The sequence below is a fragment of the Pedobacter sp. KACC 23697 genome, assembly GCF_045348445.1.
Taxonomy (GTDB): Bacteria; Bacteroidota; Bacteroidia; order Sphingobacteriales; family Sphingobacteriaceae; genus Pedobacter.
In genome coordinates, this window is record NZ_CP157485.1 from 3,287,276 (window position 1) to 3,402,618 (window position 115,343).

Annotated in this window: 86 protein-coding genes and 1 tRNA gene (2 of these 87 running past the window's edge); 37 read left to right on the top strand and 50 right to left on the bottom strand. The window is 40.1% G+C overall.

The annotated features are described in order from the left end of the window. The 10 genes from ABEG20_RS13085 to ABEG20_RS13130 all read right to left on the bottom strand — a co-directional run. A protein-coding gene (locus tag ABEG20_RS13085) for a cytochrome c (protein ID WP_406823779.1) crosses the window boundary here: on the bottom strand, positions 1–179 show its 5' portion. The gene continues 1,153 nt to the left of window position 1, outside the view; 179 of the gene's 1,332 nt are visible here — the first part of the coding sequence; the start codon lies at positions 177–179; the stop codon falls past the left edge of the window. Continuing rightward, on the bottom strand, positions 179–766 hold the full coding sequence (locus tag ABEG20_RS13090) for a redoxin domain-containing protein (protein ID WP_406823780.1): 588 nt from the start codon (positions 764–766) through the stop codon (positions 179–181). Before ABEG20_RS13090 ends, ABEG20_RS13085 begins: the two co-directional genes overlap by 1 nt. A 57-nt stretch (positions 767–823) precedes the next feature. Continuing rightward, complete coding sequence (locus tag ABEG20_RS13095) at positions 824–2,425, bottom strand: SusD/RagB family nutrient-binding outer membrane lipoprotein (protein ID WP_406823781.1); 1,602 nt, start codon at positions 2,423–2,425, stop codon at positions 824–826. A 19-nt stretch (positions 2,426–2,444) separates the two neighbouring features. Then, positions 2,445–5,801, bottom strand: a complete 3,357-nt coding sequence (locus ABEG20_RS13100) for a SusC/RagA family TonB-linked outer membrane protein (RefSeq protein ID WP_406823782.1) — start codon at positions 5,799–5,801, stop codon at positions 2,445–2,447. A gap of 119 nt (positions 5,802–5,920) precedes the next feature. Then, complete coding sequence (locus tag ABEG20_RS13105) at positions 5,921–7,111, bottom strand: ROK family protein (RefSeq protein WP_406823783.1); 1,191 nt, start codon at positions 7,109–7,111, stop codon at positions 5,921–5,923. Positions 7,112–7,259: 148 nt separating this feature from the next. Further along, positions 7,260–8,453, bottom strand: a complete 1,194-nt coding sequence (gene lepB / locus ABEG20_RS13110) for a signal peptidase I (protein WP_406823784.1) — start codon at positions 8,451–8,453, stop codon at positions 7,260–7,262. A gap of 133 nt (positions 8,454–8,586) precedes the next feature. Then, the gene (gene dapB / locus ABEG20_RS13115; RefSeq protein WP_406823785.1) at positions 8,587–9,321 is read right to left on the bottom strand and encodes a 4-hydroxy-tetrahydrodipicolinate reductase; all 735 of its coding nucleotides are present in this window, start codon (positions 9,319–9,321) and stop codon (positions 8,587–8,589) included. Between the two features lie 111 nt (positions 9,322–9,432). Next, positions 9,433–10,146: a DUF5683 domain-containing protein gene (locus tag ABEG20_RS13120; protein WP_406823786.1), complete on the bottom strand. Its 714-nt coding sequence runs from the start codon at positions 10,144–10,146 to the stop codon at positions 9,433–9,435. Next, the gene (locus tag ABEG20_RS13125; RefSeq protein ID WP_406823787.1) at positions 10,146–11,054 is read right to left on the bottom strand and encodes a ParB/RepB/Spo0J family partition protein; all 909 of its coding nucleotides are present in this window, start codon (positions 11,052–11,054) and stop codon (positions 10,146–10,148) included. Before ABEG20_RS13125 ends, ABEG20_RS13120 begins: the two co-directional genes overlap by 1 nt. A gap of 7 nt (positions 11,055–11,061) precedes the next feature. After that, positions 11,062–11,865, bottom strand: coding sequence for an AAA family ATPase (locus tag ABEG20_RS13130; RefSeq protein ID WP_335318474.1), 804 nt, complete (start codon positions 11,863–11,865; stop codon positions 11,062–11,064). Positions 11,866–12,045: 180 nt separating this feature from the next. Here ABEG20_RS13130 and ABEG20_RS13135 point away from each other — a divergent pair, with 180 nt between their 5' ends. Together ABEG20_RS13135 and ABEG20_RS13140 are read left to right on the top strand one after the other, a co-directional pair. Next, entirely contained in the window at positions 12,046–12,567 is a 522-nt protein-coding gene (locus ABEG20_RS13135) for an NADPH-dependent FMN reductase (protein ID WP_406823788.1), read from the top strand. A 1,547-nt stretch (positions 12,568–14,114) separates the two neighbouring features. After that, complete coding sequence (locus ABEG20_RS13140; RefSeq protein ID WP_406823789.1) at positions 14,115–15,866, top strand: ATP-binding protein; 1,752 nt, start codon at positions 14,115–14,117, stop codon at positions 15,864–15,866. A gap of 230 nt (positions 15,867–16,096) precedes the next feature. On the opposite strand, the gene ABEG20_RS13145 is transcribed toward ABEG20_RS13140, so the two are convergent. The 4 genes from ABEG20_RS13145 to ABEG20_RS13160 form a co-directional block, all read right to left on the bottom strand. Further along, positions 16,097–16,573: an acyl-CoA thioesterase gene (locus ABEG20_RS13145; protein WP_205056539.1), complete on the bottom strand. Its 477-nt coding sequence runs from the start codon at positions 16,571–16,573 to the stop codon at positions 16,097–16,099. A gap of 427 nt (positions 16,574–17,000) precedes the next feature. Beyond that, a complete protein-coding gene (locus tag ABEG20_RS13150) occupies positions 17,001–19,145 on the bottom strand; it encodes a glycoside hydrolase family 97 protein (RefSeq protein ID WP_406823790.1) in 2,145 nt (714 codons plus the stop codon). Between the two features lie 289 nt (positions 19,146–19,434). Further along, positions 19,435–20,688, bottom strand: coding sequence for a DUF2130 domain-containing protein (locus ABEG20_RS13155; protein ID WP_406823791.1), 1,254 nt, complete (start codon positions 20,686–20,688; stop codon positions 19,435–19,437). 91 nt (positions 20,689–20,779) lie between these two features. Then, complete coding sequence (locus ABEG20_RS13160) at positions 20,780–21,160, bottom strand: OsmC family protein (RefSeq protein ID WP_406823792.1); 381 nt, start codon at positions 21,158–21,160, stop codon at positions 20,780–20,782. Positions 21,161–21,758: 598 nt separating this feature from the next. Between ABEG20_RS13160 and ABEG20_RS13165 the strand changes: the two genes are divergently transcribed. Together ABEG20_RS13165 and ABEG20_RS13170 are read left to right on the top strand one after the other, a co-directional pair. Beyond that, positions 21,759–22,124 carry a YtxH domain-containing protein gene (locus tag ABEG20_RS13165; RefSeq protein ID WP_406823793.1) on the top strand — a complete coding sequence of 122 codons (366 nt, stop codon included), beginning with the start codon at positions 21,759–21,761 and terminating at the stop codon, positions 22,122–22,124. 98 nt (positions 22,125–22,222) lie between these two features. Next, positions 22,223–22,969, top strand: a complete 747-nt coding sequence (locus ABEG20_RS13170; protein WP_406823794.1) for a YdcF family protein — start codon at positions 22,223–22,225, stop codon at positions 22,967–22,969. 97 nt (positions 22,970–23,066) lie between these two features. Here the strand turns inward: ABEG20_RS13170 and obgE are convergent, their stop codons facing one another. The 5 genes from obgE to treZ form a co-directional block, all read right to left on the bottom strand. Next, positions 23,067–24,062 carry a GTPase ObgE gene (gene obgE, locus ABEG20_RS13175; RefSeq protein ID WP_406823795.1) on the bottom strand — a complete coding sequence of 332 codons (996 nt, stop codon included), beginning with the start codon at positions 24,060–24,062 and terminating at the stop codon, positions 23,067–23,069. A gap of 189 nt (positions 24,063–24,251) precedes the next feature. Next, on the bottom strand, positions 24,252–24,827 hold the full coding sequence (locus tag ABEG20_RS13180; protein ID WP_265850809.1) for an adenylate kinase: 576 nt from the start codon (positions 24,825–24,827) through the stop codon (positions 24,252–24,254). A 635-nt stretch (positions 24,828–25,462) separates the two neighbouring features. After that, positions 25,463–26,620: a zinc-dependent alcohol dehydrogenase gene (locus tag ABEG20_RS13185; protein ID WP_406823796.1), complete on the bottom strand. Its 1,158-nt coding sequence runs from the start codon at positions 26,618–26,620 to the stop codon at positions 25,463–25,465. Between the two features lie 235 nt (positions 26,621–26,855). Then, complete coding sequence (gene treY / locus ABEG20_RS13190; protein WP_406823797.1) at positions 26,856–30,995, bottom strand: malto-oligosyltrehalose synthase; 4,140 nt, start codon at positions 30,993–30,995, stop codon at positions 26,856–26,858. Continuing rightward, positions 30,901–32,760 (bottom strand): malto-oligosyltrehalose trehalohydrolase, encoded by a 1,860-nt coding sequence (treZ, locus tag ABEG20_RS13195; RefSeq protein ID WP_406823798.1) that lies wholly within the window; start codon positions 32,758–32,760, stop codon positions 30,901–30,903. The genes treY and treZ overlap by 95 nt, the downstream gene beginning before the upstream one ends. 133 nt (positions 32,761–32,893) lie before the next feature. On the opposite strand from treZ, the gene ABEG20_RS13200 reads away from it, so the two are divergent. Next, the gene (locus ABEG20_RS13200; RefSeq protein WP_406823799.1) at positions 32,894–33,901 is read left to right on the top strand and encodes an SDR family oxidoreductase; all 1,008 of its coding nucleotides are present in this window, start codon (positions 32,894–32,896) and stop codon (positions 33,899–33,901) included. Positions 33,902–34,404: 503 nt separating this feature from the next. Here the strand turns inward: ABEG20_RS13200 and ABEG20_RS13205 are convergent. The 3 genes from ABEG20_RS13205 to ABEG20_RS13215 all read right to left on the bottom strand — a co-directional run bounded on the left by ABEG20_RS13205 (position 34,405) and on the right by ABEG20_RS13215 (position 37,559). Next, on the bottom strand, positions 34,405–34,596 hold the full coding sequence (locus ABEG20_RS13205; RefSeq protein WP_406823800.1) for a hypothetical protein: 192 nt from the start codon (positions 34,594–34,596) through the stop codon (positions 34,405–34,407). A gap of 200 nt (positions 34,597–34,796) precedes the next feature. Next, positions 34,797–36,989: a catalase gene (locus ABEG20_RS13210; RefSeq protein WP_406823801.1), complete on the bottom strand. Its 2,193-nt coding sequence runs from the start codon at positions 36,987–36,989 to the stop codon at positions 34,797–34,799. 15 nt (positions 36,990–37,004) lie between these two features. Further along, positions 37,005–37,559, bottom strand: coding sequence for a ferritin-like domain-containing protein (locus ABEG20_RS13215; RefSeq protein WP_406823802.1), 555 nt, complete (start codon positions 37,557–37,559; stop codon positions 37,005–37,007). Positions 37,560–37,906: 347 nt separating this feature from the next. Here ABEG20_RS13215 and ABEG20_RS13220 point away from each other — a divergent pair, with 347 nt between their 5' ends. Both ABEG20_RS13220 and ABEG20_RS13225 read left to right on the top strand, forming a co-directional pair. Continuing rightward, positions 37,907–38,464, top strand: a complete 558-nt coding sequence (locus tag ABEG20_RS13220; protein ID WP_406823803.1) for a ferritin-like domain-containing protein — start codon at positions 37,907–37,909, stop codon at positions 38,462–38,464. Between the two features lie 365 nt (positions 38,465–38,829). Continuing rightward, positions 38,830–39,303: an ankyrin repeat domain-containing protein gene (locus ABEG20_RS13225; protein ID WP_406823804.1), complete on the top strand. Its 474-nt coding sequence runs from the start codon at positions 38,830–38,832 to the stop codon at positions 39,301–39,303. Here ABEG20_RS13225 and ABEG20_RS13230 read toward each other — a convergent pair. From ABEG20_RS13230 to ABEG20_RS13245, 4 genes are all read right to left on the bottom strand, one after another. Further along, positions 39,300–39,908: a hypothetical protein gene (locus ABEG20_RS13230; RefSeq protein WP_406823805.1), complete on the bottom strand. Its 609-nt coding sequence runs from the start codon at positions 39,906–39,908 to the stop codon at positions 39,300–39,302. The genes ABEG20_RS13225 and ABEG20_RS13230 overlap by 4 nt on opposite strands. Before the next feature lie 233 nt (positions 39,909–40,141). Next, entirely contained in the window at positions 40,142–40,504 is a 363-nt protein-coding gene (locus tag ABEG20_RS13235; protein ID WP_406823806.1) for a response regulator, read from the bottom strand. After that, positions 40,497–42,050: a PAS domain-containing protein gene (locus ABEG20_RS13240; protein WP_406823807.1), complete on the bottom strand. Its 1,554-nt coding sequence runs from the start codon at positions 42,048–42,050 to the stop codon at positions 40,497–40,499. Before ABEG20_RS13240 ends, ABEG20_RS13235 begins: the two co-directional genes overlap by 8 nt. Positions 42,051–42,440: 390 nt before the next feature. Further along, positions 42,441–45,368 (bottom strand): ATP-binding protein, encoded by a 2,928-nt coding sequence (locus ABEG20_RS13245; RefSeq protein ID WP_406823808.1) that lies wholly within the window; start codon positions 45,366–45,368, stop codon positions 42,441–42,443. Positions 45,369–45,662: 294 nt separating this feature from the next. Between ABEG20_RS13245 and ABEG20_RS13250 the strand changes: the two genes are divergently transcribed. From ABEG20_RS13250 to ABEG20_RS13260, 3 genes are all read left to right on the top strand, one after another. Beyond that, a complete protein-coding gene (locus tag ABEG20_RS13250; protein WP_406823809.1) occupies positions 45,663–46,985 on the top strand; it encodes a paraquat-inducible protein A in 1,323 nt (440 codons plus the stop codon). 12 nt (positions 46,986–46,997) lie between these two features. Then, a complete protein-coding gene (locus ABEG20_RS13255; RefSeq protein ID WP_406823810.1) occupies positions 46,998–48,347 on the top strand; it encodes a paraquat-inducible protein A in 1,350 nt (449 codons plus the stop codon). A gap of 141 nt (positions 48,348–48,488) precedes the next feature. Then, a complete protein-coding gene (locus tag ABEG20_RS13260) occupies positions 48,489–50,546 on the top strand; it encodes an ATP-binding protein (protein WP_406823811.1) in 2,058 nt (685 codons plus the stop codon). A gap of 173 nt (positions 50,547–50,719) precedes the next feature. On the opposite strand, the gene ABEG20_RS13265 is transcribed toward ABEG20_RS13260, so the two are convergent. From ABEG20_RS13265 to ABEG20_RS13320, 12 genes are all read right to left on the bottom strand, one after another. Beyond that, on the bottom strand, positions 50,720–52,480 hold the full coding sequence (locus ABEG20_RS13265) for a glycoside hydrolase family 9 protein (RefSeq protein ID WP_406823812.1): 1,761 nt from the start codon (positions 52,478–52,480) through the stop codon (positions 50,720–50,722). Between the two features lies 1 nt (position 52,481). Then, positions 52,482–53,030 (bottom strand): hypothetical protein, encoded by a 549-nt coding sequence (locus ABEG20_RS13270; protein WP_406823813.1) that lies wholly within the window; start codon positions 53,028–53,030, stop codon positions 52,482–52,484. 276 nt (positions 53,031–53,306) lie between these two features. Next, entirely contained in the window at positions 53,307–54,419 is a 1,113-nt protein-coding gene (locus ABEG20_RS13275) for an IPT/TIG domain-containing protein (RefSeq protein ID WP_406823814.1), read from the bottom strand. 6 nt (positions 54,420–54,425) lie between these two features. Continuing rightward, complete coding sequence (locus tag ABEG20_RS13280) at positions 54,426–56,003, bottom strand: RagB/SusD family nutrient uptake outer membrane protein (RefSeq protein ID WP_406823815.1); 1,578 nt, start codon at positions 56,001–56,003, stop codon at positions 54,426–54,428. Positions 56,004–56,025: 22 nt separating this feature from the next. Further along, positions 56,026–59,499, bottom strand: coding sequence for a SusC/RagA family TonB-linked outer membrane protein (locus ABEG20_RS13285; protein WP_406823816.1), 3,474 nt, complete (start codon positions 59,497–59,499; stop codon positions 56,026–56,028). A 203-nt stretch (positions 59,500–59,702) separates the two neighbouring features. Then, positions 59,703–60,866 (bottom strand): FecR family protein, encoded by a 1,164-nt coding sequence (locus ABEG20_RS13290; RefSeq protein WP_406823817.1) that lies wholly within the window; start codon positions 60,864–60,866, stop codon positions 59,703–59,705. A 449-nt stretch (positions 60,867–61,315) separates the two neighbouring features. After that, positions 61,316–61,900: an RNA polymerase sigma-70 factor gene (locus tag ABEG20_RS13295; protein ID WP_406823818.1), complete on the bottom strand. Its 585-nt coding sequence runs from the start codon at positions 61,898–61,900 to the stop codon at positions 61,316–61,318. 322 nt (positions 61,901–62,222) lie between these two features. Beyond that, the gene (locus ABEG20_RS13300) at positions 62,223–63,395 is read right to left on the bottom strand and encodes a CehA/McbA family metallohydrolase (RefSeq protein ID WP_406823819.1); all 1,173 of its coding nucleotides are present in this window, start codon (positions 63,393–63,395) and stop codon (positions 62,223–62,225) included. Positions 63,396–63,916: 521 nt separating this feature from the next. After that, on the bottom strand, positions 63,917–65,320 hold the full coding sequence (locus tag ABEG20_RS13305; protein ID WP_406823820.1) for an alkaline phosphatase: 1,404 nt from the start codon (positions 65,318–65,320) through the stop codon (positions 63,917–63,919). A gap of 14 nt (positions 65,321–65,334) precedes the next feature. After that, positions 65,335–66,393, bottom strand: a complete 1,059-nt coding sequence (locus ABEG20_RS13310) for a phosphatidylinositol-specific phospholipase C1-like protein (protein WP_406823821.1) — start codon at positions 66,391–66,393, stop codon at positions 65,335–65,337. 9 nt (positions 66,394–66,402) lie between these two features. Beyond that, the gene (locus ABEG20_RS13315; protein ID WP_293744135.1) at positions 66,403–67,992 is read right to left on the bottom strand and encodes a RagB/SusD family nutrient uptake outer membrane protein; all 1,590 of its coding nucleotides are present in this window, start codon (positions 67,990–67,992) and stop codon (positions 66,403–66,405) included. 11 nt (positions 67,993–68,003) lie between these two features. Continuing rightward, entirely contained in the window at positions 68,004–70,991 is a 2,988-nt protein-coding gene (locus tag ABEG20_RS13320) for a SusC/RagA family TonB-linked outer membrane protein (protein ID WP_406823822.1), read from the bottom strand. A gap of 404 nt (positions 70,992–71,395) precedes the next feature. Between ABEG20_RS13320 and ABEG20_RS13325 the strand changes: the two genes are divergently transcribed. The 7 genes from ABEG20_RS13325 to ABEG20_RS13355 all read left to right on the top strand — a co-directional run bounded on the left by ABEG20_RS13325 (position 71,396) and on the right by ABEG20_RS13355 (position 78,890). Beyond that, positions 71,396–72,133, top strand: a complete 738-nt coding sequence (locus ABEG20_RS13325) for a hypothetical protein (protein ID WP_406823823.1) — start codon at positions 71,396–71,398, stop codon at positions 72,131–72,133. Positions 72,134–72,258: 125 nt separating this feature from the next. After that, a complete protein-coding gene (locus tag ABEG20_RS13330; RefSeq protein WP_406823824.1) occupies positions 72,259–72,993 on the top strand; it encodes a hypothetical protein in 735 nt (244 codons plus the stop codon). Then, positions 72,990–73,673, top strand: a complete 684-nt coding sequence (locus ABEG20_RS13335; RefSeq protein ID WP_406823825.1) for a response regulator transcription factor — start codon at positions 72,990–72,992, stop codon at positions 73,671–73,673. Before ABEG20_RS13330 ends, ABEG20_RS13335 begins: the two co-directional genes overlap by 4 nt. Then, complete coding sequence (locus ABEG20_RS13340; RefSeq protein WP_406823826.1) at positions 73,674–75,011, top strand: sensor histidine kinase; 1,338 nt, start codon at positions 73,674–73,676, stop codon at positions 75,009–75,011. A gap of 161 nt (positions 75,012–75,172) precedes the next feature. Continuing rightward, positions 75,173–76,390: an MFS transporter gene (locus tag ABEG20_RS13345; protein WP_406823827.1), complete on the top strand. Its 1,218-nt coding sequence runs from the start codon at positions 75,173–75,175 to the stop codon at positions 76,388–76,390. Between the two features lie 71 nt (positions 76,391–76,461). Beyond that, a complete protein-coding gene (locus ABEG20_RS13350; RefSeq protein ID WP_406823828.1) occupies positions 76,462–77,634 on the top strand; it encodes a metallophosphoesterase family protein in 1,173 nt (390 codons plus the stop codon). Between the two features lie 11 nt (positions 77,635–77,645). Next, positions 77,646–78,890, top strand: a complete 1,245-nt coding sequence (locus ABEG20_RS13355; protein WP_406823829.1) for an arsenic transporter — start codon at positions 77,646–77,648, stop codon at positions 78,888–78,890. A 379-nt stretch (positions 78,891–79,269) separates the two neighbouring features. Here the strand turns inward: ABEG20_RS13355 and ABEG20_RS13360 are convergent, their stop codons facing one another. The 10 genes from ABEG20_RS13360 to ABEG20_RS13405 all read right to left on the bottom strand — a co-directional run bounded on the left by ABEG20_RS13360 (position 79,270) and on the right by ABEG20_RS13405 (position 92,796). Beyond that, a complete protein-coding gene (locus tag ABEG20_RS13360) occupies positions 79,270–80,418 on the bottom strand; it encodes a redoxin domain-containing protein (protein WP_406823830.1) in 1,149 nt (382 codons plus the stop codon). Position 80,419: 1 nt separating this feature from the next. Continuing rightward, complete coding sequence (locus ABEG20_RS13365) at positions 80,420–81,982, bottom strand: S41 family peptidase (protein ID WP_406823831.1); 1,563 nt, start codon at positions 81,980–81,982, stop codon at positions 80,420–80,422. 65 nt (positions 81,983–82,047) lie between these two features. Continuing rightward, entirely contained in the window at positions 82,048–84,048 is a 2,001-nt protein-coding gene (locus ABEG20_RS13370) for a TlpA family protein disulfide reductase (RefSeq protein ID WP_406823832.1), read from the bottom strand. A 14-nt stretch (positions 84,049–84,062) separates the two neighbouring features. Continuing rightward, on the bottom strand, positions 84,063–85,448 hold the full coding sequence (locus tag ABEG20_RS13375) for a RagB/SusD family nutrient uptake outer membrane protein (RefSeq protein WP_406823833.1): 1,386 nt from the start codon (positions 85,446–85,448) through the stop codon (positions 84,063–84,065). A gap of 5 nt (positions 85,449–85,453) precedes the next feature. Continuing rightward, entirely contained in the window at positions 85,454–89,062 is a 3,609-nt protein-coding gene (locus ABEG20_RS13380) for a SusC/RagA family TonB-linked outer membrane protein (RefSeq protein ID WP_406823834.1), read from the bottom strand. Between the two features lie 141 nt (positions 89,063–89,203). Beyond that, positions 89,204–90,385 carry a FecR family protein gene (locus ABEG20_RS13385; RefSeq protein ID WP_406823835.1) on the bottom strand — a complete coding sequence of 394 codons (1,182 nt, stop codon included), beginning with the start codon at positions 90,383–90,385 and terminating at the stop codon, positions 89,204–89,206. 102 nt (positions 90,386–90,487) lie between these two features. Beyond that, the gene (locus ABEG20_RS13390) at positions 90,488–91,066 is read right to left on the bottom strand and encodes an RNA polymerase sigma factor (protein ID WP_293744111.1); all 579 of its coding nucleotides are present in this window, start codon (positions 91,064–91,066) and stop codon (positions 90,488–90,490) included. A 113-nt stretch (positions 91,067–91,179) separates the two neighbouring features. Then, positions 91,180–91,253, bottom strand: a tRNA-Arg gene (locus tag ABEG20_RS13395). A 99-nt stretch (positions 91,254–91,352) separates the two neighbouring features. Next, positions 91,353–91,817, bottom strand: coding sequence for a redoxin domain-containing protein (locus ABEG20_RS13400; RefSeq protein ID WP_293743597.1), 465 nt, complete (start codon positions 91,815–91,817; stop codon positions 91,353–91,355). Between the two features lie 76 nt (positions 91,818–91,893). Further along, on the bottom strand, positions 91,894–92,796 hold the full coding sequence (locus tag ABEG20_RS13405) for an SDR family oxidoreductase (RefSeq protein ID WP_406823836.1): 903 nt from the start codon (positions 92,794–92,796) through the stop codon (positions 91,894–91,896). Positions 92,797–93,087: 291 nt separating this feature from the next. On the opposite strand from ABEG20_RS13405, the gene atpD reads away from it, so the two are divergent. The 19 genes from atpD to ABEG20_RS13500 all read left to right on the top strand — a co-directional run bounded on the left by atpD (position 93,088) and on the right by ABEG20_RS13500 (position 113,588). After that, a complete protein-coding gene (atpD, locus tag ABEG20_RS13410) occupies positions 93,088–94,590 on the top strand; it encodes a F0F1 ATP synthase subunit beta (protein ID WP_090498722.1) in 1,503 nt (500 codons plus the stop codon). Between the two features lie 75 nt (positions 94,591–94,665). Beyond that, complete coding sequence (atpC, locus tag ABEG20_RS13415; RefSeq protein WP_025145830.1) at positions 94,666–94,911, top strand: ATP synthase F1 subunit epsilon; 246 nt, start codon at positions 94,666–94,668, stop codon at positions 94,909–94,911. A 941-nt stretch (positions 94,912–95,852) separates the two neighbouring features. Next, positions 95,853–96,743 carry a branched-chain-amino-acid transaminase gene (gene ilvE, locus ABEG20_RS13420; protein ID WP_406823837.1) on the top strand — a complete coding sequence of 297 codons (891 nt, stop codon included), beginning with the start codon at positions 95,853–95,855 and terminating at the stop codon, positions 96,741–96,743. A gap of 77 nt (positions 96,744–96,820) precedes the next feature. Beyond that, the gene (locus tag ABEG20_RS13425) at positions 96,821–97,399 is read left to right on the top strand and encodes an O-methyltransferase (protein ID WP_406823838.1); all 579 of its coding nucleotides are present in this window, start codon (positions 96,821–96,823) and stop codon (positions 97,397–97,399) included. Positions 97,400–97,644: 245 nt separating this feature from the next. Further along, positions 97,645–99,327: a dihydroxy-acid dehydratase gene (gene ilvD / locus ABEG20_RS13430; protein WP_406823839.1), complete on the top strand. Its 1,683-nt coding sequence runs from the start codon at positions 97,645–97,647 to the stop codon at positions 99,325–99,327. Positions 99,328–99,375: 48 nt separating this feature from the next. After that, on the top strand, positions 99,376–99,936 hold the full coding sequence (locus ABEG20_RS13435) for an ORF6N domain-containing protein (RefSeq protein WP_406823840.1): 561 nt from the start codon (positions 99,376–99,378) through the stop codon (positions 99,934–99,936). 21 nt (positions 99,937–99,957) lie between these two features. Further along, a complete protein-coding gene (gene ilvB / locus ABEG20_RS13440) occupies positions 99,958–101,709 on the top strand; it encodes a biosynthetic-type acetolactate synthase large subunit (RefSeq protein ID WP_406823841.1) in 1,752 nt (583 codons plus the stop codon). A 129-nt stretch (positions 101,710–101,838) separates the two neighbouring features. After that, entirely contained in the window at positions 101,839–102,477 is a 639-nt protein-coding gene (ilvN, locus tag ABEG20_RS13445; protein WP_406827399.1) for an acetolactate synthase small subunit, read from the top strand. Between the two features lie 95 nt (positions 102,478–102,572). Then, on the top strand, positions 102,573–102,950 hold the full coding sequence (locus ABEG20_RS13450; RefSeq protein WP_406823842.1) for a glyoxalase superfamily protein: 378 nt from the start codon (positions 102,573–102,575) through the stop codon (positions 102,948–102,950). A gap of 7 nt (positions 102,951–102,957) precedes the next feature. Next, positions 102,958–103,419, top strand: a complete 462-nt coding sequence (locus ABEG20_RS13455) for a DinB family protein (RefSeq protein WP_406823843.1) — start codon at positions 102,958–102,960, stop codon at positions 103,417–103,419. Positions 103,420–103,520: 101 nt separating this feature from the next. Further along, entirely contained in the window at positions 103,521–105,002 is a 1,482-nt protein-coding gene (gene ilvC, locus ABEG20_RS13460) for a ketol-acid reductoisomerase (protein WP_406823844.1), read from the top strand. A gap of 107 nt (positions 105,003–105,109) precedes the next feature. Then, positions 105,110–106,516 carry a 3-isopropylmalate dehydratase large subunit gene (leuC, locus tag ABEG20_RS13465; RefSeq protein ID WP_406823845.1) on the top strand — a complete coding sequence of 469 codons (1,407 nt, stop codon included), beginning with the start codon at positions 105,110–105,112 and terminating at the stop codon, positions 106,514–106,516. A gap of 103 nt (positions 106,517–106,619) precedes the next feature. Further along, the gene (locus ABEG20_RS13470) at positions 106,620–106,922 is read left to right on the top strand and encodes an antibiotic biosynthesis monooxygenase family protein (protein ID WP_406823846.1); all 303 of its coding nucleotides are present in this window, start codon (positions 106,620–106,622) and stop codon (positions 106,920–106,922) included. A 120-nt stretch (positions 106,923–107,042) separates the two neighbouring features. Continuing rightward, a complete protein-coding gene (leuD, locus tag ABEG20_RS13475) occupies positions 107,043–107,627 on the top strand; it encodes a 3-isopropylmalate dehydratase small subunit (RefSeq protein ID WP_406823847.1) in 585 nt (194 codons plus the stop codon). Beyond that, positions 107,627–109,090 carry an ATP-binding cassette domain-containing protein gene (locus ABEG20_RS13480; RefSeq protein WP_406823848.1) on the top strand — a complete coding sequence of 488 codons (1,464 nt, stop codon included), beginning with the start codon at positions 107,627–107,629 and terminating at the stop codon, positions 109,088–109,090. The genes leuD and ABEG20_RS13480 overlap by 1 nt, the downstream gene beginning before the upstream one ends. Before the next feature lie 120 nt (positions 109,091–109,210). Further along, entirely contained in the window at positions 109,211–110,302 is a 1,092-nt protein-coding gene (leuB, locus tag ABEG20_RS13485) for a 3-isopropylmalate dehydrogenase (RefSeq protein WP_406823849.1), read from the top strand. Positions 110,303–110,312: 10 nt separating this feature from the next. After that, on the top strand, positions 110,313–111,473 hold the full coding sequence (locus tag ABEG20_RS13490) for a 2-isopropylmalate synthase (RefSeq protein WP_406823850.1): 1,161 nt from the start codon (positions 110,313–110,315) through the stop codon (positions 111,471–111,473). Positions 111,474–111,832: 359 nt separating this feature from the next. Further along, a complete protein-coding gene (gene ilvA, locus ABEG20_RS13495; RefSeq protein ID WP_406823851.1) occupies positions 111,833–113,083 on the top strand; it encodes a threonine ammonia-lyase IlvA in 1,251 nt (416 codons plus the stop codon). A gap of 154 nt (positions 113,084–113,237) precedes the next feature. Further along, positions 113,238–113,588 carry a cupin domain-containing protein gene (locus tag ABEG20_RS13500; RefSeq protein WP_406823852.1) on the top strand — a complete coding sequence of 117 codons (351 nt, stop codon included), beginning with the start codon at positions 113,238–113,240 and terminating at the stop codon, positions 113,586–113,588. Positions 113,589–113,736: 148 nt separating this feature from the next. Here ABEG20_RS13500 and ABEG20_RS13505 read toward each other — a convergent pair whose 3' ends face one another. Next, complete coding sequence (locus ABEG20_RS13505; RefSeq protein ID WP_406823853.1) at positions 113,737–114,297, bottom strand: DUF4230 domain-containing protein; 561 nt, start codon at positions 114,295–114,297, stop codon at positions 113,737–113,739. Between the two features lie 134 nt (positions 114,298–114,431). Between ABEG20_RS13505 and ABEG20_RS13510 the strand changes: the two genes are divergently transcribed. Continuing rightward, complete coding sequence (locus tag ABEG20_RS13510; protein WP_406823854.1) at positions 114,432–114,845, top strand: hypothetical protein; 414 nt, start codon at positions 114,432–114,434, stop codon at positions 114,843–114,845. 182 nt (positions 114,846–115,027) lie between these two features. On the opposite strand, the gene ABEG20_RS13515 is transcribed toward ABEG20_RS13510, so the two are convergent. Continuing rightward, positions 115,028–115,343 carry the final stretch of an ATP-binding protein gene (locus tag ABEG20_RS13515; protein ID WP_406823855.1) on the bottom strand. Its footprint extends 890 nt past the window's final position, so the window shows 316 of its 1,206 coding nt (coding positions 891–1,206); its start codon lies off the right edge, out of view; it ends in the stop codon at positions 115,028–115,030.

Sequence of the window (115,343 nt, forward strand, 5' to 3'; positions counted from 1 at the left end):
TAGGTTAACAAGGAGAAGGGTGCGGCTTCTCCAGGTCTATGGCAAGATTGGCACTTGTTTTGAATAATGGGCGCAACGTCTTTGTAATAAGTTATTTTTTGGGCTTTAACACTACTCAAAAAAGTGAACGTGCTCATTAAAATGGCAATACTTTTTAATAATAAAGATTTCAGACTCATTATATGTCGTTAATTAAGCAACCTACAGGAATGGTTTTTTTGAATGTCTGTTTGCCATTTAATTGGTCTTTTATTGCTTTTTCAAGGTATTTCTCTGTAATTACCAGTCGTTTTTGACCTAGCGAGGAAGCCCAATTGTCAATTAATCCACTATAGGTTATTGCGCCCATTTTATTGATCAAAAATACTTCTGGCGTGGTGGTAGCATTTAAATATTTAGACAATTGCTTATTTCTATCTGTTAATAAACCGAAATTGATACCATACTCAGTCTTTAGCGCATTTATGTCTTTTGATGAATAACTCTTACCTGGAATAACACCATAAAAATTAATGCCTTTATTCTCATTTTGAAGTTTTACCAAGCCTGGTAAATAATTTTTACATAATGGGCATTCAGGACTTAAAAAGACAATCACTGTTGGTTTATCTAAATTAATCCGACTTTCCTTGCCGTCTAAATTTATAAGTTTGATCGTATTTAGTTTCGTTGCAGATACTAAATTTTCCTGAGCTTTAATCCATGACGGAGCGAGGGCTACGATCAAGAAAAAACTTAGGCGATAAAAAACATTCAATAATTTCATTGCTTTTAATTAAAAAGAACCCTTAGTAGACTACTAAGGGTTCTTTCAATTTAGTGATTATTTTTTATCCCACCAAACACGACCAAAGGCATCATTTGGTCCGGAACCAAAATCAGGATTTTTGGCCATTTCGACAATTGCTGCCTGTTGATTTGCATAGTTTAAATTGGTTGTACTTAACAGATCAATACCAGCTCTACGTGCTAAAACAAGTGTTGTACCATTTGCTTTAAGATCGGACCATGCCAACACCGATGTATTGTTGGGAAAGCCAGTTCTTTTCCACCAGGCCCACGCCTCTAATGGCTGCCTAAAGAAATCAAGGTAAGCCTGACAAGCAATTTGTTCTGTTGCTTTAGTTGCATCGAATTTAATACCAACCTTATTATAATAGGTATCAATAGCCGAAGTTGCTACTGCGTTAAAGTTTGCAACCTTGGCATCAACAGCTCTATCACTATAGAATTGAACTGAAGCATAAACTCCATTTTTATACCAAGTTTCAGCCACATCTGTAGTAACACCACGGGCCGCAAGATCTGCTCGTAAAAAGCAATATTCGGCATAAGTTAAAACAGGAAAAAATCCTTTGCCTGTACCAGCACCTAAGCCATCGTTTTCATTGAAATTGGGTGTAAACAACCTATGTTGTAATTGTGACAGATTATCTAGTGATGCATAGATTGGTGCATTTGCAGGTAATTTTGCTTCATCTGGACTTGTAAAACTACCTACATAATTTCCTGCTGCATTTGGACGATAGAATGCAGACAACCTTGGGTCACCTTTAGCTACCATAAAATCCAATACAGGCTTACCAGCAGCAAAATTGGCTGGACTGTAGTTACCGCTACCATCTGCATAATACGGGCCTACTTTAAGCATCCATGAATCGTTAACACCAGCCATTTGTACCGGGTCAGCTAATACTTCAGTAGCGATTGATTTCATTTTGGCAGGATCAACCTTAATTAAACGTACTGCAATTTTTAAACGTAAAGCATTTGCTGCTTTAGCCCAAAGTGTAGCGTCACCATTAAAGTAAGGGTCATTTCCTCCAAGGCTAATCTGTCCGGCTGCATTGCTTTTTAAAGTAGCTACCGCTGCTTTCAATTCGGCATCTACTTTTGCAAAAACGGCTTGTTGGGTATCATAAGTTGGTGTTGTCGTACCACCATATCTTGCCTGAAAAGCCTGAGTATAAGGAATACTTCCATTGATATCACTTACGTAAAATGCATAGTAAGACAAAAGTATCTGTGAAATTGCTTTCATATTTACTCTTGCATTTTTATCTGCATCAGGCATCGATTCGATATTTTTAATCGCATCAACTAAAGCTGGGCCTAGTCTGCCATAAAATATTTTACCATAACGCGTATTAAACTGTGAACCAACATTATTAAAATTCAATCCATTTCCCGTACTTAAAGTAGCATACTGCATCCACAAGTTGGCTGCGCGGTATACATCTGCAAAATACTCAAAATCGTCTTGTGAACCTACTGCAGCACGAAGAAATTGATCCTCTGGCTTAATCTCATATAATGTGGTAGGGTTCAAATTTGCTTCAACAAAACTCTCCTTTTTACATCCGCCTGCCACAAGCAAAGCTGAAACCATAAGGAAATATATTTTTCTTTTATTTATAGTTTTCATATCTATATTTCTTTAATAACTAAAACGATGCCCTGATATTAAAACCTAAACTTCTAACCAAAGGCCAGCCTCCATATTCAGCAAAAGCACCTGCCCTATTGCTAAAAATACTTTCAGGATTAATACCATCTTTCGCAGTTTTATACAAATAAGCAATATTTCTACCTGTTAAATTTAAGCTTAGTGTATTTATCTTTAATTTGGACAAATACTTACCAGGAACATTATATCCAACAGTTACCTCGCGAAGCGCTACCCAAGAGTTTTCAAAAACCGAATATTCTCTAATTCCACTAGACCATTGACTTAAGTTTTCATAATAAGCATAAGCCGGAATTGGTTTTAATAAACCTTGCTTCACTGCTTCGGCATAAGTCATTCCACCTAAATCTACTCCATTAGCTTTTAATCCGTCGTTTAATACACCATCAGGGATAATACCATCATGCTGTATAACACCATTCGCATCAGTATAGGTTACACCACCTGATGCCTCATCTCTACCAAAAAGTGAATTGGCAAACGAACCATTGGCTGATCCATATTGGTGGGTTCCTGATGCCATTAAACCACCAATCTTAGCATCTATTTGAAAACCAAAAGTAAAGTTTTTATAAGATAAATCTTGTCTGGTACTAGCGAGATAATTCTCCATCATGGTACCTAAATTTTTCTTGGTACCGTCATAATCCTGAGATCTTACAAAAGTGTAATAACCTCCGGTAGTTCCATAACCTGTATTACCCAACACTTTTTTACCATTGCTTGGACTTGCAATTGGGTTACCATTTGCATCTTTCTTTTGATAATATGAAAAGGCAGAGCCTGTAATCAATGAACCATATGTTTCACCAACTCTGGCCACGGAAGTGATATCATTACCAAAAGCTAAATCAAGGTCATAATTTTCAACACCAGGTGCCAATTCTAAGATCTTATTACGGTTACGCGTAAAAGTTACTGAGGCATTCCAGTTAAAATCTTTTGATACAATCGGTTTTGCAGTTAATAAGATTTCAATACCTTGATTTTGGATATTACCAGCATTTAAAGCTTGAGAGTTAACGCCAGACTCTTGTGGTAATGCAAAACTTAAAATTTGATTGTAAGAATTTTTCTTGTAGTAAGCAAAATCAATATTAATACGGTTCTTTAAAAAGCCTAAATTAGTTCCAATTTCAAGTTCCTTGGTTAACTCGTTCTTTAAATTATTGTTTTTAAGAATATTATCGCTAAACCCGTAAACAGATTGGTTACCACCACCAGCATTATTAAAAGTACCATCTTGTAACCTATAGTAACCAGCTGTATTAGTATATTGTGACAGAGCAGACAAGCCTGTATAAGAATAAGATGCTCTTAACTTACCAAAAGATAATATTGAACTATTTTTAAATGCAGGTAATTCAGTAAATATCCACGACAAACCTACACTTGGATAGAAGTATGAATAATTACCATGACCATCTTTATAGGTTAATGCTGATGACCAGTCATTTCTACCACTGAAATTTAAAGTCAGCATATTTTTCCATGTAATATCACCATACAAATAAACCGCATCTGTACGCTCACCTAAATTTGGATAGGCAGTTGTTGAGGCAGGATTAATAGAATTAGCAATTGAATATACATCAGGAATTTTAAGCCCCCCATTTGTGTAAGACCTGTTATAAAAAGCAGAATTACCTAGATTTTTCTGATAGGTTTCTGCTCCTAAAGATGCATTTAATTCAAAATTGTTCGAAAGTTCCTTTGTTGCATTTAACAATCCTTGAATGCGATATGATTTATTTGTATTTTGAGTGATTTCATAATCACCACCTGAAAAAGCAACACCACTACCTCTATTTTTTCTTTCATAAGCAATGTTATAAAAGTTTGTATTGGTTCTTACTAAAGCAGAAAGCCATGGAAGAATTTTGATATTTACATCAATATTTGCCAGCAAGTTATTTTCCTTTTGTGTTCTGTTATCATTTTGAAGTGTGTAGGCAAATGATCCGATACCATAAGGGTCATAAACATTACGATTGCTTGAACCTAGAGCACCACCAGTTACGGGATTGATATTATTATCTATATAAGCACTCAAATCAACGTTTCTAGGTTTATAATAGGTAAATGCAAATAATGGATTGTTTGCACTTCCCTGCCTTGCCGGATTCAAAGAATTTGACATAGTATAATTTACACTGGCATCAACAGAAATAGCTTTTGAAATTACCCTTGTTACCCTAAGCGCGAACGCATCTCTTTTTAAATTATTACCAGGTAAAACACTTGAGTTGTACAAATTGGTATAAGCTAAACGGTAAGTTGTATTTTCATTTGCACCTTCAACTGACACGTTGGTATTTATAAATTTGCCAGTGTTAAAATAATCTAATGGATTATTCGCTACCCATGGCCTCACTACCCCGTCTAAATCTTTAACCATTCGCCCATCCAATTTAGGACCGAAAGAATAACCACCCACATAATAACCTGCTGATTGGTCAACAACATCCATTCCATTTGCATCTTTTGCAAATACAGGTGAAATACCACCTCCATATTCATTTTGAAGATCTACAAATCTATAAGCATCATCAAAAGAACTGGTTTGTGACACTGTTACACCTAAACCTTTTGAAGTTTTTCCCTTTTTAGAGGTGATAAGTAGTACACCACCCGCAGCTTTAGAACCATATAATGCCGAAGCAGCAGCTCCTTTTAGCACACTAATACTTTCAATATCATCAGAGTTGATATTTTTCATGATATTACCAAAATCTGCAGCATCTCCCCATGAATCTGCTCCTGAAGTACCTGGTTCTAGTAGTATGCCATCGTAAACCACTAAAGGTTGCGTGTTCGAACTTAGTGATGAATTACCTCTTATTCTTATCCTTGATGATGAAGTAGGACCACTGGCGCCTTGATTGATCATCACACCCGCTACCTTGCCTTGCAAAGCATTTACCACGTTGGCATTGTTGGCTTGTGCTAACTCTGCACCACCCACAGCTGTTGCAGAATAACTTAGCCTTTTAACATCTTTTTTAACACCAAAGCCCGTAACAATAACATCACTAAGTGATTTAGAATCATCATTCATCACAATAGTTAGGTTATTAGAAGCGGAAACTTCCTGAGTAACCAGACCTATAGATTTAATAATCAATTTAGCACCTTCTTTAACGGTAAGGCTGAATTTACCATCAGCATTAGTAGATGTGCCATTTTGAGTTCCCTTTTCGAGGATACTTACCCCAGGGATAGGGTTACCAGTATCGTCTTTTACCGTACCGGTAACGGTTTTCTGTGCAAAAGCACTTATTGTTATGAAACATAACAATAATATACTCAAACACTTTAAGTACATTTTTTTCATAATTTTTTGTTTAGTTTAAGATTAGTTTAAAAATTTTTGACTTTGTGCGGAGTCTTTTATTTTGTCATATCGTATTGGTTTTGGTTAAATATTTATCTTCTATTTGTTAGTTATCTGTCTTAATCGAACTGGTTATATTCGATTACCAAACTTCCGGCAGCCAGTAATTCGGCTTCATCCGTCAGGGTAGAAAGTTTTATTTCGGTTTGTTCTGCTATTCGTGGAATACAAAACTCATGAATTGCCTGTTGTATCGGCGGTAAAAGCATTTTACCTGCTTTAGCACCTCTTCCACTCAAAACAATACACTCAGGATTTAAAAGGTGTATTAATGTAGCCACCCCCTTACCCAATTGAAAAATCGCTTTCGCCAAAACAGATATGGCCACAGGATCTTGCTCACTTACAGCGTGTAAGAAATGATCTGCAGGATGTCTACTTTTGTCTTTGAACAGTTTTTTCATACTTGATTCGGCACCTGCAGCTATGGCTTCTTCTGCCCGTTTGGCCATGACCAATAAAGAGGTATCAACCTCTAAGCAGCCTCTTCTGCCGCAAGAACACAAATTGTCGCTATCTGAAAGCGGGATATGACTAAATTCGCCGGCACTGCCACTACTGCCCCGGTATAGCTTACCATTTACAATAATTCCCAAACCCGTTCCCCAGCCGATATTAACCACCATTACATCCTTTAGATCAATGGCTTCTCCGAAATTTAATTCAGCCATTGCAATTAAACTAGAATCGTTATCTATATGTACTGGTAAATTGATTTCGGAAGATAGATAATGTTGTAAGGTTGTACCTTCATTAACTTTAAGAAAAGAATGATTTATGCCTTCATCTGCATTAACAAAACCTGGCATACCGATCCCAACCCCTAAAATATCTGCCCTGTTGATTTTAGATTGATCAATACTGCTGTTGATGAAATTAACCAGGTCGCCAATATTACAATCATTTGATGACAGCTCAAACTCTAAAGTCCGGATTGGCGTAACCATTGTTCTCGAAAGATCGTAGATTGTTAGCCTTGATGTGAGCTGGTCCATCGCAATGGCCACAATATATTTTTTAAGATTGGGATTGATCAGGAACATTGCTGCCCTTCTGCCGCCTGTTGATGGTGCAAAACCCTCCTCTATAATATAACCTTCGGCAATTAAGCCATTAACCACGGCGGTAACCAAGGGCAAACTCTTTTGCGTCAGCTTACTCAGATCTGTAAGTGAAAGCGATTTTTTGTAGTATAAATGCTTAATAACACCAGCCCTAAGACGTTGGTTTTTTTCAACAATTACAGACATAATATTTGATTACAGATCAAACTTAAAAAATATTTTCAAAACATCATTATACTTTTTAATTTTTTTTAAAAGTTAATTATAAATGTGTTATAAACAGAAAGGGCGAATAATCTTCGATTATCCGCCCTTTCTAAAGAATTATATTTTATTAATGGATTCCCATGAATAATCTGCTCCACCTGATTTTATGTAAAAAAGATGCGGTACTATCCCAGCTCATCCAAACAAATAAAGCCTTACCCACAATATGGTCTTCAGGCACAAAACCCCAGTAACGAGAATCGGCCGAGTTATGGCGGTTATCGCCCATCATCCAATAATAGTCCATTTTAAACGTATAGGTTGTGGCTACCTGATCATTAATATACCAAACCCCGGCCTTTTGTTCCACTTTATTTCCTTCGTAAGTTCTGATTGCCCGGTAATACAACGGCATGGTATTGCTATCAATTTTAACAGTCCATCCTTTTGAAGGTATTTTAATGGGACCAAAGTTATCCCTGTTCCAAACCCTGTTTGGATCGTTTGGAAAAACACCACCCGGAACAGCTCCGGCAGGATCAGGACTTAAGGTTACTGACTTTACAAAATCAAAAGTTTTCAGCTTTTCAGCAATTTCCGGCGAAGCATCTACGATGTAGGTATTGGCAGCCACCGCTGGTACACTGCCTAAATTTAAATTAAACTCATCAAGCGCTGCATAATTAAAGTCCATGGTTTTAAACTCAATGCGATACGGCATCATACCCGTATTTTTTAAAGGTTCATCCTTACCATTTACATTGGCAATACCATTACTCATCGAAATCACATCGCCCGGAATACCGATACATCTTTTAATAAAGTTTTCGCGTTTATCTACCGGACGGTCTACAATAGTATAGGTACTCCTCACCTGTTCCCGGCCCATGCTCCGTACTAAAGCATAATAACTTTCTGCCTGGTTTTCTACAGCAACGGTATCGCCTTCGGGAAAGTTGAATACCACTACATCGTTCCTTTTAATTTTAGACAAACCTGGTAAACGGTGATATTTCCACTGTACGCCATCCCAATAAGCTTTGGTAGAAGTAGTTAAAGGCATGGTGTGGTGAGCAAAAGGAAAAGCAACCGGGGTCATCGGGATCCGCGCCCCGTAATTAACTTTACTTACAAAAAGGAAATCACCGATCAGTAAAGATCTTTCCATCGAACCCGACGGAATAGTATAGGCCTCGATAAAAAATACGCGGATGATGGTTGCAGCCACCACTGCAAAAACAATGGCATCAACCCACTCGCGGGTTTTCGTTTTTTTCTTCTTTGGGGCATCTTTTTTTCGTTGCCAGAATTTATAATTCATATATCTTATTTTTGGTTTCGCGATTTATTTTAATCGACTACCTGTTATCTGTAATCTTTTAGTGTGATTTCACTGATTGAGTGATTTCACAGATTATATTGTGCTTTGGTCTTTCAGCTTTAGGCTTTAGACTTTATTCAAAAATATCAGTTATACTGAAAAATCCTTTTTTATCTTTCAGCCATTCTGCTGCTACAACGGCCCCTAATGCGAAACCCGCTCTATTATGAGCCGTATGTTTAATTTCTATTTCATCTACCTCGCTACTGTAAATTACCGTATGCGTACCCGGAATATTTTCTATCCTATGCGATTCGATCAGCAGTTGTTCGGCTTTCGGAAATAATTCAACATCAGTCCCCACCACTTCGTTTAACCACTCTTGTTTCCTATCCAGGTTATCCACGATCCCTTCTGCAAGGGTAATAGCTGTACCACTTGGCGCATCCAGTTTTTGTGTATGATGAATTTCTTCCACCTGAACATCGTAGGCAGGATAATTATTCATCAGTTTGGCCAAGGTTTGATTAAGCTTAAAAAACAAATTTACGCCGATACTGAAGTTAGACCCATAAAGCAAGGTATTGTTACTTTTATCGCAATCATCTTTTACTTCCTGCAATTTGCCATACCAGCCAGTTGTTCCGACAACCACAGGAACATTGGCATCAAAACAGGCATCAATATTTTTTAAAACCGAATCAGGCGTACTAAAATCAATTGCCACATCCGCTGATTTTAAATTTTGCCTGGTCAAATCTTCCTGATTATCGATCGTTATTTTCAACACAATTTCGTGGCCACGTTCCAACGCAAATTTTTCGATAATCTGCCCCATTTTACCATATCCTAAAAGCGCAAGTTTCATCTGTTTATGTTTGTTTTAGTTTATATTTTTATTTTTCGCCCTAAATCTTAGCTGTTAATGCGGTAAATCATCACCATTTTATATGTTATGGATTGTCATGATTTCCGGGCATTAAAAAGTTAACGACAATTTTAATGCAGGTGTTAAATTTAAACCATACATTGAATCGGCATTAACCACGGATGGCATTACCCTGAAAGAAAGATCATCATCAATATTAAAGAAATGCAAACGGGCTGCAACATAGGCATCGATGATATTGGCCGCATAAAGTAACCCGTAAGAAAAGTATACAATCTGCGAATTCCGCTTGTATAAACTTTTCCCGTCCAGCACACCCTGATCGCTATACTGCGTTAAATCTAACTTTTTTCCCGGATGATCCTGGCGGTATTGTGCTTCGTTCAAAAAACGTTTGTAGTTCTTTCTGCTGTCCATTAGCGATAAAGTAAGTGCAGTGGCGCCACCGTAAATCGCTGCAATTTTGCCACCAGTGTACAGCTTCTGAAAAAACTGGCTTTTCCCGGCCCTTGTGCCATAACCATCGTTAAGCAGTTGCATATTATACAATTGACCCCAGCCCGGTATAATCATCGATCTGAAAACAGCCTTTCTACCGGCAACCTTACCCGGATTAACGTACCTGGCTTTCATCGAATCTTTTCTGGTCATCGGTTTTTTAGCCGCAGTATCCAAAGATTTAGATAATTTAATCTTTGCGGTATCAGCAGGTTTTAATAAAGTATCCTTAACCTGCGCAGTAGCCAGGTTCACCAGAAAAAATGCAAACGCAGCAACCAGTAGAAAAAGCTTAGTCTTTTGCATTACCAGTCTAATAATTCCAGAATCCGGTTTAAATCGTCATCACTCATAAAAGGAATTTCTATTGCTCCCTTACCATTCTGACTTACCTTTAACTTTACACGGGTAGCAAATTTAGAAGCCAGATCGTCCTGTAATTTTTGATATTGAAAGGAAACAGCCTTCTCTTTTGGCTTATCGCTGGCTTTTAAAGGTACATGTTGCAAATTACGTACAAGCTCTTCCACTTTACGTACAGACAAACCTTTTTCTAAAATCTCCTGGTGAATAAACAATTGTTTGTCCACCCCGTCAACATTAATCAAGGCTCTTGCATGGCCCATGCTAATTTTCTGATCACGGATAGAGGCTTGAATAGCAGGCGGAAGTTTTAACAAACGCAGGTAATTGGTCACCGTAGTACGGTTTTTACCTACACGTTCGCCTAGTTGCTCTTGTTTTAAACCCACCTCATCAATCATCCGCTGGAAACTCAATGCCACTTCAATAGCATTTAAATTTTCGCGCTGAATATTTTCAATCAGGGCCATTTCCAACATCTGCTGATCATTGGCACTACGGATGTAAGCAGGCACCTGGGTTAAACCAGCCAGTTTTGAGGCCCTGAACCTCCGTTCGCCGGATATGAGCTGGTATTTATTTGCAGCCAGTTTTCTAACAGTAATGGGCTGTATCAAACCCTGTATCTTTATAGAATCGGCAAGCTCGTTTAAAGCGACCTGATCAAATTCGGTACGGGGCTGGTATGGATTGGTTTCAACTTCAGTTAAACTGACGTGACTGATATTGCCAATCTGCTCGGTTTCGCTCACCGCATTTACCTGCTGTTTCGGTGGATGAGCAGATTCGCTATCATCTAAAAGCGCACTTAACCCTCTTCCTAAACCTGTTTTTCGCTGAAAAGATGTCATCTATAATTTATAAAGTTGCTGTTCCAATGTTTTCTTCTTCCTTTAAAAGACCGTTTTTCTTTACAATTTCGCGGGCAAGGTTCAGGTAGTTGATGGCACCTTTGCAATTCGCATCGTGCATAATAACTGAAACACCGTAGCTAGGTGCCTCACTTAAACGGGTATTACGTTGAATGATGGTATCGAAAACCAATTCATTAAAATGCGTTTTCACCTCTTCTACCACCTGGTTGGATAAACGCAAACGTACATCGTACATGGTCAATAAAATACCTTCAATCTCCAGATCAGGGTTTAAACGGTTCTGAACAATCTTGATGGTATTTAATAACTTACCCAAACCTTCCAGTGCGAAATACTCGCACTGTACCGGAATAATTACCGAATCGGCTGCAGTTAAAGCGTTGATGGTAATTAAGCCTAAAGATGGCGAACAATCGATGATAATGAAATCATACTGATCTTTAACTTTCTCTAAAACCGCTTTCATTTTATACTCACGGTTATTGAGGTTGATCATTTCGATTTCAGCACCTACCAGATCGATATGGGCCGGCAATAAATCTAAATTCGGTGTATCGGTTTTTTGGATGGCCTGTAAAGGATCGATATCATTGATGATACACTCGTAGATGCTATCTTTAATATTCCGGGGATCGAAACCGATACCTGAAGTCGAATTGGCCTGAGGATCAGCATCTACCAGTAAAGTTTTGTATTCTAGTACGGCCAAACTAGCAGCCAGGTTTATAGATGAAGTTGTTTTACCAACACCACCTTTTTGATTTGCTAATGCAATAATTTTGCTCATCTATGTATCCGAAATTTACTTAACGTTTATTTGGGCTGTGTTATTTATGCGTTTAAATTGGCAAAAAGTTCTATTTTTGCCTTGTTTACGGCCTTTTTCACAATCAGCTAAGATACAAACTATATGGCAATTTTAGCAAGAAGCGTATTTGGGTTTTACACATCTTATTAACAATTATCCATGATCACGATTATAGCTGCAACCAACAGGCCCAATAGCAATACGCTAAAAGTTGCTAAATATTACCAAAAGCGATTAAAAGAAAAAGGAACTGAAACCAACTTGTTCAGCCTGGAGCATCTGCCTGCAGATGTTTTGAACACCGATATGTATGGCAAACGATCAACAGCTTTTCAAGAAATTCAAGACATGATCAACAACACCGAAAAGTTTTTCTTTATTATGCCAGAATATAACGGAAGCTACCCAGGCGTACTAAAAGTATTAATCGATGCCTGTAATTTCCCGGATAGTTTTTACGATAAAAAAGCAGCTTTGGTTGGTATTTCTTCAGGTAAATATGGTAATATCCGTGGTGTTGACCATTTTACAGGTGTTTGTCATTATATCCACCTCAATATTTTACCCTTAAGGTTACACATTCCGAATATTAAAACAGAATTAGATGAAGCCGGTAACCTCCATCAGCCGGATACGGTTAAGTTTACTGATGAGCAGATAGAGAAATTTATCAGTTTTTAAGGAAATAGCCTTATTCTGATCACTAGCTCGTCCCAGCGGGACGACTCATGGGTAGCCAATTGCAAATTGGCGTTTTCGTTCCGTAGGAACGTTTGGTGTTACACATTAATATCTCTACAGGCCGCACTACCTAAACCCGATGTAAACGGTTCAGATTTTTCAGCAGGATAAAGTGCACAGCGTGACTGAAGCAGCATAAACGCTACCAAACTGCTTTACTGAAAATAATTTCAATTTTTTTGATTTGGAAAGCAAATCCTGTATTCCATAGCAGCGTTTGTCCCTGCTCTTCGCTTTACTCCGTTGCACTCCGTGTTCGCTGCGATCAGGTTTAGACACGCAGGACAGAGCCGTAAAACCGGAGAAAATTTTAAATGCATTGTCATTTATTGCACTTTGCACCCCCAAATCTTCTTACCGGCCGTTCCCGCTTAAACCCGATTAAGCGGAATAGCCCACAGCGCAGTGAGGACTATAAACGAAAGCGGGAATGAGGCTACCTAAGCGCTACCTAACTGCTTTACTGAAAATAATTAAATTTTTTCTTTTGGAAAGCAAAACCTGTGTTTCATAGTCATGTTTGTTCCTGCTCTTCGCTTTACTCCGTTGCACTCCGTGTTCGCGACGATCAGGTTTAGATACTCAGGACAGAGCCGTAAAACCGGAGAAAATTTTAAAGGCACTGTCATTTATTGCACTTTGCACCCCCAAATCTTCTTACCGGCCGTGCCCACTTAAACCCGATTGAGCGGAATAGCCCACAGCGCAGCGAGGACTATAAGCGAAAGCGGGAATACAGTAACCTAAGTGCTACGAAAACTGCTTTCCTAAAAAATAATTTCATTTTTTTTGATTTGGAAAGCAAATCCTGTATTCAATAGCAGCGTTTGTCCCTGCTCTTCGCTTTACTCCGTGTTCGCTACGATCAGGTTTAAGTACACAGGATCATCCTATAAACGCTCAAAAACAATCTTAAAAGGCATACTCATTTCTGCATCATGCAACCCTGAATCTGATTACCGGCAGGGCCACCTAAACCCAATGGAAGCGGACACGCAGTAAAGCGAACAGTGGGACTACAGTCACCTAAACGCTTCCAAACCTGCTTTCCTAAAAATAACAGTCTAATTTTCTTTTGGAAAGCAAAACCTGTGTTTCATAGTCATGTTTATTCCTGCGCTCCGCTTTACTCCGTTGCACTACGTGTTCGCCGCGATCAGGTTTAGACGCTCAGGACAGTGCATTAAACTTTAAAAGCAATAGTTCATAATGATAAAAACCTTTCCAAAATGAAAGGGTATTTTCGTTTACCCACAAAACAAAATCAGCATAAGATACTATAAATAAACAGTTTAAATAAAAAAACAAACCACTGGCATCACTATTGACGGCAAGCTAAACAGATGCTATTTATCTAACCTTTGTTATGTAATTTAGTACTACAGTAAACAGATTTAATTATAAGTTACTTTTTACCACGAAAGGAGAGAAATTAATTGGCGTTCTTCGCGAAAAACTTTCTACTCTTTGCGGTTAACCAAGTCATCATGAAAATAAAAACCAAACTCCGCCTCGGATTCGGCTTTCTCTTTATCATCGTTTTATCCTTCGGATTAATTGCGCTCTTTTTCTTAAACGAGCTTTCCGATAAATCGAAGGTCATTCTTAAAGACAACTACAAATCTTTGAAATATGTTGCCGCCATGCGCAATGTAATCGACCAGCATGCTTTTCCGTTAAGCCGCACACAGCTCACTGTGTTTGCAGAAAATTTAAAAAATGAGGGGCTGAACATTACCGAACCCGGTGAAAAAGCCGCTTTCAGGAAATTAGAAACAGCATTTAATGCGCTAAAAGGCTCACCACCATCAACTGATAAAGAAAATATTATTAAAAATTTGCGCGTTGCACTGCAAAATATAGAACAGGTAAACATGAAGGCCATTTATGATAAAAATGAGCTGGCAAACGAAACCTCATCCAGGGCAAACCTCTATATTATGATTGCTGCTACCCTCAGTTTTATTATCCTTTTCACCTTCATTGTAAACTTTCCGGGGTTTGTGGCCAATCCTCTTGCTGAATTTAGTGCTGCGATTAAACAGATCAGTCGTAAAAATTATAAACAGCGGTTGCATTTCGAAAACGAGGACGAGTTTACAGAACTGGCCAACTCGTTTAATGGCATGGTGGTTAAATTAAATGAATGGGAAAACAGCAACTTATCCAAAATCAAATCCGAGAAGTCGCGTATTGAAGCCATTATTGCACAAATGCAGGATGCTATTATTGGTTTAAATGAGAAAGGAGAAGTATTATTTTTAAATCATCTGGCTGCAAAACTGATGAGTCTGGATGAGGAGAAGGTTATTGGTCAAAATGTAGCCGAACTGATGCAAAGAAATGAGCTGCTGAAACGCATTATTAAACCTGAAACCAATGATAATACCTTAAAAATTTATGCTGATGATAAAGAATCTTATTTCCTGCTGGAAAATCGCGAAATCATCATTCCAAATTACGAAGAACAAGATGATAACACATTAATTGCCTCGTCTAAATCGGCCGGCAGCGTTTATACCTTAAAAAACATTACGCAGTTTAAAGAGCTTGATGAAGCCAAAACAAATTTTATTGCAACCGTTTCACATGAATTAAAAACGCCGCTATCATCCATCAAAATGAGCTTAAAATTGCTTAACGATGAGCGTGTGGGCACAATGAACGAAGAGCAGCATGAGTTACTAAACCACATTAAAGAAGATAGCGACAGACTGCTGAAAATCACCAGTGAACTGCTGGATCTCTCTCAGGTAGAAACCGGCAATTTAAAACTCACTTTTGCCCTAACCAAACCTAAAGAAATTGTGCATTATGCGGTTGATGCGGTTAAATTCCAGGCAGAGCAAAAATCAATTCAACTGGTGCTTAACTGTGGCGAGAACTTACCAAATGTAAATGCTGACATCCAGAAAACGGCCTGGGTAATGGTTAACTTTTTATCTAATGCACTGCGCTACAGTGCAGAGAAATCGAAAGTAATCATCGATGTTTTACAAAAAAACAATTTTATCGAATTCTCTGTACGCGATTTTGGAAAAGGCATTGACGAAAAATACCAAAAAAGATTATTTGACAGGTATTTCCAGGTACCAACCGATGGTCAGAATAAGTCGGGCTCCGGATTGGGGCTTGCCATTTCTAAAGATTTTATTGAAGCCGAAAACGGAAAAATATGGGTAATAAGCGCTATCGGTGAGGGCAGCAAGTTTTGTTTCAGTTTACCAATTGCGGAGTAGGGTCCGTTTTACACCACCGAGCGCACTGAGTTTTTCACGGAGGCGCACAGAGCATAAACAACACAAATAGCATAACTACACGATTGGCGGAACACCAAGTCTTAACAGCGTATAACAGAGAATAAAGTATCAGAAATAGAAGAGCTAAATAATTAACCCTGTGTGTTCCGTGCACGTTTCTCTGTTTTCTCTGTGGTTAAGCTGAACGCCAACCACTCAACGCCTCACGCTTACACAATATACGGTTCCATTTCTTTATCAATGCTTTTGCGCAGTTCCATTAATTTAATGGCATAACCGTGCATGGCAATTTCTTTTTCGGTTTTAGGTTTAAAAGCTGGGATTGGCTTTGGCTGTCCATTGTCATCTACCGCAACAAAAACAATAATACAATGTGTATTTTTAACAAAATCAGTTTGCTCTACAGGTTTTGAAAAAGCGTCAACTGCTATATGCATACTGGTTTTACCCGTATAAATAATCCGTGCTTCCATCTTTACCAGATGCCCGATGTGAACGGGATGAAAAAACCTGATTCCACCCACATAGACGGTTACGCAATAAGTTTGACTCCATTGCAGCGCGCAGGCAAAAGCTGCCTGATCAATCCACTTCATCATCATCCCACCATGCACCTTACCCCCGTAGTTAACATCAGATGGTTCGCTTAAAAATTGAAGTTCGATATGGTTTTTGATTTTGGGCATAGTTAGCTGATTTGATTTAATGGTTTTGCTAAGATATTATAAATAAGGTATAATAAAAAAGTGGATTAAGTGTGCAGTCAGATGTTGCCATTCAACTTATCTATAACGTGGTGCCAGCTGGTAATAACTAACACCACTAATGCTTTTGCGGTCATCATTCTCGCGCATGCGGGAGCCACGAAGAGCTCAGCGAAGCTAATCTTCAAGCGTTTGCATTAAGATTCCCAATCAAGTTGGGAATGACGATTTGTAGAGGAATATCACCAATAAAATTTATGTGTGAATCATATTGATTTGATGCATACATACAAATTTGTCTATCCTTATCTGTGGAAAAAACCAATGATTAAAAAAGTCATAGCGAGATGCTACGACTAGAAAAGAAAACAGTGTCAGTTGGTAACCAACTGACAACACACTACACAGATTATTTCGCAATAATACTGATCGCATATCCACCACCCGGGGCGCAATACTGGGTCAGTTTCGTTTTATTGGTTACTTCCATTTTGCGGATGGTATAGGCTTTCGGATTGGTTTCATAATGAGCATCCTTTGCGTCAGCATAAATGGTTGCGGTATACTTTTTACCCGGATCTAAAAAGCTGAAGCTGATTTTGGAAGTGCGGGCTTCCTCATCATTGGTTCGGCCCACAAACCAATTATTTTTACCCTTTGCTTTACGCGCAAAAGTGATATAATCTCCAGGTTCTGCTTCTAATACTTTGGTATCGTCCCAATCTACCGCAACATCTTTAATAAACTGAAAAGCATCCATATACTTGTTATACGTTTCCGGTAAATCGGCAGCCATTTGCAAGGGGCTGTACATCGTTACATAAAGTGCCAGTTGACGTGCCAAAGTACTGTGTACAAAAGAAGTATTCTCAGGATTATAAACACTCACTTTGGTTTCGAAAATGCCCGGCGTATAGTCCATAGGCCCACCGATCAGGCGTGTAAATGGCAGAATAGTAGTATGATCGGCATTGTTTCCCCCAAATGCTTCGTATTCGGTTCCCCTGGCTGATTCGTTTCCAATTAAATTTGGATAGGTTCTCGCTAAGCCAGTAGGCCGAACAGCCTCATGTGCATTCACCATAATTTTATATTCTGCCGCTTTTTGAACGGCATATAAGTAATGATTGTTTAACCATTGACCGTAATGGTGTTCTCCCCTTGGGATCATATTGCCTACATAACCACTTTTAACCGCATCGTAACCATTTGCTTTCATAAATTTATAGGCCGTATCCAGATGGCGCTCATAATTACGTACCGACGAGGAAGTTTCATGGTGCATAATCATTTTAATGCCTTTACTGGCGGCATAACGGTGCAGTTCTTTTACATCAAAATCGGGGTAAGGCGTAACAAAATCAAACACATCATCTTTTGTTTTACCAAACCAATCTTCCCAACCTTCGTTCCAGCCCTCTACCAAAACAGCATCCAAACCATTTTTAGCAGCAAAATCGATATATTCCTTAACATGTGCAGTATTTGCAGCGTGTTTACAATTGGGTTTGGTCTTCGCATAATCGGTTACGCCCAATTGCACACTCGTTAAATCGTTATATGCCCAGGTACTCTTCCCGGTAATCATTTCCCACCAAACGCCAACGTATTTGGTTGGTTTTATCCACGATACATCTTTGAATTTTGTAGGTTCGTTTAAGTTATAGGTTAATTTTGAGGTCAAAATATCCCCAGCTTTATCACTCACTATAATGGTTCGCCAGGGTGATAAACAAGGCGCCTGCATATAACCTTTATCGCCAACTGCATCGGGCGTTAACCAGGATGTTAAAACCATGTTTTTGTCATCCAGATTTAACGACATTAAAGAATAATTGACCAGCGCTGCTTCATGGATGTTGATGTATAAACCATCTTTGCTCTTCATCATTAACGGCGTTTGTAAGCCGGTTGGCGAAAAAGTAGTCTGAGAAGCATTTGGTGTTACAGCTGCTTTCATTTTACCACGAACTTCTGACAGATTTGAGGTTACCGTGCTGTACTCCTGTGTATCATAATCGCCCGGAAGCCAAAAAGCTTTATGATCGCCCGCCAGGGCAAACTGTGTTTGCTCTTCTTTGATTACAAAATAATCCAGATTTTTCTGTTCCGGAAATTCATATCTAAAACCCAAACCATCATTAAATAAACGCAGGCGCACGATGATATAACGGCTTGTTTCTTTTTGAGTGAGGGTTACTGCCAGTTCATTATAGTGGTTTACAATTTCCTTTACCTCGCCCCAAACCGGTTTCCAGGTTTCGTTAAAAGTACTGGTTTTGGTATCGGTGATGGAAAAACCGTTCATTAAAGATCTGCCCTCTTTAAGTTCCAAACCCAACTTACTTGTTTTAATTACATCCTTTCCCTTGTATTTTAAGCTATAGGTAGGTACGCCCCCTTCAGCCAGAGCAAAACTGGCCACCAGATTGCCATCCGGCGACTTCAAATCTTTTCCGGGAACGTTCCCGAAAGTATCCCCAAAAAATAGCAAAGCGCATATCAGCGTAAGGATCTTAAAGCGGTTAAAGAATTGGTTAGGTTTTTTATTCATGTTATCTTTTAATTATTGTTATTATTCATTATCACATTAGAAATGCAGGTTGGATCAAATAGTAAATTACCTGCGATGTTCCGGTTCGTGTCTCCACGAACCGCAGCAAGTGCATGATATTTATATTTTTTATTCCTGCGCCATGGTTCGTATTCCCACGAAACATTTGTTAAAAACCTGGGGTTCTCAATTGCTAATATTGCTCAAAGCAGCGTATCGTCCCCTTCTGCCATGGTTCGTATCCCCACGAACCATTTGTTGAAAACCTGCAGCCTCTAAATTACCAGTATTACTCCAAAAGCAGTGTATCGTCGTCATCATCGGTCAAACTCAGCTGTACGCTATCGCTACCGGCTATTCCTTCTATCGAACCACGGATATGCGTCGCATTCAACAGTACTTTTTCCAATTGTTTTTCGCGGGCTTTCCATAACCGTTCCATCGCATCGCGCTCGCGTTGTATGGATAGTTTCATGCTCATAAAACCTTCTCTAATGGCTTTCCATTGTTCAGAAAACTCAGCACCCATTAAATAATCGTATAACATGTGCATTTTTTCGCCACGGTTTTCCTGTGATTTTACTGCACCTGCCAAACGCAAAATACCTTCACGCAATACATAGGCTACGGCATTTACTTCCTCGAAAGAACAGATCCATACCCCATCACGCTGTCCGAAACAATCCATCCCTTTTGGGTAACACTGACTTACGATTACGGCTACATCAATGCCCATGCTCCGCATATCTTTCTTCAGTTTCTCGATCCAGTCGCCACCAAAATCTTTGGTACGTTTGCTTTCGTAAATTATTTTACCGCATTCCTGTCCAAATTGATTCCTCACCACCTGTACACAATCTGCCCCACGCACCCCCTTACCCACTTCTTCAATTAAATCAAAAGGGTAATTGCTACGCAGCAATTCTTCCAGGATCAATTCCTGCACTTCGCCCTGCAATTGCATACTTCCCTGCTCGGCTTTGCGTTTCATCTCTTCGGCCAGTTTTTTCTGATCATCGAGTTGCTTTTCCAGCTCCTTTAAGCGTAACTGATGTTCAGTATCTTTAATGCTATTTTTTTCTGCTTCCTGCTTACGGATCTGTTCTACCAGCTCATTACGCTGCTCTTGCATTTTACGCTGAAAAGCGAGTTCCATTTCTTCTTCTTTCACCTTAAGGCTTTCCTCCCGGCGTAAAAAATCCAGTTCCTTTTCGCGGGCCAACTTTAGTTTTTCTGCATTTTCTTTGGCATTACCTTCCAATATCTGCAGCTTGTTTTCAAAATCGGCCGAGATACTTTTACGCAGGTTTTCTTCCAGATTATCTTTAAGCCTGGTTTTCTCTTCGGTAAGTTTGGCCTCAAAAGCTTTCAACTGCTGTTGTTTTTCTGATTCAAAAACCTGCAGTTTACGCTGGTATTCTTCATCTTTCTGCCTGGCATAAGCAGCCGCTTTCTCACGTAACTCTTTCTTATAATCTTCGGCCATAGCTTCTTCCATAGGAAAAACATGGGCACAATTGGGGCATTTTATTTCAGTAGGCATAAATTATTTTTTAACGCAGCGAAAACTGTAGATTACAAAGATATTAAAGCTTTTTATGATTGTGCAAGGAGTTTTGCACCATCAATATAACCTAAAGTACGCTGGATCTGACTTCATGACCAGCAGCCAGCATTTTACTCACCGGACATTTTGCTGCAATTTCTTCCAGCCTGACTTTCTGTTCTTCTGTAAGCATGCCCGTACAGGTAATCTCTTCCAAAAATACCGTTTCGCCGTTTTCAGTATCAATATTGACTTCTACTTCAATTTTATCAATCGGCCATTCTTTTCTGTCGGCATACATCCTTAAGGTTATGGCTACGCATGAGGCCAGAGAAGCCATTAGTAATCCTTTTGGAGCAAAACCTTTGTCGGTACCCCCTAATTCCAGCGGTTCATCTACTATAATATCATGCGATCCATTTGTGACCGAACAGGCATAATGTTCTTTATTTATTGTTGCTTTTACCATGTAATTCGTTTTAGTAGTCCAAATATTGGGCTTTAACTTTAAACATATGTAATTGTCTGGTCTTTTTTTTTAAACAGTTACTCGAATCTAATAGCCTGTTTAGTCACCCGGTGTTGATCACACTTCCCAATTCTATCTCGAATGTTTGCCGGTTGACTAGCTGTATAATATCTTTGGCGTTGTCTCCTTCACTGTAGCGCGGCTACAAAGCAAAGCCTGCCACAATTTTTATGATTAATCCAATTTCTGATCCTTATGAATATAGTTAATCGACTTTTTAATCCCTAAATTTTAAAATGTTGAGGTTATTGGTCATGAATTTAGTTTTTACTAACGATTGCGGTCTTAAATTGCAGGTTTAAAAAAGAACCAGCCCCTTTTTGTTTTTTTAAAAAGGATATATCTGAAATCAATGGACATTGCAATTTTTAAATATCAAAATATTTTCAGGAGAACCCAAAAAGTTCATTGTTTATATACTTTAATAAATTTAAAACCGGAACCTTTAAATAAAACAAATCAATTGTAACTGTATTCCAAATCAAAAAAGCTCAAACATTATAACATGCCAATTGTTCCTTGTTAAAAGCATTATCTTATGAAATACAGAAAGTTAATCAGAAAATATTTAAAGAACGAATCGGATAACAGTGCAAAAATAGCCCTGGCCTTAGTGGCTGGCTTAGCAGCTGGGGCAGTAATAAGTATTTTATTTGCTCCTGACAGCGGCGCAGGCACGCGTGGAAAAATTGCGGGCGGTGCCAAAAATCTTCGTTATGGTTTTCAAGATAAATATAACCTGCTAAAAGAAAAAGTTTTTGGCGTAGAAGCTATTGAAGAAGATATTGTTGAGCATGAAATTCCACATTTTAAACATACGATTGCTAAAAAACGAAAATCGGATGTAAAAGAGATTCTGGAAAACGCACATGAAAATGTGCAGGTCCAGGAAGGACAAGGGTAAAAAATAACGTAAAGTGATTTATGGTATGAAAAAGTTAATCCATGCTACAAACCCTTACAGACAAACAATTGATTAGCTTTACAGGATAATTGCTAAATATGGTATTTATCCTGTCCAAAATTTTGCTTTTCCTCATCAAACCCATTGTGTGGGTTTTTGTGCTTTTAATTTTTGTAATTGCGTCAAAAGAAGCTAAACAAAGGAAAAGATATGCATTAGGTGCTTTAGCCACTTTTTTACTTTTCTCCAATAACTTTATTGTTGAAAAAATAATAAACAGTTATGAAGCTGGTTATCCTAAAACGGAAAATTACGATGTAGGAATAGTTCTAGGAGGCTTTTCGGGTTTAAACAAAAGGAATAATGAAATCGCTTTTAATGGGGCAAGTGATAGGTTGTTCCAAGCCATTTCGCTATATAAAAAAAACAAGATTAAGCAGATATTAATCAGTAGCGGAAATGCAAATTTAATCAACAAACAGGTAAAAGAAGCTAATTTAGCAGTTAATTACCTGAAAATGATAGGCATTCCGGATTCCGCAATATTAATGGAGAACCAAAGCAGAAATACTATTGAGAATGCCAGGTATAGCCTTGCGCTCATCACAAAAAATAACCCTAAGGCAAAAATATTGGTCATTACCAGTGCCTGGCACATTCCGAGGGCAAAATTGATTTTTGATAAACTCGCTAAACAAAAAACCGAATTTTATCCAACCAATTTCTCTGGCCATACCGAATTTGAACTTAGTGATTTCATGATCCCAAATGCCAGCGCGTTAGGTGCATGGGAAATGTTATTTAAAGAGTGGATTGGTTTGGCGGTTGACCGTTGGAGAGCCTAATTGATTAATAGTTTATTAGTCATTGGTTCATTAGTCATTGGTTTATTGTAAGAAATACAAACTAATAAACAAATGACCACTGAACTAATTAACCACCTTACCCTTCAATTGCTTTCCATAGCATATCTTTCAGCTCTAAAATATTCTTTTCAGCTACTGAAGAGATAAATATGGAAGGGATATTGGGTAGATCCTGCTTCATTTCTTCCATCAGTTCATCATCCAACATATCTGATTTGGTAATGGCTAAAACGTGTGGTTTTTGCATTAATTCGGGATTATAGGATGCTAACTCACTTTTAAGAATTTCGTATTCTTCTTTAATTGAGCGACTTGTATCTGCCGGAACCATAAACAATAGCACGGAGTTTCGCTCGATATGACGCAGGAAACGGTAACCTAAGCCTTTACCTTTTGATGCACCTTCGATAATGCCGGGAATGTCGGCCATTACAAAAGATTTTCCACCCCTGTAACTTACAATACCCAGATTGGGAACTATAGTAGTAAAAGGATAATCAGCAATTTCTGGTTTAGCTGCCGAAACTACAGACAGTAAAGTAGATTTCCCTGCATTCGGAAAACCCACGAGACCAACATCGGCTAAAACCTTTAACTCTAAAATGTTCCACACCTCTTGCCCCTGCTCGCCGGGTTGTGCAAAGCGCGGCGTTTGCTGAACAGCATTTTTGAAATGCGCATTACCCAAACCACCACGGCCACCAGCCGTTAAAATCCTGGTTTCGCCATCTTTGGTGATTTCGAAAAGGATTTCTCCGGTTTCAGCATCTTTGGCAATGGTACCAAGTGGAACTTCTAATATTTCATCCTTACCTTGCTTACCGGATTTATGCGAACTCCCACCTGCTCCACCATCTTCAGCAATAATATGTTTACGGTATTTAAGGTGTAATAATGTCCAGATATGAATACTGCCTTTAACGATAATGTGGCCACCGCGACCGCCATCACCACCATCAGGGCCACCCATTGATGTCAAAATATCACGATGTAGATGTGCTGAACCTGGACCACCTTTACCAGAACGGCAACAAATTTTTACATAATCTACGAAATTCGAACCCTGTGACATATTTTATTATTGTAATGTTTAATAATGGAAAGTTAAAATAACAATTCCTTTAAAATTAAAGAGTTATAACGTTTTTAACATTATAACTCTTTGTATGTTTTTGTAAATAACCTCAGGGATTAAAATTAAACCTGATGCATTTTACTGATACCCTATAATTGGTATTTATACCTGCTATTTACAAATAAATTAAACTTTATACTGATCAATTACTGCGCAAAGATCGTTGTAAATGGTTTCTATTTCACCGATTCCGTTTACTTTATTCAACTTTCCCTGCTCTTCATAATAAGGCAATACATGAATCGTTTTGTTAAAGTATTCTGAAATCCGTTTTTTCAGTTTTTCGGCATCATCATCAGGGCGACCGCTAATTTTATGGCGCTCAGCAATACGTTTTGTAAGCTCATCCTGGTCAACATCTAAAGCAATAACACCAGCAATTTTACTGCCTTTACGCTCTAAAAATAAATCAAGCTCAATGGCTTGCGGAACGGTACGCGGAAATCCATCAAACACAAATCCTTTTGCATCAGGATTTTTATCCACCTCTTCTTCAAGCATGGCAATTGTAATGGCATCAGGAACCAATTCCCCATCAGCCAACAATTGACTCACTTTTTTTCCTAATTCTGTTTCTCCTTTAACGTGTGCTCTAAAAAGATCGCCTGTTGAAACGTGTACCAACTGATATTTTGCAATCAGTTTTTCAGATTGGGTGCCTTTACCCGCCCCTGGAGGGCCAAAGAGAACTAAATTAAGCATTCAGGTTGTTTAGGTTATCTTCAAAAATTAAAAAAGCCTTATTCCTATGGCTCGGTTATAAGTAATATTTAAAGCTCTGATTAAGAGTATTAGACATTGCTTACTTTCAAGGCTGCAAATATATAATTATTAATTTAGATGCCATTTAAAATTGATAATATATTTAAAAAAGAGCTGTTTTAATGACATTTATCTTATTATGAGAAGAATCTTGTGCCATTTTTATATTTAACAGAATTTTCCTCAAATAAGTAAGTCACATACCCAAAGATTCTTTTCAAATTTTCACTAACTGGCCTGGAGGGATTGAATTTTTGAAATGATTTCTGATTATATGAGCCTATCTTGGGATTTTAGAAAATAAGAAATAGGGGTAAGAAAATACTTAGAATGTACACAGCTCTCTATTTATTTGAAGAGCCTTTTTAATTAGCCGATTTGCAGCACAATGCGAAGAGAAGTTAAATAAAAAGCAATCTTTTTAAAAAAGGAAAAAAAATGAAGCTGTATCATAAATTTAATTCTATTGGTTTTGCAAACCGAACCTGTTGAAACGCTTTGAGATACATTTAAACAGGTCCTTTGATAAGTTCAAGATGATTATTCTATATTACAGCTTCAAATTTCATTATCAATTAAGGTTTTAATACGACCTTAACACAGTCTTCTTCTTTCTCATCAAAAATTTTATAGCCACGAGCAGCATCTTCGAGCGGAATTGTATGGGTTATAATATCATCCAGCACTACTTTACCCTCATCTACAAGCCCGATCAGTTTATCAATATAGTTAAGTACCGGTGCCTGTCCCTGCTTAATGGTAATACCTTTGTCGAATATCCTGAAAAGCGGAAAATTATCATAAGGAGATCCGTAAACACCCATAATAGATACTGTTCCCATCCTGCGGACAGCCTCAAAACACATTTCAAGAACTTTTATTGATCCTTTTTCAAAATTTATCGTTGCCTTAACCTTATCCATAAAACTACGTTCAGGCTCAAAGCCAACGGCATCTACACACACATCGGCTCCCCGTCCACCGGTCATTTCCCTTATCGCCGCAACAACATCAACTTTATGTGGATTGAGGATATCGACATTGTTTACCGCTTTTGCTTTTTCCAACCTGTAATCAAGAGGATCGATCGCAATTACCCTACTCGCTCCATTAATCCAAGCTGCTTTTTGGGCCATCAAACCCACTGGGCCTGATCCAAAAATGGCCACTACCTCACCTCCTTTAAGCTGTGCCCAGTCAATAGCCGACCAACCCGTAGGGAAAATATCAGTTAGAAAAAGTGCCTGCTCATCACTTAAGTGCTCCGGAACAATCCTCGGACTGATATCTGCATAAGGTACTCTTACATATTGAGCCTGCCCACCGGAATATCCACCATAAAGATCTGTATAACCAAATAATGCACCACCTTTCTGGCTCATCATGTCGCCATTCGGACCATAGTTTTTAAAATTTGAATTTTCGCATGCCGGAGATGCCTCATGCGTACAGAAAAAACACTTTCCGCATGAAATGGGAAAAGGGACCACTACGCGATCACCACGTTTGAGATTGGTAATAGCAGAACCTACTTCTTCTACAATTCCCATAAATTCGTGTCCCATAACCAGTGGCTCTTTTTGCGGCACTGCACCACTTAAGATATGGAGATCTGAACCGCAGATGGCAGTTGAGGTAACTTTCAGAATTACATCCCTTGGATCTAAAATTTCGGGATCGGGTACATTGTCTACCCGGATATCACCAGGTTTGTGAAATACTGCTGCTTTCATAGTATTTGGTTTCAAGAATAATTAATGTTTCACCTTTATCAATCAACTGCGGTGCTTAATAATGAACATCATAAAGTCAGCTATAGTTTAGGTAATTTAATTATTTTACGAACTGCTGAACGCCTGCTCACCAGAAGGCCACGATTGGCAACAAAAGAACTGGACAGAAAACATTCAAGGCACATCGTTTTACACAGTAGAAAGATGTGCCTCCCAAAATTATTTTCATAAGTGCCTAACGCCCATAAAGTTCGGTTTCTGCTTTCAGCCAGTTTATTATTCTCTCGCTGATAAAGTTTTTATCTGCTCTCCATCTCCAATTTCCTATTGCCATACCCGGTACGTTCATCCTGGCCGTTTCATCTAACTGCAAGATATCCTGCATAGGTATGATGGCCATTTTGGCAATTGAAGCATAACAGAGTTTGATCAGCATGGCATTGATATCCTGTTCATTCACCACTTTTCCAACATATCTGGAAAGCCGCTCTCTAACCTTTGGATCTGTTTCATTTTTAAACCAACCTAAAGTGGTATTGTTATCGTGCGTTCCGGTGTAAACAATACAATTTGCTGAGCCAAACTGATGTGGAATATGTACTGATCCCGCTAAATCTTCTCCAAATGCAAACTGCAGAACTCTCATTCCTGGTAATTGAAATTTTTGCCGCAACTGCTCCACATCAGCTGAAATTTCGCCCAAATCCTCGGCAATAAAGGGAAGTTCACCTAATTTCTTTTGTATTTGATAAAAAAAATCGGCTCCAACTCCAGGCTTCCATGTACCATCAACAGCATCTTCACTACCAGCCGCAACCTGCCAGTAACTAGAAAAGGCTCTGAAATGATCTAAACGGAGAAGATTAAACAGCTGTAGGTTTTTTTTCAAGCGGTTTTCCCACCACGTATAACCATCCTTTTTCATCTTTTCCCAGTTGTATATCGGCATGCCCCAAAGTTGCCCCTTTTCGTTAAAATAATCAGGGGGAACGCCGGCTACGACTGTCAGATTCCCACTTTTATCCAATAGAAAATTTTCGCGTTGTGACCATACTTCAACTGAATCATGGTCGAGGTAAAATGGAAGATCACCAATCAGGTCTATGCCTTTCGCATTTGCGTATTCTTTTAAATGGTACCATTGGCGATAGAAAATAAACTGGTTCCATTTTATTTCTTCTATTGCTGCCTCATGGCTTTTTTCAAAATCTGCAATGGTTTTAGGATCTTTTAATTTAAATTTTTCTGACCAGTTAAACCATTCTTTACCCTTAAAATATTGCTTTATGCAGGCATAAATAGAAAAATCAGCTAACCAGCTTTGTTCAGTTTTGCAAAACGCTTCAAATTCTTTAACCAGATTTTCATCTCCATTAAGTTTAAACAGCTGATAAGCTTTGTGTAAAGTCCGCTGTTTCATTTCTTCAGTTTTCTCAAAATCTACCGGCCCTGTTTCTGGCAGCATAGCAGCATTCAGATCGCTTTCGCTTAAAAGCGCTTGTTCAAATAAACTTTCGGGACTGATGAGCATCGTATTTCCGGCCATTGAAGAATTGCTGGAATAAGGCGAATACCCGGTTTCTTTTTTGGTAGGGTTAAGCGGTAAAACCTGCCAGTAGTGTTGACGTGATGCGGCAAGAAAATCTACAAATTGATAGGCACCGGGGCCTAGATCGCCGATACCAAAACGGGATGGCAAAGCACTAATATGCATGAGTACACCTGCAGCACGCTGATTATTTTCAGGAATTAATTTAATTACTGCCAATGGAATAGAATTGAACAACTGGCTAATCAGAATACCTTTGTAAAGCGGATCTTTATACTCTTTTTTCCCGGTCAGCAGGTTTTGCCAGCCAAGGGGTGTCTCATTTGGCAACAACACTTCGGTATCTTCCCAATCAAAACTATCGGCCGCTACATTTTGATTTTCACAGCATTTGGCAAAACCTAAAGGAACTACCGTGATTAGCCATTGGTCTTTGTATTGTCTGGCAAAAGCACAAATATGCTGACTATACTTACCTTGAACCTGTAAAGGGCGATAGGCCCCGCGTTCAAAAACCGCTGCCTCCGATTTTCTGATCCCTAGCAAAGTTCTGGTTAGCCACATTTTTATTTTTCCCGAAAATTTTTCTTTCAAAAGTTTTTTAACATCGACGGGCTCCTCAAAAGAGGCCAGCAAATTAGCCCTATCGTCAAAGTCCACTGGTCTTCTGTTATCGGGATCAACCAGACTTAAATCCCATAATTCCGTTCCCTGGTAAAGATCTGGGATACCTGGGCAGGTAAATTTTACGGTTAGCTGAATTAAGCTATTGATCACTGCAAAATCTGCTATTCGCTTTAAAAAATTCCTGATTAAACTGTTGCTCTCCTGCGGCTCAGTTAATATAAGCTGCGCAAATTCAATGAGTTTATCCTCATAATGTTCATCAGGATCTGCCCAGTTTGACCGCTTTTTAGATTCCCTTAGTGCTTTTACTATAAATTGTGCCAAACGGCTTTCAATTTCATTATCATCATCTTTATGAAAGGGCAAAGCACCGACAATGGTTTGCAGCACCAGATAAATATCATTATCATGTAATTGCTTAAAAGATGGATGCTCTTTTTGTAAAGCGGTGAAAGTTTTTTTGAGCTGCTGCACCAATTGAGCCCACTCCTCCGGAAGATCGCTAAGTACGTTTAACCTTGCCCTAACGTCTTCCCCTTTTTTGGTATCATGAGTGGAACTTCCATTCATGCTAAATGGCCAGTCTTGCTGTCGATTATACATTTCATGGTGAAACTCCTCCACGGTCATTCCAAAAGCATCCGGTGCGTCGCCCACTTCAGCATGGCCTATAAAGCGGTTATAGGTAAACATAGCAGTGTCTTCTACCCCTTTAGCCATGAGCGGTCCCGTAAACTGCATACAGCGCTGAAAAAAATGACTCAACTTTTTATTATAGGCCAGGCTTTTCTTTTTTGGAATTTCCAAAAAGATTTTAGTCAACACTTCTCCCGCCTTAGCCAGCTTTTTATGATGAAAAATGGGTATAAGCAAACTTTGAACATGAAGTGCTTCTGCCTCCGCAAGTGGAAAACGATAGTTATAATATCGGTATACAGGCATGGCTATCAGCATTTCGGCGAGCGCTGCTTTAAGATCGGCCTGGTTTATGGTTGAAAATTCAGGCTGTTTAAGGCCCAGTAAACCTTCAAATAAATTATCCAGTTCACCCTGCATATGCTTAAACAAGATGTTGCTTTTCTTTTCGTAAATCAGTTTAGACAGATCGAGTTTTTTGCCGGTTACTTCCTGATAAAGCTTGTTAAAGGGCTTTTCTGCGGCTTTGTTGGTAAAAAGATTGTTTACCATTGCTAAAAAGTCGTAGCCGGTAGTGCCCTGTACTTTCCAGTCCTGAGGTAATGCTTCGCCATTTTCGAGAATTTTTTCAACCACGATGTAAATGTCTTTGCCAACAGCTTTCCTAAGCCTTTGCACATATTCCTCAGGATCATAAAGTCCATCAACATGATCGATCCTCAATCCCTGGAAAATGCCTTTATCAATTAGTTCAAAGATATAACGGTGATAAAGATCAAAGGCTTCCTGATGCTGCATATTGAGGCAAATCAAGGCATTGACGGTAAAAAACCTGCGATAGTTAATATTGTAATCAGTTTCCTGCCAGTTGCATAAACGGTAATGCTGGTTTTCGACAATCCTGGTTAAGGCTTCAGCATCGCTATTAATTTTCTTGAGTTCTTGTGTTGAAAGTACCTTAGCAGTTTCTGCATTGACCGGCCAGTTAGATTCGCCGTAGTTAAGATAGTATTGACCTTTAATGGCTACCAGCTTTATTTTTTGCGAGGCAATTGCTTCTTCAAGGTCTTCACCTAAAAAAGGGACCATCAAACGGCCATCTCCTTTTTGCAAGTCAATATCAAAAAAGTATGCAAAATCTGAAGCTTTTCCTTTTTGCAGCACATCCATTAACCAGGCATTATCCGGATGAAAGGCCATGTGGTTGGGCACAATATCCTGAAGCCAGCTGATGCCGGCAGCTTTTAACTTTTTAGAAATTTTGATCAATTCTTCCTCGGTGCCGATCTCGGGATTTAACTTCAAGGGGTTTACCACATCATAGCCATGGGTACTTCCGGGCATCGCCTCAAAAATCGGCGAAGCGTATAAGGTCCCGATCCCCAGTTCAATTAGATAGGGAATGATTTGATCAAGAGATTTAAGGTTAAAGTTTTTATGAAACTGGATCCGATAGGTAGAAGTAGGTTTATGCATCTGCTTTGTAAAGAATAATAATGGATTCTGGAAATAAAGTATACTGGCTTGCAGCCGATAGCTGTTTTGATTCTGGGCTTGGACCATTCCAATGCTTTAAAGAAGAATCTAATAACACCGAGGCCTGTTGAAATGCAGGGTCAATGGATAGGGTTTGTTCTTGTTTGGAAAAATTGAATATGGCCAAAATTGCTTCACTGTCTTTCCAGCGTTTTAGTACGAGGGCGTTTTTTTCAGGAAAGGCTTCTGCGTGTACATGATGCCGATCCAGGTTGGCGAATACGGGATGTTTTTTCCGCAACGCAATCAAAGTTTTATAATAATTGAGCATGATCCCGTGTGTTGGTTCTGCTGTTTTTTCCCAATCAAGCCTGGAATGTTCAAAAGTAGATACTGCCTGTGGGTCGGGTGTTTCGCCATGTGTATGGAAGGCGGCAAATTCTGCTTTTCTTCCTTTTCTTACGGCTTCAATCAGCTCTTCATCGCTATGGCTTACGAAAAACTGAAAAGGATTGGTTTCTGCCCATTCCTCGCCCATAAAAATTAAGGGTAGAAAAGGACCGCAAAAAACTGCGCCTGCCATGACCTTCAACATTTCAAAACTAACCAGGGCGCTGCTTCTTTCGCCCAGCATACGGTTGCCCACCTGATCGTGATTTTGGGAAAAGACAACAAATTTAGCACCTGAAACTTGCTGTACAGGCATTCCAAACTTCCTTTTTCGATGTGGAGAGTACTGGCCGGTATATACATAAGCATCTTGATAGGATTTAGCCAGATCTGCTACCCCATTAAAATCTGAATAATAACCTTCTTTGGCTTGCCCGGTACAAACCCGAAGCGCATGGTGAAATTCATCTACCCATTGGGCATCCATGCCGTAGCCATAGTTGCTTTGATCCCTGATATAACGCTCATCATTTAAATCAAGCTCAGCGATTAACTGGTATGCCCTGCCGGTACTTTGAGAAAGTTTTTCGGTGTAGGTTTTAATGTCTGCCAGAATATGTACCGGACTAAAATCTTTAATGGCATGTACCGCATCCAGCCTAAGCGCATCAATATGAAAATCCCGGAACCACATCAAGGCATTTTCGATAAAAAAATTACGTACGGCATCGCAGCCTGCATCATCAAAATTAATGGCCTTGCCCCATGGTGTTTGGTATTTATCGGTAAAATATTCGCCAAAATCGGAAAAGTAATTCCCTTCAGGCCCAACATGGTTATACACAACATCTAAAATAACGGCCAAACCTTTAGCATGGCAGGCATTAACCAAGTGCTGTAAGGATGATGGTCCACCGTAGGTATTTTGCACAGCAAAGGGGAACACACCATCGTAACCCCAGTTTCTATTGCCAGGAAATTGTGCAACCGGCATAATTTCTATGGCGGTAATGCCAAGTTCCACCAGAAAATCCAGTTTAGTTTCGATAGCGGCAAAATCTCCATCTGGTGTAAAGGTTCCGGTGTGGAGCTCGTAGATTATAAAATCTTTTAAGTCTGCTCCTTTCCAATCCGCATCCGTCCACGAAAAAGCGTTTACATCGAATGCCGTAGATGGTCCGTGTGGTCCTTCCTCCTGAAATAAGGAAGCTGGATCTGCACGTTCCAAGGTTTCTGCGTCAGTTAAAGGCGTAATTTTAAAGCGATATGGATCATTTTTCCTGACCTGGTCTGTTTGCAAATACCAATAACCATAGCCTTCATCAAACAGCTGTAAAGTCAATTCGCGATCTGCTATCAAAATAGAAACCTGCGCCGCCAAAGGTGCCCAAAGCCTGATTTCGGCTGCCCCGTTCTCCTTAAAGTTTAATCCTATTTTTCGCTTTTGTATATCTATTTCCATTGAAGAACTTTAGAAAAAAACAAGAAAAATGCGCTAAAAGTTTTAGAAGTGGCCAGCTCATTTATTAAAGTTTAAAAAAGCCAAACCTTCTAAAATTTTATCCGGTTATATCTATACCTATTAAAACATCATTATGGACGGGAAAAAAAATATTACACGACGTGAGGCGCTAGGCGGTCTCGGTATCGGGTTGGCCAGCATGGCCATTGCACCAACACTAAATGCGGCAACGGTAGACAAAACTTATTATCCGTCACCTGCGGCGCTTGAGGATCCTACAACAAAGTATCCACGACCACCTTTTAACCACCAAAACCAACCCTGGCCGGCACTGGCCAGCAAAATGGTACCCAGGCCCGATCACGGCGAAACCAGTTATAAGGGTTCGGGGAGATTGATGGGCAGAAAAGCACTGATTACCGGTGGCGATTCGGGTATGGGAAGGGCCGCAGCTATTGCCTATGCCAGAGAGGGTGCAGATGTGGCCATTAATTATCTACCTCAGGAGGAGCCAGATGCTAAAGAAGTTGTTGAACTGATTAAAAAAGCTGGCCGCAAAGCCGTTGCAATTCCGGGAGATATCAGGGATGAAGCTTTTTGCAAAAAGCTGGTTGACAATGCTGTAAGTCAGTTGGGCGGACTTGATATCTTGATTAGTAATGCCGCAAGACAGCAAAGCACACCTTCGCTTGCGGATTTAACCAGTGAGCAATTTGACTGGACCATAAAAACGAACATATATGCGCCCTTTTGGATTATCAAAGCCGCCTTACCACATTTAAAACCGGGTTCATCCATTATTGGAACTACTTCGGTACAGGCCACAGATCCGTCACCTGATCTTTATGATTACGCACAAACAAAAGCCGCTACCACCAATTTTGTAAAATCACTGGCCAAACAACTTGGTCCTAAAGGCATTCGGGTAAACGGAGTTGCCCCTGGACCGATATGGACACCTTTACAAATGGGAGGTGGGTCGACGCCTGAGAAACTTAAAGAATTTGGTAAAGATACAGCTTTGGGCAGACCGGGACAGCCTGCCGAACTGGCATCCATTTATGTTCAGCTTGCTGCAAATGACGCCAGTTTTTCTACTGGGCAGATATATGGCGCTGCCGGAGGGAATGGTCAGCCTTAAAAGCGACTAATAGATGGTTTGTTTAACAAAGCTCCGTCATTGCGAGAAGGCTTTTTTAGCCGACGAAGCCTGCCTACATGAAAGATTGCTTCGTCGTCCCTCCTCGCAATGACGATCGCGCTGGTGGATTTTTTAAATGGTAGTAAAGAAATCTTTTATACACATAAAAAAATTCTCCCCGCCTGTACATGTGGGCACTACGCGTTGCTTCTGTCAAGGAGTAATTTATTTGAAATCTATAATTTACCGGTGGATAAAGTTTATGATTTATCCACTGGTTCCAGTTGCTTACCGGTCTGTTCTGTAAGCATACTATCAGGTGTTATATTTCCCATGGCTACTTCAATTTATTCTTAAACCCAGAGATCACCCTGTCTTTCCCGTAATCATGGCCTCATAACCAATGCCGCTACCGGGCCCGGTAATCAGGCCGAAATGCCTTATATTTTCCATAACATATATTTTTCAGGTTCATCAAAAACCACCATTAAATTTATAATTTTTTAGTCGCCATTGTTTTTGCCTGTCTGCTTGTCAACATCCGAATCAGATTTTGTGGCTTGTTCAGCTGTTTTCTGATTGACTTCATTATCCTGTTGATCCATATCAGCATCACTTCCCTCTAACTGTGAGACTGGGATAACGCCTACTTTCTCCTCGTTCTGTGCATCAGAATCTGTTTTTTTGTTTTCCATAATTTTTAAGCTTATTCTAATTGATATTTGCGGGCAGGTGAATTCGCCCGATTGGGGACAAATGATATTTCGCCAATAGAATGCCTCTTCAGTTATAAGAACCTTTTAAAACCTTTGGCAGTTTGTTTTATTTTAAAAAAAACAACCAGGTGAATTCACCTGGTTGAATTATGTGAAGAATGTTCAATAAACTGGCGCTGCTATGCCGGAATTTTTCGCGCCACTTCCCGGTCCCAAAATCTGTGCTGAGCAATCATTTTGATAAACAGTTCCACTGACGAAGAAAGATTGTCTGAAACGATTATGCCCTCACGCAGCACCGTTTCCTGCGAATATTCATCAGGAAGTTTCTTGTAAAAATAGGTAGCCTCTAAAACCTGTATGGCTGAAGCACCGGCAGCAATTGCTTTACAGTGTTTAAAAGCTTCGTTCAGAAAATGTACCGCACTAGCTTCTGCTTCCAACGTTGCAGAACTATTTGTTCCGCCTGGAAGATAAACAGCATCATAAAGTACAGAGGCCGCCGTAAGGAAACTCTCATCTACTTCAATCTGCTGATCTTCCTGTGAAAGAATGATGCCCAGTTTTGGTGCAATAATGTGCACAACTGCACCTTCGGCAACGAGTGCATCCTTTACTGCACTAAGCGATTTCCCATCTACGCCATCTGCTGCAAGAATGGCGATTTTTCTGGTCGCGATGGAATCTTTAGGCGTGCCGGCCATGCTCAAGGCCTCCGATTTTGTAACTTCACCTTCTTTCTGTTCCGGGGTGTAATCAGCAGGATCGGCATCAGCCGGGATACTACCATTAAGTTCTGCTAAAGGAATGGTTGGAACGTGAAGTCCAAGCGCATAAGCTACAGCTGCTGCCAGGCCTTTATCAATATGGTTAAGTAAGCCCAGCATGCGTGTTCTAATCTCAACCATTTTTACCTTACCCAGCTCAAAAGTAAGGGCATCGATCAGGTGGTTTTTTTCGGCTTCAGACTGACTATTAAGGAATAACCTGGCCTGCGAGAAGTGATCAAAAAAGCTCCTGCTTCTTGCGCGGATTTTCCTGGCATCAATTCGTTCATTGTAACTTACAAACCCGCCCTCGGCTGCTTTAGCCTGTTGTGGATCATTTGCAGCGATCCCGTTAGGGCCATAACTGGTTTTGCCGCGGTTGATGGTTTGGCGCATATAACCATCACGCTGGTTATTATGTACGGGCACCACCGGCCTGTTAATCGGAATCTCATGGAAATTTGGCCCGCCCAACCTGATCAGCTGCGTATCGGTGTATGAAAACAGCCTTCCCTGCAAAAGTGGATCATTAGTAAAATCTATTCCGGGAACAACATGACCAACATGAAAAGCAACCTGTTCAGTTTCAGCGAAAAAATTATCCGGATTACGGTTTAAAGTCATTTTTCCAATGCGCTGCACCGGAACCAGCTCTTCGGGGATGAGTTTGGTCGGATCCAATAAATCGAAGCCAAACTTAAATTCATCTTCTTCTGCAACAATCTGAACGCCAAGTTCCCACTCCGGAAAAGCACCGGCTTCTATCGCGTCCCACAAATCCCGTCTGTGAAAATCGGGATCTTTTCCCGAAATATTCTGTGCTTCATCCCAGGCAACCGAGTGTACACCTAATAATGGTTTCCAGTGAAATTTCACAAAACTGGACACGCCAGCTGCATTAATCAAACGGAAAGTATGTACTCCGAAACCTTCCATCATGCGGTAACTTCTTGGAAGGGCCCTGTCGCTCATCACCCACATGATCATATGGGCAGATTCGGGCATAAAGGAAATAAAATCCCAAAAAGTATCGTGTGCCGATGCAGCCTGAGGCATTTCATTATCTGGCTCCGGCTTTACTGCATGTACCAGATCAGGAAATTTAACTGCATCCTGGATAAAAAATACAGGCATGTTGTTACCTACGAGGTCGAAATTACCTTCCTGTGTATAAAATTTTACGGCGAAACCACGAACATCGCGCGCCACATCTGTAGATCCTCTTGATCCTGCTACGGTTGAAAAACGCACAAAAACAGGGGTTTCTGCACCCGGATCGCAAAGAAAAGCTGCCCGGGTGAGGTCAGACATATCTTCGTACACCTTAAATACCCCATGCGCTCCAGATCCCCTGGCATGTACAACACGCTCAGGAATCCGCTCATGGTCGAAATGAGTGATTTTTTCCCTTAGAATAAAATCTTCCAATAAGGTTGCACCCCGATCTCCGGCTTTAAGTGAATTCTGATCATCGTTTATGCTAACACCATGATCGGTTGTCAGTTTTTCACCGGTAGCATCTGCAACAAAGACCTCCAGTTTTGTGGTTTTATCATTGTCCTGATTAATCGGACCAGTATCTTTAACCGTTGTTTTTTTTGCCATTTTATTTCTCCTTTCTTAAGCCTCGTCGGCTGCCTGGTAGTTAATTTCATTTTCAGCTATATCAGATAGCTTGGTATCAGCAAGTTTTTCGTCAGCAAGTGTTTGCTCCAGTAAATCTGCCACTTCTGTTAAGCCCAATGTGTTGGCTAATTGGAAAAGTCCGCTGTAAGAAGCAATTTCATAATGTTCTACCTTCTGGCTGGCCAGTATGATACCTACATCACGCGTTGCTGTTCCGGCTTCTGTCTCCTGAATGATGCTTTCACCTTCTTTACCCAATCCCTCCATCGCGTCACATTTTTTGGCTACGGGTTTTTCGCCAAGCAACTCAAATACCTTCTCAAGCCTGGCTACATGTCCTTTAGTTTCGGTAAGATGAGATTCGATTGCGTTTTTTAGCGCCGGTGCTGTTGCACTGGCAATCATTTTAGGCAAATTTTTAACCAAATGATTCTCGGCCCAATAAAGATCGCGTATTCCATCTTTAAAGAGTTCTTTTAAGGCATCAGAAGCCACTACCGTATCTTTAGCGCTAAGTATTGGTTTACTGCCGCTGTCTTGTTTTTTCATGGTATGTTTTGTTTAAGGATGTTTCTTTATTAACCATCATCTATAGAACCCTGTATTTCGCTATTTAGTTTCCGTAATTTATCCGTGTTTTAATACGTGTTTTATAAAGGATAGTTATGCCATGCAACCTTAATGAAAACTGACCAATAACCTTACAAACTAAAGTGATGACGTTCATTAAAATTTAGTTGAGATCAGTTTATGATTAAAAGTTTCAGGCAACCTTCTTCAGGCCGGAAAGAAATAATAGCAGGGTTGAGCGTCAAATATAGCAGCGAGGAAAAAACTCAAAACCATTCCTGATTTTACCCTGTTCTAAAATAAAGAATCTACTAAGAAAATTTATTATGGCAACTACAAAAACGACGGCAAAGAAAACCGCAAAGCCTACAGGAAAAACAGGAAAAATTGAGCATTCAGAATTCCACGATTTTTTTGTAGATGAATTAAAAGATATTTATTGGGCTGAAAAACATCTTGTGAAAGCGCTTCCGAAAATGAAGAAAGCGGCCACAAGCCCTGAACTTGCAGCCGCTTTTGAAAAGCATACTCAGGAAACAGAAAAACATATCAGCACCCTTGAAGAGGTATTTAGCCTTTTAGGTGAAAAAGCAGCAGCAAAAAAATGTGATGCCATGGCTGGTTTACTGGAAGAAGCTAACGGAATTATTGCTGATACTGATAAAGGTACCATGATCCGTGATGCCGGACTGATCCTTGCTGCCCAAAAAGTTGAGCATTATGAAATTGCAACCTATGGAACATTAAAGGTATTTGCAGAGAATATTGGCCACGATGACGTAGCTGAACTCCTTTCACAAACCCTTGAAAATGAAAAGGCAACAGATGTAGCCCTGACAGAAATAGCAGTTAACGCAGTTAATGCGGAAGCTGTAGCAGAATAATTAAAGCGAAAGGCTCTCCGGAGCCTTTTGTTTTATGCTGTTTTTATTGCTCCGTTCGTTCCAGGCTGTCTCATAAATATAGAATTGTCACCCTGAGCTTGTCGAAGGATTAACTTTAAATCTCTTACAACGCGTTTCGACAGGCTTAACGTGACAAATTCGATTGAATTACAATTTTTGATTCAGCCTCTTTTTTTTAGCAAAAATGCTGAAAAAAAATTAGCTGCAGGAGCATTAAAAACTTGATTGAAATAATCGTTTGAATTGCAATTAAACAGAAAAGATTTTTCATTGCATTCACAATGACAATTGAAAACCAGAATAACAATTGAAAACCTTTTCTCTACCACCACAGTTATATTTACATGGAAAATTTAGACCTATTGATCATACCCGCAGCAAGACAGGGGGAAACCGAAGTATTAAAAGAGCTGATTAGCAGGGGTGCCAATATAAATTTCAGGGATGAAAAGGGATATACACCACTAATCATTGCCTGTTACAATAACCGTTTATTGTGTGCAGAAATACTCTTAGAAGCTGGAGCAGACATAAACGCGGCAGACTATGGTGGCAACACGGCACTAATGGGGGTTTGCTTTAAAGGTTACCTGCCCATTGCAGCACTACTGATTGCCAAGGGTGCAAAACTAGATCTTCAGCATGGAAACGGCGGAACTGCCCTCATGTTTGCAGCCATGTTCGGCAGGAACGACCTGCTGAAACTCTTATTAGAAAATGGTGCGGATACTTCAATTACGGATGTACGCGGACAGCGGGCAGCAGAACTCGCCGCCATGCAGGGCAATGAGGAAGGACTTGCCATGTTACAACACTAAGGTGTGCCATCAAGCAGTCCTTTTACCAATAATTTCCATTGAGGGTAGGATAATCCCAGCTTTGCACTAACGCCAACAAGCAGGTTTCGTGCCCGATCAATCAAATTTCCATCATTAACATTTGCCTGCTCATTCCTGCCATGTTCTTCTGCCCGTACCGTAATCCGATCCCTACGGATAATAAAGGTAGAAGTAGCTTGGTCTTTTAAAAAGTGAGCAACCTCTTTATCCTGATTTAGGGGCGAAGAACAAGGACGCACACACATACTGATCATTTCAAAATTACCGTCGAGTGCTCTTTTAATTTCTTCAACCAGCACCCAATCAAAACCATTACCCGATAACGGACCGGGACCTGGGATATCGATTCTGATAAAATCTCCTTTTTGAACTGAACGCAGCGCTTGTTTTCCATCAGGCATAAAAATCTTAAAGTCTGCTAGTCCTGATATTTTGCCCCATTCATTCACTGCCAGCAACCGTTTTTCAGCTGCTGCAAAAAATTCCCGGGCCTGAATGATATTGTTTAATTTGCGTTCTTCAACGGCATCCATCTGGCTTCCGGTAACCTGCCGTGGAACCAGACTGTTTGTTAATTTTTTCATTCCCTTTTTACTATGAAACCATGTGTCTCAACACTTAGTTTGATTATTTATTAAAAAAGGATGAAATGCCTACAAGTTAATTGCAAACACTACTGATTCGGTATGAAGAATAGGACTGTTATGGGTAGTCTATAAAATAGTATTCATTGAATCGTTATCGGATTCAACTTTTTAGAAAATCATAAATTATTAAAAAGCTGGAATTTAAAAAAACAGATCATCGCTAATCTCTTTTAATTAAGCAGGGCATTAACCGAATCTAAAATATTATTCAGATCGAAAGGTTTGGCTATAAATAAGTTGGCACCTGCATCTTTGGCAATCTGTTCTCCGTCCCTGCTGGCCGAAATTACAATAACCTTCAGCTTCTCATGGGCTGAGTGGTTTCTTAAAATCCTTAATACCTCCTGTCCCGAAAGCCTTGGCATCCACAAATCGAGGATCAATAAATCAGGCTGCTCCCTATCAATAGCCGTCTGTACTTTTAAACTGTCATTTACCGAAATCACCTTATGTCCAACCTCATCCAGAATCATTTCCAACACATCAATAATCCCTTCGTCATCATCACAGATCATGATTTTCTTTTTATCCATTCGTTTCCTTTCCTGCCTTCGGTAAAGTAAAACTAAATATAGACCCTTTGCCTATTTCGCTTTCTACCCAAAGGGTTCCATTATGGTTTTTAATAATTTGGTCGCAAATATAAAGTCCTATCCCCATCCCCGGAAACTTCTTTTGAATTTCTACACCACGGTAAAAACGTTCAAAAACTTTTTTCCTGTCTTCGGCACTCATTCCCAAACCAAAATCCTTAACCGATACCTTAACATAATCACTTACATTGGCAATATTTACTTCTATTTTCTCTGAATCAGGTGCATATTTAATGGCATTCGATAAAAGGTTGCTCACTACCTGGGCAATGTGTGATTCATCTGCAACTACTTGTGCATCTGTTTTTCCACTCAAAATAATTTGGTGACCTGGAACCGTAGCCCGCATGCCTTCAATGGCTTCCGTTATCATGGTATCAAAATCAAACTTTGCCATGTGTAATTCCATATTACCACTTTGGATACGCGAAACATCAAGCAACTCGCTGATCAGCGAATTTAAACGTTCTACATATACAGATACTTTGCCGAAAGTAGACAGAAATTTCTCACTGGCATCCTTAGGCATGGCGCGCTCTAATAACTGCACATAACCTTTTATCGTGGTGAGTGGGGTACGAAGTTCATGACTGGCGATAGATAGAAAATCATCCTTTCTTATTTCTACTTCACGTCTTTCCGTAATATCTTCAATAGCAAGCAGAATCTGGTCTTTAAATTGTCCTTCAAATTCTACGCGATACGCATTCAAAAGCATTAATTTTTTTCCAATATGAGGAAAATCGTGTTCAACCTCAAAATCCACAACAGGATTGTTGGTTGGTAAGATTTTAACAAGCAAATCACGCAATTTTGGAATATCCCACTGGTGGTTACCTAAATCATATAACTGACGACCTACTGTTTCTTCCTTACTCACCTTAAATGTCCTTAAAAAGTGATAGTTGGCACTCAGCACATTAAAATCAGGATCAAGTACTAAAAGTCCCTCGCGTACTGTTTCTATAATACTAGCTAAGAATGCTTCGCTTTCCCTGAGTTCCTTTGTGCGTTCGATAATCCGCTTTTCCATCACCAGTTTCTGCTGACGCAGATCTTGCTCCGCATTTTTTCTTAAGGTTACATCATTCTGTACACCAATAAAATGTGTTACTTCTCCTTCAGCGTTTTTAACTGGCGACATATAGAGTTCGTTCCAGAACAGATCGCCATTTTTTTTATAGTTCCTGATCTCTACCCGGCATTCTTCCCCTTCGTCAATACACTTTGCCAAAATTGCCCGTTCTTTCTGATTTCGGTCTTGTGCCTGCAAAAACCGGCAGTTATGGCCGATAATCTCTTTTCTGGAATACCCGGTAATTTTTTCAAATGCTTTGTTGCAATAAATTATTGGATTGTCTGGCTGGGTATTATCTGTAATGATAATGCCTGAAATAGAGGCATCCAATGCCAGGGTCATCAGTTGGAAATTAGATGCACCGGCATTTCCTGAAAGTTCAAATTTTCTATTGTTAGATGTTTCCAATTGATCTGTATAAAATTGTGAGTATCTGACTTATATTTTTAATGGTGATTTAATCACGGCTAATTTCGTTTTAATGAATAAAACCCATCATATAACCGCTTAAGCGACAATTTGTTTTATTTCTTTACAACTAAAATCAGACAAAATTGATAAATTTTTGGCGACTAATGAAACCATTTCTGTGAATAAAACTAGACAAACTAAGTTACTTTCTAACAAACCTGACTGGCTAAATATCGCGCAAAAATAGCTTATTCCAAAACAATTCGGAAACTACATTTGTTACAATCCCACATCTACCTAAAATAATAACTGTACAACCGGTTAGTTGACGCGGCCACCGGCAAAACCGGTGGCCGCTGTTTTTAAATCATTAGCGACCCACAGGCTTTAGCATGTTAGCGGCAATGAAAAATAAAAGGTAGAACCCACCATAGGTTCGCTCTCTACGCCAATAATGCCACCATGGCGGTTTACAATTTCCGAACAAAGGTATAGGCCCAAACCAAATCCTCTAAAGCCTTTATTCGCCGATTCGGTACGGTAAAACCGCTTAAAAACATGCGGCTGATCTTCTTTTTTTATCCCTACCCCATAATCACGAACATTAATCACTACCTGCTCTTCTTTTGTCGTGATATAAATTTCGACCCTTGGCGCCTCTGGTGCATATTTTATCGCATTTACCAACAGGTTTGTAATGACCTGTCCGATTTTCTCCCGATCGCCATTTATCTGAAGTGCTTCCCCGGCGTTAAAATGAAGCATGTGCGCAGGAGAGGTAGATTGTACATCCCTTACGATTTCCTCAACGAGAGTATGAAGATCAAATTTTTCCCAGTTCAGGTACAACATCCCTTCATCCAGTTTACTCATATCGAGGAAGTCGTCTACCAGCCTGGCCATTCTGGTGACCTGGTAACCTGCTCTTTCAGCTGCGTTAGTAATTAAAGGCTCATTAATGGTTGCCGATTTTTTCCCGATCAGCTGAACATAACCGAAAAGTGCGGTTAGCGGTGTTTTTAATTCGTGGGTGGCTACAGCCACGAAATCGCGCATGCGCCTTTCATTGTAGAGCCTCACCCTGTTTATTTTTATCTGCGCACGCACTTTACTGAGCAGCTCTTGTGCCGAAAAAGGCTTAACCAGATAATCATCTGCCCCGGCTTCCAACCCATCAATCCGGGCTTCTTCACCTGCCCTTGCCGAAAGAAAAATAAGTGGGATCCAATGTTTTTCTTCTCTCTCCCTTATTTTTTTAAGCAAGCCCTTCCCATCCATCACCGGCATCATAATATCGCTGAGAATGAGCTCGGGGGTAAAAGTGCTTAATTGCTGCAATGCATCTGCACCATTTACTGCGGTGTAAACCGTGAATTCACTCTCCAGCAGACGTTTCAGATAGGCACGCATATCATTATTATCATCAACAATAAGCACCTTAGCATCTGGCTGATGTGCATGAACAGCTTCTATGGGTTGGTTTTCATAAGCTGCCCCATTGTATCCTTCGCCTAACAAACCTGAAGCCTCCTGAATAAACGATTCCCGTAAACCGCTCATCATTACCTGATAATCTTTTTGATGCACTTGCTCTGCCGGCAAATGTGAACTACCTAAGGGAATGCGTAACGTGAAGGTTGATCCCGATCCAAATACACTTTCAACCGCTATATTTCCGCCATGCAACCCTACGAGCTCACTAACCAGTGAAAGCCCAATGCCACTTCCTTCGTGGGTTCTGCCAATCGTATTTTCAACCCGGTGAAAACGTTCAAACATATGCGGAAGTTCGGCCTCCGGTATGCCTACCCCGGTATCTGAGACTTTTAAGATCACATGAGTGTATTCCTTAATCAGTTCTACTGTAATTTTTCCCTCAAGTGTATATTTAAAAGCATTGGAAAGCAGGTTGAGTACAATCTTTTCCCACATCTGGATGTCGAGAAAAACTTCAAAAGCCTGCAAATCTGCTTTAACGATAAGCTCCATATCTGCTTTTTCGATAATGGATCTAAAACTACTGGCGAGGTCGGTGGTTACCCCTACAATGTCGACCGGTTGAAAAGCAGCTTTTACCCTACCGGCCTCTACCCGGCTAAAATCGAGCAGGTTGTTAACCAGTTTGAGCAAGCGCATGGAATTACGGTGCGTAGAAAGTACAATCTCGCTAATTTCAGGATCGGCCATGATGGCCTTAGCCTGAAGATCTTCCAGTTGACCGAGCATTAATGTTAGCGGGGTACGAAACTCGTGACTTACATTACTAAAAAAAGCCGTCTTCGATCTATCTATCGCAGCAAGGGCTTCGGCCCGTTTCTGTTCTTGTTCGTAGGCATACACATTGGAGACAGCGCTACTGAAAGTATTGGCCAGAAGCGAATAAAAACCCAGGTATTCTTCGTCAATAGCCCTTCTGGCACTCACCCCGGCCACAACATAACCAAATGGTTTATCTTTACCGGAGATAAACACCGGTAAGATTACAGCATTAGTTGGGGTTTCGGGATAGGGCTGACAGGTAAAATCTCCAAACCTGACGGTTAAATCGTCTAAAACCAAGGGGGCATTAGCGGCTTTATCTAATGGCCAGGGCTGGTCGTTCCCGCCAAACATTATCTCTTCGACGGCCAATGCTGGCGCAAGTGCTGTACCTGCACTGCTGATCAAACTGGCAGAGGCGCCATTATCTGCAACATTGTAAAACAAGATAAAAGGCAAATCTGCGACAAAATCTGGCTGCTTTTCAGTAATCAGGTTACCAATATCTTCAATGCTTTTTGCCCGGGCCAGCACCGATGCCAGATCACGCAGCACCTGCGTTCTGCGGCCATTGAGCATCTTATCAGTAGTTTCTGTAATGGGGTGAAATATTCCACCCACTTCACCAGATTCATCGCGGATGGGGGCGAACGAAAAAGTCATGAAAGCTTCTTCAAGGTAACCATACCGAAACAAAAACATTTGCTGATCGGTAATATAAGTACCTTCTCCCTGCTGTCCGCGCGTAAATTTATCGCCAACTACCTCCAGGGCAGATTCCCAACAAATGCGAAAGTTCATCCCCATTGATTGTGGGTGCATTGCCCCACATATCGGGCGGTAAGCATCGTTATAAATCTGGATCGTCTCTGGTCCCCAGGCAATCAGGATCGGAAAAGTGGAAGAAAGACACAAACTCACAGATGTACGAAGACTTTGTGGCCAGGTTTCTACCGGACCCAGTGGATTATCAGACCAATCCATTGAGCGGATTAACGCTCCCATTTCTCCACCGCCAGATAAAAACTGTTCGTTGGAGAGGCTATGATTATCCATTATTTTACTTTTTATGGCGATAAAGATAATACAAATCGCATCAACAAAATTTTAATTATTTTACAACTTACTTTTGGACATGGTGAAGTGTGATTTTTAACAAATTATGCCCGAATTTATCCGGCCCGTGATTAATAAATTTAAAAAACCCTGCAAAACTGAAAACCATGTAGTTAGCCATCGATAATCTTTTAATACCGGCCAAAAAAAGGACTAAAACATTTTTCAAAAATTGATGTTTATCTGCAAATAGTTCCTTTCGGGGAGATGTAATCACTATTTATAACAAACAGATTGGAAAAAATAACCAACAAACCTGCAGCAGGAAAACTTATTTACCGGATTTTGCTGATCCTTGCACTGGGCATATTGCTTGTTGCGGAAGGCTTTTTTGGTTTAAGGCTCCATGAATTATCGGAAAAACAGGAACAGATTAAACATGATTATTCAAGGGTAAATAACATTACCTATGGCCTGTTCTCTGTACAACAATGGAAAGATAAGGTGGCAGACATTGTTCACCACCAGGTTTCGGGACTTAAAATAACTCGCAAACAAAAAAAGGTACTGCAGGGTGAAGTGGAACAAGTGTTGTTAGCACTTATTGATAAGGCAGAAGCCCTGGTAAACAAACCAAAGAAAACCATCAGCGGCAAGATTCAAAAATTTGCCATTAAAAATTTTGTTAACTCAGACAGTATCCGCGCACAGGTACCCGCGTTTGCCAAAAAAATAATTGCTGAAATAGATAACCCGAAAAATAAAAAGCAACTGGGCAAAATGGCCCTGGGCCAGTTTAATGAAATAGCTAAAGAGGAAAGCAGGGATACGGCATTTGTTGCCAACAATGCCATCATGAAAAAAATTTATCATCAGTATAGTGTATCCTCCACGCCACAGCTCAACAAAAAACTAATCACTACACTAAGCAATATCCGCCAACAAACGTACTATTACTGTTTTGGCATGTTAAGCTGCGTAATTGTTGTGCTGGCATTTTGGTGGCTATTGCGCAAACGTACTGATCTGCACACCACGCTTTTCATCATGTCGTTACTTTTCGCCTTTATCCTTTTAGCGGTGGGCCTAACGGCCTCTATGATTGAAGTTGATGCCAGAATCCGCTCTTTAGATTTTGTTTTACTTGGAGAGCATGTGGTTTTTAACGACCAGGTACTCTTTTTCCAAAGCAAAAGTATTATGGATGTGGTTCGGGTATTGATCAGCCAATCGGCAATTGATTCTGTGCTGGTTGGTGTATTGATTTTAGCCTTCAGTATCCTGTTCCCGGTAATTAAGCTCACCTCAACCGGTATCCACCTGCTGGGCGGTAAACGGTGGGCAGAAAACGGAATCATCCGGTATTTTGCTTTTCAATCAGGAAAATGGAGCATGGCCGATGTGATCGTAATTGCCATTTTAATGGCATACATTGGGCTTAACGGGCTCCTTGAAAACCAGTTGCGTGCATTAAATATCAATAATGATTCGCTCACGATCCTGACGACCAATAACACTGCCCTGCAACCGGGCTACATTATTTTTATCTGTTTTGTACTTTACGGACTGATCCTTTCCACAATCCTTAAATCTATTACTCCGCACGAGGTGCATTAAATCTGAAAATGAATGAGCGAATTGCAAAAAGATAATATCAATACTCCTAACCAGGCTAAACCAAGTGGATCAAGATCAGCTTCTTTTATCCTGATTGCAGCTCTTTCGCTGTTGTTGGTGGCTGCAGCATACTCTGGATACCGCTTCCGTGCGCTTGCCTATGAGCAGAAGCATATTAAGGAAGATTACAGCCTGTCTAACAATATCACTTTTGGTATATTTTCAGTTGACAGATGGGGAGATAAAATCTCTGCGGTGGTTGATCGCAAAGTAAAGGGCTTTAACCTTACCAAAAGCCAGAAAGCGGATATGCAGGATGAAGTTGAAAAACAGTTGCATGGCATGGTTAACAAAGCTGTGGCAGAATTTACCAGACCTCAGAAAGGGCTCGGAGCGAAACTCAAAAAACTTGCCTTCAACACATTTGTAGATGTAAAAGAGATCCATGCATTGGTTCCATCTTTCTCACGTACCATCGTTACCAAAGTAACCAGTCCTAAAAGCATTAAGAAATTAAAATCTGTAGCTGTAGGAAAACTTGATGAACTGGAAGCACAGACCTATGACAGAAGCGATCAAACCATCTCATCGGTAGAGCATAGCATTTATCAAAAATACAAAGTAAACAACGCAACCGCTTTTGACAAAGTCGTGAACGCAAAACTGAAGCAGGTAAAAGAGTTAAGCTATCAGTATGCAATAGGTATGACCGCTTGCATCATTATTGCCCTGCTGCTCTGGCTCATGCTGCGCAAGCGGGTAGACAGTGAGGTTACGCTTTTTGTGCTCTCCTTGCTTTTTGCCTTTATCTTACTTGCAGTAGGTGTGTCTTCTCCTATTATTGAGGTAGATGCCAGGATCCATACCTTAGAATTTGCATTGCTGGGAGAAAAACTTGTTTTTAACAATCAGGTGCTCTTTTTCCAAAGCCAGAGTATATTGGGAATTATTGGTACACTTGTAGAACAGCCTAAACCAGATGCAGTACTGGTTGGGGTACTGCTCATGCTCTTTGTGGTGATACTACCGCTTTTACGTCTTGTTGCCCGTGGACTGCAGGTATCTTGCAGCCAATTATTGGGAAATTCGAAAGTTATCCGTTTTCTGGCATTTGACTTAAGCAAATGGGATATGGCTGACGTGATGGTGGTTGGGATCGCCATGACCTATATTGGTCTAAACGGCATATTAAAAAGCCAGTTATCAGGATTGAATATTAATACTGAAGCGCTAAAAGTAGTTACCGAGAACAACTCCGCCCTGCAACTTGGCTTTTTTATATTTGTTGCTTATGTAGCGTACAATATCATCTTATCTTCTATTCTTAAACGCATGGATGAACAAAACGGTCCTTGCAATTAGCATAAGTTATGGGTAAATTGCTGGCTAGCCAATCGTAAAATACTATAACAATGGCTAGATTACGAAAAGTAACAGTTTTAAATCTTATCATCCAGGTAAATTATCAAAATGATTACTTTTGTATTTAACGGGTTATAATCAATGCTAACTACAACCAAAATCTACAATTTCATATCACTTGCGCCTATACCGATCTTCGTCATTGATCCGGACTTAATGAAATTGGAATATGCAAATGCCCGGTTTTTAGATTTAGTGAATGAAGAAACTCAGGAAATTGCAGCACTAAATTTGAGCGACATCCTTGGTCAGGATTTATCACCAGCGACATATTCCTTCTTTTTGCAGTTGAAGAATACTTCAGATAATACTGGTGTTCCCGTACAGATCCCTGGTATGGAGAGCACTGTAGCCCCATTTTCTGGCTACAGTTATTTTGCCGGAAGACTAGAGGAGGCAGACGGTATCAAAATGAAAATTGCCGTTTGGTTAATTGCCAAAACTACTATTGCAACGGAAACTGACACATCCATTACTGGTGATGAAACCTTTTTAAACCAGCGATCAAAGGAAGAAATCCTTTCTGATATAAAACCCACAGAAAAACGCCCAAACATTGAATATGTACAAGTGTCTGAGGAAAGTCAGCAAACAGGAACCGACAGTTTACGGGTTGCTGAATATTATATTGAAAAAAGTGAATCGGTAGAGGAACAGCAAGTGGTATCAGAAACCAGGACACAACTGGAAACAAGCCGTGAATGGTTCAAAAACATGGTACATTCCTCTCCTGTTGCCATGTTGATTACCAAAGGCGAAAACATGGTTTTTGATGTGATTAATAATGCCATGCTACATTTAATTGGTAGAGACAGCTCAGTTTTGGGAAAACCCTGGTTTGAGGCCATCCCGGAATTGGTTGGACAATCGGTTGTAGATGAGCTGTTTTACGCCTACCGCACGGGAATCACGCATCATGTACCGGGCGTTGGCATATCTCTGATCAAAAATGGCAAAACAACTTTAGGCTATTATGACCTGACCTATACCCCCTTAAGAGAAAATGGTGAAGTAATCGGGCTGATGCAAACCGCTACAGACATTACCGAATATGTCACTTCCAAAGAAAAACTTCAAAAAGCGTATGACCAGATCAGGTTATCGAAAGAGGCTGCACAGTTAGGTACTTTCGATATGGATATGGTTACCGGCCGATTGCAGTGGGACGACCGGTGCCGGCTTTTATTTGGTATAAGCCATTCTGATGAAGTAGATTTTGAGCGGGATTTTTTGAACAACCTTCACCCGGAAGATCTGGAAAGAATAAATACAGTTTTAGCCTACGTTTTTGACAAACAGGCCAGTAATGGCATATATGATGTAAAATATCGCACCATTGGATATGAAGATAAACGCCTGAGGTGGATTAGAGCCAAAGGACAGGTTTACTTTGATGCGAACGATAAACCGTTAAGATTTATCGGTTCTGTTCTGGATATTACAGAACAAAAAGAAGATGAGCAACGCAAGAATGATTTTATTGGCATGGCGAGCCATGAACTCAAGACACCCCTCACTTCGATAAATGGTTACCTTCAGTTGTTGCAATACCATGCGAATTTACAAAGTGAACACAGAATGCTTGCTACTATTGATAAGTCGCTAAACCAGGTTAAGCGGATGACCCGCATGATCGATGGCTTTTTAAACGTTTCGCGACTGGAATCAGGAAAGATAGCCATTGATAAACAACAATTTGAGATTACAGACTTATTAAAAGAGGTATGCGAGGAAACGATGACTTTGACAAAGGGTTATCATATAAATCTGCATCTCGCTAATGAGGTTATGGTTAATGCAGACCGGAGTAAATTAAACCAGGTACTGCAAAACCTGATTGGTAATGCCATTAAGTATTCTGATCTGGGAAGCGAAGTAAACATACAATACACCGTTGATCATGATCTTATTATCATTAGTATTATTGATGAGGGCATAGGCATTAAGCCAGAACACCAACAAAAACTTTTTGACCGATATTACCGGGTTGAAAGTGACAGCACGATAGCAGGCTTTGGGATAGGTTTATATCTCTGCGCAGAAATTGTAAACCGTCATCACGGAAAAATATGGGTGGAAAGTACATTTGGGAAAGGCAGTACGTTTTCATTCAGTATTCCGCTTGGTACTATAGGCTAATGCATTAAAAACTCATCTGGTCAAAAATTACCAAATCGCCGACAGATTAAGGTAAGTCATTTCAACCGCAGTGAAGAAATCTTTTTATATAGTCCAAAGATCTCTCCACTCCGCTTTGCTCCGGTCGAGATGGCGACTATTCAAATTGGGTCTATATAGGCATCCATTTAATCCTATTTTTTCCCCTTTTCAAGATACTCCATTGCATTCGCTACATAAACCAAGGGGGCATTCCAATTGATGGCAATTTCATTACTTGCATAAGAATTAACATCATCCAGGTATGATAATTCCGGCTCGGACTCATATTTTAATCCATCTTGTTTTTCGCGGTTCGGCCCACCAACCAGCAAGCCTGGAATAGGTTCAACAATACCATCTGCGAAAGATAAGCGATGATGTGGGTGCAGCGGTGATTTGTAACCAATACCTGTTACAAAAGAATAACCGGTGGCATTTTTACCTAAAACGTAATCCAGGTTACTCATCGCAGCATCCAGATAAGCATCATTTTTGGAAAACAAATAAGCATTAATCAGTAATATACTCTGATTCATTGCCGAAGAATTACTTCCCCATGCAAAATCGTAAAGCGAGGCACCGATTACCGTATGATAAGGACCTGTTTTAAAAGCAGCTAAATAACGGTCGGCAAGCGTCAGTATTTTCTTTTTTAAAATACTGGTTACGCTTTTATAACGCTCAGGTAACTGGCCTTCGCATCTAATCAAGGTATAATATCCGAGTATGCCCACATTACTCCAACCAGGCAGGCTTACAGGCGCATTTAAACGGGCAAAAAATGCATCAAAATACGCCTGTTCTCCGGTTGATGCCAAAAGTTCTGCCGAGGCCCAGATCCATTCGTCTTCGAAGTCCCGATCACCGTAAGCACCTGTCGTTACTTTAAGGTCGTACGTTTTGTTGAGTACATCCTGATCGTAAACTACGTTCGGATGATTTAACGACCAACGCCAGGCATTCCTGGATGCTAACAGGCAACTATCTGCCAGTCCGGGGTATTGCTCAGGAAAATGTTTAAAAATGCGATAGGCCTGTGCGGCAACAGCCGCCAAATTAAGTGTAGCAGCAGTACCTTTCGCCACCACATAACGTTTTGACAAGGCCTTATCCGGCATCACCATTCCGTCGAAATCAAGGTTTGTACATTTATGATATACTCCGCCATCGCCAGGATCCTGCATTTTAAGCATCCAGCGCAAATTGTAAACCGCCTCTGTTAAAACATCCGGCACTTTGTTTTTCGCCTGTGGAATATGCACCTCCAGGCCGAGAAAATATTCAGAAAAATCTTCATAAGCAGAAAATAAGGTCGAGGTAGAGATACCGCTGTTTACCATATATTTATTATAATCTCCGGCATCGTACCATCCACCCGAAACGTTAATCGTACTATTGACCTTACGGTTTTTAGAAGTGGCCGATGGGTGGATATAAACCGAGGTGTCAGGATGCCCGGCAGCACGATACCATTTTCCTGCGTAGTTCACATCCAGCGCAGATGAAGCCCGCTGGTAATAAAAAGCTTTTAATGCAGCTTCTGCTAAATCGTGGTGCACACCGTCTGCAATCTTAAAAACACGAGATTCCGGAACGCCGGCAATTCGGATGATATATTCGCCTGGTCGGTCGAAAGGACTAAAATCGGCTATTTTTGTTGTCGTTTTTGAGTAGCCTGAAGTTTTTGGTTCGGATAATACACCTGTGTAAACGACTTTTCGACCTGGTATAGATAACAATTCGAACTTACTTTCTGCAACGGGATGGAGTATAACTGCACTTTTTTCGAACTTTGGATAATAACCCGATTGGTTCAGTACGACTTCAGGAGCCGCCATTTGCTGTGCACTAACCGCAGCTGTAAGTAATGATAAACCGACTAAAAATAACCTATATACCTTGCCATTCATCATACTACAAATATTTTTCAAACTCAGCTTGCGTGATTACCTTTAAACTTACCTCGTCTACGAACATGGTGCCCGTAACATAGCCCAATGCAAATAACAATTTTATTTTCGTAACACCTGGTGGAATGATATAGGCTTTTTCATATAATTTCCAATCTTCATCTCCGGTAACTGAGGCAATGTTAATCCCCTCGCCTGTTTTAGTTTCCTGTTTGTTAAGCGTCTCGAAAAGAAATAATGCACCATTCCAGGTATTTTTCCCGGCACTCACACCATCTACCTTAATTTTAGCGCTCATCAGTATGTATTGGCTATTTTTCGGCAAAGAAACAATCTGATGCATACCCGTCCATTTTGAAGAATCTGAAGAAAATAAAGCAGCGCTCATCTTCCCGGCGCTAAACATATAAGGCGTTACCTTTGCCGAATAATCAACCCAGCCCTCTAATTCGTTTTCGAAACCAGCATTGACCACCAGGTTTTTTTGTGCAAAAACATGAGAACTGGTTGCCAGCATCATGAGGCCGGCAAGGATATATTTTATCAATTTCATTATCAATTATTTTAAAGTTATAAATCTGGAAGGGGTTTGGAGCGTATTTGCAGTATGGATTTTCGCAATAAGATCGTCATTGCGAGAAGGCTTTTTCAGCCGACGAAGCAATCTTTATGGCAGCGATTTACTGGCGAAAAAGATTGCTTCGTGCCTCGCAATGACGATATTTAGCCTATATTATATCAACATGAAGGTTTCTGGACTTTAGTAAAGGTTAGAACAACTTTATTTATAATTCAATCTCACTAAACGAAATATTTGCTTTAATTGAAATTAATATACCCCAATATCATCAAGATAAATTGTTTCTGGTGCATTGCCACTCAACTCCTGAAAACCGATCCAGTTTAAACTTGTAGGTTTACCCGGCTGACCAGCGCTTTGGAAACGATCTATTGGAACTACATAGTTTGTCCACTTGCCGGCATGCAGCACCACACTTACATTCCGGTTGTCAAAATCACCTAATGCAACTTTTATCACTTTACCTTCAGTACCTGTTGTCCCATAAATCGAAAACTTAACATAGGTTTTGTCAGTTAAATCAACAGGCGTGTTACTGCCTACGGCATATCCAGCATAACTTCCGGTATAGGTAAGTTTGATCGAATGGTTACCACGTTTTACCATTTCGGTACTGTTCACATCTGCATTAGCACCTCCAAAATTGAAATCGTAACCAGCTGTAATCTGATCATCATAAAATAAATGCCTGAATCCAAATGGCAACAATATCGGAACCACCACGCCATCGTAAGATACATATGGACCAGTACCTGTACCGCCCGGAGTGGTAACACTTACTGCACCCAGCGCACCTGCTGGAACAGTTACCTTCAGTTCGGTGCTGGTTGAGGAGACTACCTGGGCTTCTGTTGTACCAAATTTAACGCTTGATACCTGATCAAAACGTAAGCCGGTAATGGTAATTACATCACCAGGGTTACCTGCAAACTGACTCAGATCACTAATTACCGGAGCCGGTTGTTTAATGCTGAAGTTAAAGGAAGTACTACCGTATGCATTGGTTAGTGTTAATTTTCCTGTCTGATTGATCCATGTAGCGGTTGTTGGGATCATGACGATAATGCTGTTATCACTAAAAAGTGCCGTATTAAGGTAAGCTGATGCTCCATTGAATTCTACTTTATTGGTCGATTTTAAATTTACCCCTTCAATCACATAAGTAACCCCAACATCGCCGGACGTAACTGTTGAATCTAGCGGGGTAACTTTAGTATCTCCTGGCCTAACTAAAGTACGAACCCGGGTAATGCTTGGCGCGCCCTGTCCTTCTTTTTCCTTTTTGCAGGAGGTGGCAAAGATCAGCATGCAAAATACCCCAATCAGATAAAGGGATATCGTATTTTTATATATCGTTTTCATATTAGCTTATTTAAAATTGTAAGGCACCGGAGCCAATAGTAATTTAGGATTTAGAATGGTTTCTGTTGTAGGATAAGGCAAACGGAAATTGGCATCGGTTGGGGTATACTTTTGCCCCCAGATCACAACAGGTGTGGTATTACTGTAAATGCCTCTTTCCTGATTGGCAATAATGGCAATTGCTTTAGGATGCGAAGTCACATTAAAACCATCTAACCTACCCAGATCAAACCAGTAATCAGCCTCAAACACAAATTCCATTCGGCGTTCCTGATAAATATCCTGTATGGTGATTGAAGTTTTAGGAATGAGGCCGGCCCTTTTTCTGATTTTGTTAAAAGGTACAAGCGCGGCATCATCAGATGTACGCTCAGCCCCGGCAAGCACTGCCTCTGCCTCGATTAACAATACATCCGCATAACGCATTAAATAAGTGTTATTGCCTGCCGAAAACGCTGCACCTTTACCACCATTATCTGCAGGTGTACCCACAACATATTTTTTAATAAATGCCGGCATCCCCTGGGCAACTGCTCCGGCAGGTAAGGTGTAACCACCTTTAGCCTGGTTAATTTCAGGATAAACATCGCCCTGCATCATCACTGTTGGCTTTCTTCTTAAATCGCCGGGCTCGAAAGCAGTAAGTAAATCAATAGAGGGTGTAACGCTTCCGTAACCATCTCCGGTACCCGTAATTTCAGAGTTAAAGGCAAGGAAAGATTGTAGTGCATTACCATGCCCATAGGAAGATCCACCCAGCCATTGAATAGCGGCAATACTCTCCTCATTATTATTATTAGCGGTTTTAAACAAGTCAGCATAAGTTTTACCCGAAATATCTACTCCATACAATTTAAATTCGCCACTATTGATCACCTGCTCTGCTTTTAACCGGGCATTCGGGTAGTCGCGCATGTATAAATAAACTTTAGCCAATAAGGCAGATGCTGATCCACTGGATACTTTGCCCTGCGAAACAGAACCCGATCTGATCATTTTATCACAATTATCTTCCGCAAATTTGAGGTCGTTGATGATGAATTTGTAAACATCAGTTACCGGGTTGGTATTAATCTGATAATTGCTCACATAATCCAGGCTATTTTCGATAATGGGTACGTTTCCCCATGTTCTTACCAAATAGAAATAAGCCATTGCCCGCATAAATCTGGCTTCACCGATTGCATTATTTACGATTGGTGCAGGCACACTGGCTGGCACCTTAGCTTTCAGGTTATTAATCAGTGCATTGGATTGAGCAACTACGCTGTAGAGCGAATTCCAGGCTGATGCCAATTGGGTATTATCACCCGTTACTGAAAAATTCCCAAAATTGATCACATCCGGAGAATAAGTGTGTGCATTGCCGCTTAACAATTCTGAAATACACCAGGAAGCTTTTGCATTCCAATCGAACCATGGAGAGTTGTACAGTGCAATGGTACTGGCCTGCACCTGCTCGGTATTTTGGTAAAAATTATCAGCGCTGAGGGCATCCTGTGGAGGAATATTAAAAAATTCTTTTTTACAGCCCGCGCTAACAATGGCTATAAAAATAAAGCTGTATATAAAATATGATTTCATTTTGTTCAATAATTGTAGGTCACTAAAATTGTGCATTTATCCCAAAAGTGATGGTTCTGGCAATCGGATATCTTCCCAGGTCGATATTATTTAAAATGGCACTCTGGTTCATCGCCCCGATTTCCGGATCATAACCCTTATATTTTGTAAAGGTGTAAAGGTTTTGTACGCTTGAGTACACTTTTAAATTGGAGAATTTAAATTTCCTGATCCACGCAGCAGGTACCCTGTAACCCAAACTAACATTCTGTATGCGCAAGAAAGATCCACTTTCTACATAACGGTCAGACACAAACAGATTGGGATTATCAATACCGATTTTAGGTGCCGGGATATTAGAATCCGGATTTTGTGGCGACCAGAAATTACTGTATGCCGCATATTGATTTTGATATACAGCCGCCAGGTTACCCATGGTATTGTTTAACAGGTTCATAATTTTGGAGCCGTAAGATCCGTTGAGGAACAGGGTAAAATCAAAAGCTTTATAACTAAAAGTATTGGTTATGCCATACGTAAATTTTGGATTTGGGTTTCCGATCTCGGTACGGTCTTTTTCGTTTATAACGCCATCACCATTTATATCTTCATACTGCACATCGCCCAGCCAGGTGCTATTGCTGTTATTGGCAATACCACGGCCAAATTGAACCGGAGCAGATTGAAGTTGCGCCTGTGTTTTAAATATTCCCTTTACTTTATAACCATAAAACTCACCTACCGATCGGCCTACCACGGTACGGGTAACCGGCGTTTGCAGGTAAGCATTGGTTATTGTTCCGAAAAGTTCGGTAAGGCCGTTACCAAGCGCTTTAACCTCATTGTTATAATGGGATAGCACAACACTTGTGTTCCACCTGAAATCACCCTTATCAATATTACGCGAGTTAATGTTCAAATCAAAACCTACGTTATCAATCTTTCCAAGATTTACATATGGCGGGTTAATACCGCCCAAATAATCAGGGCCACCCACTAAATAGGCTGGTAGCGTAAGCTGGAATAAAAAGTCTTTGGAAGTTTTTTTGTAAACATCTACACTTGTACTAATCCTACCGTTTAGAAAGTTCATATCAACACCACCATTGTATTGGATAGAGGTTTGCCACTTTAATGATTGGTTGTCAATCCGTCCGGCAAGAAAACCAGTTCCCAAACCTGTTTGTGAAGACCTCAGCAAAGAACTGTATAAATAATTGGGCACATCCTGGTTACCTACCTCTCCGTAACCCAGGCGGAGCTTAAGTCCGCTTACCACCTTATTGATTCCTTTCATAAATGGTTCTTCAGACAATTTCCAGGAGGCTGCAAATGAGGGAAAATAACCTGATTGTGAGCCTTCGGCAAACTTGGAGGTCTTATCTCTCCTGATTGTTGAGGTAAGGCTGTATTTATTATTGTAAGTGTAAATGGCACGCGCATAAATTGATTCCTGGCGTTGTGTGCCAATATATTCATCATTGGTTGCCGTTATGGCCTGCCCTAAGTTCAACGATTGCACATCATTACTGTAAAATCCCTGACGTGTTCCCTCAATTCCTCTCCAGTTTGACTGCTGAACCTCGTAACCTAAAATGGCACTCAGGTTATGTTTTTGACCAAAAGTCTGGTTGTAATTCAGGTATTCTTTCCAGATCAAAAATGTACTTTGCTGATATCTTTCCTTTAACGAAGCGGTAGGATTGGTAAAACGGCCCCATGAATAGCTGGGTGTAAATACATTATTATCGGAGAAATTAAAATCACCTCCAAGTTCTGATCTGAGCGACAATGACTTAATAAACTTGATCTCGTTATAGATATTCGTGTTAATGTTAGTCCTGTTCAATTTATTTTTAATCTGCTGCGCCTGGGCTACGGGATTTAATGCCGCAGCGGCAGCCAGTGGGTCAGATACAGGAGGACCAGTATATGAACCATCGAGGTTAGTTACGGCTAAATCGGGCGCCTGCAATAACGCATTGTAAATAATCCCATTATTATCACTGGTCACCACGTTTTCTGCAGAGCGGCTTCCGGTTAAGGTAATACCGAGTTTAAACCACTCTTTCACCTGGGCATCGGCATTTACCCGAAGGCTATAGCGACGAAAATCGGAACCGATAACAGTACCGTCCTGACCGAGATATCCGCCAGAGATATAGTAGGTTAATCCCTCTTTGCCACCTGACACAGCTACCTGATGACTTTCTTGTGGTGCAGTTTTGAATATTTCTTTTTGCCAGTTGGTACCTTCTCCCAATACAGCAGGATCTGCAAACTCAACCCTTCTACCTGTGCCATAAATATCGCCCAGCGAGTTTTGAAGCACAGCATACTGGCGAAGATTCATCACGTCCATGTATTTTGCCACACGCTGAAAACCATAATAACCATCATAATTTATAGCAGAATTACCGCTTCTACCCCTTTTGGTGGTGATGATAATCACACCGTTTGAAGCCCGGTTTCCATATATCGCAGTTGCCGATGCATCTTTTAGCACATCAATCGACTCTATATCATTTGGATTGATCAAAGACAACGGACTCACGGTAGTCTGCGAATTGGCATTTGAAGACGAAGCCTGTAACGGAGACCTTCCACTGGTACTCTGATTGCCCGCATCGCCGGAAATTGGCACACCATCTATTACATACAAAGGCTCATTGCTACCGCTTAGCGAAGTTACGCCCCTTACCCGTACAGAGGTATTGCTACCAGGTGCACCGGAGTTTTGCGAAATCGTTAGTCCTGAAGCCCTGCCCTGCAGCATCTGGTCAATACTGGTTTGAGGTACATTGGCTATATCGGCAGCTTTTACCGACGAAATAGATCCATTGAGGTCTGTCCGTTTTTGCGTGCCATAACCAATTACCACCACATCAGAAAGTGATGTGGTCTGTGCCTTCAGTACCACATTCAGGATGCTTTTATTGCCGGGATTAATTTCCCGGGGCTCCATCCCCACAAAAGAAAATACAAGGGTGGTTGATCCCGTAGGGAGCGAAATCTTAAACTTACCATTAATATCGGTTACCGTTGATTGTTTCGTGCCCTTCACATTAACCACTACCCCCGGAAGTGTGATTCCTTTTTCATCGCTCACCGTACCAGAAATCTCCACGTCACGAACAGAAATAGTTGTAAATGGCGAGTAGGCATTCTTTTTAAGAATAATGGTTTTCTTAATGATTTTGAAATCGAGGTTGGTATTTTTTAAAACTACACCCATGACCTGCTCAAGGGGCATATTAATTACATTGAGGTTTACTTTATATTTATCGTCGATATCAGCGCGTCTGAAAAGCAAGTGGTAACCACTCTGCTTTTCTATTTGCTTTAAGATGGAAATGATGTCAGAATTATTCTCTTTAAGGGTTAGATTCTGACTGAAGCTGCTAGCGCTAACCTGCATGAGGGCGAGCGTAAAAAAAAGCACTACGAGTCTCATTGTTAATAAGATTTGGTAAGAATCACGGCGCAATACCTGCCTGATCCTAAAAAATAAATTCATATCTTTATGGAGTTTTGGTTAAATTATAATGTTGTCTAAATCGGATTGTAAGTAACCTTTACAGTAACCGGATGTGCTGCGAACACTATCCGGTTTTTTCTTAAGAAGCATGGTTACACCTTTACATTATGCAGTATTGTAGTAGTTTCTCATGTTAAATAATTTATTTGGTTAAAATTTATTTTTTTGTCGATTAGGTTTCTTTAATCGATTATAGTGAGCTGATGTCCGTTCAATTCATATTTCAATCCGGTGAACTGAAGCATGCTTAACAATTCTGAAAGTTCTACGTCTTTGGATATAGTGCCTGTATAAGATATTTTTGATGGTGTTCCTCTGAATACGACCTGAATATCATACCATCGAACCAACTGCCTGGCAATTTCTTTAACCTCCATATCCTTGAAGATAAATAGGTCGTTTCTCCAGGCCATCACTGCTTCCAGATCGCAATTGTTATTTACTTTTATACCAGAAGGGTCTACCAGAGCTTGTTGTCCAGGCTTTAATAGTTGAGAAAATTTACCAGATGACAAGTGGATGCTGCCCTCAATTAAGGTTGTTTTCTGCCCGGCCTCATCGCCATAAGCCATTACATTAAAATGTGTACCCAACACCTTGATTTCCGTTCCGCCCGATTGTACTTTAAAAGGTTGATCAGGATTTTTGGCCACTTCGAAATATACTTCGCCCGTCATCTGTACCACTCTTTCAGCACCCGTAAAAGCCGTTGGAAACCGTAAGCTCGATTTCGCGTTTAACCAGGCTTTAGTGCCATCCGGCAAAACAACGCTATATTTGCCACCAAGTGGAGTGGCAATCTGGTTATAACTTATTTTTGAGGATGCAGATCCGGTATGTATTTTATAGCGGAGTTCGCCTTCGGCTGTTTTTACCACACTCACATTTTGCTGATCGGCCAGTGCACCAATTTTGGCTTCGGTTAATACCACTGATGACCCATCGCCCAATGTTAAAACCGCCCGATTGCCTCCTGGCTTTATATGAACGGACTGATGTAATTTTGCCTGTTGATTTTGCAGGTTTAACTGCGCATTGTATCTCCATATCAGCACCGTCCCCAGAACCAGAATGAGTGATGCCGCCGCCCATAATATGGTGCGTATGGATATCGATTTTTTGGGAATTAATAAGCTCTTTTGCTGTTCTTTGACTCCGATATTGAGCAGAATGCGCTCAAAAATTTTATCTTCTACCCGCTTGCGCTGCTCATCAGACAGACCTACAAGATCTTCAGGCACTGCATCCATACTGTCAAACCATTCGTCTACTTCATTTATCTCAGCAACAGTACAATCACCAGAAAGATATTTTTTAAGCAAGAAAACGGCTATTGATTTGCCCATGTTGGTATGTAGTTATATTTGGTTCGTTAATAGTATAGTCGGGGAACCCAGGCCTTGCCCCCAAAAAAAAATAAAAAAATTTAAAACAATCTTTAAGTCAAGAATCGATAGTTTGAAGATTGCTTCTTTCCTCAACATATTTTATTGGAGCGCAGCGCCTGTGCTACACACAAAGTTTCTTCCCGTTTTTCGCTTATACGCTTCGCTGCCTCGTACCTCGTTGCTGCAGGGTATCGCTGCAACCAGGGCTAAATAGAGTCGATACAGTGTTTCATCTTAGGAGGTGGTATGGCGCACAAACCTTTGTTTCTAAACCCGATAAAGCGGAATAGCCCGGATCCCGACATTCCGTCGGGAGAGGACTATAAGCGATAGCGGGACTACAGGCCGCTCACACCATTAACCGCTCATTTCCTAATACTAAAATACTTTTATTGAAGCGCAAGGCTTTACCGCAGTAACCAGGCAAAACCAGAGGCAATCAAAATCAGCTTGTAATGTACCCTAAAGTGTTTTAAGGCATTGGTAATATGGTTTTCTACGGTCTTTTCAGAAAGTCCCAGCAATTCGGCAATTTCCTTATTAGATTTATGTTCCTTCCTGCTGAGTTCAAATACCCTTCTGCATCTGGCCGGCAACTTCGAAATCACGCCATTGATTCCGTTTTCCAGCTCTTTTATAAATATGGCTTCTTCTGTGGTATTTGTGGCATCCTGGTAACTAAAAGAAAGTAATTCGAGGTAATTGTTTCTTGTGGCCTCTTTAGCCAGATAATCGATGATAGAATAACGGATAGCGGAATGGAGGTAAGCCTTTAACGACCCTGTAATATTTATTTTTTGCCGATTGATCCAGAATGTAGTGAAGAAATTCTGGATAATCTCTTCTGCAGCTTCTTTAGACCTTAATCTTTTATTGGTCATGAGATACAAATCATACCAGTACTTTGTATAAATTTTCCTGAAAGCAACCACCTCGTTCTCCCTCAACATTACGATCAGCTCTTCATCGGTATGATTATGTTGGTTGCGCATAGCCAGTAAAATTATAAAAAAAATCGAATCCAAAACGATGAACGTAACACAGAGCCAGGTGATACGCTATCGTTGTGTCAGATGTTTCCATCTGATACTGTTATCTTTCTTTTAAAATTTGTATTTCTGAAGAACTTAACGTGATGGATTTCATCTAGGAATCGTGCTTTCGGATAAGCTTTTTAAGCCGAAAGTCGCCCCGATTTCGGAAAGCAATATTTAGCGAAAGAATCGCTATAAAAGATTGCTTCGTCGTCCCTCCTCGCAATGACGGCACTTATTTTTCGTGAGGTCAGATGTTTACATCTGACATTGACTACAATTAAAATTCAGGATCAAAATTGAAGTAGATCGGATTTGATATGGCTACCATTTTTCCGCTTAAACTGGCAGATTTTGGCACTTGAGGGTAATCCGTATTTTTGCCTTCTACTGTAACCCGGTAATAAGTACGGCCTTTTAAATCAGGGGTATCGGTAAACTGAATAGCAGGGATTTTACCGCTAACCTTAAAGCTATCCAGCTTTGCTCCATTCTTGATTACGGTAACGGTATACGGCTCATTAGTTAATTTATTGCCCATTAATTGCACCTGGAATTTTACCGGTTTACCGGTTGAAACCGCATGATCACCCATCATCATTTCAAATTTCCCGTTACCATTATAATCCGCATAAAATTCAACTCTTGGCGCAAAAGGATTTGAACTAACAGCAGCTTTTCCATGATCTAAAGCATCTATAATTGCCTTAAGGCTACGTTGTTTTGCAAAAACCCAGGTTGTTGGCGTACCTACATAGTTATATTCGGCCTCATAAGTATGGGCACCGGGTTTTTCCGCTGCGGTAGGTACACCATGGTGCGCATCACTTCCGCCCCTGCCCGTCATCATCCTGCCCGAAGAAAGCATGTCATCCCAAATCATGATGGCATTGGCATTTTTTGACCACATGGCTGAATTCCAAATCTCAATAGACTTCACCAAATCGTAAGAAAAGCCAAAATTATCTTTCCCACTAGGATGATTTGCCGATAAATGAATGCCCAGTGCTTCCTTAACTTTTCCAATATTAATGTCTCGGGCATCCCTGATGTCGTATAACTTCTGGTGGTTGTACGGTTTATCCGAAAATACATTTCCATGCCCCCTGGTTGTTGTCCATTCGGCACCATAAAGCAAAAGCAACGAATCTGACTTAAATTCCGGATCGGCCCAGGTATGGTGCGCAATATCGCCATTAACATGATTATCGTGATCGGTTATGGCCAGATAATCCATACCAACTGACTTTGAAAAATTAATAATTTTCGCAATCGAATTATTGGATGATTCTGTACTGTGCCTTGAGTGCACATGTAATTCACCTTTTAACCAAATTCCATTTTTATTTATGATTGCCGGAGGATTAGTCGTTTCCTGTGCCTGGAGATCAGTAGCATTTAAAAGTATAATAAGGCTACATAATAATTGAAAAAAAATTAAACGAATTTTCATTGCTTGATTAAAATTTGGGATTAAAATGAGATTGTATCGTAATCAGTGAATCTCCAGAAAATTGTCATGTTTAGTGGATCAAAGCGCAATAACGCAATTAATATGTCTTTCTATAAAGCTACGACAGATTCTAAAGAAAAGTCGTCATCTCGACCGGAGCAACGCGTAGTGGAGAGATCTTCGAACTATGTTAAAAGATCTCTCCGCTGCGGCCGAGATGACAATTCATTCTAAGCCTGTCATCCAACTTTTTTGTTTTTAACTAAAAACTGAACTCTAGCATTGACAGGCGTCAAAGAAAAGGAACGACGAAGCAATCTTTCAAGCGAGTAATCCTTAATGTAAAGACTGCTTCGTCGGCTGAAAAAGCCTTCTCGCAATGACGATTCATTTGGGAAATTTTTTCCCGTTAAATTTATCTGTCTCTCTTATTAATTTTTATCCCATAAATTATTCATCAGGATAACATTTGGTTTTTTATGATACAGCCTGCTGATGATTTGTTTACTGTTTAATGTAAATTAAGCCTTTACTAAAAATGCTTCAGGCATTTCTGCAGCTTTAAGCATAAAGTTATGCAGTTCGTAATTTTTAACAAAAGGTTTCAGATTTTCTGATCCCGGACCAAACATGGTCAGTTCTACATAATCTCCGGTATGATTCATTCCGGCCCATTGCACATCGGTATATTTACCCAGAATTTTGCCGTACTCGTAAAATGGCAGGTTTGCTTCATTGTAAAGCTGCCCCGGAACAATATCCTTAAAATGAGCCAATAAAGATTTTACATCTTCTGCTTTCATTTCAAAACCCTGGTTTTCTTTGATCAGATCAATTATTTTCTGTTCGCTAAAGGATTGGTTAAGCTGAGCCAAAAGCCAGGTGTTACTGTGTTTGAAGTGTTGAAGGCTATCGAACTTTTTGTTGGCTTCATCAGCATAGAATAAACCAGGGTTTGAATTCCCATGATCTGTGGTGATGATCACCAATGTTTCGCCATCCTTTTCAGCAAATTCTATTACTTTTCCTACAGCTTCATCAAAAGCAAGCTGATCGAAAATTAAACCGCTCAGATCATTCGAATGTGCGGCCCAATCTACTTTACCGGCTTCAACCTGTAATGCAAAACCATCTTTATGGTCTTTCATCAGTTCAATTGCTTTCATGGTCATCTCTGCCAAAGTTGGCGTTGATTCTATCAGATCCTGGTCATGCAACCGATCTATCTCGTAAGGCATTCCATCGGCTGCAAACAAGCCTAAAACTGGTTTGGATTTATCCAAAGCTAACATTTCGGTCCTGTTTTCAGCAACTTTGTATCCCTGGGTTAGATATTTTGGAATCAGGTTTCCACCTGCCCTTTTCTCCCCGAAATATTGATGTCCGCCACCCATCATCACATCAAATTTCAGCCCTAGATACATTTCAGCAATAATATCCTGTCCGCCGCGGTTATCAATATTTACACAAAAACCCGCTGGTGTTGCGTGGGTAATCGGCACAGTGGTTACACAACCCACTTTTTTACCTTTTTCTTTAAACTTTTGAAGGATAGGCTGTGGCTTTTCGCCATTCATGCCTACGTTCAGCGAACCGTTTCTAACGCGCATGCCCCCACCCCAGGATGAACTGGCCGCAGCAGAATCGGTAACCAAAGAACTTGCCGAAGCGGTATCCATTAGTGCCCTTACCGCTTTATTATCCCGGTAAAGCCCCAACCATTTACTGCTTCGGCCAAATATGCGATTGGAATAGATATCGGCCATATTCAGCGTTCCGATACTCATCCCGTCGCTTACCATCATGATGATGTTTTTCGCCTTTTTACGCCCAGCTGCGGGCGAAGCGATAACATCTTTTATACCCGCAAAAGGCAAACCTAAACCGGTTAATAAACCTCCTTTTAATAACGATCTTCTGTTCATACCTATTCTTAATTTTAAAATAAAGGATTCGCTCTAAAGTATTTTCCATCAGCAAAACTGATGACATAATCTGATTTAAAGTGAGTACTCTTTTTATAATAATCTGTTGTGATAATCTGGGCACCCGAGTTACAGGCGGCTTCGAAATCACTCCAGTCATTGTTTCTGGCCTGCTTCGTATCGGCATCTGCTCTGGTTCTGATGATGTAGCCTTTCTTTACCAATTCAGGAATCTGTTCATCCTTCGGATTATTCCGGATCATTAAAGCGGCCTCCGGCGTTCCTGGTTCTGCATTGGCAAAGAGTACACGTCCTTTAAGTGATGGATGCCCCTGAATGTAGGTAGCGCGTTTTCGGTCCTTGGCATCCAGCACAAAAAGGAATTTACCTTTCGCCTGGCTAAGTTTAGGCCAGTTTTTGGCCAGCACAGCTTCTTCCAAAGTGTTGTATTTACCTCGAACCCTATCAGGATTGATAATATGTTCCTTTCCTAAATGTTCTATAATTACCGCATCCAGCTCATCAAAAGTCTTACCGGTAAAAACTTCAGGCTGTGTAAATCCTTTACGTTTTATCGAATCGTCTTTAACTTCTAATGTGATAAAAACAGGTGTGTGGTCTGGATGAGCTTCCGACCATTCCCTTAATTGCTGCAACGCCATTACAAAAGTTAGTGCCGACGACCTGAAATCTAAATCCGGAACATGAAATACCTTAAATCCGGGTTTATCCATTTCGCCATTTTTATCAAATCCAGGCTGACCTTTTACCTGTTCAAAACCTCTTGGATGGGCATATTTACCACCTTTCCCGTCAGCGTAAACATCAATTTCCAGATTCCTTAAACCCATATCCAATTGCGCAGGCATAGGAATATGTTCATAATCCAGACTTTTGGCACCTGCCGAATCCTGTGATTTTATCACATTGAACAAGGCCGGGTTAATGGCTTGCTTATAACTGTTATGCGAACCGATTACCTGTATCTGATTGATTGGCAAATCGTCCTTTTTATTAATTAAAGCAATTGTGGGCAATACCAGCAATAAACCAACACAGGTAATCAGTTTCATATTTTTAATTTAGTAGCCAGGGTTCTGTTTTAAATTGCTATTAAGCTTTAATTCGTTAGCAGGAATCGGGTAGATTCTTCTGGTGATATCTTTATTCATTTTTAAGACATCGTTTGGTAAAGGGTATTCTGTTTCGAACTGCCCAAAACGGATCAGATCGTTTCTTCTCCAGGCCTCCCAACTCAATTCGCGTGCACGCTCATCAAGTAAATCCTGCAAACTTACTACGCTAGCCGTTTCTGCACCAGCACGGGCCCTTATTTTATTTAATAATAAAAGCGGTGTTTGTAATTCGCCATTTACCGTAGTTGCTGTTGCGCCTCTTAATATGGCTTCGGCTTTCATTAACATTACATCAGCCAAACGTAACAATGGCATATCATTTCCATTAAGGCGGGTGGCTTGAATGGCGTTTGGATCTGGCCAGTATTTTACTGAGCGCACACCTTTTGCCTGATCGGCAACCGTATTACCTAAATCCATTGGTTTACCTGGTTTTAAAATTAAATCAGGCGTAATTTCGATTTGTGTGGTTGTTCCGGCCACATAAACAGGTTTGGTTAAATCAGGTTTGCGGTTGGCGTCAGGCGCATATTGCTTACCTACCAGCCAGAAAGTGGTGCGGATATCATTATTTAAGTTGAAACGGTTAAAATATTCAGGAGTGGTACTCATCGAAATACTGAAACCTACATTTATACCATAGGCTGGTGCCAGCGCAGGATAAAAGCCAAACCTGGTGATTTGATTGCCTGGAATCTGCTGATCATAAGGAATTGCAAAAATGGTTTCGTTAATCTGCGGACCGTTATTTACATCAAAAATATCGCTATATTTTGCATCCAGGCTATAGTTGCTGTTTTTCAAAATATTATCGGCCATGGTAACTGCATCATTATACCTTGCTTTTCCGGTATATACTTCAGCATTTAAATACATTTTTTCCAATAAGGCATAAACCATTGCCTGTGTTGGTCTTCCATAAACAGCAACACGGTTAGTGTTATCTTTTACCGGTAATTGGGCAACAACCGCTAAAAGTTCTTTTTCTATAAATTCAAATACCTTTTCGCGGGTTTGGTTTCCAGGAGGCGTACTCACCGGAAAAGTATCTATAATAGGTACATTACCATACAAATCCATCATAAAGTAATAGTACAAGGCCCTCATTGCTTTTATTTCAGCTATACTTTTAGCTTTTGAAGCATCAGATGCAACGGATTCGGTAGTAAGATTAATTAGGCGGTTGCAATTGTTAATGCCACCGAAGCCCCATTGCCAGATATCTCTAACATTTGGATGATCAATAGTCCAGGTATGGTAATGCAACTGGCGGTACTGGCCCCCATCATCAAAATTCCCATCACGTGCAGGCAGGATGGCCGCATCAGTAGAAAGTTCCTGCATTCTCCAATAAGGCACGCCGTACTGTGATGATAAGTTAGAATACATAGTACCAAAAAGTGCCGTGTAATCTGCAGTGGTATAGGGAAAATTTTCCTTAACGTATTGAGATTCTACATCGACATCTAGCTTGCTGCATGATTCGAAAACCATCAAACAGGCAAGAATATTAAACAGGATGATAAACTTTTTCATTTTCTTATTTTTTAGAATGATGCACTTACACCAAAACTATATGTTCTTGTTTTTGGATAATAATTATTGTTGTCTATACCTGGCGTTACACCACCCATATTAATCTCAGGATCAATACCGCTATAGTTTGTAATCACGAAAAGATTATTCGCAGTAGCATAAATTCTGATGGCTTTAATTGATTGTGTTTTTGGTTTAATGGTGTAACCGATTGTAGCATTGTCTAAACGTAGGTAAGAACCATTTTCTATAAAACGATCAGAAATCAGGTATGCATTCGCATCGTTGAAAGATTCGCCTAAAGTAAACCTTGGAATATTTTGTAATTTGGCATCAGCCGGATTGTTTAATGATGCCAATGTTGCATTTAATATTTTATTACCCAATACCCCACGAACAAGGAAATTCAAATCCCAGTTTTTGTAATTGAAACTATTTGCCCAGCCATAAATTAATTTTGGTTGTGCATCGCCTGCAATTTTAGCATCTGTTGTTAAGGGTTGTGTAGCAATGTTTTGTCCGGCGGCATTAATATAGGTACTTACGCCAGACGCATTTTTACCTGCATAATTCCATAAATTGAACGTACCCAGGGCATAGCCTGGCTGAATGAGCTGACTGAAATTACCTGACTGGCCTTTACCTCCGAGTTGGGCAGTTTGGATGTATGAAATTTTATAGAAATCATCAGATAAGGTTTCTACAACGTTTTTATTGTGTGCAATGTTTGGAGAAGTTGTCCATTTGAAATTGTCTGTTTTAACCGCAATTGCGTTTAAAGAGAACTCTACACCTGTGTTTTTGATTTTACCAACGTTTGCCGTAATGGTTGGCAGGAAAAACTGCGTGGTTGAAACCTGATAATCTCCATAAATTAAATCAGAAGTTTTCTTCACATAAAAATCAACAGAACCTGTAATTCTGTCTTTAAATAAGCCAAAATCTAAACCAATGTTGGTAGTTGCCGTACTTTCCCATTTCAAATCTGGATTAGGATTTCTTACCGGCCCAATTGCATTACTGATATTGCCATTATTTAAGAACTTACTATTTCCGGCTGGTGTACCGTAAATCAGTAGCGCAGAAAAAGCATCAAAACCTAAACTGTTACCTGAAACGCCATAACCTGCACGGAGTTTTAAATCACTCACCACCGGAACAGCTTTCATAAAATCCTCACTAGTAATTTTCCATCCGGCAGATACCGCAGGGAATAAACCCCAACGGTTATTTCTTCCGAAAGCAGATGAACCATCATCTCTTAATGAGGCCTGTAACAAATATTTTTCGTTGTAATTGTATTGAACCCTTCCATAGTATGAAATTAATCTCAAGGTAGATATAGGGGCGTTATTAAATGCAATTTGCGAAAGCAACGTCGGGTTTGAAAGGAAAAGGTTGTTGTAACTTAAATTATCATTTGAAAAATTCTGTGTGGTAACGCCAAAACCGTCATTAGTTCTGTCTTCCTGCCATGAATAACCTGCAAGTAATTTCAAACTGTGTTTGCCAAAGGTCTTATCGTAGTTAAAGTAACCCTCAAGTACCTGGCTTTTATTTAAAACATCAATTTTTTGGGCTTGTCCGTTAACACCTCTGGCTAATCCCGATTGGCTGTTCAGGTAAGTGCTGTAATTATTCTGATCCCTTTGCGAGGAAACACTGGCAGTAAACCTTAAACCATCAAGAATATTTACCTGCGCCACACCGTTAATCAGGGTTTTGTTGTTTAGGTTACTAATAGCATTATTATCAACAATTGATAAAGGGTTTCTGGTTCCACTTCCGGTACGGTTGTAATTTTCCTTATAAGTTCCATCTGTATTAAAAGGATTTACTGTTGGCAAATAAAACAACATGTTTGGTAATGCCTGAGATTGATAAATATCTGAGTTTTTTGAATTGCTATTCGTAACGGTTAAACCCAATTTTAACCTGTCGTTAAAAAATTTTTGGTTGATATATGCCCTTACGATAGTCCGTTTTAAAGAACTGTTTTTTAATATTCCTTTGTTATCCAGATAGTTTACACTTGCTCCGTAATCTGATGCCTGACCAGAACCGCCAAAAGAAACATTATGATTCTGTGAAAAGCCTCTTCTTTCCAACAACGACTGCCAGTTGGTATCAGAACCATCATCGTCAATAGGGTTTAACGTTTGTTTATTATCTGCAAGATATTGTCTCAGCTCAGGTGCGGAAAGCATATCATATTTTTTCGATACCTTTTCAACTGCAGCATAACCATTATAGGATAAACGGGCCTGCCCGCTTTTAGAATGCTTTGTAGTAACTATAATTACACCATTTGACGCCCTTGAACCATAAATTGCTGTTGACGATGCATCCTTTAAGATATCTATACTTTCAATATCGGCAGGTGCAAGTAAATCAATTGATGCACCGGGAACCCCATCAATAACATAAAAGGGTTCTTGTGCTGCCCCCTCTCTAAATGAAGAAGGCCCACGAAGCGTAATTGATGGTTTAGCATTAGGGTCGCCACTTTTCGTTACGTTTAAACCAGCAACCTTACCTTGTAAAAGTTGTGCCGGGTTAACCATAACACCCTGGTTAAATTCTTCCGATTTTATCGAAGTCACCGCACCAGTTACATCTTTTTTATTCGCGGTACCATAACCGATTACCACAACATCTTTCAAATTTTGATTATCTGGCATAAGCGTTACGTTAATCCGCGTTTGATTGCCAACAGCTACTTCTTTTGATATACTGCCCAGCATGGAAAAAACTAAAACGTTTGATGATTTTGCCGAAATGTTATAGTTTCCATCAGAATTGGTAGAAGTTCCGCCGGTAGAACCTTTTATTCTTACGGTTACACCAGGAATCGGCTGGTTGGTTTCGTCAACAACCCTACCGCTGATGTTCTGCGCATTTTGTGCCATTACATTTATAGAGAGTAGCATGAGCATAATCAATAAACCCTGCAGCCTGCATACCTCGGTAAAGTAAATCAGTTTGTAAATTTTTTTCATGAATGAATAATTTATAGTTTGTTTGCATTAGCCAGAAACGGCACCTCATTTGGCGAAAACCCAATGACTAATTTTGCTACAAAGATGAGCCTGACCGGTTAGGAATTTATGATATAAAAAATACTGAATTGTTAAATTACGGAAGGAAACAGCATCTAAATGTTAAGAAAACCACGATTAAGCTCCATGTTAATCTTTTTAATTTAACATGAAGTTTAACAATCATTTATAAAACCATGGTATCAGCTGTTTCCATCTGACGCTGCTATTGAAATCGCTTTAACCTTTAAGCTGAAGGATAATTAAAAATCAGATGAACTAAATTTAATTTGCTTTTCATCCCCACTTCAGACCCCTGAAGTAGTTTTGAATCATAAAATCATTTAAAATCAAAAGAAAAGCATATGAAAAGTCAAATCAAAAAAACAGCAATAACAGCTGGTTTCACACTAATGAGTATAGCAACCTTTGCGCAGGTTCGTCCAACAGATAACGTTCCGGCACCACCGACCAGGGTACCCGGAGAAATGCCCCCTCCTCCCGCACCTCAAAGAGGCGGCTTGGAAAGAGGACATGCTTTAAAAGTTTTAACCTCGCTGAACGGAAAGGTAATTGCTTACCAAACGAACGACAGGTATATCTATAATCGTTTCACCTTGCAAAATGGCAGCCAGGTAATCACAGTCCGATTCCCGGAACAATTGGGCAAACAATTAATGAGTGCTGCAGCTAAGGGCAAATCGGTAACGGTAAAAGGTTTCACAGATAATGGGCCGGATGGTGTAAGTACATTCCAGATGGCGAGTTTATCCGTTGACGGAAAACAAATAGTAGACACGCCACCAAGTTTACCTATTGCACCGGTTAGTGCAACTTCAGAGACGTTTACCGGAAAAATCAATGAGTTTAAACGAGATCAGGGCGGTGCAATCCGCGGGCTTAGCCTTGACAGCAAGGTGGAAATAGATTTACCACCACATGCAATTGAACAGCTGCAACCGCTATTGAAAGCAGGTGATAAAGTAAAGGTGACCGGCATTAAAGACACCCCGCCATCGGGTGTAGCACTGGAAACCGGCGCCCCAACCGTCATTCATCCGGAAACCATCGAGATCAATGGACAGACTTATTTGTTAAGATAGCCTGGTTGGATTGGGAGCGCAAAATTTGCTCCCAATCTTAAAATATTTACTGATGTGTATGAACTAATTGGCTGCATTACTGTTAACTGATAAAATACCACAGCTATTTTGCAGGTTTTATGAAAATGGAGCGAAATAATGATTTACAGGATAAGCCATTAAGGATGAACAATTACCGTCCACTACTGGTCGTCATCATTATTTTGCTATTGGTTATTATCTGGCTGCTGATCAAACCTCCGGTACCTGTTTTACCTAAACCACCATTACATCATAATGGGCCGAAGGTGGAAGGGCCACATAAACAAAGGGTAATTACCGGAACTGTTACCCGATATAAGAACAATCCTCATTTGGATATTAATGCCCTGGAGTTAAAAACGGAAAAGGCTGGTTTAATTACTATTGATTTTCGGCCACATACGGCAGCATGGGTAACCAAAATTGGTGCCGTTGGTGAGCAGGTTACGGTAACATATGGATTAAACCCGAGCGATGAGGTAGTCGGCTACCAGTTAATAGCCATCAAAAACAATAGAAGGGGGATTAGCCAGACGCTAGATGATTTACCCCCGCCGCCTGATGTCCCCGATCAGCGATTAGAAAAGTTTCAGCTGGAAAATCCTGTTTTGATCACAGATCAATACGGTGGAATTGTGGCACTCAGAAAGAATAACCTGTTATTTCACTTTAAGCCAGGTCTGGTAGATGATATTGCACACCTTATCAAAGTCAGTAACACCTTTCATCTGGAAGCAGTGAGACGGCAGGATGACCAGGGCTTTATTAACATCAATCATGACAAAGTATACATTGTGCTCCGCATTACGATAGATAACAAAACATTCCTGGTAAGATGAAAATATTATTGATAGAAGACGAGTTAAAGTTAGCTGGATTTATTGCCGACGGCCTTACGCAGGCGGGTCATATCTGTGATGTGGTTGCTGATGGTAATAAAGGTTTGGAAACCGCCATGATTGGCCATTATGATCTTATACTATTAGATATGATGTTACCCTCGCTAAATGGCCTGGAGGTTTTAAAAAACCTGCGTAACTTTAATAACCAAACCCAGGTCATTATTATCAGCGCACTGAATGATACAGAACACGTAATAAACGGACTTGACAATGGCGCTATTGATTACCTTAAAAAGCCGTTTGAGCTTGATGAACTGTTAGCCAGAATACGTTCTGTGCAACGGCGGTCATTGGCACAGGGGTCGCTAAAATTACAGGTATCAGACCTTAAGGTAGACCTGCTGACCAGAGAAGTGAGCCGTGCGGGCAAAGCCGTTATACTGAGTAACCGTGAATTTGCGCTACTGGAGTTCCTGCTTGCTAACCAAAATAAAGTAGTAACAAAATCACAGATCCTCGAAAAAGTATGGGATATCAATTTCGATCCGGGTAGCAATGTAATAGAAGTACACCTTTACCAGCTTCGAAAAAAAATGGACAGGGGTTATGATGAAGAATTGATCCATACCGTTGTTGGGCGGGGTTATATATTGAAAGGTGACGTAAAACAAGGCTAAATGAAAATAGGAAAGCGTCAGTTCGGTATCAAATTAAAAATGACAGCAGCGTTCAGTCTGATTTTTATCTTATTAAGTTTATCATTCAACCTCTACTGTTATCGGAAAATCAGGATGCTGATGATATCTGATAATGATGCTTATTTGTTGGCCAGGGCCCAAACGCTTTTAGATAAAACCGAAGTACTTCCAGTTATTATTCCTTTGCCTGATAACAATACCTCCATCAGGGTATTATATCATTCGGCAGGAAAACCTGTTGTGGTTTTTCAGTCTCCCGGAATCATTAAAAACATCCGTACCCCTATAAAAACCGGGGTAACCGATACCTTGGGTATGAGGGTTGCCTACGTGGTTAACAGCAATGAGGATAATCCTGCAGAACTGGTGCTTGTACGCAGTGCAGAACAGTTAAATGATAATTTACGATACCTGCTCTTATTGCTTTTTGCCTGCAGCCTGCTGAGCGTTTTGCTTGCAGGTCTCATCGCCTATATTTTATCCTTTTATTTATTACAGCCGGTACAGCGCATCATTAACGCGGCCAAACTGATCAATGCACATCAACTCAGGGATGTAATTCCGGTAAAAAAAACGAATGATGAACTTCAGGAATTAACAGAAACCATCAATACCATGTTGGTGAGGATTGATGAATCGTTACAGCAGCAACAGAACTTTTTTGCCTCTGCCTCGCACGAGTTAAAGACTCCGCTGGCCATTATGCGAGCCGAAATAGAAGTTCACCTATCGAAACCGGAATTGGCACCAGCGTTATCAAACCTGATGGAAAGTCAGCTTGCTGAAATTAACAGGTTGCAACAGGTGGTACAGGAATTCTTATTGGTAAGTCAGTTAAAGAGCAGTGGCATTATCTTGCATAAGCAGCAAATCGATCTTTCGTTGGTGATCCTTCGGTTATTCAACAGGTTCCAACCCTTTTTGCAGCAAAAAAATTTAAAGTCAAAGATTGATTTCGATCAGGATACCGAAACTTTTTTAATCTTTGCTGATGATGACAAACTGAATATCCTGCTCATGAACCTGGTTGAAAATGCAATTAAATATGCTGTTCCAGGTACCACAATCAATTGTTCTATACAACAGTCTACGGTAAAAGATCATATCGCCATAAGCTTTAAAAACACCATCAGCGAAGAAAGTTTCCCGACCGAAAACCTGCAAAATGCCTTTCACAGGGAAGCTATAGATGCAAATGGTGCAGGCATTGGCCTTTGGCTGGTTAAAGAGATTACGCACTTACACCATGGAAATTTCCGTATGGAAAGCAGCAACTTCGCTTTTGAAGCAATAGTTGACTTGCCGATTAGCGCATAGCTTTTGCTACTGATCTAAAACCTTTTTTAGCACCGATTTTAATATGAAGAAAAATTAATATCCAGAAACAATCAAACAACTGATTGATTTTCAGATAATTAATTAAAATATTCCTATTTAGGGTTTAAACATAATGTTGCACCTGGTGTTAGGAGAATCGTATGAGCAAACAAGCAGCCATGGGTGTAACAGATAAGCGGATCATCTGGCCCTTACAATCTCTTAATTTTTTTATGGCCGACCTCCAGGCTGGAGTTGGGCCGTTTTTAGGCATCTTCCTCTTGGCACATGGCTGGAAAAGCGGACTAATTGGTTCAATAATGACCATTGGCGGTGTAGCCGGAATGCTGATGACTATTCCGGCTGGTGCATTAATCGATGCCACCAAAAGGAAGCGGTTCTACGTAGTCATATCGGCAATCTTTACCATACTGGCATCAGCAATCATATTGTTTACGCAGGAATTTTGGATGGTAAGCATATCGCAGGTGGCAACAGCTATTGCAGGGTCGGCTATTGGTCCGGCTATAATAGGCATTACACTGGGCATAGTGAAACAAAAAGGGTTTAACAAGCAAAATGGGTACAATCAGGCATTCAACCATGCGGGTAATGTGGTTGGTTCTGCGCTTTCTGGTTATCTGGGTTATCAATTCGGCATCACGGCAATATTCGTTCTTGCTGCTTTTTTTGGTGTACTGTCTATTATTTCCGTGTTACTGATTCCGGCCAAATCCATTGACGATAACGTAGCGAGAGGAATGAAAGAGGGAGAAAAAGATGAAAAAGCCAGTGGGTTTAAGGTATTATTTCAATGCAAATCATTATTGGTACTGGCAGGCGCATTGGCCTTTTTTCATTTGGGAAATGGCGCTATGCTACCACTCTATGGTCTTGCTGCTGCTGCCAATGGCCAGGGTAATGCTTCCATGTTTGTGGCCATGACCATTATTATTGCACAATTGGTCATGATCGGCACATCGCTATTAGCCATGAAGATGGCAGATAAAAAAGGCTATTGGCTGGTCTTGTTCATTTCTTTCCTTTCCTTGCCTATACGTGGTTTATTTGCCGCCTATATGCACAGTCACATCGGTATTTACCCTGTACAAATTTTAGATGGAATTGGAGCAGGCCTGCAAAGTGTTGCCGTTCCGGGATTGGTTGCACATATACTCAATGGTACGGGGCGGGTAAATATCGGGCAGGGTGCGGTAATGACGGTTCAAGGCCTGGGTGCTTCGTTTAGTCCGGCAATTGGAGGCTGGATAGCGCAGGGAATAGGTTATAATACCACCTTTATGATTCTCGGTGCATTCGCCATCGGCTCCATCCTATTGTGGATCATATTTGCAAAAACCATCAAGGATGCGTGCTAACCCATATTTATTTCCAGATAACAGATCGGCATAAACGAATTTCATCCTATCAGATTAAAAAAACAAATCAAATGATCAAGATAGAGCGCTATCTGATCTTTAAAAACAATTCGCTATACAAAAATAATGTTATGAGTCCAGCCCCTTTAATCTTCGCTCATCTAGGAGATTTACACATTACCAAAGCCAAAGAACAGAATTATATAGATCTGCTTTCGATTATCGCTCAAATTGAAACAGAACTAAGCAGCCAGCTTGATTTTGTCCTGTTACCCGGCGACAATGCTGATAACGGTTTGCCAGATCAGTATAAATTAGTAGCCACTGCCCTTAAAATGTTAAGCATACCGGTTTATATATTGGCAGGTGATCATGATATGGAACAGGGAAGCCTGGATAATATGTATAAAATGCCTAAAACCCAAAAACTTCCGCTATCTGTACTACATAAGGGTAACAGGTGCCTTTTTGTTGATGTGTGCGGATTTGGAAGTGGCGGTCCTGATTTTAGGCTAGGAATGGAACAACTGGAATGGCTGGAAAAAGAACTGGCCGCAGCTGCCGCTAATGGAGAGACAATCCTTTTATTTATGCATGTTTTTCCTGCTGATTTAAAATCACCGGAAGAACAGCAATCGCTCAATAACCTGCTGGAAAAATATGCTGTAACGCTGGTGGACATGGGACACACGCATTACAACGAGATCGCCAACAATGGTCAAATCATTTTTACAGCTACCAGATCAACCGGACAGATTGAGGAAGGGCCTGTTGGTTATTCGATCATTACTGTTTACAAATCTGCTGTCGGCTGGCGTTTTAAACAACTGGCAGAACCTTTTCCATTTGTAATGCCTGTCTGGCCAGCTGATTACCGTTTATTGAATAGAAAAAACCAGATAATTGAAGGAGAATATGAAGCTGCTGCCATAGTACTGGGTGCAAGAAAAGTCTCATCAGTAGTATGCAAATCCGATTTAGCTGATTGGCAGGATATGACTTTTGAAGAAAAAGATCAACTCTGGAAGGCCAAAGTAGAAGTTTCAGCGCAACCTTTAACCATCAAAGCAACTGACGTTACAGGCCGTCCTGGTATTTGGAATATACAACCCGCCACGGCTAATTACATTTCGCCTAAAAAAGTTAAAGATGGCAGCGATGCAGATACGATTGGTATCTGGCCCGAAAACGGGATTATGGGTACACAACTTGGACCCAACCGTAATGGAAAACCCATATCTTAGCGCTATAAAATATGAATAACATACTCATCTGGGTGATTTCTTTCCTGGCAATAGCGGGGGTAATCATCAGGCCCTTCAAAGTTACCGAAGCAGTATATGCTATTATTGGTGCAGCTTTATTATTATTATTCCAACTGATCACTTTTTCCGATGCCTTTTCTGGAATAGCCAAAGGTTTAGATGTATATTTATTCCTGACGGGGATGATGTTGCTGGCCGAAACCGCCCGTGAGGAAAAACTGTTTGATTGGCTCGCGGCCCACGCCACTTTGAGGGCCAGGGGGTCTTCAGGAAGATTGTTTTTGCTGATCTATCTGGTTGGCGTAGTGGTAACCACATTTCTTTCCAATGATGCTACAGCTGTTGTATTAACGCCGGCTGTGGCCGCTGCAGTTAAAGCCGCTAAAGTAGAAAAACCTCTGCCCTATTTACTAATCTGCGCATTTATTGCCAACGCAGCTTCTTTTATACTCCCCATTTCAAACCCTGCAAATCTGGTTATTTATGGTACACATATGCCATCCTTAATGCACTGGCTCGGTCTGTATCTTATCCCATCCATATGTGCCATTACCGTTACCTATTTTATGCTCCGGTTCTCACAGCGCGAGTGTTTTAAACAAAACATCAGAACGGAGATTGATTTGCCTGAATTAAGCCCTGGCGGTAAGACCGCTTTAATCGGAATCTGTGGAACTGCAGCGGTTTTACTGGCCGCCTCTGCCTTGAATATTGAACTGGGGCTGCCCACATTGATTACGGGTGTTGCCACTAGTGCCATTGTATTGGCCAGTGCAAGAAAAAATCCGGTGAATGTGATTAAAGGGATATCCTGGGCCGTGCTTCCTTTAGTGGCAGGTTTATTTGTAGTGGTAGAAGCTTTAAATAAAACCGGGATGACGCAGCATTTAAGTGCCTGGTTAAATGATGCGATAGCACAGTCTGAAACGGCAGCGGTGTGGCTTAGTGGTACGGTGACAGCAGTAGCCTGCAATTTAATGAACAATTTACCTGCCGGGTTAATAGCGGGCAGTGTATTGCAAAATACACATACTCCGGATATGGTTAAAAGTGCGGTTTTGATTGGCGTAGACCTTGGTCCCAACCTGTCTATAACCGGTTCTCTGGCCACCATACTATGGCTGGTGGCTTTGAGGCGAGAGGGACAGGAAGTAAGTGCATGGACGTTTTTAAAGTTGGGTAGCGTAATTATGACTACCGCATTGATCGCTGCTATACTATCCTTATGGATTTGATCTGATGAGCCGAATTCGATTAATGTCTAAAAATTAACGTACTTTATTAGGACGAGTTGGCCGGCCGTTTCATCATGCTGACCGGATGGCTATCGAATTTATTTTATAAGTAGTACTAGTGTTTTCAATTGCCTTGTAGCTACTTCGTGGTCAGCATCTTTTCTATAAAATAGACCCTGAAACAAGTTCAGGGTGACGACCAGAAAATAAAAGCGTTCATATAACATCTTCAGCAGATTATTAATCAAGCTCAGGTTATTAGGCATGCTGCCAGGCCATCACTAATCCTATATTCAGTTGATGCCCAAAACAAATGATATAAAAAATGCAGGCGACATCCATCAACCTGCATTAGTCATCATTAACCTATAAGATTTTTTTACTTCGCGCGTCCGTCAAATATTTCTTTGATTTTGGCTTCCAGGGCTGGACCTCTAAGCTCTTTAGCGATAATTTTTCCACTCGGATCGATTAAAAAGTTCATGGGGATGGCTTTCACCTCATATTTGGCAGCCGCATCGTTTTCCCATCCTTTTAAATCGCTAACCTGTTTCCAGGTTAATTTGTCGTCGGCAATTGCTTTAATCCATTTAGCCTTATCAGCTGCTTTATCAAGCGAAACACCTAAAATTTCAAATCCTTTTGATTTATATTGTTCATAAACCTTAACCACATTCGGATTCTCTCTACGGCATGGCGCGCACCATGAAGCCCAGAAATCGATCAAAACGTATTTTCCGCGATAATCAGAAAGCTTAACCATTTTACCATCAACATCAGGTTGGGTAAAATCCTGAGCTTCCACACCCTCCTGCGTTTTTTTGAAAGTGGCGATACGTAAGCCAACCTCTTTACCGAAATAAGAATCTCTTAACTTCGGGTTGATGGTCTGGTATATCTTTTCCATTCCAACCGCATCGAAACCCGGTGCCAGCGTTGAGTTTAAAGCCATCAACGACATAAAATTGTCAGGGTTCTTTTTTACATAATTGATCTTCGCATCCACAATTTCCTTTTCTACTTCCTGTGCCCGTTTTTCCAGATCCATGACAACCGCTCTATCCTGCTTTTTAGCTTCAGGCATATCCTGGTATTCCTTATTCAGGGCTTGCATTTTATTGTAAAGCGGACGGAGCAGATCATCTACACGGCGACTCTCTGCTGTTTGGGTTGATCCTTTCAACTCAGCCGTTTTTAAAGAATCCTTACCATTGATGGTAATATCCTCATTATCAAGGATCAGACTCAAACCATCTATTTTAATACGTTTACCCGGAATTTCTACCGCATCGTCATGTTTCAAACGTAGGGTAGCTTCCATAGGGGCGTCTACATGCCCTTTAAAGGTAAAACTTCCGTTTACCAGAGGTACTGAATCCAATACCTGTTTACCCTCTTTGTTTGTCAATAAAAAAGCTTTTGCAGGCTTGCCCAGTTTACCGATCTGGCCTTTAATGGTATATCCTTTTTGTGCGGTTGCACTCATGGAACAAAGTGCAGCTACGGCACCAATGATTAATGTCTTCATATTAGTTTTTTTTCTTTTGATTTGGAGATGATTTACTATTGGTACTTCCATCCAATAATTTGTCGTATGTGGCTTTAGAGTTAAGGATAGATAAGGCAGTATTAAAGGCGCTACTGGATTCGTTACGAATGCGAAGGGCATAACCTTTACCTACGTACAACATATCTGCTATGGCGGCTTTAAGTTCTATATTGATGGTTTTTCGTGCAACAGGCGCTGTTTTTGCAGGCATTTTGACACGGAGTTTTGCTGCGGCATCAAAAATCCCATCCACCATGGTTTCTTCCACTTTGAAGCCCTGATCGAAAGCCTCAAAATTGGGATAGGTAGCTGTGAGCTCATTACGATTCTGTTGCACCAGTTCAAAGGCTACTTTATTCACTAAACCACTATTCATAATTTGATTCAGCCAGGTACTATATAATGCTGTATCTATCGGAACAAACTGATCGGGCATGATCCCCCCGCCGCCATACACCGTTCTTTTATGATTAAGTGTAGTGTATTTAAGCGAATCGGGAAAATGATAATGCCCTGCTTCTTTCAATTCACCCGAGGCCATTCTCCTGTTAAAATCTTCAAAATAATCGGCCTTGCCTTTGGTGTAAGGCTTCTGGATAGATCGGCCTGAGGGGGTATAATAGCGCGCGGCGGTTAACCTGATTACCGAACCATCGCTCAATGGCAATCCTTTCTGCATCAAGCCTTTTCCAAAGGTTCTGCGCCCTACAATAACGGCCCGATCCCAGTCTTGCAAAGCACCGGTCAGAATTTCACTGGAAGAAGCGGTCGATTCGTCAACCAAAACCACCAGTTCGCCATCCATAAACTGCCCGAAACCACCGGTTAAGTAATAATCCTTTACGCCTGTATTGGTAACCGAATAAAAAACTGTTTTTTCAGGCGGGAGAAATTCATCTGCAACGCCAATGGCCATATCTACTATGCCTCCGCCATTCATTTGTAAATCCAGGATCAGCTTGGTCATGCCCTGAGCCTTCAGGCTTTTTAAGGCGGCATCCATTTCGCGGCGGGTAGATTGACTGAAGACAGATAGGGCAATATAACCAATCTGCCTGGTAACCATGTAACTGGCCGTAATGGATAATTCGGCGATCTGCTCCCGCATTACTGTGAACTTTAAAGGTTCCGGCTGCCCTTTACGCCTGATGGCCAGGTCAACGGCTTTTCCTTTTTCTCCCCTCAGTAATCGCATCACTTCCTGGTTTTTCAGGTTTTTACCTAGAATTGTCTGACCATCTACGCTTACAATCTGATCGCCCACCTTTAAGCCTACGCGGGCAGCAGGTCCGTCTGGATTTACACTGATGATAAACGTACTGTCTGAAAGCATCGCGAATCCGATCCCAATGCCGGCAAAACTTCCCGACATGGATTCGTTCATGGCCTCCACCTCTTCGCGGCTGATGTAGCTGGAATGCGGATCAAGACTGCCCAACATGCCCTTGATAGCGGCATCTACAACGGGTTCATCATTTACCGGATCTACATAGTTATCCTGGATCAGCTTTAAAGCATCCTGTAGCTTAACCTTCGGATTCATCTGAGCCTGAACAGAAAGCCCTATCCAAAAGGAAAAAAAGGCTGTAATTATCGTTTTTCTTATCATTATTTCTCTGCTCTTAAAATCTCAATGGCGGTTGATAATTCATCGCGTAGCTGACTCGGGCTACCGGAATATCCTTCTGAACTATAGCGTACTACGCCGTTTTTTACAATGATTTTGCGTGGAATGGAAGACTGTTTAAACAATGGTAACAGGCTTTTGAATACCTGGTCCTGCGCTCCAGTTGAACTAACCGCATCATGCAAAAGGTTGAAACGAAAGCCCTGACTTTTTACATAGTTCACAGATTTGGCTTTGTAATCGCCGGTTTGCATCGTACCGATCATGTACACTGCCACTTGCGGGTCTTTTGCATACTGATCTACCAGTAATTGCATCCCTGGAAAAGCTTCGATACAAGGTCTGCACCAGGTGGCCCAGAAATCAATCACTACAATTTTATTTACCCAATCATTAGAGTTTACCATTTTACCGTTGGCATCTTCCAGGCTGAAAGGCTTTAACGGATAATTGACCATATTGGCCAATGCATGGGCTTTCAATTCTGCCTTTTTATCGCTTGGTAACAGAGATGATAAATATTCCTCATAGCCTTTTTCCTGACCCTGGTGTTCGCTTTTATATAATTCCTTTAATTTGGCGAACATGTCAGGCGTAACCGCATTGGCTGCTACGCTGTTTTCAAGCAAGGGTTTAATGGCCTGGTCATCTTTCAGTTCGCTCAATACACGAAGATGCATGGCATTCATATCGGCGTTATCATAAGTGCCCTCTTTAGATAGGTACTGAAAAAAGTTTTTTGCTGCTGCGAAATCTTTTTGGTTAATGGCTAACGCAACATGAGTAAATAAACGATCGTCCATTTGCTTATCGGCGTTTTCCTGTGCTTTTACCGCATCCCTGCCGAAGTCGGCCAGATAAGACTGATCATGCTGGCGTTCTAACAGGTAAGGGATAATCTTTTTGCTCAATTCGTAAAGTAATTTATAATCGGCTTTACCAGACATGGACATTTGATTCCGGGTAATGTTCCAGCGATAAATTTCGTTGGCCGTTCTAAAATCAATATCCTTAAACAGCGATAAGAATTGATCTATTTGATTACCATCGAAATAATTGGTGCCCAGCCCCCTGTAAATCTCATAATATAAAAAGCCTTTGTCATCCGGGTTTTTCTTCCACTCTGCATAAGGATATTTTTTAAGAAAATCTTCAGATGCCAATTGATAAGCTTTTGCTGAAGCTCCTTTAGTTGCGGCACGGAAACTCAATAATTTTGCTGCTCCGCTTTTTGGCTGGTACTGGAAAATCAGTTTTTCTATTTCTTTTGCCTGCCGATCCCGTTTTTCGCGGATATAGTAATTATGGGCTTCTGTTAACAATGCTTCACTATATTTTTCCTTTTTGATGGACGACTGTATTGCTGCATCGGCAAAGGCATTAAAGTCTTCAGCAGGCATTGTTGAACGTTTTAAATTAAGATAGGTGAAAAGCACTGGTCCGGCCCCAATTGATTTACCGGAGATTTTCTCTTCTTCTTTTAACAGAGAATCAGTGATTTGGGTATTTTTTTCGGTCGAAACAAAACTATTTAAACTCCAATCGCCGGTTAAGTTGGCCCTTAATGCAGCTTCTGCCAGATAACTGCCAGTCTGTGCTTTTCCGTTGTTACCTACAACCCTGGTAAAATACCCTTTGCCATGATTATTATCACTGGCTTCCGGTGTCTCGACTGGCCCCTGATAAAATTTTAAAGCAAGGAAAACAGCATTTGCAGGCAGCGTATAATTGGCTTGCCATTCGTCTTGATCCTTTTTCAGTGTAAGCGACACAGTATCCCAGCGTTTGCCATCAAAATAGGCCAGTGTTGCTTTGGGCTCGTCGCTAAATTCAAGGTCACCACCTTTTGCCTGGTAATAAAATGTGGCTGGTTGATTTTGCCTTAACAATTCTGGTTTCCAGGTTAAGGTCTGGGCTGCCAACTGCTGCCCAAAAAAAGGGCAAAGCAGTAGCAGACCATTCAGTAAAAGATTTTTTTTCATAAGCTTTCCGTAGATTATCTCGGATTCTGTTGCAATTCGGGGTTTAATAAAATATACTTATCACCTATCGGATAGATATAGCGATTTGAAGTTGGGGAGAGTGTATAATCTGTTCCTTTGTAATTACGCGTTTTGGTTTGGGTAAAGGCGTCATCAAGCATTAATCTCTTCTGATCAAACCAGCGTAAACCTGTGCCAAACAACTCCTTTCTCTTTTCTTCCACCACAATCCTTAAGGCATCAGCAGCAGACGAAGCCGTTAAAGGCGCATAATTGGCGTTATTAAAACGCTTGATCCTGAGGTTATTTACCACGGTCATGGCGTCGGCCGTCTGACCTGCTCTCGCTAAACATTCTGCTTTGATGAGCATGATTTCAGGTACCGATGGGCCATTGTTAATAACGAATTCACCATTTACCAGATACTTGCATGAAGCCCTCCCTGTAAATGCAGTGCTAAACTGACCAGGAAATCTGCTTCTAACATCTGTATAAATTTTATATCGCAAATCTGTTGTGCCTAAAGATGTAAGCAAATCGTTGCTTAATGAGGTAGCGGGAATAACCACATTCGCAATTTTAGAAAATATAACCTCGGGATTTACCAATCTTACCGGAAGCGTCATCGGCGTATTTTCATAAGCCTTTAAATCGATCAAACCACTTTGCAAGGCTAAGGTGCTATCAGCATATAAAGCAGCATTATTAAAATCACGCATGCTCAAATATGTTTTTGAGAATAGCGCGTAAGCCGCAGCTTTACTCGGACGTACATTAAAATCAGCAATGGCCGGTAAACGACTTATTGAAGTTCTTAAATCTTTAAGAATCTGCGAATAAACTTCAGCTACTGGAGTTCTACTTAATTTAGTATACAGGTTAGGCGTAGTAAGCAGGGGAACCCCAAAATCAGTAGCGGCAGTTGCACTGCTGTACTGCTTGCCGTACATATTTACCAATATTAAATAGGCATAGGCACGATGAACCAGTGCTTCAGCATAAATGGTTTGTTTTTCGGTTTCGTTACCACCTTGTGATGTCAACACACCTTGTAAAACTTCGTTGCACACATAGATAGTTTTATACTGCCTTTCCCAATCACCATCGCTTTGAGTATCGGACGTATATTTACTTGCCCAGGTATACACATTGGCAAAAATATCAGCAGATGCGGAGCTTAACGCATTTTGCCGTACCTGATCGGTAATTTCAATATCATCACCAGATAAAATCGGATATGAAAATGTACCTTCTAAAACATTATTGTTGTTTAACGTATTTCTATAGTCGGAGGTATATTTTAGCGTTCTGATTGAAAGCTGATCAATCTCCACATATTTTCTGCAGCCTGCCATAGCAATTGCTAAAGCAAACAATATAATTGAATATCTCTTTTTCATGTTAATTATAGTGTTGCGTTTATTCCAAAGACATAACTAGGCGTAGGCGTGGTGCTACCAAAGTTTCCATTGTTGATATATTCTGGATCGATACCATCTTTGTTAGCTCTCCAAACAATTCCCAGATTTCTTACATTGGCAGAAACGGATACTGATTTTACGAAGTTGCGAGGAAGGTATCGTTGCGGAACAATATAGGCCAGCGAAATTTGCTGTAAACGGATGTTATCTGCTTTCCTAACCACGGCATCCGAGAAACGATAGCGATTGATACTGTTAAAATTTACATTAGCAATTCCTGGAACATCGGTAATAGCCTCATCACCAGGATTTCTCCAACGATCAGCGATATCACCTGCTCTTCCCAAAACGCCTGAATAGGCAAACGTTGTTGCAGAAGGATAGTTAGAATTGGTAATGGTGTTCTTCAGGAAAACATGCCCGAAATAACCTGTAAATCTTATACCCAAATCAAACTGACCATATTTAAAGTTGTGGTTAAAACCTGTACTAAAAGGAGCATACAGCCTACCTACATTAACCAAATCTTCTTTCGTAAATGCAGATGTAAGCGTGGTTGTATTGTTGATAATATTATTGTTACGGTCAAAAATTTGAGTTTGTCCTTTATTATCAAGTCCGGCGAAACGATAAACATATAGTGTACCTAAAGGAACACCTTCGATTACCGCAGCATTACCAGCAATAGTGCTACCATTATTAATAAACCGAGAATCGTTAACCTTATTGGTATTATAGCCGACATTAAGTATTGATTTCCAGCTAAATCTGCCCGCCCTGATTATTTCTCCGTTTAAAGAGAATTCGTAGCCATGACCGCTCAAAGTTCCGCTATTGAAACTCAAGATCGACCAGCCATAAGTAGCGTTGAAAGGAAATTGAGACAAGATGCCATAAGTTCTTTTATTATAAACATCAAAACTTCCATTTAATCGACCTTTAAATAAGCCAAAATCAAAACCTAAATTGGCCATTTTGGTAGTTTCCCATCCCAATTGTGAATTAGCAGGAGTTTCAATATTGGCGTAAGGCTGGTTGGTTCTAAAATCTGTTCCAGAAAGATTAAGTAGCGGCACATTGGTACCAGAAGTAGGAACGACACCAGCGGTACCAAGCGTAGCACGGACACTAAATGCATCAAGCCAGTTTATATCTCTTAAAAATGCTTCTTTATTCGCATTCCATCTTAAACCAACTGACCAGAATGGTTTAGCCCTTTTACATCTATCCAAGCCCAACAAAGTATAATCATCAAACCGTACACTACCGGTTACAAAGTACTTATCCATGTAACTGTAAGACGCATTACTGTAATAAGACAAGTATCTCTTACGTGAAGCAGCCAAGCTACTTAGGTTAGCACCTAACGACTGCGAGTAACCATATAAAGTTGGGTAGAGTTGGGTTGGGTTCACAGTTTTAATGGACCGTGTATCATCATCATATCCGTATCTCGTTTCGTTGGCCCCCTCAGATCGTGTTTCTCTAATTTCACTACCTGCAATGGCATTGAACTGATGTTTACCACCAATATTAAAATCAGAATTTAATTGCCCCCTTAATGTAGTTTCTGATGATGAAGTTCCATAGGTGATGTAACGACCGCCGTAAATAAGTCCGTTGGAAGCTTTACCATTAACCAATGGAGAAAATGTATTTACCAATATCCTGCCTGTATAACTATTCAATTCATCGAGCGTGTAGGTATTTCCAAACTGACGTTGGTTAGAGATAGATAGATCGGCATTTAACCATTTTGCTATTTTACCATTTAACCCAGCACTTATTCTAATCACATTGTTTCTGGAAATGGAATTGGAATAATTTAATTCATCCAAAGTATTATAAGTGAATGGCAGATAACCTTGTCCAACAAGTTTATTGGCAAAATCATCGCGAAAAATAATGTTTCTTCCAATGCTGTTTCCATTTGCATCAATTAAAAGATCATAGGGGCGCAGCGCTGTGGTACTCACAGATACTGCATTGGCTGCCGCCGGATTATATTGAGATTTTGTATACTGATAGTTGAACAATGCCCTTAAGGTTACTTTTTTGTTCAGGAAATCAGTTGATGTATTTGCGTTTACAAATGCATTCTCTCCATAATTACTTTTAAAAATTGGTGTATCTTTTGTATAGTTTCCTGAAATATAATAGGTACTGTTTTCCGATCCGCCTGAATAAGAAAGGTTATATTGATGATTAATGGCATTCTGCAACAAATATTTTTCTATCTGTTGTGATCCATTTCTTGATCCAATTTCTGCTAAAGCAGCATCACGCTGTGCTAGTGTGATTGTACCCCTTTTGTACCTGAACATCCATTCCGTAGCTTCACTGTTGTTCTGCGTGTAAACTTCATTTCCAGGTGTTGCAGATGCAGGATCAGCTATTAATCCCTTATCAACCATTTCCTGCTCCAGATCAACATACTGCGCACTGTTCATCCAGTGTAAATCTTTTATTGAAGGGTTTTTTGAAATACCAAATGTATAACCCACGTTTAAGGTTGGCGCAATTTTTCTGCCTTTTTTAGTTTCAATCACAATTACACCATTTGCTGCTCTGAAACCCCAGATAGAGGTTGCCGAAGCATCTTTTAAAAAGGTAATCTGCTCGATATCGGCAATGTTGATATTGCTGATGACAGAATTACCAAAAGTATTTGCACCGACCTGATTAGTTAGTGTTGCCCGGTCACTTGAATTCATCAAAGGAAATCCGTCTAACACAATTAATGGGGTGCCGCTATTGCCTGCGTAATTGTTCACCCCTCTTATCTGTATATTGTTTCCTTTAATATCAAACTTTACACCTGCCACCTGGCCTTCCAACCGCTCCATGATATTAACTGCAGGATTGGTCTGCAACTCTTTACCCGTAACTACCGAGTAAGCACCGGCTGCCCGTTCTTTACTGATTTTCTGGTAACCGTTAGATACTACGCTAACCTCTTCCAGCGCTGATGAAGCCGCCGTTAGTTTTACGTAATAGCTAACAGTTTTTCTGTCCACAAAAATTTCTTCCCCTTTATATCCTATATAGGAGATTTGTAATACATAACCATTGGCAGGAACATCCTTGATAAGGATATCCCCATCCTTATCAGTTACATACATTTTGTTAATGGTTTTATTATATACGTTAGCTCCGGGAAGCGGACGTCCTAACGAATCTCTGATGCTCACCTTAACATCAATGTCTTTTACCAGATCAACCAGTTTATCGGCAATACTTCGTTCCTTAATGACAATGGTTTTACCGTCGACAGAAAAAGTGAGTGGCTGGTTGTTTAACGACTTTTGAACGGCTTCTAAAACATTAACCTGATTCACCTGGATAGAAACCGGCCTGGCATCTAAAATGAGGTTAAGATCATAGATGATGTTATATCCACTTTGTCGGCGAATTTCTTTCAGGACGCGTTCCAAAGGCGCATTTTTTTCAACAATGGAAACTTTTTGTGCCTTGGTTGATGCACTTAATTGCATTAAAGCCGCCAAGAGAATCACAGCCGTCAATCGCATAACGAGTAGCAGTTTGCGGAGCTGCCTGTTGGGCAACCCGAGTGAAGTAAAATTTTTATACATTTGTTTGTTTGGTTTAGTGCATCTGGCCTGGGCTTCGAAATCAAGACCTGATGCGTGATTAGTTGATTATTATAGTCGACTACCAAATTATCCAGGGGTGCCGCCAAGCACTTCTGGTTTTTTTTGGAATCGTTTTTAATTTTATCTGGAAACGATTACCCTCCTTCCTTCAAGTTTAAAGTGTACTTTTCCTGTTAACTGAATATGATTGAGTACTTCTGAAATATTGGTGCCTCTCGACATCCAACCACCAAGCATTAAATTTTCTGGTGCCGTTTCTTCATATACGATTTCCACATCATACCATCGGGCTACCTTTCTCATCGCAGTACGTAAATCTTCCCTAAATACAAATTCTCCGTTTTTCCAGGCAACCGCCATTTCGGTATCTGCCTGTTGCACCTTTATGCCTTCATTACTTAATTTGGCCAGTTGCCCCGGTTTAAGCAGTGTAGCTTGATCATTGTTCAAAGCAACCTTTACGCTTCCCTTCAATAAAGTAGTATTAATAAATGGCTCATCAGCATAGGCATTGATATTAAAATGCGTACCCAGCACCTCTACTTTTTCTGATGGAGTTTGGTTTTTAACAACTGTTACGGAAAATGGTACCCTTCCTTTAGGTCCTTCCATATGCGCTACTTCAAAATATCCCTCTCCGGTTAAGGTTACGTTTCTTCCGCTTAAAGCAAAAGCTGTTGGATATTTTAAAGATGACCCTGCATTTAGCCAAACTTTTGATCCATCAGGTAAAATGACCGCGTATTGCCCGCCGATAGGCGTGGTAATGGTATTAAATCCAACGTTTTTACCTTTTGCTTTTAAGGCTTTATAAACCAAAGTTCCATCAGCAGATTTGGTAATTTCAATGCCAGCTTCGGTAGCAATTTTTCCAACAGCGTTGTTATTTAAATCAATCACCTTACCATCAGATAAAGTTAATATGGCCTTATCAGTACCAGCAGGCAGATCATATTTTTTTGCGACCACAAACCGATCTGGAGTGGTATTATTATTTTTAAGCATCAGGTAACCTGCGCCCGCTATTAATAATACACTTGCAGCGATTCCTATTGAAATAATTCTTTTGTATGGCCTGGTCAGTTTCGCAACTTTAGGCGATTCTCCCTCTGTATGCGAAACACCAGCGATAATTTTATTCCAGATTTTTGCTTCCAATTTTTCATATGCTATTGGCGGATCGATCGATTTATTTTCTTCAGCTTTTAACAAATACCAGGTTTCCAATTGGGCTTTTTGCTTTTCATTAAGTTTATTATGCAGATAGTCTCTGATAAATCCACTTATAGTTTGTTTGTTCATGTTTTTTATAGGAAGTATAATAGTAATGACAGGCAGCTCGGGCCAATGTTGTATCCAACATTAAAAAAAAGTTACTTTTTTATTAATTTATTAGAAAAAGTGCTATAATGCAGTGAAAAAGGAAGGCAAATGATTGCCAAATTTGGTTCGCAGCGTAGAAATAGCTTTGTTCATCTGTGTTTTTACAGTGAGTTCAGAAATATCCATGATACCTGCAATTTCTTTGTAAGAAAGATTTTGTTTTCGCTTTAATTCGAAAACCTCGCGCATTCTGGGAGGAAGTTTTTCAATTTCCTCTTCAATCAGTTTGGCCAAGATCCGTTCTCTGATGAGGTGATCGGTAATTTCCTGTGCCTGATCCAAAAACTGACCAAGATCGGTTAAATAAGCATGATGCACCTGGTTTTTACTAAAAAAATTCAAAATTGCATTTCTGGTAGAAACATACAGATATGCACCAATTGAAGTATCGGATGGCAATTGAGGTGCTTTCTGCCACAACCTGGTAAATACCTCCTGAACCACATCCTCGCTTTCGTTCTCTTCTTTGAGCATCCGAAAGGCATGTTTATAAAGCAATGGCCAGTATCGGCTATAAATTTCTGAAAAAGCCTTATTATCTTGAGCTATTAACAGCGAAAGTAATTTATCATCACCATATGTGGCATAATCCTGGTCCATTGATGAGTAAAAATAGAACTTATTTACGGTAAATAGAAATGGGTAAAATGCACATGGAGGATAATTTCCACATCAAATAAAAAAGGATACTGCTAAAAGCAATATCCTTTTCGTGCACTCGTAGGGATTCGAACCCCAAACCTTCTCATCCGTAGTGAGATGCTCTATCCAATTGAGCTACGAATGCATTTCCGTATCGTTAACGGACTGCAAAGGTATAATTTGATATTTTAATTTCCAATTAAATTTTAAAAAAATCTTAAAATAATTCTTTGCAGATTTTGCCTTATGCGCTTAAAGCTTCATTAATTGCTTTGAAATCAGGCAAATCCTTTGCATTTTCCAAAACTTCGGCATAAGCAATTTTTCCTTCTTCATCAATTACAAAAGCTGCTCTTTTCGACACACCTTTTAATCCGAAGAAAAACTCATCGTAAAAAGCACCATAAGCTGAAGATACTTCTTTGTTAAAATCAGATAATAATGGAAACTGATAATTTTGCTCTTCTTTGAACTTAGCCAAAGAGAAAGGAGAATCAACTGATATGCCAATTACCTGGGCATCTATTCCTTCATAATAACTGAAATTATCACGCATCGTACATAACTGTTCTGTACATGTTCCGGTAAAAGCCATCGGAAAAAAGTGAATAATTACTTTTTTGCCTTTAAAACCAGAAAGCGAAACTTCGGTTAAATCAGAACTGTATAGTTTAAAATCTGGGGCGGTATCGCCAACTTGTATTGCCATTGGATTTTTTATTTAAAATATGTTGTTAATGTTTTCATTGCTTGGAGACTCACGACTTCAGACTATCGACTCCGGACTATCCTTTCATTTGCTGTTCCAAAATTAACAATCCTTCCTCAAAAGAATGCGGATTATATCCTAAATCTTTAATGGCCTTATCCAGCACAAATCCCGTTTTTACAGGCCGTTTAGCGGTCTGGTTTAAACTTGCTGAACTGATTTCATTAATAAACGACTGATCCAGTTTCCAATAATCAGCAACCTTTCTCACTAAACCGGCGATAGTCATATAATCTTTACCCGATATGTGATAAATCCCCCTGGCATCATGCTCAACGGCCAACAGGCAGGCCTCGGCCAAATCTTCTGCCAGGGTTGGCATACGCCACTGATCATTCACGACATTTATGGGCAATGCTTTTTCCAAGGCACCCTTAGCCCAAAGCACAATATTGCTCCTGCTCATGTCGTAGCTAATCCCATAAACCAGTATTGTTCTTAAAATAGCATAATTTGCTTTTGAATTTTTGATCAGTTCTTCAGCCATCACCTTCGATTTGCCGTAATAATTAACCGGATTTACCGCATCATCCTCTTTGTAAGGTCCGTTTTTTCCATCAAAAACAAAATCGGTACTCAAATGGATCAATTGAATATTTTTTCCCTCGCATATAGATAACAAGGTTGCCACTGCATCAACATTTAACCGATGACAAAGCGCCTTATTGGCCTCAGAAGTATCTACATTAGTCATTGCAGCGGTGTGGATAACTGCATCAGGACGATGTTTTTCAATAACCGCTTTTACCTGCTCAGGGTTTAAGATATCCATTTCTGCATACTCATATCCTTTTTTAAAAGGATAACGGTTTATCCCTATTGAAGTAGCGATCAGGTTTACCCGCCCTTCCGCCAATACTTTTTCTGTTATTTTTTGACCTAAAAGTCCATTGCTGCCGGTAACAAGTATTCTTTTCATCCTTTATATTAATTTTATTATTTGTCAATTGCGATAGGTTTACGACAAAATTTCAAACTGATGAATTCGAGAACCCAATATAAAGATGAAATGTTGTATTGCGATTTAATGATTAGAAATAACAGGTTTTTGAGCAAATTTTTCACCAAAACTGGAGAAGATTTCGTGTGTTGAAAAATTTTGTAATATATATTTAAAATTCAGCAAGAATAACTTAACTTTGCCAACCGAATTGGAGCCCCTGTAAACAGCTTTAATTCATTGACTGTAATAAATTTACTCACAACAGATATGCCTAACTTAGGAAAAATAGCACAAATTATCGGCCCTGTGGTTGACGTTAGCTTTGCTGATGATGCCCATCTACCTAAAATTTTTGATGCGTTAGAGATAACGAAAGAAAATGGACAAAAAATTGTTTTAGAAGTTCAACAGCACTTAGGTGAAGACCGTGTACGTGCAATTTCGATGGACTCTACCGATGGTTTGGTTCGTGGTATGCAAGTAGTTGATACTGGCGCTGCGATTAAAATGCCAGTTGGCGACCAGATTAAAGGTCGTTTATTTAATGTAGTTGGAGAAGCGATTGACGGTATCAACACGGTTGATAAAACAGACGGTCGTCCTATCCATGCAACTCCTCCTAAGTTTGAAGATTTATCTACTGAAACTGAGGTGCTTTTTACAGGTATCAAAGTAATCGATTTATTAGAGCCTTATGCTAAAGGTGGTAAAATCGGTTTATTCGGTGGTGCTGGTGTAGGTAAAACGGTATTAATTATGGAGTTGGTTAACAACATCGCTAAAGCTTATGCTGGTTTATCAGTATTCGCAGGTGTTGGTGAGCGTACCCGTGAAGGTAACGATTTACTTCGTGAGTTTATCGAGTCAGGTGTAATCAACTATGGTGACGAATTCTTACACTCAATGGAAAAAGGTGGATGGGATTTGAAAGCTGTTGATACTGAAAAATTAAAAGAATCTAAAGCAACATTGGTTTTCGGTCAAATGAACGAGCCTCCTGGTGCACGTGCACGTGTAGCATTATCGGGATTAACCGTTGCTGAATATTTCCGTGATGGTGATGGCGAAGGCGCTGGAAAGGATATTCTTTTCTTCGTTGATAACATCTTCCGTTTTACCCAGGCAGGTTCTGAGGTATCGGCTTTATTAGGCCGTATGCCATCAGCGGTAGGTTACCAACCAACCTTAGCAACAGAGATGGGTTTAATGCAAGAGCGCATTACTTCAACCAAACGTGGATCAATCACTTCAGTACAAGCGGTATATGTACCTGCGGATGATTTAACTGACCCGGCTCCGGCAACTACTTTTGCCCACTTAGATGCTACAACAGTACTTTCGCGTAAAATTGCCGAATTAGGTATTTACCCAGCGGTAGATCCATTGGATTCTACTTCACGTATCCTTTCTCCAGCAGTTTTAGGTGATGAGCACTATAATACTGCACAACGGGTTAAAGAAACGTTACAACGTTATAAAGAATTACAGGATATCATCGCGATCTTAGGTATGGACGAATTATCTGAAGAAGATAAATTAGTGGTATCAAGAGCACGTCGTGTTCAGCGTTTCTTATCTCAACCTTTCCACGTAGCGGAGCAGTTTACAGGCTTAAAAGGTGTATTGGTTGACATTAAAGATACCATCAAAGGATTTAACATGATCATGGATGGTGAAGTTGATGAGTACCCTGAAGCTGCATTTAACTTGGTTGGTAGCATTGAAGATGCCATCGAAAAAGGTAAAAAATTATTAGCAGAAGCGAACTAAGAAATGCGTTAAGCGCTAAGTGCCATGCGTTTTTAAACGCTCCACACCTCACGCGCTACGCCAAACCAGAAAAAAATGAATTTAGAAATTTTAACTCCAGATAAAAAAGTTTTCGAAGGTGAAGTAACAGCAGTTACGGTTCCTGGTACTTTAGGTTCTTTTCAGATTTTAAAAGACCATGCCGCTATCATCTCTACTTTAGAAGATGGAGAAGTTATTATTAAAGCAAATAAAGCCGATGAGCAACGCTTTTTCATCAAAGGTGGTGTAGTTGAAGCTATCCATAACAAAATTGTGGTTTTAGCCGAAGGTATCGCTTAAGCAAAATAATCAACTCATTTGGAAAGCCTTCTGATTTTAAAATCGGGAGGCTTTTTTGTTGTTATCTTATTTTTATCTTGAGTTCGATTATTTATGAAAAGTAAATATTCAATTTAAGTATTTTTAAAGAGAACCATTACCAAAATGAACGAAAAACAAAAGGAGTTCGGGAACATTAAACTATTTGCAGCTGCATCCTGATTACAATGCTGTTAAGTAAGCTTGATAAGACGGGCGTTCAAATGCTATCCATTTCATTGCTATAGATTCTACCGGCAAATGATATTACTATACTAAATGCATATGTTTATAAATTTTTTTCCTAAATTATAAACGTATATTTCTTTATATCTCATAACCAAAACACCTCCATAATTTTCAACTTTCAGCATGCGTTAGCGCATTTTAGGCAGAAAAATAGAAAATTTACAATGCAAGCATAACAAATAGACCATATACCGTTTTGATATATGGTATACAACAGTCAACATTAAATAACTAATTCAACACCTATAAAGAATAATATTCCGATAATAAAATAAATTAAAGAATAATATTCCGAATTAACTTTTTTTTGATTTCTCTTGCATATTAATGAACCAAAAACTAAATTGGTTTTATAAACGATAAGATAATCATGACGATTGAAAATCACACCTTTAACCTCAAAGCATTGGCAGCAACAGTTGTTAGTGTGGTGTTATTTCCTGTCATTTTACTTAACCTCCTACTCCTAAATATTTTAGGCAAGAAGCGGACGCAGTTTAAATAGATTTTAAAAAACTAAATATACCTAAAGCGTCCCGATACAAACGGGACGCTTTTTTTAAATAACAAAACACAGTATTATGAACTTTCAATGATTAAGTAACCACAAAAATAAATGCTTATTTAATCATGGCAAGCGCCATCTGACTGACGAAAGAAAATAAAATAAACAGATGAAATATTATAATTCTAATACGATTATTTACCTTGACGGAGCTTTTGAAAAGGCTGTAAACAGCAGTACCGATCTTTATGGGCAATCGCTGCATTATGGTTATGCTGCTTTCGAGGGTATTAGAGCCTATAAAACGCACAATGGTAACCGCATTTTCAAAGCTGCAGCCCATTTCGACCGCCTGGAGCGTTCCTGCCAGTTGGCAAACATTCCCTTTCCATGGGATAAACAAGAATTGATTGCTGCAACCTATAAACTGCTTCAGTTAAATAAGCTCAAAGATGCTTATATCCGCCCATTGGTATTTTGCCACCCGAATATGAAATTAAACGAACCAAGTGGCGTTTCAATTTTAATATGCGCCTGGGAATGGGATGCGTATTCAGGTAATAAATTATTAAAATTAACCGTTTCTGATTACGAGAGGCCAAACCCAAAATCGGTTCCGATGGAAGCCAAGTTGAGTGGCAACTATGTTAATTCTATTTTGGCAACTACAGCGGCAAATATTAAAGGCTACGATGAAGCTTTACTTTTAGATATGCATGGCTTTGTTGCCGAAGCATCAGGAGCAAATATCTTCCTGGAAAAGGATGGAAAATTGTACACCCCATCTTTAGGGAATATTTTACCAGGTATTACACGTGCAACTGTAAAAGAACTTTGCACCGTTTTGGATATAGAATGTATCGAGAAAAAACTAACCATAGCAGACCTTAAAAATGCCGACAGTGCTTTTTTATGTGGAACAGCTACAGAAATAGCAGGCATTGCCGCTATTGATGATATTGTTTATCGCCCATTATGGAGAGAATCTGTTGGTTATACCATACAGCGTGCCTATAAGAACCTGGTGCTCGAAAAAGTGAATTACGAAGTGATTATATAGTTTGAAATCTATTGGTTCAAGCCAAAATAAAAAACTTAAAATATAAACAGAATAAGAATTGCGCAATTAGCAAGCAGATGACGGAAGAAATCAATCAAACTTATCCAAAAGCTTACCAGCAGATAAATGCGGCTACAGTGGCATCAGGATTTAGTATGGCATCTGACATATTAACGTGTTCTTTGCTTAAAACGCTTGCGACATCTAAACCTTCTGGCAGCTTTCTTGAACTTGGCACCGGAACTGGTTTATCCACAGCCTGGATATTGGCTGGTATGGATAAACATAGTACTTTGATCTCAATAGATAATGATGCTAGATTTTTAGCGATTGCGAAAGATTTTCTTAGCTACGACGACCGTTTAACCTTAATTGATACCGATGGTGCAGCGTGGTTTGGAAAAAATAATGATAAAAAATTCGATTACATATTTGCAGATACCTGGCACGGAAAATATTTGCTTTTGGATGAAGCAATTGCTATGCTCAACAAAGGTGGCCTTTATATAATCGATGATATGTTACCTCAACAAAATTGGCCTGATGGTCATCAGGAAAAAGCAATTAAGTTGATTAAGGATTTAGAATCCCGTGATGATTTGCATTTAACCAAACAAGTTTGGGCAACAGGAATCGTAATTGGGGTTAAAAAATAAAGAAATACAGTAAAATAGTTCTTTGCATTTTTAAAGAAGTTAGTATGTTTGTAGTTCAGTCGACGACATGAATACATATACAAACATTATTAGCAACCTTATTATTGTCATTTCTAAAAAAAGAGGTGGAAATCGTTGCGTATAATATAAAATATACCCATATCGAAACCGCCTCCGAAACGAGGCGGTTTTTTTTTTGCCTCAACATATTATAACTAACAGAACCAGAATATACATTTTAAACAATGAGCGAATTAAACAAGTACAGTAAAACATTTACACAAGATCCTACGCAACCGGCTGCTCAGGCTATGCTTTACGGAATCGGTTTAACCGATGCTGATATGGCTAAGGCACAGGTTGGTATCGCCAGTATGGGCTACGATGGCAACACCTGCAACATGCACTTAAATGACCTTGCAAAAGACGTCAAAGCAGGGGTCTGGAAAAATGATTTAGTGGGCTTGGTTTTTAACACCATTGGTGTAAGTGATGGGATGAGCAACGGTACTGATGGTATGCGTTACTCATTAGTGAGCCGCGATGTCATTGCCGACAGCATTGAAACCATCTGCGGCGGACAATATTATGATGGCATCATTTCCATTCCTGGCTGTGATAAAAATATGCCGGGCGCCATCATGGCCATGGCTCGTTTAGATCGTCCTTCTATTATGGTTTACGGCGGTACAATTGCCCCAGGACACTATAAAGGCGAAGAACTGAATATTGTTTCAGCATTCGAGGCATTAGGACAAAAAATCTGCGGCAATCTTTCTGACGAAGATTATCAGGGCATCATCAAACATACCTGCCCGGGTGCAGGCGCCTGTGGTGGGATGTATACAGCCAATACCATGGCATCGGCAATTGAGGCTTTAGGTATGAGTTTGCCTTATTCATCTTCAAATCCGGCCATCAGTCCGGAGAAAAAACAAGAATGTTTAGATGCAGGTAAATACATCAGAATCTTGTTGGAAAAAGATATCAAACCATCGGATATCATGACGCGCAAAGCATTCGAAAATGCCATCCGTTCAATCATCATATTAGGCGGAAGTACCAATGCAGTGCTGCACTTTATTGCAATGGGTAAAGCTATCGGAGTAGAAATTACGCAGGATGATTTCCAGCGCATGAGCGATGTAACACCCGTACTGGCCGATTTCAAACCGAGCGGAAAATACCTGATGCAGGATTTGCACCAATATGGCGGAATCCCTGCGGTATTAAAATATTTATTGAATGAAGGTTTACTTCATGGCGATTGTTTAACGGTTACCGGAAAAACAGTGGCTGAAAATCTTGCTGATGTGAAATCCATTATGGATTACGATCAGAAAATCGTTCAAAAATTAAGCGAACCCATCAAGGCAACAGGTCACTTGCAGATTCTTTACGGAAACCTGGCCGAAAAAGGTTCAGTAGCAAAAATCAGCGGTAAAGAAGGCGAAAAATTTGAAGGTCCCGCACGTGTTTTTGATGGTGAGCATGATTTAATTGCCGGTATTTCAAGCGGACGTGTTCAACCGGGTGACGTAATCGTAATCAAGAATTCAGGTCCGGTTGGTGCCCCGGGTATGCCAGAGATGTTAAAACCAACTTCTGCCATTATCGGTGCAGGTTTAGGTAAATCTGTAGCCCTGATTACGGATGGTCGTTTTTCTGGTGGTACACATGGTTTCGTGGTTGGTCACATTACACCTGAATCTTACAAAGGCGGTTTAATCGGCCTGGTTGAAGATGAAGACCGGATTTTGATCGATGCCGTAAACAACATCATCACTTTGCAGGTAAGCAACGAAGTGATTGCGGAACGTAGAAAAAACTATGTTCAGCCAGCATTAAAAGTAACAAAAGGTGTTTTATATAAATATGCTAAAACTGTGTCGGATGCAGCCAGTGGTTGTGTAACCGACGAATACTAAAATCAAAAAATCATCCCCCAGATTAATTGATTACTAAAAAAACAGATTATGCAAATAATTAAAAGTATTCAGAATAGGATTTATGAAATCAGGGGAGAAAGAGTCATGCTCGATTTCGATCTCGCATCACTTTATGAAGTGGAAACAAGAGTATTAAATCAGGCCGTAAAGCGTAATATTAAACGTTTTCCAGATGATTTTATGTTTCAGCTTACAAAACATGAGTTTGAAGGCTTGAGGGCTCAAATTGAAAACTTAAATCAGGGTATGTCATCACAAATTGTGATGACATACCCAACCAAAAGGCCAAGTTCAGCTTTGCTCTACGCTTTTACAGAACAGGGCGTTGCCATGCTTAGCGGAGTTTTAAAGAGCGATAAGGCGATTAATATGAACATTGCCATTATGAGAGCCTTTGTTGATGTGCGTAAAATATTGCTGAAACAGCACAACATTAATGAACAATTAACGGAGATTAAAGAACGGATTGGTGAACATGATGTTCAGCTCAATGAACTCTATGACGCCATGGAAAACCTAATTGACGAGAAAATTGCTCAGATTAAATGGAAAGACAGAGAAAGAATAGGGTTTAAAATTAAAGAATAATAGAACCGCAAAAACATAACTATGGAAACTGCACAAGAAATAATGCAACAAACCGGGGCGAAAGCAGAAACCTCAAAAACCTTATTTAAGGGTACAGGCTCTCAGGTATTGTTGAATGGATTAATTGAAGAAGGTGTTACCACCATTTTCGGTTATCCGGGAGGCGCAATCATGCCTATTTATGATGCTCTTTATGATTATGCCGATAAATTAGAACATATATTAGTCCGCCATGAGCAAGGCGGTATCCATGCTGCTCAAGGTTTCGCCAGAGCAAGTGGCAAAGTTGGTGTTTGTTTCGCAACCAGCGGACCTGGCGCTACCAACCTGGTTACCGGTTTGGCCGATGCACAAATTGACAGTACACCGTTGGTTTGTATCACCGGACAGGTTTTTGCCCATTTATTAGGTACTGATGCCTTCCAGGAGACCGACGTGATTAATATTACCACTCCTGTTACCAAATGGAACTACCAGGTTACAGATGCAAAGGAGATTCAGGAAGTATTGGCCAAAGCTTTTTACATTGCTAAAAGCGGCAGACCAGGCCCTGTATTGATCGATATCACCAAAAATGCACAATTACAGCTTGAGGAATTCCCTGAGTATGTAAAATGCAACCACATCCGCAGTTATCGCCCAAAACCAAAAGTTAGGGTTGAATATATTGAGCAAGCAGCTGAACTGATTAATTCCGCTAAAAAGCCCTTCGTATTGTTTGGTCAGGGCGTTATTTTAGGCAATGCTGAAAAAGAGTTTAAAGCCTTTATCGAAAAAGCTGGGACCCCTGCTGCCTGGACGATTATGGGCGAAGGCGCCATCCCGACATCTCACCCTCTTAACGTAGGGATGTTGGGTATGCATGGTAATTATGGTCCGAACGTTTTAACAAATGAGGCTGATGTAATTATTGCCATAGGTATGCGCTTCGATGACCGTGTGACCGGTCGATTAGATAAATATGCCAAACAGGCTAAAATTGTTCATTTAGACATCGACCCTGCTGAAATTGACAAAAACGTTAAGGCTGAAGTGGGCGTTTGGGGCGATTGTAAAGAAACTTTACCGCTACTAACCAATCTGGTTAACGAAAACAAACACGAAGACTGGTTAACAAAATTCAGACAATATAACCAGGAAGAAATAGACCAGGTGATTACACCCGAGCTTTACCCTGCTGGTGATGAAATGACTATGGGTGAAGTATTGCGTAACATCAACGAAATCTGCGGAGGTGATGCTGTAATCGTTACCGATGTTGGCCAACACCAGATGGTAGCCTGTCGTTATGCAAAATTTAACCATACCCGTAGTAACATCACTTCTGGTGGATTGGGTACCATGGGTTTTGGTTTACCGGCTGCAATCGGTGCTAAATACGGCGCTCCTGATAAAACGGTTATCGCCATTATTGGTGATGGTGGTTTCCAGATGACCCCTCAGGAACTGGGTACCATTATGCAGTTTGGTGCAGCTGTTAAAATCCTCATCCTGAACAACCGTTTCTTAGGTATGGTTCGCCAGTGGCAGCAGTTATTCCATGATAAACGTTATTCTTTTGTTAACATCACCAGTCCTGATTTTGTAGCACTCGCTAAATCTTACTATATCGAGGCGGCCAAAGTTGACGAACGCGCAAACCTTAGAGCAGCATTAGAAACCATGATTAACCACAAAGGCTCTTACCTGCTTGAAGTAATGGTGGGTAGAGAAAATAACGTTTTCCCAATGGTTCCGCAGGGAATGAGCGTAAGCGAAATCAGATTGAAGTAGGCGGAAAGGTAAAAGCTAGCGTAATCGTCATCCCGACTGTAGCGCAGCGAAACGGAGAGATCTTTCTTAAGCAACATTTAAAGATTTCTCTACAAGGTCGAAATGACGAATAGGTAAAAAGAAATTATGATGAGTACTCAAAACACATTAGAACATAAAATAGATAAAGCTGATTTAGAAGGTAAACAGGAATATACCATTACGGTTTATGCTGAAAACCGCATCGGTTTATTAAACAGGATTGCGATTATTTTCTCGAAAAGAAAAATCAATATCGAAAGCCTTAATACCTCTCCTTCTGAAATTGATGGCATCCACCGTTTCAACATCGTGATTCAGGAAAGCTATGAAGTAGTACGGAAACTGGCCCGCCAGATTGAAAAGCAAATTGAAGTATTGAAAGTTTATTTTAATACCAATGATGAGATTATCTGGCAGGAGCTGGCACTTTATAAGGTTTCTACCGATGAAATTGCAGAGAAGGTAACCGTAGAGCGTTTATTAAGGCAATACGGCGCCAGTGCAGTAGTGATCCGGAAAGATTATACTGTTTTCGCAGTTACAGGTCACCGCGAAGAAACCGATGCCTTGGTAAAAGCCTTAGAACCTTACGAGCTAATTGAATTTGTTCGCTCGGCAAGGGTTGCCATCATTAAAGACAGTAGCGGTTTCCACGAAAAATTAAAAGAATTTGAAGCTTTCGAACCAGGCGAAGAACTGGTAGAAAACGAATTTTTAGAAAAAGGAGAGAAAATCTTTACAATGTAGGATAAAGGTAGAAGGCAGAAAGGTGGAAGCTAATAGCATAATGCTTAGTGATCTTTGCGAAAACCTTGGCGCCCTTTGCGGTTAAACACTATAATATGAAATGCAATAAAGCCATACCAGTTTTAAGAATATTTGATTACGATAAGGCGATCGAATTTTACGTGAACTGGCTGGGCTTTAAAATAGACTGGGAGCATACCTTTGAAGAAAATGCCCCGGTTTATATGCAGATTTCGCTTAATGGCATCGAATTACATTTAAGTGAGCACCATGGAGATTGTTCGCCGGGTGCAAGTGTATTTGTAGACTGTACAGGGTTGAAAGAATTTCATAAAACCATCATTGATAAAAAGTATAAATACAACCGCCCCGGATTGGAAAAAACATTTTATGGAACCTGGGCCGTAACCGTAAACGATCCGTTTTACAACAAAGTAACCTTTAACCAAACTTTAACCGAAGCAGAAAAATAACAGCAGGATGGATCAGATATTTGAATTTATAATTAACTCAAGAACGGCATTTATCAAGTTGATTGATAGCTTAACTATCGAACAATTGAATAAAATTCCGGATGGTTACAACAATAACATCATCTGGAACTTTGGGCACATTGTAGTAAGCACCCAAACACTGTGTTATTTCCGCACCGGTATCTGGCCCGATGCCAGTGCTGTAAAGTTTAATGAATTTTACAAAAAAGATACGAAACCAACGTATACCGTTGACGAAGCGGAAGTGGCAGCGTTGAAAGCTATAGCCATAGCAAGTATTGAAACCATTAAAGCTGATTATGCAAAAGGAACATTTGCAAATATTACCCCTTTTACTACAGCTACCTATGGTGCACAGTTAAACAGCATTGAAGAGGTATTGATTACCACCATCGGTCACGACAATGTACATTTTGGCTACGCATTAGCACTGAAAAAGTACACGTAAAATGGAAAATAAAATCGGTGTAATCCCTTAATCTGTGTAATCAAACTGAAGAAAAAGAATATATAAAACGATAATTAAATAGAAATTAACCAATAAAAACAATGGCAAATTATTTTAACACATTACCTCTTAGAGAAAAACTAAACCAATTAGGTGTTTGCGACTTCATGGACAGTTCCGAATTTTTGGATGGCGTTAGCGCATTAAAAGGCAAAAAACTGGTAATTGTAGGTTGCGGCGCACAAGGCTTAAACCAAGGGTTAAATTTAAGAGATAGTGGTTTAGATGTAAGCTACACTTTACGTAAGGAAGCAATTGAAGGCAAACGCGATTCGTGGAAAAATGCAACTGAAAACAATTTCACCGTTGGCACTTACGAAGAACTCATTCCTAATGCCGATGTGGTGATTAACCTAACTCCGGATAAACAGCACACAGCAGTCGTAAATGCCATTATGCCTTTAATGAAAGAAGGTGCTACTTTGTTATATTCTCATGGTTTTAACATCGTTGAAGAAGGCATGCAGATCCGTAAAGATCTAACGGTGATTATGGTTGCACCTAAGTGTCCGGGTAGTGAGGTTAGAGCAGAATATGTTCGTGGTTTTGGTGTTCCTACTTTAATTGCAGTTCACCCTGAAAACGATCCGCAAGGTAAAGGATTGGCCCAGGCAAAAGCATATTGTGTGGGTACAGGCGGCCATAGGGCTGGTGTATTAAAATCATCCTTTGTAGCTGAGGTAAAATCAGATTTAATGGGCGAGCAAACAATTCTATGTGGTTTATTGCAAACTGGTTCTATCCTCTCATTCGATAAAATGGTCGAAAAAGGAATCGATGCAGGTTATGCTTCCAAATTGGTTCAATATGGTGTTGAAGTCATTACCGAAGCCTTAAAACAAGGTGGCATTACCGCCATGATGGATAGATTAAGCAATGTAGCTAAAATCAAAGCTTTCGAAATTTCAGAAGAATTAAAAGATATTATGCGCCCATTATTCCAGAAACACCAGGATGATATTATGAGTGGCGAATTTAGCCGCACCATGATGGAAGATTGGGCAAATGGTGATCAAAACCTCCTAAAATGGAGAGCTGAAACTGGTGAAACTGCATTCGAAAAAACACCTGCTGGTGATGTTAAAATCGGTGAGCAGGAATATTTTGACAACTATACTTTAATGGTTGCTTTTGTTCGTGCAGGCGTTGAATTGGCTTTCGAAACTATGGTTCAGGCTGGTATCAAACCAGAATCTGCTTACTACGAGTCACTACACGAAACACCACTTATTGCCAATACCATAGCACGTAAAAAATTGTTCGAAATGAACCGCGTAATTTCTGATACTGCAGAATATGGTTGTTATTTATTTGACCAGGCTTGTAAACCACTTTTAGGCGATTTCATGAAAAAAGTAGATACCGATTTAGTTGGTAAAAACTTTAATGAAGGTAAAGATGGCGCGGTTGATAACAGAAAACTCATTGATGTTAACGAAGCGATCCGTTCACACGAAGTAGAGCAGATTGGTGCAACGTTGCGTAAAGCCATGACGGCAATGAAGGCGATTAAAACAGCATAGAAACAAAAAGAATGTTATCCTGAGCCTGTTGAAGGAATTCTTTTGTTTCTATAACTAAAAGTCTTCGACAAGTTCAGACTGACAAACATTAAATAATAATAGCAAAGATGTCAAAAACATTAGTAGAAAAAATTTGGGATGCTCACGTTGTAAAAAGTGAAGAAGGATTTCCCGATATTTTATACATTGATACACACTTAATACACGAGGTAACTTCTCCGCAGGCTTTTGATGGTTTGCGAAAAAGAGGCTTACCTGTTTTCCGTCCAAAGCAGACGGTAGCAACTGCTGATCATAACGTACCAACGTTAAACCAGTTGTTACCCATTAAAGAAGAGCTTTCGCGTTATCAGGTAGATATGCTCACCAAAAACTGCGCAGAATTCGGAGTTGAACTATATGGTTTGGGGCATCCTTTTCAAGGGATTGTACACGTTATTGGTCCTGAATTAGGTATAACCCTACCAGGTAAAACAATGGTTTGCGGCGATAGCCACACCTCTACCCATGGTGCTTTTGGTGCCATTGCATTTGGCATCGGTACTTCTCAGGTAGAGCAGGTTTTCGCGACGCAATGTTTATTGCAGTCGAAACCTAAAACCATGAAAATTGAGGTAAACGGCGAACTCGGACAGGGTGTTGGAGCAAAAGACATTATCTTATACATTATTGCCAAAATTTCTGCAGCTGGTGGTACAGGTTATTTCATCGAGTATGCAGGTTCTGCAATCGAAGCTTTGAGTATGGAAGCCCGTATGACGATCTGTAACATGAGTATCGAAATGGGTGCAAGAGGTGGATTAATTGCACCAGATCAAACCACTTTCGACTACATTAAAGGTAGAGAATTTGCTCCTGCCGGCGAAGAGTGGGATAAAGCCTTGGCTTACTGGAAAACATTATATAGTGATGCTGATGCGAAATTCGATAGTGTATTAACTTTCGATGCTGCAGATATTGCCCCTATGATTACTTACGGCACAAACCCGGGAATGGGAATGGGTATCCGGGAACATATTCCGGCAACCACAGCACAACCAGAAACCGAAAAAGTATCTTACAAAAAAGCTTTGGATTATATGGGTTTTGACGACGATTCATCATTGATCGGAAAACCAGTTGATTATGTTTTCATCGGAAGCTGTACCAACTCACGCATTGAAGATTTACGTGAAGTGGCTGATTTCGTTAAAGACAAACGTAAAGCAGATAACGTAACGGTTTGGATTGTACCAGGATCAAAACAGGTAGAACAACAGGCTAAAAACGAAGGTTTAGATAAAATTTTCGAATCTGCTGGTTTCCAGTTACGCGAACCGGGATGCAGCGCCTGTTTAGGCATGAACGAAGATAAAATCCCGGCAGGTAAATATTGTGTATCCACATCGAACCGAAACTTTGAAGGTAGACAGGGACAAAATGCACGTACCTTATTGGCCAGTCCGCTTACCGCAGCAGCAGCAGCAGTAACCGGAAAAATTACCGACGTAAGGGAAATGTTGGAGAAGGTTTAAAATCAACTGTCATGCTGACGAAGGAAGCATCTGCAGGCGATGAAAAACCTGCCCAGAATAATTAAAGATTCTTCGTTCCTCAGCATGACAATTTTGAAAAATTATGATTTTAGAAGTTGCCATGTTAAATGTAAAAGCCGGATTATCGGCTGATTTTGAAAAAGCTTTTAGCGAAGCGCAAAAAATCATTTCCGATAGTGAAGGTTACATTTCGCATGAGCTTCAGAAATGTGTAGAAGTAGAAAACAAATATATCCTGCTGGTAAACTGGAAAACGCTGGAGGCACATACCGAAGGTTTTAGAAAATCGGTAGCATACCAGGATTGGAAAAAATTATTGCATCACTTCTATGATCCTTTTCCAACAGTTGAACACTTTACCAGGGCAGAGGGTAATAAGGCTTAAGGCAGAGGGTAAAACATGAAGTATAAAATTACCGCCTTAAAGCAAAAGGCCTGAGATAAAAGATAAAAAGTGGAATTTAAGTCTCGCTACTTAATACTCCCTACCTGATACTATATTAACATGAAAAAATTCACAAAATTAACATCGGCAGTAGTGCCTTTAAATATAGAGAACATTGATACCGACCAGATTATACCTGCGAGGTTTTTAAAAGCAACTACCCGCGAAGGTTTCGGTGAAAACCTGTTCCGCGATTGGCGCTACAATGGCGATAATACTCCGAAACCAGAATTTGTAATGAACAATCCTACCTATAGCGGTCAGGTTTTGGTTGCAGGAAAAAACTTTGGTTGCGGTAGCAGTCGCGAGCATGCCGCATGGGCCATTCAGGATGCAGGCTTTGATGCCGTAATCAGCAGTTTTTTTGCCGACATTTTTAAAGGTAATGCCCTGAACAACGGCTTGTTACCTATCCAGGTAAGTGATGCATTCCTGGCGCAGATTTTCAAGGCGGTTGACAGTAATCCAAAATCTGCATTAGAAGTTGATCTGGAAAATCAAACCGTTACTATCGTAGAAACCGGTGCTAAAGAATCTTTCGAGATTAATCCTTATAAAAAATCATGCCTCATCAACGGTTACGATGATATCGATTTCATCTTAAACCAAAAACAATTAATTGAAGCATTTGAACAAACCAGATAATGGATAAACCATTCGTTTACATACAGGATTTAAACTTAAGTTACCGCAATAAAACGGTGCTAAAGGATTTGTATTGGAAAATGAATATCGGTGAAAGCTATGCAATAGGAGGCGAAAGCGGAACCGGAAAAACAGCTTTGTCCAAAGCCATTGCGGGTCTGGTTCCATTCCAGGGAAGCATAGAAATTAATTTTGACGGGCAGAGTAAACTTCCTCAAGAGGTACATTATGTCGAAAGCTGGTACCAGTTCAAAAACTTAGAAGGTGTAGCCAATTTTTATTATCAACAACGGTACACCAGTTTACAAGCTAATGATACGTTAACCGTTCATGCAGAATTGGTGAGTTATGGTAAAGAAAAAGGCCTTCATTTCGATCAGGTAGAACCGATTTTAGAAGCTTTGGGCTTTGCAACATTTGCCAGTTCACAGTTAATTGAATTATCCAGCGGCGAACACAAAAAATTGCAACTGGTAAAGGCGCTCTGGTTAAAACCGCAGTTATTAATTATCGATCAACCATATACAGGTTTAGATGCAGCTTCGCGCAAAAACCTGAACATGTTGTTGGATCAGGTAGCTGGAGAAGGGGTTCAATTACTCCTGATCAGTAATGACAGTGAATTACCTGAGTCCATTCGTTCATTTTTTGAAATAAGTGATGGAAAATTGGTTAAAGTAGCTGTTTTAGGAAGTTCTGAGACCGAAATCCATTTAAGAGAAATTCCGGATTTCTTAAAAGCATCACCTGTTTATAGTGCTGAGGATATTGTTAAAATGGTTGATGTAAACATCAGCTATGGTGAAAAACAGGTGCTGAAAAATATAAACTGGGAAATTAAGGCTGGAGAAAAATGGTTACTACAGGGCCATAACGGTTCAGGAAAATCTACCTTATTGAGCCTGATCAATGGTGATCACCCACAATCTTATGCCAACGAGCTTTATTTATTTGGCAACAGACGTGGAAGCGGTGAAAGTATATGGGACATTAAACAGCATATCGGTTTGATATCGCCCGAGTTTCATTGGTATTTCGATGCCACCGCTACGGTTTGGCAAAGCATTGCCTCTGGTTTTTACGATACTGTGGGTTTATTTCAGCAGTTGCCATATACCAAGAGCACCCAGGTAGATGAACTGATAGCGTACTTTGGCCTTTCTGAACATAAAAATGAATTATTAACGGCGCTGCCACTTGGTAAACAACGGCTGGTGCTGTTAGCGCGGACGATTATAAAAAACCCGGAACTGTTAATTCTGGATGAACCCTGCCAGGGCTTAGACCAACAGCAGACCAAGCATTTTAACCAATTGGTTGATGAATTGTGCAGCAATGGGATGACCTTAATTTATGTTGGCCATTTTGAATCGCAGCTGCCAACCTGCATAGAAAAAAGAATATTGTTAGAAAAAGGCGAGGTAAAAGTCGTCGAAAGTTTAAATACAGAAATATTAAGCTGATGTAAATTAACCACAGATAAAAATCTAATGGTTTGCGGAAACATAAACCAGAGCATAAGTCAATCTGTGCCCATCTGTGAAAATCCGTGGTAAACTGCAAAGGCAAAAGAGGAGTAAACAATGAAGAAGAATATTTTAGTAATACCTGGAGATGGTATTGGACCCGAAGTTACCACCTGGGGAAAAGCAGCATTAGAAAAAATTGCCGAAATTTTTGGCCATGAATTTGTTTTCGAAGAAGCTTTAATGGGCCATGCGGCAATTGAAGTTACCGGCGAACCCCTGCCAGACGAAACTTTAGAAAAAGCAAGACAAAGCGATGCCATCCTTTTTGGTGCCATTGGTCACGCCAAATACGATAACGACCCAAGTTTAAAAGTTAGACCAGAACAAGGATTGTTAAAAATCCGTAAAGAACTGGGGCTGTTTGCCAACCTCCGTCCAATATTACTATTTGATGAACTTCTTCAGGCATCAAGCATTAAACCCGAAATTTTAAGGGGAACCGATATTTTGTTCTTCCGCGAATTAACCGGAGATGTTTACTTTGGCGAAAAAACACGTTCTGAAGACAGAAATACAGCTTCTGACTTAATGATTTACCATCGTTATGAGGTTGAACGTATTGCCCACAAAGCCTATCAGGCGGCACAACAGCGCAATAAAAGATTGTGCTCGGTAGATAAAGCCAATGTTCTGGAAAGCTCACGCTTATGGCGCGAAACCGTTCAGGAAATTGCCAAACAATATCCTGATGTAGAAACCGAACACATGTTTATTGATAACGCAGCCATGCAGCTGATCAAAAACCCAAAAAAATTCGACGTGGTATTAACGGCCAACTTATTTGGCGATATTTTAACTGACGAAGCTTCTCAGATTGCAGGTTCTATGGGGATGCTGGCTTCAGCTTCTGTCGGTGAAAGCACTGGTTTCTTCGAACCCATCCATGGTTCTGCACACGATATTGCCGGCAAAGATTTAGCCAATCCACTAGCCTCTATCCTATCCGCGGCACTAATGTTAGAAATTGGTTTCGGACTAAAAGAAGAAGCTAAATTATTGGTTGACACCATCGACCAGGTATTAAAAGAAGGTTTTAGAACGCACGATATTGCCGACCAAAATACTAACCGTTTTAAAGTTTTGGGTACCGCCGAAATGGGTAAACTGGTACTTAAATTCTTATCCCAAAAATTAATCAACTCCTAAACTCAAGATTATGATCCACGACCCAAACAAAGTTTATATTTTCGACACGACATTACGTGACGGTGAGCAGGTTCCAGGCTGCCAGTTAGATACAAACCAAAAAATAGAAATCGCAAAATCACTCGAGCTTTTAGGTGTTGATGTGATTGAAGCTGGTTTCCCGGTATCCAGCCCAGGCGATTTTAACAGCGTAATCGAATTATCAAAAGCAGTTACCCACCCGATTATCTGTGCCTTAACGCGCGCCAATAAAAATGATATCGATGTTGCTGCAGATGCCTTACGTTATGCCAAAAGGCCACGTATTCACACCGGGATTGGTTCTTCCGATTTCCATATTAAACATAAATTTAACAGTACCCGCGAAGAAATTTTAGAACGTGCGGTAGAAGCGGTAAGGTATTCGAAAAAATTTGTTGAAGATGTGGAGTTCTACGCTGAAGATGCTGGCCGTGCCGATATCGAGTTTTTGGCCAAAATGGTTGAAGCCGTAATTGCTGCTGGTGCAACGGTGGTAAATATTCCGGATACCAATGGCTATTGCTTACCAGATCAATATGGTTCTAAAATTCTTTATTTAAAAGAAAACGTAAAGAATATCGACAAAGCCATTATCTCTGTACACTGCCACAACGATTTAGGTCTGGCTACAGCCAATTCTATTGCAGGTTTGCAAAATGGAGCCCGCCAGGTAGAATGTACCATTAACGGTATTGGCGAGCGTGCAGGCAATACATCAATGGAAGAAGTGGTGATGATTTTGAAAACGCACAAAGTTTTAGGTTTAAACACCCAGATTGATGCCACCCGCTTTTACGAAATGAGCCATATGGTGAGAAACCAGATGAATATGCCGGTACAACCAAATAAAGCTATTGTTGGCGGAAACGCATTTTCGCACAGTTCGGGCATCCACCAGGATGGTTTCTTAAAAAACCGCGAAAACTATGAAATTATTAAACCGGAAGACGTTGGTTTCCCTGATGCAACCATTGTATTAACAGCGAGAAGCGGTCGCCATGCCTTAAAACATCATTTAGAACGTTTGGGCCATAAACTGGAAAAAGAACACCTCGATATTGTGTACAAACAGTTTTTGGTTTTAGCCGATAGCAAACAGGGTATTAATGACCAGGATTTAAACCAATTGGTTGCACTGCACCTGGCCTAGATGCCGAAAGGTTAGAGACTAAAGCTAAAAGCGACAAACGAACGGCCTGAAGGTTCAGGGTTTTGGCGTTAAGCCGGTGCGTTTTAGTTTGACACACAGACTCGGCTTCCCTAAACCTGATAGCAGTGGAAATACTTTTTAATTGCAGCCAACTTAAATATGATGTCATGCTGAGGCACGAAGCATCTGTAACCGATAGAAAACAGGTTTTCCGCCCCTCAGCAAGACAGCTGTATTAAAAAGATTGAAACGAATAGCAGGGCTGTAATAACCGATGGAATACCAAACCCTGCTTTACAAAAAACACAAGAAGATATCTGTTTTGATACCAGATACTTGATTCTTAGTTACTATAAAAAATGAATACGACAACACCACATACACTAGATTTTAAATCTGCAACAGAAAGGCTCAAAAACGTGGTAAAACGTACACCGCTTGAGTTTAATGCCGGACTTTCTTCTTTTTACAATGCCAATATTTATTTAAAAAGAGAAGATCTGCAGATTGTACGCTCTTACAAACTGCGTGGTGCTTACAATAAAATCAGTTCGCTGCCTCAGGAATTGTTGGTAAACGGTGTAGTTTGTGCAAGTGCCGGAAACCACGCGCAGGGTGTGGCTTACTCTTGTAAAAAACTGGGCATTAAAGGTGTGATATTTATGCCTGAAATTACCCCGAAACAAAAGGTAAAACAAACTTATATGTTCGGTGGCGAACATGTGGAGGTGGTTTTGGTTGGAGATACTTTTGACGATTGTTTAAAAGAAGCGCTGGCATACAGCGCTGAAAAAAAGGCCACTTTTATTCCTCCTTTTGATGATGAAAAGGTAATTGAAGGACAAGCTACCGTAGGCGTAGAAATTTTTGAAGACCTGCCTGATTTAGATATGGTGGTGATGCCTGTAGGTGGCGGAGGACTGGCATCAGGTGTAAGTGCTTACCTAAAAACCGTTAAACCCGATGTTAAACTGATTGGTGTTGAGCCACTTGGCGCACCCTCGATGGTTACAGCAATGGAGCATGGTGGCCCCTACACATTAGAGGAGATAGACCGCTTTGTGGATGGTGCCGCTGTAAAAAGGATCGGCCACATTACTTACGAATATTGTAAGGAACTGCTTGATCAGATGCATCTAATTCCTGAAGGAAAAATCTGCACCACCATTTTAAAACTGTATAATGAAGATGCCATTGTGGTAGAACCTGCCGGCGCACTGTCTATAGCTGCATTAGATCAGCTTAAAGACCAGATTGTAGGCAAAACCGTGGTTTGTATTGTTAGTGGCGGGAACAACGATATAGAGCGCATGCAGGAGATTAAAGAGAAATCTTTACTTTTTGAAGGGTTAAAACATTACTTTATTGTTCGTTTCCCTCAAAGACCAGGTGCATTAAAATTATTTGTAAATGAGGTGCTAGGGCCACAAGATGATATTACCCGTTTTGAGTTCATTAAAAAAACCAACAGGGAAAATGGTCCGGCGCTGGTGGGTATTGAGCTTTCGAACAAAAACGATTATGCCAGTTTATTACAGCGTATGAAAGATTTTAAATTCGAAATTATCGAGCTAAACCAGGATCAGACTTTGTTTGAATATTTGGTTTAAGGGTCTAATCTTTAATCGAAGGGCGCAAAGTTTTTCGCAAAATACCCAAAGGCGGTTCGTCATTCCCAACTTGATTGGGAATCCTAATGCAATAGCTTTAAGATTCCCGCCTGCGCGGGAAAGACGACAACTCTTTTAATTTATATTTATAAAAATGAACTTCAAAGACTTAACCAACAAAGCATTAATTACGGATAGCGATATCGACTGGGAAGATTTAGGCCCAGGCGTAAAACGAAAAATTATGGCTTATGATCAAGATCTGATGTTGGTTAAGGTAGCATTTGAAAAAGGTGCCGTTGGTACCATTCACCATCACCCACATTTGCAGATGAGTTACGTAGCCAAAGGCAGTTTTGAAGTAAGTATGGGTGATGATAAAAAAATCCTGAACGAAGGGGATGTTTTTTTCGCCCCGTCAAATGTTTTTCACGGCGTGGTTTGTTTAGAAGCTGGATTATTAATTGATATTTTCAACCCACACCGCGAGGATTTTTTAGACTAAGCTATTATGTCGTCATGCTGAATTTATTTCAGCATCTATCGTGCAAACCTCCGAAGTTTTACCTTGATGTTATCCTTCCCGGAAAGACCCTGAAATAAATTCAGGGTGACGATCGAACTTAAATCCCATGACCTATACCTCCTAAGCCCTACTCAAAGGTAAACTTCACATTCTTATAACCCAAACCTTCAATAATGGGCTTAAGCACAGTGGTGGCATTGGTTTTCGTCTGTGCTAAAATGTTCGATTTTTTAACTTCTGCAGTAATTTGTCTTTCGGCTGCTTTGTATGCTTCATCTACCAAACTGGCTTCCCGGAAAAAAGCCATCTTGGTATCGTAAACACGTGAGTTTTTATGGTCGATTTTTACATAGCAGATTTCGGGCTGTGGTAAATTTACTACAGCAGTGTCCGCATCTATGCTAATATCATCTTTAGTAATTTTAGTCAGATCGATACAGCCCACCGCTTCGGCCTTAACAATCAACAAAACACTGGCTTCGGGTAAAAAATCTGTTTTATTTTTATGCTCTAAAACATCGCTGATCTGGTACCTTACCAGTTCCAGTTTACCTATAGCCTCAATTTTCTCTACCAGAAGCTGATGTTTGCTTTCTACAGTGGTATTGATGCTGAACTTTTTGGAGATAAATAAGTACCCTGCAACAATTAAAATTAACCAGGGTAAGAGACGGAAAAAGATCTTCATATGAGGTGAATAATGAAAATTTGTAATTGGTATTTATGGTTTACTGTACAATAATTAATCCATAAATAGGCCGTTGCATTTTTTGGCAGCAGATTTGTAATACCCATATCACACACAAATAAAAACTAATCAACATGAAAAAATTTACCATCCTCATGCTTTGCATTGCCACACTAGGTCTGGCTTCGTGCAAGAAAGAAACTGTTTATCAAGAACTAAGAGCTAAAACGTATAATTTTACAATCAATTCGAACGAATGGTTACGTAACAGTAACGGAAGTTACTCTGTAAGTAAGGCCTTATCCGCAATTGATGGTGTAACATTGGATGATGAAGGCGTACTCGTTTATTTTGAGCACCCTAATGATCCAAATGGTGATATCCAGTTGCCTTATACATTTAATTACAATGCTTTTAGTTATAAAATTTCTAATGGAGGTTTAAGGTTTGATGTTCAGGACACCAATAATTTAACAGCTACAGTCCCACCGAATTATAATACTTTAGTAAAGGTTGTGATTATTCCTTCTGATTATGCAGGAAATTAAAAACGTTTAAAACTCTAAAAAAAACGACTATTGTGCAATTCAACATAGTCGTTTTTTATGTCTTATTATCATCTTAAAAAAGTTTAATCATAACTTTTCAATCTAATTCAAGATATTAAGCTACAATTAAAATTCCAGATACTGACCAATATTCAATTGAACGTGGTCTTTTTTTTTGTCTTTTATTCCCACATTAAAAAATCACGGATATAAACATGTTGTATCCCTTGATAGGTATTCCCATTAAACTGACTATTGGTAATTACATATTTTGGATAATTATCCTCAATCTGAAGCAGGTTTTCAAATTCGCGCTTAATGGTTGCTTCATCCTCTAATTTTAAAGCTACCTGGACATAAATAAATTCGCCTTTGCGTTCGCCAATAAAATCGATTTCCTTTGTATTCATTGTACCAACCTTTATTTTGTAGCCCAAATATAAGAGATGGTTATATACTACATTTTCAAGTAATTTACCTAAATCCTGTGGTCTATAT

Bases quoted from the DNA above. Each gene is read 5' to 3' on its own strand.
- leuD (WP_406823847.1), top strand. From the start codon at position 107,043: ATGAAAAAATTCACAAAATTAACATCGGCAGTAGTGCCTTTAAATATA.
- ABEG20_RS13480 (WP_406823848.1), top strand. From the start codon at position 107,627: ATGGATAAACCATTCGTTTACATACAGGATTTAAACTTAAGTTACCGC.
- ABEG20_RS13200 (WP_406823799.1), top strand. From the start codon at position 32,894: ATGGACGGGAAAAAAAATATTACACGACGTGAGGCGCTAGGCGGTCTC.
- ABEG20_RS13125 (WP_406823787.1), bottom strand. From the start codon at position 11,054: ATGACATCTTTTCAGCGAAAAACAGGTTTAGGAAGAGGGTTAAGTGCG.
- ABEG20_RS13225 (WP_406823804.1), top strand. From the start codon at position 38,830: ATGGAAAATTTAGACCTATTGATCATACCCGCAGCAAGACAGGGGGAA.
- ABEG20_RS13150 (WP_406823790.1), bottom strand. From the start codon at position 19,145: ATGAATAAAAAACCTAACCAATTCTTTAACCGCTTTAAGATCCTTACG.
- ABEG20_RS13350 (WP_406823828.1), top strand. From the start codon at position 76,462: ATGATCAAGATAGAGCGCTATCTGATCTTTAAAAACAATTCGCTATAC.
- ABEG20_RS13210 (WP_406823801.1), bottom strand. From the start codon at position 36,989: ATGGCAAAAAAAACAACGGTTAAAGATACTGGTCCGATTAATCAGGAC.
- ABEG20_RS13205 (WP_406823800.1), bottom strand. From the start codon at position 34,596: ATGGAAAACAAAAAAACAGATTCTGATGCACAGAACGAGGAGAAAGTA.
- lepB (WP_406823784.1), bottom strand. From the start codon at position 8,453: ATGAATTATAAATTCTGGCAACGAAAAAAAGATGCCCCAAAGAAGAAA.
- ilvA (WP_406823851.1), top strand. From the start codon at position 111,833: ATGAATACGACAACACCACATACACTAGATTTTAAATCTGCAACAGAA.
- ABEG20_RS13255 (WP_406823810.1), top strand. From the start codon at position 46,998: ATGAGCGAATTGCAAAAAGATAATATCAATACTCCTAACCAGGCTAAA.
- ABEG20_RS13370 (WP_406823832.1), bottom strand. From the start codon at position 84,048: ATGAAAAAAAATCTTTTACTGAATGGTCTGCTACTGCTTTGCCCTTTT.
- ilvD (WP_406823839.1), top strand. From the start codon at position 97,645: ATGAGCGAATTAAACAAGTACAGTAAAACATTTACACAAGATCCTACG.
- ABEG20_RS13165 (WP_406823793.1), top strand. From the start codon at position 21,759: ATGAAATACAGAAAGTTAATCAGAAAATATTTAAAGAACGAATCGGAT.
- ABEG20_RS13510 (WP_406823854.1), top strand. From the start codon at position 114,432: ATGAAAAAATTTACCATCCTCATGCTTTGCATTGCCACACTAGGTCTG.
- ABEG20_RS13180 (WP_265850809.1), bottom strand. From the start codon at position 24,827: ATGCTTAATTTAGTTCTCTTTGGCCCTCCAGGGGCGGGTAAAGGCACC.
- atpC (WP_025145830.1), top strand. From the start codon at position 94,666: ATGAATTTAGAAATTTTAACTCCAGATAAAAAAGTTTTCGAAGGTGAA.
- ilvN (WP_406827399.1), top strand. From the start codon at position 101,839: ATGAGTACTCAAAACACATTAGAACATAAAATAGATAAAGCTGATTTA.
- ABEG20_RS13220 (WP_406823803.1), top strand. From the start codon at position 37,907: ATGGCAACTACAAAAACGACGGCAAAGAAAACCGCAAAGCCTACAGGA.
- ABEG20_RS13270 (WP_406823813.1), bottom strand. From the start codon at position 53,030: ATGAAATTGATAAAATATATCCTTGCCGGCCTCATGATGCTGGCAACC.
- ABEG20_RS13315 (WP_293744135.1), bottom strand. From the start codon at position 67,992: ATGAAAAAGTTTATCATCCTGTTTAATATTCTTGCCTGTTTGATGGTT.
- ABEG20_RS13360 (WP_406823830.1), bottom strand. From the start codon at position 80,418: ATGAAGACATTAATCATTGGTGCCGTAGCTGCACTTTGTTCCATGAGT.
- ABEG20_RS13155 (WP_406823791.1), bottom strand. From the start codon at position 20,688: ATGCCTACTGAAATAAAATGCCCCAATTGTGCCCATGTTTTTCCTATG.
- ABEG20_RS13260 (WP_406823811.1), top strand. From the start codon at position 48,489: ATGCTAACTACAACCAAAATCTACAATTTCATATCACTTGCGCCTATA.
- ABEG20_RS13310 (WP_406823821.1), bottom strand. From the start codon at position 66,393: ATGAAACTGATTACCTGTGTTGGTTTATTGCTGGTATTGCCCACAATT.
- ABEG20_RS13095 (WP_406823781.1), bottom strand. From the start codon at position 2,425: ATGAAAACTATAAATAAAAGAAAAATATATTTCCTTATGGTTTCAGCT.
- ABEG20_RS13160 (WP_406823792.1), bottom strand. From the start codon at position 21,160: ATGGTAAAAGCAACAATAAATAAAGAACATTATGCCTGTTCGGTCACA.
- ABEG20_RS13100 (WP_406823782.1), bottom strand. From the start codon at position 5,801: ATGAAAAAAATGTACTTAAAGTGTTTGAGTATATTATTGTTATGTTTC.
- ABEG20_RS13135 (WP_406823788.1), top strand. From the start codon at position 12,046: ATGATCACGATTATAGCTGCAACCAACAGGCCCAATAGCAATACGCTA.
- ABEG20_RS13090 (WP_406823780.1), bottom strand. From the start codon at position 766: ATGAAATTATTGAATGTTTTTTATCGCCTAAGTTTTTTCTTGATCGTA.
- ABEG20_RS13435 (WP_406823840.1), top strand. From the start codon at position 99,376: ATGCAAATAATTAAAAGTATTCAGAATAGGATTTATGAAATCAGGGGA.
- ABEG20_RS13335 (WP_406823825.1), top strand. From the start codon at position 72,990: ATGAAAATATTATTGATAGAAGACGAGTTAAAGTTAGCTGGATTTATT.
- ABEG20_RS13120 (WP_406823786.1), bottom strand. From the start codon at position 10,146: ATGCAAAAGACTAAGCTTTTTCTACTGGTTGCTGCGTTTGCATTTTTT.
- ABEG20_RS13105 (WP_406823783.1), bottom strand. From the start codon at position 7,111: ATGTCTGTAATTGTTGAAAAAAACCAACGTCTTAGGGCTGGTGTTATT.
- ABEG20_RS13140 (WP_406823789.1), top strand. From the start codon at position 14,115: ATGAAAATAAAAACCAAACTCCGCCTCGGATTCGGCTTTCTCTTTATC.
- treZ (WP_406823798.1), bottom strand. From the start codon at position 32,760: ATGGAAATAGATATACAAAAGCGAAAAATAGGATTAAACTTTAAGGAG.
- ABEG20_RS13450 (WP_406823842.1), top strand. From the start codon at position 102,573: ATGAAATGCAATAAAGCCATACCAGTTTTAAGAATATTTGATTACGAT.
- ABEG20_RS13330 (WP_406823824.1), top strand. From the start codon at position 72,259: ATGGAGCGAAATAATGATTTACAGGATAAGCCATTAAGGATGAACAAT.
- ABEG20_RS13500 (WP_406823852.1), top strand. From the start codon at position 113,238: ATGAACTTCAAAGACTTAACCAACAAAGCATTAATTACGGATAGCGAT.
- ABEG20_RS13470 (WP_406823846.1), top strand. From the start codon at position 106,620: ATGATTTTAGAAGTTGCCATGTTAAATGTAAAAGCCGGATTATCGGCT.
- ABEG20_RS13295 (WP_406823818.1), bottom strand. From the start codon at position 61,900: ATGCGCAACCAACATAATCATACCGATGAAGAGCTGATCGTAATGTTG.
- ABEG20_RS13375 (WP_406823833.1), bottom strand. From the start codon at position 85,448: ATGAAAAAGAGATATTCAATTATATTGTTTGCTTTAGCAATTGCTATG.
- ABEG20_RS13385 (WP_406823835.1), bottom strand. From the start codon at position 90,385: ATGAACAAACAAACTATAAGTGGATTTATCAGAGACTATCTGCATAAT.
- ilvC (WP_406823844.1), top strand. From the start codon at position 103,521: ATGGCAAATTATTTTAACACATTACCTCTTAGAGAAAAACTAAACCAA.
- ABEG20_RS13145 (WP_205056539.1), bottom strand. From the start codon at position 16,573: ATGCCCAAAATCAAAAACCATATCGAACTTCAATTTTTAAGCGAACCA.
- ABEG20_RS13320 (WP_406823822.1), bottom strand. From the start codon at position 70,991: ATGAAAAAAATTTACAAACTGATTTACTTTACCGAGGTATGCAGGCTG.
- ABEG20_RS13170 (WP_406823794.1), top strand. From the start codon at position 22,223: ATGGTATTTATCCTGTCCAAAATTTTGCTTTTCCTCATCAAACCCATT.
- ABEG20_RS13400 (WP_293743597.1), bottom strand. From the start codon at position 91,817: ATGGCAATACAAGTTGGCGATACCGCCCCAGATTTTAAACTATACAGT.
- ABEG20_RS13235 (WP_406823806.1), bottom strand. From the start codon at position 40,504: ATGGATAAAAAGAAAATCATGATCTGTGATGATGACGAAGGGATTATT.
- ABEG20_RS13130 (WP_335318474.1), bottom strand. From the start codon at position 11,865: ATGAGCAAAATTATTGCATTAGCAAATCAAAAAGGTGGTGTTGGTAAA.
- ABEG20_RS13380 (WP_406823834.1), bottom strand. From the start codon at position 89,062: ATGTATAAAAATTTTACTTCACTCGGGTTGCCCAACAGGCAGCTCCGC.
- ABEG20_RS13230 (WP_406823805.1), bottom strand. From the start codon at position 39,908: ATGAAAAAATTAACAAACAGTCTGGTTCCACGGCAGGTTACCGGAAGC.
- treY (WP_406823797.1), bottom strand. From the start codon at position 30,995: ATGGTCCAAGCCCAGAATCAAAACAGCTATCGGCTGCAAGCCAGTATA.
- atpD (WP_090498722.1), top strand. From the start codon at position 93,088: ATGCCTAACTTAGGAAAAATAGCACAAATTATCGGCCCTGTGGTTGAC.
- ABEG20_RS13365 (WP_406823831.1), bottom strand. From the start codon at position 81,982: ATGAATCCGAAGGTTAAGCTACAGGATGCTTTAAAGCTGATCCAGGAT.
- ABEG20_RS13280 (WP_406823815.1), bottom strand. From the start codon at position 56,003: ATGAAATCATATTTTATATACAGCTTTATTTTTATAGCCATTGTTAGC.
- dapB (WP_406823785.1), bottom strand. From the start codon at position 9,321: ATGAAACTTGCGCTTTTAGGATATGGTAAAATGGGGCAGATTATCGAA.
- ABEG20_RS13215 (WP_406823802.1), bottom strand. From the start codon at position 37,559: ATGAAAAAACAAGACAGCGGCAGTAAACCAATACTTAGCGCTAAAGAT.
- ABEG20_RS13425 (WP_406823838.1), top strand. From the start codon at position 96,821: ATGACGGAAGAAATCAATCAAACTTATCCAAAAGCTTACCAGCAGATA.
- ABEG20_RS13275 (WP_406823814.1), bottom strand. From the start codon at position 54,419: ATGAAAACGATATATAAAAATACGATATCCCTTTATCTGATTGGGGTA.
- leuC (WP_406823845.1), top strand. From the start codon at position 105,110: ATGTCAAAAACATTAGTAGAAAAAATTTGGGATGCTCACGTTGTAAAA.
- ABEG20_RS13345 (WP_406823827.1), top strand. From the start codon at position 75,173: ATGAGCAAACAAGCAGCCATGGGTGTAACAGATAAGCGGATCATCTGG.
- ABEG20_RS13355 (WP_406823829.1), top strand. From the start codon at position 77,646: ATGAATAACATACTCATCTGGGTGATTTCTTTCCTGGCAATAGCGGGG.
- ABEG20_RS13265 (WP_406823812.1), bottom strand. From the start codon at position 52,480: ATGATGAATGGCAAGGTATATAGGTTATTTTTAGTCGGTTTATCATTA.
- ABEG20_RS13490 (WP_406823850.1), top strand. From the start codon at position 110,313: ATGATCCACGACCCAAACAAAGTTTATATTTTCGACACGACATTACGT.
- obgE (WP_406823795.1), bottom strand. From the start codon at position 24,062: ATGTCACAGGGTTCGAATTTCGTAGATTATGTAAAAATTTGTTGCCGT.
- ABEG20_RS13405 (WP_406823836.1), bottom strand. From the start codon at position 92,796: ATGAAAAGAATACTTGTTACCGGCAGCAATGGACTTTTAGGTCAAAAA.
- ilvB (WP_406823841.1), top strand. From the start codon at position 99,958: ATGGAAACTGCACAAGAAATAATGCAACAAACCGGGGCGAAAGCAGAA.
- leuB (WP_406823849.1), top strand. From the start codon at position 109,211: ATGAAGAAGAATATTTTAGTAATACCTGGAGATGGTATTGGACCCGAA.
- ilvE (WP_406823837.1), top strand. From the start codon at position 95,853: ATGAAATATTATAATTCTAATACGATTATTTACCTTGACGGAGCTTTT.
- ABEG20_RS13390 (WP_293744111.1), bottom strand. From the start codon at position 91,066: ATGGACCAGGATTATGCCACATATGGTGATGATAAATTACTTTCGCTG.
- ABEG20_RS13305 (WP_406823820.1), bottom strand. From the start codon at position 65,320: ATGAACAGAAGATCGTTATTAAAAGGAGGTTTATTAACCGGTTTAGGT.
- ABEG20_RS13245 (WP_406823808.1), bottom strand. From the start codon at position 45,368: ATGGATAATCATAGCCTCTCCAACGAACAGTTTTTATCTGGCGGTGGA.
- ABEG20_RS13285 (WP_406823816.1), bottom strand. From the start codon at position 59,499: ATGAATTTATTTTTTAGGATCAGGCAGGTATTGCGCCGTGATTCTTAC.
- ABEG20_RS13505 (WP_406823853.1), bottom strand. From the start codon at position 114,297: ATGAAGATCTTTTTCCGTCTCTTACCCTGGTTAATTTTAATTGTTGCA.
- ABEG20_RS13185 (WP_406823796.1), bottom strand. From the start codon at position 26,620: ATGAAAGCAGCAGTATTTCACAAACCTGGTGATATCCGGGTAGACAAT.
- ABEG20_RS13455 (WP_406823843.1), top strand. From the start codon at position 102,958: ATGGATCAGATATTTGAATTTATAATTAACTCAAGAACGGCATTTATC.
- ABEG20_RS13290 (WP_406823817.1), bottom strand. From the start codon at position 60,866: ATGGGCAAATCAATAGCCGTTTTCTTGCTTAAAAAATATCTTTCTGGT.
- ABEG20_RS13325 (WP_406823823.1), top strand. From the start codon at position 71,396: ATGAAAAGTCAAATCAAAAAAACAGCAATAACAGCTGGTTTCACACTA.
- ABEG20_RS13300 (WP_406823819.1), bottom strand. From the start codon at position 63,395: ATGAAAATTCGTTTAATTTTTTTTCAATTATTATGTAGCCTTATTATA.
- ABEG20_RS13340 (WP_406823826.1), top strand. From the start codon at position 73,674: ATGAAAATAGGAAAGCGTCAGTTCGGTATCAAATTAAAAATGACAGCA.